General features: G+C 41.0%; 75 protein-coding genes and 1 pseudogene. 29 read left to right on the top strand and 47 right to left on the bottom strand.

Features of this window, described 5'->3' with window-relative positions; genetic code table 11:
* The first annotated feature begins 121 nt into the window (after window positions 1–121).
* A complete protein-coding gene (locus KSO91_RS03735; protein WP_238741478.1) occupies window positions 122–514 on the top strand; it encodes an OmpA family protein in 393 nt (130 codons plus the stop codon).
* 333 nt (window positions 515–847) lie between these two features.
* On the opposite strand, the gene lpxC is transcribed toward KSO91_RS03735, so the two are convergent.
* The 16 genes from lpxC to mraZ all read right to left on the bottom strand — a co-directional run bounded on the left by lpxC (window position 848) and on the right by mraZ (window position 18,744).
* Complete coding sequence (lpxC, locus tag KSO91_RS03730) at window positions 848–1,774, bottom strand: UDP-3-O-acyl-N-acetylglucosamine deacetylase (protein ID WP_238741476.1); 927 nt, start codon at window positions 1,772–1,774, stop codon at window positions 848–850.
* A gap of 82 nt (window positions 1,775–1,856) precedes the next feature.
* A complete protein-coding gene (gene ftsZ, locus KSO91_RS03725; RefSeq protein ID WP_238741474.1) occupies window positions 1,857–3,041 on the bottom strand; it encodes a cell division protein FtsZ in 1,185 nt (394 codons plus the stop codon).
* Between the two features lie 36 nt (window positions 3,042–3,077).
* The gene (gene ftsA / locus KSO91_RS03720) at window positions 3,078–4,322 is read right to left on the bottom strand and encodes a cell division protein FtsA (protein WP_238741472.1); all 1,245 of its coding nucleotides are present in this window, start codon (window positions 4,320–4,322) and stop codon (window positions 3,078–3,080) included.
* Between the two features lie 52 nt (window positions 4,323–4,374).
* Window positions 4,375–5,121, bottom strand: a complete 747-nt coding sequence (locus KSO91_RS03715) for a cell division protein FtsQ/DivIB (RefSeq protein WP_238741470.1) — start codon at window positions 5,119–5,121, stop codon at window positions 4,375–4,377.
* A 1-nt stretch (window position 5,122) separates the two neighbouring features.
* On the bottom strand, window positions 5,123–6,046 hold the full coding sequence (locus KSO91_RS03710) for a D-alanine--D-alanine ligase (RefSeq protein WP_238741468.1): 924 nt from the start codon (window positions 6,044–6,046) through the stop codon (window positions 5,123–5,125).
* On the bottom strand, window positions 6,046–7,506 hold the full coding sequence (gene murC / locus KSO91_RS03705) for a UDP-N-acetylmuramate--L-alanine ligase (protein ID WP_238741466.1): 1,461 nt from the start codon (window positions 7,504–7,506) through the stop codon (window positions 6,046–6,048). Before murC ends, KSO91_RS03710 begins: the two co-directional genes overlap by 1 nt.
* Window positions 7,507–7,536: 30 nt before the next feature.
* Window positions 7,537–8,604 carry an undecaprenyldiphospho-muramoylpentapeptide beta-N-acetylglucosaminyltransferase gene (murG, locus tag KSO91_RS03700; RefSeq protein WP_238741464.1) on the bottom strand — a complete coding sequence of 356 codons (1,068 nt, stop codon included), beginning with the start codon at window positions 8,602–8,604 and terminating at the stop codon, window positions 7,537–7,539.
* Window positions 8,597–9,796 carry a putative lipid II flippase FtsW gene (ftsW, locus tag KSO91_RS03695; protein WP_238741461.1) on the bottom strand — a complete coding sequence of 400 codons (1,200 nt, stop codon included), beginning with the start codon at window positions 9,794–9,796 and terminating at the stop codon, window positions 8,597–8,599. The genes murG and ftsW overlap by 8 nt, the downstream gene beginning before the upstream one ends.
* Window positions 9,796–11,133 (bottom strand): UDP-N-acetylmuramoyl-L-alanine--D-glutamate ligase, encoded by a 1,338-nt coding sequence (murD, locus tag KSO91_RS03690; RefSeq protein WP_238741459.1) that lies wholly within the window; start codon window positions 11,131–11,133, stop codon window positions 9,796–9,798. Before murD ends, ftsW begins: the two co-directional genes overlap by 1 nt.
* 2 nt (window positions 11,134–11,135) lie before the next feature.
* Window positions 11,136–12,218, bottom strand: a complete 1,083-nt coding sequence (mraY, locus tag KSO91_RS03685; RefSeq protein ID WP_238741457.1) for a phospho-N-acetylmuramoyl-pentapeptide-transferase — start codon at window positions 12,216–12,218, stop codon at window positions 11,136–11,138.
* 31 nt (window positions 12,219–12,249) lie between these two features.
* Window positions 12,250–13,665: a UDP-N-acetylmuramoyl-tripeptide--D-alanyl-D-alanine ligase gene (locus KSO91_RS03680; RefSeq protein WP_238741455.1), complete on the bottom strand. Its 1,416-nt coding sequence runs from the start codon at window positions 13,663–13,665 to the stop codon at window positions 12,250–12,252.
* Entirely contained in the window at window positions 13,662–15,191 is a 1,530-nt protein-coding gene (gene murE / locus KSO91_RS03675) for a UDP-N-acetylmuramoyl-L-alanyl-D-glutamate--2,6-diaminopimelate ligase (RefSeq protein ID WP_238741453.1), read from the bottom strand. Before murE ends, KSO91_RS03680 begins: the two co-directional genes overlap by 4 nt.
* 2 nt (window positions 15,192–15,193) lie before the next feature.
* On the bottom strand, window positions 15,194–17,026 hold the full coding sequence (locus KSO91_RS03670) for a peptidoglycan D,D-transpeptidase FtsI family protein (protein ID WP_238741451.1): 1,833 nt from the start codon (window positions 17,024–17,026) through the stop codon (window positions 15,194–15,196).
* Entirely contained in the window at window positions 17,023–17,337 is a 315-nt protein-coding gene (ftsL, locus tag KSO91_RS03665) for a cell division protein FtsL (protein WP_238741449.1), read from the bottom strand. Before ftsL ends, KSO91_RS03670 begins: the two co-directional genes overlap by 4 nt.
* Before the next feature lies 1 nt (window position 17,338).
* Window positions 17,339–18,286 (bottom strand): 16S rRNA (cytosine(1402)-N(4))-methyltransferase RsmH, encoded by a 948-nt coding sequence (rsmH, locus tag KSO91_RS03660; protein WP_238741447.1) that lies wholly within the window; start codon window positions 18,284–18,286, stop codon window positions 17,339–17,341.
* Window positions 18,286–18,744, bottom strand: coding sequence for a division/cell wall cluster transcriptional repressor MraZ (gene mraZ, locus KSO91_RS03655; protein WP_238741445.1), 459 nt, complete (start codon window positions 18,742–18,744; stop codon window positions 18,286–18,288). Before mraZ ends, rsmH begins: the two co-directional genes overlap by 1 nt.
* A gap of 323 nt (window positions 18,745–19,067) precedes the next feature.
* Here mraZ and rsfS point away from each other — a divergent pair, with 323 nt between their 5' ends.
* Genes rsfS through KSO91_RS03630 form a run of 5 tightly spaced genes read left to right on the top strand, consistent with a single transcriptional unit; the run spans window position 19,068 to window position 23,636 of the window.
* Window positions 19,068–19,394, top strand: a complete 327-nt coding sequence (gene rsfS / locus KSO91_RS03650; RefSeq protein WP_238741443.1) for a ribosome silencing factor — start codon at window positions 19,068–19,070, stop codon at window positions 19,392–19,394.
* Window positions 19,394–19,864, top strand: coding sequence for a 23S rRNA (pseudouridine(1915)-N(3))-methyltransferase RlmH (gene rlmH, locus KSO91_RS03645; protein WP_238741441.1), 471 nt, complete (start codon window positions 19,394–19,396; stop codon window positions 19,862–19,864). Before rsfS ends, rlmH begins: the two co-directional genes overlap by 1 nt.
* 3 nt (window positions 19,865–19,867) lie before the next feature.
* Window positions 19,868–21,754, top strand: a complete 1,887-nt coding sequence (mrdA, locus tag KSO91_RS03640; RefSeq protein ID WP_238741439.1) for a penicillin-binding protein 2 — start codon at window positions 19,868–19,870, stop codon at window positions 21,752–21,754.
* Between the two features lie 2 nt (window positions 21,755–21,756).
* Window positions 21,757–22,857 (top strand): rod shape-determining protein RodA, encoded by a 1,101-nt coding sequence (rodA, locus tag KSO91_RS03635; protein WP_238741437.1) that lies wholly within the window; start codon window positions 21,757–21,759, stop codon window positions 22,855–22,857.
* A 5-nt stretch (window positions 22,858–22,862) separates the two neighbouring features.
* A complete protein-coding gene (locus KSO91_RS03630) occupies window positions 22,863–23,636 on the top strand; it encodes a septal ring lytic transglycosylase RlpA family protein (protein ID WP_275113898.1) in 774 nt (257 codons plus the stop codon).
* 61 nt (window positions 23,637–23,697) lie between these two features.
* Here KSO91_RS03630 and pmbA read toward each other — a convergent pair whose 3' ends face one another.
* Window positions 23,698–25,023: a metalloprotease PmbA gene (gene pmbA / locus KSO91_RS03625; RefSeq protein WP_238741435.1), complete on the bottom strand. Its 1,326-nt coding sequence runs from the start codon at window positions 25,021–25,023 to the stop codon at window positions 23,698–23,700.
* 181 nt (window positions 25,024–25,204) lie between these two features.
* On the opposite strand from pmbA, the gene yjgA reads away from it, so the two are divergent.
* The 3 genes from yjgA to KSO91_RS03610 all read left to right on the top strand — a co-directional run bounded on the left by yjgA (window position 25,205) and on the right by KSO91_RS03610 (window position 27,385).
* On the top strand, window positions 25,205–25,711 hold the full coding sequence (gene yjgA, locus KSO91_RS03620; RefSeq protein ID WP_238741433.1) for a ribosome biogenesis factor YjgA: 507 nt from the start codon (window positions 25,205–25,207) through the stop codon (window positions 25,709–25,711).
* A gap of 226 nt (window positions 25,712–25,937) precedes the next feature.
* The gene (locus KSO91_RS03615; protein WP_238741431.1) at window positions 25,938–26,297 is read left to right on the top strand and encodes a DUF2750 domain-containing protein; all 360 of its coding nucleotides are present in this window, start codon (window positions 25,938–25,940) and stop codon (window positions 26,295–26,297) included.
* 614 nt (window positions 26,298–26,911) lie between these two features.
* Window positions 26,912–27,385, top strand: coding sequence for a pullulanase-associated domain-containing protein (locus tag KSO91_RS03610; RefSeq protein ID WP_238741429.1), 474 nt, complete (start codon window positions 26,912–26,914; stop codon window positions 27,383–27,385).
* 525 nt (window positions 27,386–27,910) lie between these two features.
* Here KSO91_RS03610 and tldD read toward each other — a convergent pair.
* The 14 genes and pseudogenes from tldD to gyrA form a co-directional block, all read right to left on the bottom strand.
* Window positions 27,911–29,356, bottom strand: a complete 1,446-nt coding sequence (gene tldD / locus KSO91_RS03605) for a metalloprotease TldD (RefSeq protein WP_238741427.1) — start codon at window positions 29,354–29,356, stop codon at window positions 27,911–27,913.
* A 38-nt stretch (window positions 29,357–29,394) separates the two neighbouring features.
* Entirely contained in the window at window positions 29,395–30,234 is an 840-nt protein-coding gene (locus tag KSO91_RS03600; RefSeq protein WP_238741425.1) for a carbon-nitrogen hydrolase family protein, read from the bottom strand.
* Window positions 30,224–34,132 carry a YhdP family protein gene (locus KSO91_RS03595; protein WP_238741423.1) on the bottom strand — a complete coding sequence of 1,303 codons (3,909 nt, stop codon included), beginning with the start codon at window positions 34,130–34,132 and terminating at the stop codon, window positions 30,224–30,226. The genes KSO91_RS03600 and KSO91_RS03595 overlap by 11 nt, the downstream gene beginning before the upstream one ends.
* Before the next feature lie 7 nt (window positions 34,133–34,139).
* Window positions 34,140–35,612, bottom strand: a complete 1,473-nt coding sequence (gene rng, locus KSO91_RS03590; protein WP_238741421.1) for a ribonuclease G — start codon at window positions 35,610–35,612, stop codon at window positions 34,140–34,142.
* A gap of 3 nt (window positions 35,613–35,615) precedes the next feature.
* A complete protein-coding gene (locus KSO91_RS03585; protein ID WP_238741419.1) occupies window positions 35,616–36,176 on the bottom strand; it encodes a Maf family protein in 561 nt (186 codons plus the stop codon).
* 2 nt (window positions 36,177–36,178) lie between these two features.
* The gene (gene mreD, locus KSO91_RS03580; RefSeq protein ID WP_238741418.1) at window positions 36,179–36,664 is read right to left on the bottom strand and encodes a rod shape-determining protein MreD; all 486 of its coding nucleotides are present in this window, start codon (window positions 36,662–36,664) and stop codon (window positions 36,179–36,181) included.
* Window positions 36,645–37,526, bottom strand: coding sequence for a rod shape-determining protein MreC (gene mreC, locus KSO91_RS03575; RefSeq protein ID WP_238741416.1), 882 nt, complete (start codon window positions 37,524–37,526; stop codon window positions 36,645–36,647). The genes mreD and mreC overlap by 20 nt, the downstream gene beginning before the upstream one ends.
* A 72-nt stretch (window positions 37,527–37,598) precedes the next feature.
* Window positions 37,599–38,642 (bottom strand): rod shape-determining protein, encoded by a 1,044-nt coding sequence (locus KSO91_RS03570; RefSeq protein WP_238741414.1) that lies wholly within the window; start codon window positions 38,640–38,642, stop codon window positions 37,599–37,601.
* Between the two features lie 381 nt (window positions 38,643–39,023).
* Window positions 39,024–39,125, bottom strand: a pseudogene (locus KSO91_RS03565) (DUF4277 domain-containing protein); the annotation flags it as partial.
* Between the two features lie 654 nt (window positions 39,126–39,779).
* Window positions 39,780–40,388: a hypothetical protein gene (locus tag KSO91_RS03560; RefSeq protein ID WP_238741412.1), complete on the bottom strand. Its 609-nt coding sequence runs from the start codon at window positions 40,386–40,388 to the stop codon at window positions 39,780–39,782.
* Between the two features lie 775 nt (window positions 40,389–41,163).
* Window positions 41,164–42,450 (bottom strand): 3-phosphoshikimate 1-carboxyvinyltransferase, encoded by a 1,287-nt coding sequence (gene aroA, locus KSO91_RS03555; protein WP_238741410.1) that lies wholly within the window; start codon window positions 42,448–42,450, stop codon window positions 41,164–41,166.
* 35 nt (window positions 42,451–42,485) lie between these two features.
* The gene (hisC, locus tag KSO91_RS03550) at window positions 42,486–43,595 is read right to left on the bottom strand and encodes a histidinol-phosphate transaminase (RefSeq protein WP_238741408.1); all 1,110 of its coding nucleotides are present in this window, start codon (window positions 43,593–43,595) and stop codon (window positions 42,486–42,488) included.
* A gap of 41 nt (window positions 43,596–43,636) precedes the next feature.
* A complete protein-coding gene (serC, locus tag KSO91_RS03545) occupies window positions 43,637–44,725 on the bottom strand; it encodes a 3-phosphoserine/phosphohydroxythreonine transaminase (RefSeq protein WP_238741406.1) in 1,089 nt (362 codons plus the stop codon).
* Window positions 44,726–44,783: 58 nt separating this feature from the next.
* Window positions 44,784–47,525 carry a DNA topoisomerase (ATP-hydrolyzing) subunit A gene (gene gyrA, locus KSO91_RS03540; protein WP_238741404.1) on the bottom strand — a complete coding sequence of 914 codons (2,742 nt, stop codon included), beginning with the start codon at window positions 47,523–47,525 and terminating at the stop codon, window positions 44,784–44,786.
* Window positions 47,526–48,041: 516 nt separating this feature from the next.
* Between gyrA and ubiG the strand changes: the two genes are divergently transcribed.
* The 9 genes from ubiG to purU all read left to right on the top strand — a co-directional run bounded on the left by ubiG (window position 48,042) and on the right by purU (window position 60,041).
* The gene (gene ubiG / locus KSO91_RS03535) at window positions 48,042–48,764 is read left to right on the top strand and encodes a bifunctional 2-polyprenyl-6-hydroxyphenol methylase/3-demethylubiquinol 3-O-methyltransferase UbiG (protein ID WP_238741402.1); all 723 of its coding nucleotides are present in this window, start codon (window positions 48,042–48,044) and stop codon (window positions 48,762–48,764) included.
* Window positions 48,765–49,391: 627 nt separating this feature from the next.
* Window positions 49,392–51,662, top strand: a complete 2,271-nt coding sequence (gene nrdA, locus KSO91_RS03530; RefSeq protein WP_238741400.1) for a class 1a ribonucleoside-diphosphate reductase subunit alpha — start codon at window positions 49,392–49,394, stop codon at window positions 51,660–51,662.
* A 121-nt stretch (window positions 51,663–51,783) separates the two neighbouring features.
* On the top strand, window positions 51,784–52,929 hold the full coding sequence (gene nrdB / locus KSO91_RS03525; RefSeq protein ID WP_238741398.1) for a class Ia ribonucleoside-diphosphate reductase subunit beta: 1,146 nt from the start codon (window positions 51,784–51,786) through the stop codon (window positions 52,927–52,929).
* Window positions 52,930–52,935: 6 nt separating this feature from the next.
* A complete protein-coding gene (gene yfaE / locus KSO91_RS03520; protein ID WP_238741397.1) occupies window positions 52,936–53,184 on the top strand; it encodes a class I ribonucleotide reductase maintenance protein YfaE in 249 nt (82 codons plus the stop codon).
* Window positions 53,185–53,342: 158 nt separating this feature from the next.
* Window positions 53,343–55,025 (top strand): tetratricopeptide repeat protein, encoded by a 1,683-nt coding sequence (locus KSO91_RS03515; protein WP_238741396.1) that lies wholly within the window; start codon window positions 53,343–53,345, stop codon window positions 55,023–55,025.
* A gap of 106 nt (window positions 55,026–55,131) precedes the next feature.
* Entirely contained in the window at window positions 55,132–56,748 is a 1,617-nt protein-coding gene (locus KSO91_RS03510; protein ID WP_238741395.1) for a cation:proton antiporter domain-containing protein, read from the top strand.
* 205 nt (window positions 56,749–56,953) lie between these two features.
* Window positions 56,954–58,624: an asparagine synthase B gene (gene asnB, locus KSO91_RS03505; protein ID WP_238741394.1), complete on the top strand. Its 1,671-nt coding sequence runs from the start codon at window positions 56,954–56,956 to the stop codon at window positions 58,622–58,624.
* An 80-nt stretch (window positions 58,625–58,704) separates the two neighbouring features.
* Entirely contained in the window at window positions 58,705–59,178 is a 474-nt protein-coding gene (locus tag KSO91_RS03500; RefSeq protein WP_238741392.1) for a YchJ family protein, read from the top strand.
* A gap of 26 nt (window positions 59,179–59,204) precedes the next feature.
* Complete coding sequence (gene purU, locus KSO91_RS03495; protein ID WP_238741390.1) at window positions 59,205–60,041, top strand: formyltetrahydrofolate deformylase; 837 nt, start codon at window positions 59,205–59,207, stop codon at window positions 60,039–60,041.
* 76 nt (window positions 60,042–60,117) lie between these two features.
* Here the strand turns inward: purU and KSO91_RS03490 are convergent, their stop codons facing one another.
* The 5 genes from KSO91_RS03490 to hisS form a co-directional block, all read right to left on the bottom strand.
* Window positions 60,118–60,348, bottom strand: a complete 231-nt coding sequence (locus KSO91_RS03490) for a zinc ribbon domain-containing protein (RefSeq protein WP_238741388.1) — start codon at window positions 60,346–60,348, stop codon at window positions 60,118–60,120.
* A 2-nt stretch (window positions 60,349–60,350) separates the two neighbouring features.
* The gene (gene der, locus KSO91_RS03485) at window positions 60,351–61,817 is read right to left on the bottom strand and encodes a ribosome biogenesis GTPase Der (protein WP_238741386.1); all 1,467 of its coding nucleotides are present in this window, start codon (window positions 61,815–61,817) and stop codon (window positions 60,351–60,353) included.
* Between the two features lie 79 nt (window positions 61,818–61,896).
* Window positions 61,897–63,096: an outer membrane protein assembly factor BamB gene (gene bamB / locus KSO91_RS03480; RefSeq protein ID WP_238741383.1), complete on the bottom strand. Its 1,200-nt coding sequence runs from the start codon at window positions 63,094–63,096 to the stop codon at window positions 61,897–61,899.
* A gap of 13 nt (window positions 63,097–63,109) precedes the next feature.
* Window positions 63,110–63,790, bottom strand: coding sequence for a YfgM family protein (locus KSO91_RS03475; RefSeq protein WP_238741381.1), 681 nt, complete (start codon window positions 63,788–63,790; stop codon window positions 63,110–63,112).
* A gap of 10 nt (window positions 63,791–63,800) precedes the next feature.
* Entirely contained in the window at window positions 63,801–65,090 is a 1,290-nt protein-coding gene (gene hisS, locus KSO91_RS03470; protein WP_238741379.1) for a histidine--tRNA ligase, read from the bottom strand.
* Between the two features lie 362 nt (window positions 65,091–65,452).
* On the opposite strand from hisS, the gene KSO91_RS03465 reads away from it, so the two are divergent.
* Window positions 65,453–66,235: a DUF2914 domain-containing protein gene (locus tag KSO91_RS03465; protein WP_238741377.1), complete on the top strand. Its 783-nt coding sequence runs from the start codon at window positions 65,453–65,455 to the stop codon at window positions 66,233–66,235.
* 68 nt (window positions 66,236–66,303) lie between these two features.
* Here the strand turns inward: KSO91_RS03465 and rluB are convergent, their stop codons facing one another.
* From rluB to rnm, 3 genes are all read right to left on the bottom strand, one after another.
* Window positions 66,304–67,179: a 23S rRNA pseudouridine(2605) synthase RluB gene (gene rluB / locus KSO91_RS03460; RefSeq protein WP_238741374.1), complete on the bottom strand. Its 876-nt coding sequence runs from the start codon at window positions 67,177–67,179 to the stop codon at window positions 66,304–66,306.
* A 143-nt stretch (window positions 67,180–67,322) separates the two neighbouring features.
* Entirely contained in the window at window positions 67,323–67,943 is a 621-nt protein-coding gene (locus tag KSO91_RS03455; protein WP_238741371.1) for an L-threonylcarbamoyladenylate synthase, read from the bottom strand.
* The gene (gene rnm, locus KSO91_RS03450; RefSeq protein WP_238741369.1) at window positions 67,940–68,806 is read right to left on the bottom strand and encodes an RNase RNM; all 867 of its coding nucleotides are present in this window, start codon (window positions 68,804–68,806) and stop codon (window positions 67,940–67,942) included. Before rnm ends, KSO91_RS03455 begins: the two co-directional genes overlap by 4 nt.
* Before the next feature lie 350 nt (window positions 68,807–69,156).
* Here rnm and KSO91_RS03445 point away from each other — a divergent pair, with 350 nt between their 5' ends.
* The 9 genes from KSO91_RS03445 (at window position 69,157) to KSO91_RS03405 (ending at window position 78,306) form a co-directional block, all read left to right on the top strand.
* Window positions 69,157–70,746 (top strand): anthranilate synthase component 1, encoded by a 1,590-nt coding sequence (locus tag KSO91_RS03445; RefSeq protein WP_238741367.1) that lies wholly within the window; start codon window positions 69,157–69,159, stop codon window positions 70,744–70,746.
* Between the two features lie 4 nt (window positions 70,747–70,750).
* A complete protein-coding gene (locus tag KSO91_RS03440) occupies window positions 70,751–71,359 on the top strand; it encodes an aminodeoxychorismate/anthranilate synthase component II (protein ID WP_238741365.1) in 609 nt (202 codons plus the stop codon).
* Entirely contained in the window at window positions 71,360–72,382 is a 1,023-nt protein-coding gene (gene trpD, locus KSO91_RS03435) for an anthranilate phosphoribosyltransferase (protein WP_238741364.1), read from the top strand.
* A complete protein-coding gene (gene trpCF, locus KSO91_RS03430; RefSeq protein WP_238741363.1) occupies window positions 72,376–73,797 on the top strand; it encodes a bifunctional indole-3-glycerol-phosphate synthase TrpC/phosphoribosylanthranilate isomerase TrpF in 1,422 nt (473 codons plus the stop codon). Before trpD ends, trpCF begins: the two co-directional genes overlap by 7 nt.
* Before the next feature lie 5 nt (window positions 73,798–73,802).
* Window positions 73,803–74,990, top strand: a complete 1,188-nt coding sequence (gene trpB / locus KSO91_RS03425) for a tryptophan synthase subunit beta (RefSeq protein ID WP_238741362.1) — start codon at window positions 73,803–73,805, stop codon at window positions 74,988–74,990.
* Window positions 74,990–75,799 carry a tryptophan synthase subunit alpha gene (gene trpA / locus KSO91_RS03420; RefSeq protein WP_238741361.1) on the top strand — a complete coding sequence of 270 codons (810 nt, stop codon included), beginning with the start codon at window positions 74,990–74,992 and terminating at the stop codon, window positions 75,797–75,799. Before trpB ends, trpA begins: the two co-directional genes overlap by 1 nt.
* A gap of 14 nt (window positions 75,800–75,813) precedes the next feature.
* Window positions 75,814–76,365: a septation protein A gene (locus KSO91_RS03415; protein ID WP_238741360.1), complete on the top strand. Its 552-nt coding sequence runs from the start codon at window positions 75,814–75,816 to the stop codon at window positions 76,363–76,365.
* A gap of 2 nt (window positions 76,366–76,367) precedes the next feature.
* A complete protein-coding gene (locus KSO91_RS03410; protein WP_238741359.1) occupies window positions 76,368–76,667 on the top strand; it encodes a YciI family protein in 300 nt (99 codons plus the stop codon).
* A 310-nt stretch (window positions 76,668–76,977) separates the two neighbouring features.
* Window positions 76,978–78,306, top strand: coding sequence for an OmpP1/FadL family transporter (locus KSO91_RS03405; RefSeq protein ID WP_238741358.1), 1,329 nt, complete (start codon window positions 76,978–76,980; stop codon window positions 78,304–78,306).
* Between the two features lie 776 nt (window positions 78,307–79,082).
* Here KSO91_RS03405 and oppF read toward each other — a convergent pair.
* From oppF to glyA, 6 genes are all read right to left on the bottom strand, one after another.
* Window positions 79,083–80,072, bottom strand: a complete 990-nt coding sequence (gene oppF / locus KSO91_RS03400; RefSeq protein WP_238741356.1) for a murein tripeptide/oligopeptide ABC transporter ATP binding protein OppF — start codon at window positions 80,070–80,072, stop codon at window positions 79,083–79,085.
* Window positions 80,069–81,037: an ABC transporter ATP-binding protein gene (gene oppD, locus KSO91_RS03395; protein ID WP_238741354.1), complete on the bottom strand. Its 969-nt coding sequence runs from the start codon at window positions 81,035–81,037 to the stop codon at window positions 80,069–80,071. The genes oppF and oppD overlap by 4 nt, the downstream gene beginning before the upstream one ends.
* Window positions 81,038–81,048: 11 nt before the next feature.
* The gene (gene oppC / locus KSO91_RS03390; RefSeq protein ID WP_238741352.1) at window positions 81,049–81,951 is read right to left on the bottom strand and encodes an oligopeptide ABC transporter permease OppC; all 903 of its coding nucleotides are present in this window, start codon (window positions 81,949–81,951) and stop codon (window positions 81,049–81,051) included.
* 12 nt (window positions 81,952–81,963) lie between these two features.
* Window positions 81,964–82,884, bottom strand: a complete 921-nt coding sequence (oppB, locus tag KSO91_RS03385; protein WP_238741350.1) for an oligopeptide ABC transporter permease OppB — start codon at window positions 82,882–82,884, stop codon at window positions 81,964–81,966.
* 65 nt (window positions 82,885–82,949) lie between these two features.
* Entirely contained in the window at window positions 82,950–84,581 is a 1,632-nt protein-coding gene (locus KSO91_RS03380; protein ID WP_238741348.1) for an ABC transporter substrate-binding protein, read from the bottom strand.
* 894 nt (window positions 84,582–85,475) lie between these two features.
* Window positions 85,476–86,741 carry a serine hydroxymethyltransferase gene (gene glyA / locus KSO91_RS03375; protein ID WP_238741346.1) on the bottom strand — a complete coding sequence of 422 codons (1,266 nt, stop codon included), beginning with the start codon at window positions 86,739–86,741 and terminating at the stop codon, window positions 85,476–85,478.
* A 552-nt stretch (window positions 86,742–87,293) separates the two neighbouring features.
* On the opposite strand from glyA, the gene ettA reads away from it, so the two are divergent.
* On the top strand, window positions 87,294–88,958 hold the full coding sequence (gene ettA / locus KSO91_RS03370; protein ID WP_238741343.1) for an energy-dependent translational throttle protein EttA: 1,665 nt from the start codon (window positions 87,294–87,296) through the stop codon (window positions 88,956–88,958).
* Between the two features lie 76 nt (window positions 88,959–89,034).
* Here ettA and KSO91_RS03365 read toward each other — a convergent pair whose 3' ends face one another.
* Together KSO91_RS03365 and KSO91_RS03360 are read right to left on the bottom strand one after the other, a co-directional pair.
* A complete protein-coding gene (locus KSO91_RS03365; RefSeq protein WP_238741341.1) occupies window positions 89,035–89,229 on the bottom strand; it encodes a YwbE family protein in 195 nt (64 codons plus the stop codon).
* A gap of 144 nt (window positions 89,230–89,373) precedes the next feature.
* Entirely contained in the window at window positions 89,374–90,186 is an 813-nt protein-coding gene (locus tag KSO91_RS03360) for a mechanosensitive ion channel family protein (RefSeq protein WP_238741340.1), read from the bottom strand.
* Between the last annotated feature and the right edge of the window lie 211 nt (window positions 90,187–90,397).

The following is a 90,397-nucleotide window of genomic DNA, read 5'->3' as shown; positions in this document are numbered from 1 at the left end:
TCGATGTCTCTTGTTGTATTATCCTTTGTCTAGTTAACAAGTATTTTACCACAATGAGACATCAACCTCTTTAAAATCATCGAGTTATTTGGGTTTTATTGTTTGTTTTGAATCCCGAAACTTGAGTAATAACTGTATTAATCAATTACTACCTTACAATTTCGATGATATCGCTTATAGCATACTTAAATATAATAAAAATGGGGTACAACTGACGCCTTTTTCCAAAAAACGTCTAAAAATGATTGGTGATTATATCAAACATGATGAACATATAAGTGTCATCCTTGTTTCAGGCTACTCAGACAGCTACGGCGGCAGCCACCATAACCAACAATTATCCGAACAACGTGCAACATCAGTCAAGCAATATCTTGAGCAGTTAGGGCTAGATAATGAAAAAATTCAAGTAACAGGATTTGGTGAAAAACTGCATGTAGCCGATAACCGTGATGTATTAGGCCGTATGCAAAATAGGCGGGTGATTATTTCAATTGAAAGGGAAGAAATTTAAAACAAAGCTCTTGATTTTAGATACACGACAAAGGGGTTAATAAAGTAAGCAAGTATTGCGCGGGGAAAATTAACACTAACAAATTTTTATATGCTTTTGTATTACAGTAAATACATTAATTTGCGATTCATTTATGCTTGTTAAAATAGTTGTTAGCTTCATCATTGATTTTTCATACGCCTAAATAGAATATTTAATTAATGAAATTGCTATTACCCTCCGCAGCTTATAAATAGCGAGGCTAAGAGCACAGGCAAAGATAAAACCAGCACAAAAAAAAAGCCTTTACAAAACAGAGTGTTCTATAAAGGCCGATTATAAATATTACGATGCTTAAAGCGCGAATACAGGTTCAATGTATTGAATTGGAGATTCACTCACTGGCTCTTCAAATGTCACCATTTCCCAAGCTTCTTGATCGGCTAACAAAGCACATAACAACTGATTATTGAGTGAATGCCCCGTTTTAAAGGCTTTCAGATGGCCCAAAATAGTGTAACCGGAAAGGTACAGATCACCAATCGCATCCAAGACTTTATGCTTAACAAATTCATCCTCATAACGCAAACCTTCAGGGTTTAAAATGCGAAACTCATCTAAACCTATAGCATTATCCAGACTTGCGCCTAACGCTAAATTATTTGCTTGTAACTGCTCAACACCCTTCATAAATCCAAAGGTTCTTGCACGGCTAATCTCTTTAACAAACAGCTCACCTGAAAAATCCATTTCGATATGTTGGTTTTGACCTTCAAAAACAGGATGATCGAAATCAATTTTAAAATCCAAGCTGAATCCAGAAGCCGAGGGTTGCAGTTCAGCCCACTTGCCTTCTTTTTCATCTTCTACACGCACTGTTTTTTTAACACGAAGAAACTTTTTAGGGGCGTTAAGTTCTTCTATACCAGCAGATTGTAATAGGAAAATAAAAGGGCTTGCACTACCATCCATAATTGGGATTTCAGGGGCGTCTACATCAATAATAATGTTGTCAATACCTAACCCTGCAAGTGCAGCGGAAAGATGTTCAACAGTTGATATTTTCTGACCCTGTTCATTAACCAAGCAAGTACATAAAAGCGTTTCTTGTACCGCCTGCGCATGAGCTTTAAAGCTAACAACAGGTTCTAAATCGATGCGACGATAAACAATACCTGTATTTGCAGGCGCAGGATGTAACTCAATGGTCACTTTATTGCCTGAATGTAAACCAATGCCCGTTGATTTGACACTTGTTTTTAATGTTCTTTGTTTAATCATCGTCCCCCCCAATCACTCTTAATTTTGCTAGATTATAGCAGTTTGCGATATCCATCACAAATTTAACTCACATAATTGCCAATTAATCTGCTTGTTTACGCAAAAATGCAGGGATATCTAAATAACTTCCCTCAGGTTTGGGCTTCGCATCGACATTTTCAGGCTCTTTGCTCTGCTCAGCACGCACTTCTTCTTGGACAACATCGGTTACACTTTGTTCAACTGTCAAGACACTATTTTTAACAGTGGCAAGATCCGACTTTCGTTCTCCAAGGCCAGTAACAATCACCGTAACATGCAGTTCACCCGTATCAATTTTAGGGTCAACGGTCACACCGATAATAATTTGAGAATCAGCAGAAGCAAACTCTTTTAGTGCATCCCCAACAGTCTCATATTCATCCCAAGTAAAGTCCATCCCCGCTACGATATGTACCAGTACACCTCGCGCGTTAGAAAGATCCACATCTTCCAATAGCGGACAAGAGATAGCCTGTTCAACCGCTTCTTCAGCGCGATCTTCACCAGAAGCAATACCGATCCCCATCACCGCTGTTGTCCCCGCTTCTGTCATGACGGTTCGAACATCAGCAAAGTCAATATTAATAGTGCTTTCTTCATTATTAATGATCGCAGAAAAACCAGAAACAGCATCGAACAATACGTTATTAGCGGCTTCTAATGCGCCGAGGAATGAAACACCTCTAGGCAATGATTTCTGCAATTTATCATTAGGGATAATTAACAAAGAATCAATATGTTCAGATAAACGCTCGATACCTTGATTCGCATAATTAATGCGTTTTTTACCTTCAAAAAATGACGGCTTAGAAACAACACCAATCGTTAACGCGCCCAGCTCATTGGCTATTTCAGCGACAACAGGAGAAGCCCCCGTTCCCGTTCCGCCCCCCATACCTGCAGCAATAAAGACAACATCAGCTCCCATCAGAACTTCGCGGATATTGTCTTTATCTTCTAATGCCGATTTATAGCCAATCTCTGGATTTGCACCAGCACCTAACCCATTTGTGATGGTTGCACCAAGTTGTAAACGGATATCTGCTTTTGATGAACGTAAAGCTTGCGCATCCGTATTCATGGCAATAAATTCAGCACCCGTCAAACCTTTTGCAATCATATAATTGATGGCATTGCCACCGCCACCGCCGACACCAACGACTTTAATAACAGCTTGCTGTGTATATTCTTCATCAACTATTTCAAACATTTGTTCTTTTTCCACTTTATTTAAATCTTCAGACATTGTATCTCTCCAGCTTAGTGAGATATAGCTCAGCAATTAATACTCTTTTTTTATCCAGCTTTTTAATTTATTAATCAAAACGGATAAACGATTTTCTTCCACTGTTTCTTGACTTTCAGTAAACTCATCTTTCTTATAACGCAATAAACCTAATACGGTTGAATATGAAGGGGTATCAACATCAGAAGCTAACCCTTGTATATTTTGGGGTTTACCTATGCGAACCGGTGTATTATCAAAAACTTTTTCTGCAACTTCAACCAAACCTCCAATTTGTGCAGCACCACCCGTAAGAACTATGCCTGCAGCAAGATGTTGTTTTAGTCCTTCAGTTGCAAATGTACTGTCGAGTTTATACAGCGCTTTTTTGATCATCCCCAATAATTCACTGTAACGAGGCTCAATGACATCAACTAGCATTTGCCTTTGTAAACTGCGAGCAGGTCTTCCACCAACGCTTGGTAATTCAATTATTTCATTCGGAGTGATATTATCGCATTTTAAACAACCATACTTAACTTTAACTTCTTCTGCTGAGGTTGGCGGCGCACTAAATGCGATGGCAATATCATTAGTCACTGAATTACCGGCATAATCTAAAACGGAGCTATGTCGTAATGCCCCAGCGATATAAACAGAAATATCCATGGTGCCACTGCCCATATCGACAACGCAAACGCCAAGTTCTTTTTCATCTTCACTTAAAATAGCAACGCTTGAAGCGAGGCCAGAAAAGGTTAATTGGTCTATTGCTAGACCACATCGTTCAACCGCTTTTTCTAAATTCTTAACTAGATCATTATGACAGGTAATAAGGTGCACATCGGCTTTTAATTTTACCCCTGACAATCCCACAGGGTTGTGAATACGCCCTTGCGAGTCAATTGAGTACTCTTGGGGGATGACATGCAATAAACGTTGGTCATCACGAATTTTAATTGAGCGCGCGTTGTGCAGTACACTTTCAACATCATAAGCCGTTACCTCACGATCTTCTATCGCCCAAGTGCCTGCTTCATTTAAAGATTCGATATGGGAGCCGGAAATAGATAAATTCACTGATGACACTTTACAGTCAGCCATTTTTTCAGCACTTGCTAATGCTTCAAGAATAGACTGCACAACAGAGTCTAAATCACTCACAGAGCCTTTATCTACGCCTTTTGAGGCAGCTTCGCCAACACCAACAATATTGATGATATCATTATCCAATTGCTCGCCAATTAAGAGGACAATTTTACTACTACCAATATCTAATCCGACTGTGTAACTACTTTCCATACTCAAAGTTCACCGTTTGTCTTTACAAAAGAACATCAAAATTGCAGCATTTTTATTTAACATTGCTACCTGTTTTTTTCCAACCAATCGCAAATCCTGTATCATAACGCAGATCAACATAGTCGATTGTTTTAACATCATATTTTTTTTCTATCAGCGGGAATACACTTAAAAAACGCTGAATACGATCCAATTTCTGCTCCTGACCTAAACGTAATGCAATACCATTTTCTAAAACGATATCAATTGAATGACGTTTATTACTGCTTAGTGAAGCAACTTTAAAGTTGTTAACTTTTAACAATTGATTGATTTTCATATAACTTGTTAAAATATCATTGGCAAATTCATCTTCACCATAAAGAGCAACCTTTCTACCCAGCAAGGTATCCGGTGATGCTATAATTATCTCTCCGAAACGATTTAATAAAGCTCGCTCATTCCATATAGCAACTATTGATTGCTCAACAATATGAATCTTCAATGTATCAGGCCAATTTTTACGTATCGATACAGAGTAAACCCATGGCAGGTTCTCTAATTGCTGCTGAATTTGCGCTATCTCTAATGTAAAAAAATTTAATCTATCTTTTTGATCATTCAACACTAAACGCACATCGTCTTCGGATATATGATCTATTGTACCGGTCAATATTAACGAGGTTAACGGCAAAGATTGCTCATCTGTTAACCAAGTCTTTAATTTAAAATAACTGTTTTGTAAGATATAAATTAACGTAATAAAAAAAAGTAAGCTGATCCACTTTCCTATTTTCCATTTTTTTAAATTATTCCACATATTATGACAGTGATTGCTTTAATATTTCTAAAACAAGTTGGTTAAAATCATAACCAGCATGCTTAGCTGCTTTAGGTACTAAGCTGGTTTCTGTCATCCCGGGCACCGTATTCACTTCCAGTAAAGACCAGCGGCCTTCTTCATCTAACATAAAATCAATACGTCCCCAACCACGGCAGCCAATCGCATCAAAGGCTTTAATAGCCAACTCATTTAACTCTGCTAGTTTTTCTGGGGCAAGCCCACAAGGGCAAAAATATTGAGTTTCCGTTGAGTTATACTTGGCCTGATAATCATAAAATGTATTGTCAGTTTGCATACGAATAGCAGGTAATGCTTGCCCATTTAAGATCGAGACAGTGTACTCTTTACCTACTATCCAAGATTCAAGTAACACTTTATTGTCAAATTTAAATGCATTAAATAAAGCATCAGCAAGTTCTACCGCATTGCTGACTTTAGCCATACCAATACTTGAACCTTCATTGACCGGTTTAACCATGACAGTGCCCGATAAGGCGTTTAGTATATCTTCTGATTGCCTAGGATCAAAGTCATCTTTGATGATGATTTGATAACTTGCAGTAGGCAGTTGATAACTCTGCCAAATCTGTTTGGTTTTAGATTTATCCATGGCAATGGCGGAGCTTAAAACATCACTGCCAGTGAAGGGAATTTGCAGCGTAGTCAAAAAACCTTGAATACAGCCATCTTCCCCTCCTCTACCATGCAAGGCAATAAAAGCACGATCAAATCCCATTGTTTTTAGTTGCGAAATATTATCATGTTTGGGATCCAAAGCGATAGCATCTATACCTTGCGCTAATAATGAGTTTAACACTGCCCGACCAGAGCGTAACGAAACTTCACGCTCGGCACTATTACCACCTAACAAGACCGCAACTTTACCAAAATTTAAAGACATTAACTTTCACTCGCTTGTTTCATTTTTTCTATATCTAATTTTAATTCAGCTAGGGTTTTAACGACCGCCCCAATGTTACCTGCGCCTTGAGTTATCAGCAGATCCCCCTCTTTAATGACTTGCGCAAGCATCGCCGGCAGGGCTTCAGGCGTTGCTACAAAAATGGGTTCTTTATCACTGCGCAGACGGATCGTACGACACAAAGAACGACTATCGGCGCCTGCTATCGGCGTTTCACCGGCTGCATACACATCAAGTAAGAAGAGTTGATCAACCTGTGCCAATACCTGCGCAAAATCTTCATAGAGATCACGTGTGCGCGTATAACGGTGCGGTTGATAGGCCATCACTAAACGTTTATCAGGCCAGCCAGCACGCACAGCATTGATGGTAGCCTGTACTTCTGTCGGGTGGTGACCATAATCATCCATTAGTAGCACCTTACCGCGGCCCGTTTCAAACTCACCATATTGTTCAAAACGACGACCAATTCCTTCGAATTTTGTCAGCGCATCGAGAATGGCTTGATCGGGGATATCCTCTTCCATCGCCACCGCAATCGCGGCAGCAGCATTTAGCGCGTTATGTTTACCAGGTAAATTTAATTGAATTTTAAGATCGGCTTTATTAACCCTATGCACTAAAAATTCACTGCGATTAACCGTCTGTTTAAAGGCCGAGACGCGAATATCTGCTTGTTCATGAAATCCATAGGTAACACACTGTCGAGCAAATTTCGGAATTAATGATTCTACAACGGCATCATCTAAACAAACAACCGCAGTACCATAGAAAGGAAGGTTTTGGATAAACTGCACAAAGGTATCTTTCAATATTTCAAAATCACCTTGATAAGTGCCCATATGATCCGCTTCAATATTGGTAACAACGGATACCATTGGTTGTAAATGTAAGAATGAAGCATCACTTTCATCCGCTTCGGCAATTAAATATCGACTTTGCCCTAGTTTAGCATTGGTGCCAGCACTATTTAATAACCCACCAATAACAAAGGTAGGATCAAGATCGGCCTGATTATAAATACTGGCAATTAAACTGGTTGTGGTTGTTTTACCATGTGTGCCTGCGACGGCTACACCATGGCGATAGCGCATTAATTCGGCTAACATTTCTGCGCGGCGAACAATGGGAATACGTGCTTGTCGTGCAGCCAGTAATTCCGGATTTTCGAGGTTGATCGCAGTTGAGACGACGACCACTGATGCTCCATAAATATTATCTTGCTGATGACCGATAAATATTTCCACGCCAATTGAACGGAGGCGTTTGACGACTGCATTTTCAGCAATGTCAGAACCGGTTATTTTATAGCCTTCATAGGCAAGCACTTCAGCAATCCCGCCCATACCTGCACCACCGATACCGACAAAATGGATCTGTTTAACACGACGCATTTCCGGAATCATTGTACGTATTTGTGCAAGTTTAATTTTCATCATAATAAGCCACTAATTCTTGTTGTTGTTCGTTTAAATAAGTTCATTACAGATAGCGGCAACCCGCTCAGTTGCATCTATAATTGCTATTTTTCTACTGTTTTTAGACATCTCTTCGAGTAATGTCCTATTTTGGCTGAATCTATGTAAATAATCACTCAATTTTTGTTCATTTAATTCATTTTGAGGGATCAACACTGCCGCTTTAATCTCGACCAACTGCCCGGCATTTTTTGTTTGGTGATCATCTGTTGCATGTGGCAGTGGTACAAAAATAGCCGGTAAACCAACGACTGCAATCTCAGCAACTGTCAATGCGCCAGCACGACAAATAACTAAATCGGCCCACTGGTAAGCGGCTCCCATATCCGTTATAAATTCCTGTACATCAACTTCGATGCCTCTTTGTTGATAGGCATTCTGTAAATATTGATAATGTCCCTTACCACTTTGATGTAATAGTTTAATCTGTGATTTATCAAAATGACTGAGCACCTTTGGTAGCAGTTCATTAAGTACTTTAGCGCCGAGACTTCCCCCCACAATCAACACTTTAAGCGCGCTATTTTGCAATGATATTTTTTTTGCGGGCAAGCTAATAAGCTGCTCACGCACCGGGTTACCAACCAAAATAGCTTTTGCACTTGGAAATGCGCCAGAAAATCCCATTAACACTTTTTTTGAAAAGTAATATAAAATGCGATTAGTAAGTCCTGCCGTTGCATTTTGTTCATGGAGAACAACCGGAATTCCCAAAGTCCATGCTGCAATTCCGCCCGGTCCACTCGCAAAACCTCCCATTCCTAACACTAAATCCACTTTGCGCTTTTTTAGGACCACACGCGCTTGCAGAATTGATTTAATGACTCGCAAAGGCGCCATCAATAAACGTTTTATGCCATTGCCTCGGACACCAGCAATATCAATAAAATCGATTTCGTAACCATGCTCAGGTACAAGTTGCGCCTCGATACGATCAGCGGTGCCTAACCAACTGACTTGCCATCCCTTGCCTTTCAAATTATCAGCAACGGCAAGCCCAGGAAAAACATGTCCCCCAGTCCCCCCAGCCATCACCAATAAGGTTTTATTTTTAATCATGGAGCGCATCTTCCTTTACTTTTTTGGGTTTTATCAGCTTAGTCAGACGTACTTGCCCCGATGCTTGTCGGGTTTCAAAATCGATGCGTAATAATAAACCGACTGCCAATGCAATCGTTATCAAACTAGATCCGCCGTAACTCACTAAAGGCAATGTGAGTCCCTTAGTTGGCGCGATCCCTGATGCGGCCCCAATGTTTACTGCCGTTTGAAAAGCAAACCAAATCGCAATACCAATGGCAACGTAGCCAGAAAAAACAAAGGATTGCTGTAGTGCCCTTTTACCGATTGAAAATGCCTTGTAAACTAAAACAAATTCTAAAACAATGACCACAGTGACACCTAAAAAACCGAGTTCTTCAGCAAGAATCGCCATAATAAAATCTGTATGTGCTTCGGGTAAATAGTCCAACTTTTGTACTGAGTTACCAAGCCCTTGACCAAACCAGCCACCTCGACCAAATGCCATTAAGGACTGTGTTAGTTGATAACTACGACCAAACGGATCCGCCCATGGATCTAAAAAACCAAAAACACGTGCCATGCGATAAGGCGAGGTCACAATAAGCACAACAATGACCGCAAGTAGCGATACTGCAATACCGATAAAGGAAATTAATTTGGCATCGGCGATAAATAACATCCCCATCATGACCACTACAATCACCACCATCGAGCCTAAATCCGGTTGTAATAATAGCAGTAATGCGAAAGCAGATAAGATAATCAGCGGTTTAATAAACCCTTTTATAGTATCGATAACCTCTTCTTGGCGGCGAACAAGGTAACTGGCTAAAAACAGTACGATCGCTAATTTTGCAAACTCTGAGGGTTGTACATTGAGTGGCCCTAAGCGTAACCAACGGTGTGAACCATTGACTTCAGTACCGACCAATAAAACAGCTAATAACCCAAGAAATGCGATGGTTAATATAAGGTTTTGCCTGTCATACCAGCGCTGCATTGGTATGGAGACCACAACAGCGAGCCCAGCCAAACAAATAAGAATATATATGATATGGCGTTTCAAAAAACGAAATGGCTCCGATGACAATGCGATCCCTTCTGGGATGGAAGCCGAAGCGACAATCACCATGCCCACCGCCATCAAACTGAAAACGACAACAAGAAGCAGACGATCATAAGCCTGTTGATCCTGCTTAACGCTGTAAAAAAGAGCCAATAGCTTCATTAAGTTATGTCCGTTGTTAATGCCCTAACCAGCGTTTTAAAATGTTCACCGCGCGCCATAAAGTTCGAGTACATATCTAAGCTTGCACAAGCTGGTGTTAAAATAACTAAATCCCCTGTTTGACTGCTATTCGCTATCAGTTCAACTGCGGCATCTAAATTTTGTACTCGTTTAGCCCGTTGATTACATAGAGCAATTTGTTGTGCGTCCTTGCCAAAACAGACTATTTCACCTTTGATCTCTTGCAGTACAGCAGTTAATTCACTGAAATTAGCACCTTTCCCCTCGCCCCCCAAAATAACATGAATATTACCTTGTATGGTATCTGACAAGCCACTTAAGGCCGCTTGTGTTGCACCAATATTGGTCGCTTTAGAGTCATTTATCCAGCGTACACCATTGATCTCTGCAACAAACTCACAACGGTGAGTTAACCCCCTGTATTGTTGCAAGATACGCAGCATGGCATCTTTATCAAGACTCACCGCCTCACCCAAAGCGAAAGCGGCCAAGGCATTCATCCAATTATGTTTGCCACTGAGTTTAAGCGCGCTAACTGCTAACAAAGGTTTACCATTCAGGGCTAAAAACACATGCTGATCTGAGTCGTTAATTAAACCGTATAAGTGACTATCAAAACCAAAACTGATCGAGGGTAGATCTTCTGTCGTTGGGTAAGTTAATAAATCGTCTCGATTAAACAACGCTTTTTTACACTGCTTATAAATAAGCTGTTTAGCTTGCACGTAGTGCTGGTAAGAATCATATCTATCAAGATGATCTTCACTTACATTCAAAATAGTAGCGATATCGGCATCTAATGAGCGTGTTGTTTCCAGTTGAAAACTTGATAGTTCAAGAATATATAAATCAACATCGGGGCTGAGCAGATCCAATGCAGGAACACCAATATTGCCGCCTACCGCTACATTAACATCCGCCTCGAGTGCCATCTCGCCAAGTAAACTGGTCACGGTACTTTTGCCATTTGACCCCGTAATGGTCACTAATTTTGCATGACGGTACGGGGCTGTTTTCAGCTTTCGAGCAAATAGCTCAATATCACCGATAACCTCACATCCAGTTCGACTGGCAAACTGTAACGCTGGGGTTGCCAAAGCAATACCCGGACTGGCAATAATCAATGGAAAATTAGCCAATAACAGGCCATTTAAGGGCCCTTTAATCAACTTAACATCGGCACTTAATTTATCTTCGCCAGGCGGTGTTTCACGGGTATCAAAAACGCTAACTTGGTAACCCTCTTGTCGTAAAAAGTTAACACAAGATAATCCAGTTATTCCCAGCCCTAAAACAGCAACCTGCATCTCTGACATACTTAACGTACCTTCAATGTCACTAAACCAATTAAAACCATCACAATAGTGATAATCCAAAAACGTACAATTACTCGTGGTTCTGGCCAGCCTTTCTTCTCGTAGTGATGATGAATAGGTGCCATGCGGAATATTCGTTGTTTACGCATTTTATATGAGCCCACCTGCAGAATTACCGATAAAGTCTCAACGACAAAGATACTGCCCATGATCACCAATAAGATCTCTTGGCGTACTAGAACGGCAATAACGCCCAATAATGCACCTAAGGCTAACGAACCGACATCGCCCATGAACACCTGCGCCGGATAGGTGTTAAACCATAAGAACCCCAGACCAGCCCCCACAATAGTGCCACAAATAATAACCAGTTCACTGGCTTTAGGTATATAAGGGATGTAAAGGTAGTGCGCGTAATTGACATGACTGGTTAAATAAGCGATTAAAGCAAAAGCGGCCGCGACCATCACCGTTGGCATAATAGCTAATCCATCTAAACCGTCAGTTAGATTGACAGCATTACTGCTACCTACCACTGTGAAATAAACAAGAGGGATAAAAAGTAGCCCCAGATAAGGCATATACTGTTTAAAAAATGGCATCACAAAAGTAAGTTCTGCAGGGGAAGATGCGGTATAAAACAGGACAATAGCCAACACTAGCGCACTAATAGATTGCCAGAAATACTTCCAGCGCGCTATCAAGCCATCAGGATGTTTACGCACTACTTTCAAATAATCATCCATAAAGCCAATTGCACCAAATGCAAGCATTGTAAAGAGTACAATCCAAACATAATGGTTATCCAAGCGTGCCCACAGTAAAGTTGAAAGGGTGATCGCCGCAAGGATCATAATTCCTCCCATCGTCGGAGTGCCCGCTTTGCTAAAATGAGATTCGGGACCGTCATTACGCACGATCTGTCCAATCTGCATTTTTTGTAAATAACGGATAAGTTTAGGTCCAGCCCATAATGAAAAGGCTAAAGCGGTTAAGGCGGCCATTACCGTGCGCACCGAAAGATAAGTCAACACATTAAGGAATGTAAAATGACTTGAAAACAATTCTGCTAACCAAACAATCATGGATTTTCCTATTTTATAACGGCTTCAATTTTTAATGAGTACTGCTTATATAAGCCACAATTTTTTCCATTTTAGTGCCTCGTGAACCTTTCACTAAAATAGTTAATTTTTCACTGTTTTGTAATAATATTTTTTGTAAATGCCCGTTTAATGCTTGCTTATTAATAAAGTGCACGCTCCCCTTAGCACCGCTTTGTTTGAATGATTGCGCTGTCAGAGAACTTAACCTGCCGACAGTAAATAATTTTTTGATCCCCTGCTGCGCCGCATACTGGCCAATCGCTATATGCTCTTGTGCACTATAGGGCCCCAGCTCTGCCATATCACCTAAAATTAATAGATGGGCACCTGAATATTGAACAAGCAGATCGATAGCCGCCTTAACTGAAGCTGAGTTGGCGTTATAAGTATCATCAATCACAGTGATTAGCTTGTTAATTTGAGTCGCTTTGACACGCCCAGCGACTTCTGTGACTAAGCTTAAACCACTGCTTATAACGTCTAACCCACAACCTAATGCAACCGCCATACTGGCTGCCGCTAGCGCATTACTCACATTGTGCTTTCCGGCTAAATTTAGTTGGATTGAAGTCGTTTTTAAGAGGTCATCAACCTGCAAATTTAAGGTGAAGGTTGCTTTACCTAATGCATTAAGTTTTATATCGGAGGCAAATAACGTGGCATTTTTATCTGTTTGTGAAAACGTCATAATTTTGCATTTTTGCAACTTCAATTGCTGCAGATATTGATCAGCAAAATTTGCATCAAGGTTAACCACTGCACACCCCTGAGCAGTTAAGCTTGACCATATTTCGCCTTTCGCTTTTGCCACTCCCGGTAGAGATTTAAATCCTTCTAAATGAGCTGCCGTGACATTATTGATCAGCGCAACATCCGGCTTAGCAAGCTGCGAGGTATAGGCTATCTCTCCGGCATGATTTGCCCCTAATTCAACAACAGCAAAACGGCTTTGCTCAGTTAAGCGTAATAAAGTCAATGGCAGGCCAATATCGTTATTAAAGTTACCGGCTGTGGCTAATACCCCTTCTTTTTCATTACAAAACTGACGTAAAATTTCGCTGAGTAACTCTTTTGTACTCGTTTTACCGTTACTACCGGTAATTGCAGCACACTTTAAAGCACTAATTTTTTGTCTAACATAAGCGGCCAGCAAGCCTAATGCGATGCGTGTGTCTTTAACTACGATGTAAGGTAATTCACTTTCCACACGCCGTTCAACCAATAAAGCGGCTGCGCCGGCTGTTTCAGCTTGATTTAAAAATTGGTGAGCATCAAATGACGCGCCACGCAATGCAATAAACAAGCAGCCTGTTTCAATTGTTCGGGTATCGGTACTAACTGTATCAATTACCCGCTCTGCATACGCACTATTGCTTAACTTACCATTGGTCGCTTGTGCTATTTCATTGATCGATAAAGGGATCATAAGTCTGCCTTGTTCAAATCTTTATATTGCTCTTTTCGTAACGAAGCGAGGAGTGCGCGATCACTGTAATGCAAACGTTTATCACCAATAATTTGATAATCTTCGTGCCCTTTACCAGCTAACAAGACGATATCACCGGGCAAACTATTGGTTAATAAAAATAACACTGCTTCTTTTCTATCATGAATTTTCATCACAGCACGGGCTTGATTAAAACCGCGTAAAATATCTTCCATTATGTCTTCGGCCGATTCGCTGCGCGGATTATCATCAACTAGAACGACTTTTTGTGCAAAATTTTCAGCTACTTTTGCCATTTCAGAGCGTTTCCCTTTATCTCTGTCACCTCCGCAGCCAAAAACACAGATTAATCTCCCCGATGATTTATGCTTTTGCAGCGCAATCAGCGCTTTTTCTAATGCGTCTGGCGTATGTGCATAGTCGACGACAAAAGTGATATCCTTTTTAGCAAAATAATATTGCTCCATACGACCAGGTACGCTGGTTAATTTTGGGAAAATAGCTTCGAGTTGCGCAATGGTTATATTTTCAAGCAGTAATTGCGTTAATACCGCGGCCAAATTAGACACATTGAAGTCACCATAAAATGGTGCTGAAATATGACCAGCCCCCCAAGAGGATTCAAATTTAAAGTCAACCCCTTGTGCCTGATAATTAACCTTGGAGATGCTTAAATAAGACTGTCCTTTAGAAACTGACTGAACGTTAAAACCATAAGCGACTGCATCTGGAAATTCCTTTAACCATGCTTTACCTGTTGCATCGTCACTATTAATAATTCTATATTTCACTGCATGCTCAGTAAATAATGCTTTTTTAGCCGCACCATAATTTGCCATTGAGCCATGATAATCAAGATGATCGCGTGATAAGTTAGTAAAAATAGCACTGTGGAAGGGTAAAGCACTGACTCGACCTTGACTTAAACCGTGGGAAGAGACTTCCATGACGGTATACTCAACCTGTTTTTGTTGGTAATCATATAACTCAGCGAAAACAGAAAGCGCATCTAATGTGGTATTTAAACTGCTTTTAAGCTCACCAAATAGACCATTGCCTATGGTGCCCATTTGCGCACTTTTTTTACCTAATAAGGTAAAACAGTTAACTAATAAACTCGCGATGGTTGTTTTACCATTAGTGCCAGTCACTGCAACGACATTATGTACATTTTGTTGCGGGAAATAAAAACGATACGCAAGCGGGCTTAAAATAGCCGGCAACTGGTAAATATCGATGACAGGAACGCCGGCGAGGTAAGTAATAATGCCATGTTGGCTTGGATTAGAGGTTTCAGATAAAACCGCTGACGCACCTTGCGTAATCGCCTTATCAATAAAAGACCGGCCATCTAAACACGCGCCCTGCAAAGCTACAAATAAGCTATCTTTGACTACGTTTCTGCTATCTAGTGTTAAGCATGACACCATCACATTATCAATATCAGCAGACAGCCATGGCTTTAACAGTTTTTTTAGCGGTGTCAATTCTGACTGCGTCTTCATTATTAGTAAGACTCCAGCAAAGTATAACGTTCGTTTTCATCATCAGGGCGAACATCACTTAATAGCAGAGCACTTTTCATTACTGCAGAAAACACCGGTGCAGCAACATCACCCGCATAATAACGGTCGCCTTGTGGTTCATTTATCATCACCACAATAGCAAAACGAGGTTTGCTAATGGGCGCTAATCCTGCAAAAACAGATACGTAGTCATCCCCATAACCACCGGCTTCGGCTTTTCTTGATGTACCTGTTTTACCCGCTATTCGGTAACCTTCAACTTTTGCTTTCGGTGCAGTACCTCCTCTCTGGCTTACGCCCTCCATCATATCCACCACTTCCAACGCAATATTACGCGGGATAACCCGCTCCCCGATTGCAGGTGTGGCACTTTTTAATATTGAGGTTGGATACTCTATGCCGCCGCTGCCTAATATCGCATAAGCTTTAGCCAACTGTAGCGTGGTGGTAGTAATGCCATAACCAAAGGACATCGTCGCCAATTCAAAATCAGACCAACGATGACGCAAGGGTAAGCGTCCCATACTTTCACCGATTAATGCGATACCCGTATCATTGCCAAAACCGAAATCAGAGAATGTTTGCAATAACTGTTGAGGTTGTAAACGCAAGGCTAATTTACTTATCCCTATATTACTGGATTTCTTCAAAATCATGGCTAAATCAATTTTCCCCAAATTATGCCCATCGCGAACGCGACGACCACCTACATGCATCCAACCTGGAGAAGTATCAATCACTTCATCAACATCTGTTTTACCATAGATAAGTGCGCTTGATACAACTAAGGGTTTCACTGTAGAGCCCGGTTCAAAGGTGTCTGTGATGGCCCGATTTCTTAGTTTATAGGGTTGGTATTGACTGCGATCATTGGGATTAAAGGACGGATAATTAGCCATCGCATAAATCTCCCCCGTATTCACATCTAACACCACTATCGAGCCTGATGTTGCATCGTTTATTTTCACCGCGCGTTTTAATTGGCTGTAGGCGACGGCCTGAATACGTTGATCGATACTTAACTGTAAATTGCCCGCTGCTTTTTTTACTTCAAGCACTTCAATATTATCAATAACGTTACCGAGTCGGTCTTTACGTACACTTTTTTTGCCATTTTTTCCTTGTAAGTAACTATTATAAGTTTTCTCAATGCCTTCTATGCCGCGGGAATCGAGATCCGTTAACCCCAAAATATTGGCATTAATTTCACCCGTTGGGTAAAACCGATGTGATTCACGTTGGTTAGAGATGCCTGCTAAGTTTAATTTTTTTACATAATCGACGATAGGTTCATTTACTTGTCTTCTGAGATAGGCAAAACGGGAGTTTGGCTTTTGTATAACCTCAGCCAGTGTTTGCATATCAATATCCAATACTTCCGCTAATGCAGGCCATTTTTTTGATTCATAAAAATACTGTTTGTTATGCTTTTCTTTTCCCGTTTTCGGGTCTACTTGCACATTCGCCAACCATTCATCACGAGTAAATGCATACGCGGCTTTTACTGTTTTAGGATCAACCCAAATAGCATAAGCAGGCACACTAATAGCGAGTTCCTCTCCATACCTATCTTCAATATTACCGCGATGCGCCAACGATTGTGTTACTCGCAAACTGCGTTTATCGGCTTCATTAGTTAAATATTCTGGGTCAATAACCTGAAGATAAGCAAGACGGCTGATTAAAAGTAATCCCACCAGAGCAATTGTTAGCGACACAAACAGATAACGCCACGAAGAAAATGTGGCGTATACTTTATTCTTTTTTGTATGCTTATTGGCTTTCGATTTTGCCAAATTCCGTTTCATTTTCATGGAAGTTCCACTAATACACTATTATTTTTTGTAGGTTGCACCATCGATAATTTCATTCGCGCGATACGACGGATCCGGCTGTGCTCATCTAGGGTATGTTCTTCAATTAACAAATTGCGTTTCTCAATCAATAAGTTATCTTTCTGTTGTGATAATTGTTCTTTTTTGGTTACTAATTCGCGTGTTTCATGAGTGATATAGATGTTATAAAACGCGCTAAGTAAAATCGCCAAACCTAATAACAACGCAAAAAAATGACGTCGCAAGTCAGCAAGAATTAAAAATAATAAATGATCTCGTTGGTCACTCAATTTAGTCGCTCTCTGGCTCAGCTGTTTTTTGCGCAATACGTAATACAGAGCTGCGGGCTCGTGCATTATCAGTGATCTCTTCAACACTCGGTTTTAATGCTTTTCCAATTGCTTTGAGAGTTTTACCATGTTTCATCTGCGCTTCTGTTAATGGCAATCCAGGTGGGTATTCACGCCCTTTTTCCTGTTTGCGGATAAAGCGTTTAACGATGCGGTCTTCCAGCGAGTGAAAACTGATCACAGAAAGGCGCCCGCCAACAGCAAGTATCTCTAACGCACCATCTAGCACTTTATGGATCTCTTCTAATTCACTATTTACATAAATTCGAATCGCTTGGAAACTACGTGTTGCAGGATGCTTTTTCTTCTCCCTTTTTGGGCAAAGACGTTCAATTAATTGTGCCAACTGCAAAGTACGCAAAAACGGTGTTTCAAGACGATCAGCGACAATCGCACGCGCAATACGGTAAGCAAACTTCTCTTCACCGAAAGTCTTCAATACCCAGCCAATATCATCAACATCCGCTTTTGCTAGCCATTGCGCCGCGCTAATACCCGATGTCGGATCCATACGCATATCCAACGGACCATCACGCATAAAGCTAAAGCCACGCTCTGCATCGTCAAGTTGTGGAGATGACACGCCAAGATCTAACAGCACGCCATCTATTTTGCCAGCTAACCCGAGCTCTTTAACATAATCAGCCAGTCCAGAAAAAGGACCATGTACGATAGTGAAACGCGGGTCTTCCTTCATTAAGGCTTGTCCCGTTGCGATCGCGCGAGGATCTCTGTCGATCGCTATCAAACGGCCGTTTTCGCCGAGCTGTTTTAAAATATGGCGGGAATGACCACCACGACCAAACGTACCATCAACATAAATGCCATCTTTTTGTAACGCCAAGCCATTTACAGCTTCATCAAGTAGTACTGTGATATGTTCAGTCATTACAGTGAAAACCCCTTTAATCGTTCGCTTAACTCATTACCCGTTGGTAAACCTTGTTGTAAATCTTGTTGTACTTGTTGATGCCACATATCTTCATCCCACAGTTCAAATTTATTGAGTTGTCCAACCAGCATCACTTTTTTTTGTAGTTTTGCATGCTGCCTTAGTGTTGGAGCGATTAAAGTGCGCCCACCTTTATCTAACTCACTCTCCGTTGCATACCCTAAGATCAGCCTCTGCAAACGGCGTTCTTGTGGATCGGTACTGGATAAAGCGCGTAATTTTGTTTCAATGAGTAACCACTCGTTTAAGGGATACAGCAATAAGCAGGGCGACTGAAGATCAATGGTGCAGACAAATTGATCTTGGCAAGTATCCGTCAACCATTCGCGATAGCGCGTTGGAATAGCGATTCTTCCTTTGGTATCAAGATTAATTGCACTGGCGCCACGTAACATTACAAATAAGATCCCCGAGCGAATTTCAATAAAACAGACTTAAATTAGAGAAAAAGATCCACTTTTTTGCACTTTTCCCCACATTAGCCGATGAAGTTTAATAAAGTGGGCGATTAATGCAAGTAAAGCCGTATTTATTTTCATGCTTTTATTCACAGATAAGTAATTAAGGTGTTTAAAATTGAAAAAAGTTGAGCTATAAGAAATTGAGCGATGCGATTACAATGTGAAATTATCATCAATATCGTTCAACTGGGTTTACACTGTGTTATAATCCCATGCTATTAAATTTTTTAGCTTATTTTTTATTAAAGGAATATCCCTTGCAAGACCAACAATTAAAGCAGTTCGTGATACAACAACTTGAAGATATGAAAGCAAAAGAGATCACTGTTATTGATGTGTCAGCGACATCAAACGTAACGGATACTATGATTATCTGTACTGGTAACTCTAAGCGTCATGTTCGTTCTGTTGCTGAACAAACAGCACTTGCTGCTAAGCGTGAAGGTGAAACACCTTTAGGCATCGAAGGATTAGAAGGGAGTGAATGGGTACTACTTGATTTAGGCAACATTGTTGTACACGTAATGCAAGATGAAACTCGTCAGTTCTACCAGCTAGAGAAACTTTGGGAACAGTGTGCTTAATGAAAATTCAGTTAATCGCAGTAGGGACAAAGATGCCTGACTGGGTTGAAAAAGGATATCAAGAGTATGCAAGACGTTTCCCAAAAGAGATGCAACTGGAGTTACTAGAAATAAACGCAGGGAAGCGTGGCAAAAATGCAGACATAAAGCGGATCTTAAAAAAAGAGGGTGAACTCACCCTTGCCGCTATTCCCAAAGGCAATAAAATTGTCACATTAGAAGTAACGGGTCAGGCTTGGACCACTGAACAACTCGCAGATGAAATGACACAATGGCAACGCGATGCAAGAAATATTAGTTTATTGATTGGCGGTCCAGAGGGGCTTGATCCGGAATGCATTTTAAAGTCAGAACAACGTTGGTCACTTTCTGCTTTAACCTTACCACACCCTATTGTACGTATTATTGTAGCTGAAAGCTTATATCGCGCTTATACATTAACCATCAACCACCCTTACCATAGAGATTAATAGGTGGTTAAGCAACGCATAAGCATCAGAAATCATTCGGCTGAATCTACTCTTTTTATGCGCCGTACTTTGGTGTTTTTTATTGCGATTTTATTTGCTATTGGCATGCTAATTAGCAATCTTTATTACCTACAAATTAGCTCTTTCCAAAGTTATCAAACGCGTTCCAATGATAACCGTATCAGTGTGCAAACAGTGATCCCTAATAGAGGTCTTATTTATGACCGAAATGGCATAATACTAGCGGAAAACAGGCCGGTATATAGCTTGCAAGTCATTGTAAGTAAAACCAAAAACCTTAAAGAAAATATAGAACAGCTAAAAGAACTACTCGCATTAACCGAGTCAGAAATCAGCCATTTCAACAACACAAAGCGGCAAACTCGTTCCTTTAAAGAGATTGTTATTCGTGACAATTTAAGCCCCAAAGAAGTCGCTGTTTTCACGGTGAACCAGCACCGATTCCAAGGTTTTTCTATTCAAGCCAACCTTAAACGCTTTTACCCTTTTGGTGACTTATTTACTCATGTTCTTGGTTATATCGCCAAAATCAACAGTAAAGACTTGCAGCAGATTGAGCAGCGTGGCGACAGTGCAAGCTATCGAGGGACTAAGTATATAGGTAAGTTAGGCATCGAAAAATATTACGAAGAACTCTTACATGGAGAGCCAGGGCTGCGCCAAGTAGAAGTCGATAGCTGGGGAAAAGTCATTCGCACTCTAGACTTTACGCCACCTGTCCCGGGTAAAGACCTTAAATTAAATATCGATATTAAGTTACAGCTTAAAGCACAACAACTATTAGGTGACTACCGCGGCAGTATTATTGTGATGAACGCTAAAACAGGCGGTATTTTAACCCTTATTTCCAATCCAAGTTATGATCCCAATCTGTTTGTACAAGGAATCAGTCGCAAACAATATCAGAAGCTTTTGCAGTCAAAAGATCGCCCATTAATTAACCGTGCGACACAGGGACGTTACCCTCCGGCCTCGACCATTAAACCGCAGATGGCACTATTAGCATTAGATAGCAAGGTGATAACAGAATCGACTGTGATTTATGATCCAGGTTGGTGGATAGTGCCTGGGTCGAACCGTCGTTTTAGAGATTGGAAACACTGGGGGCACGGTAAAGTCAATGTCAGTCGCGCCATAGAAGAAAGCTGCGATACATTTTTCTATGATACAGCATACAAGGTAGGCATCGATAGAATAAGTCCATTTATGGAGGAATTTGGTTTCGGAAAATACAGTGGCTTAGATATTGGTGAAGAGACAAAAGCGATTATGCCTTCACGCGAGTGGAAAAAAGCACGTTTTAGAGCGCCTTGGTATGATGGAGATACTATTTCAGTCGGTATCGGTCAAGGATACTGGACAGTAACCCCCATTCAATTGACCAAAGCAACCGCTATTTTGGCGCGTCGCGGAGAAATTATTGAGCCGAATGTGCTGCATTCTATAATTTCGGTCGGCGGCTCTTTTGCTGCTGCGCATGAGCCCCAAAAACCAATACAGCTACATGATGAGCATTACTGGGATATTGCTTTACAAGCGATGTTAGGTGTCACCAGTAAAAGAAGCGGTACTGCGCATCGTGCATTTGCGAACACATCTTATAGTGCCGGCGGAAAATCAGGAACAGCGCAAGTAGTTAATATGAAAGAAGATGAAAAATACGATGCCAGTAAGATGAAAGAGCGCCATCGTGATAATGCCATGTTCGTCGCATTCGCCCCTTTTAAATCACCCGAAATTGTCGCAACCGTTGTCTTAGAAAATGCAGGAGGCGGAAGTAGCAATGCAGCCCCTATGATTCGCGCTATGTTTGATGAGTATTTTGATAACCAAGCAGCGACTTCTGATATTAAACCATTAGGCTTTTAAACATGGTCAGTACGCAAGCACAGAAAAGCATCTTTTATCGTTTACATATCGATCCGTTACTATTATTGGGAATTTTTTCCTTAATGGGGCTGAGCCTAACCGTACTCTATTCAGTTGGGGGCTATGAAATGTTAATTAAACAGCTTATTCGCTTAGGGATTGCACTGGGTGCAATGATAATATTGGCACAGATCTCGCCTGAGATGTATCAACGCTGGACACCAGCTATCTTTATTGTCGGCGTGCTGCTTTTGGTGGCGGTACTGGTTGTTGGCCATATAGGGAAAGGCGCCCAACGCTGGTTGGATCTCGGCTTCACTAAATTCCAGCCCTCTGAAATAATGAAACTTATTACGCCGTTAATGGTTGCTTATTATATCAGCCAATATACCCTCCCCCCGCGCCTTAAACAGGTGTTTATCGCACTATTAATCGTTATCACCCCAACCATTTTAATTGCGAAGCAACCCGATTTAGGCACGTCAATATTAATAGCCTCTTCGGGTCTCTTTGTACTTTTTCTGTCCGGTATTTCATGGCGTTATATCACCATCGCAGTTGCTGCTGTGGTCGGTTTTTTGCCCATTCTTTGGTTTTATTTAATGCATGAGTACCAACGAGGGAGAGTACTAACGTTAATTAATCCCGAGGCCGATCCACTTGGTACGGGATATCATATTATCCAATCAAAAATTGCGATTGGCTCGGGCGGATTATGGGGCAAAGGTTGGTTAGAGGGAACACAATCACAACTTGAATTTTTACCTGAGCGCCATACTGATTTTATCTTTTCCGTTTTTTCTGAAGAGTTTGGCTTTATAGGCATTCTGCTGCTGCTTACTGTCTATCTGTTTATTATTGGCCGCGGTTTATGGATTGCTAACCAAGCGCAAGATGCTTTCACCCGCTTAGTTGCCGGATCTATCACTTTAACCTTCTTCGTCTACGTATTTGTTAATATTGGCATGGTAAGTGGGTTATTACCCGTTGTCGGCGTCCCTTTACCATTAATTAGTTACGGTGGCACATCAATTGTAACCTTACTGGGAGGCTTTGGGGTATTGATGTCCATTAATACCCACAAACGTTTTAACATTAAATAAGAATAATGATGAATATACTTAAAACAGTCCCATTAGTGCTTATTTTTTTAGTGAGTGGCTGCAGCATCTCAAATAGCCGCTATCAAATTAAAAATGATCATAGTCCATCAGACATACCGCCATTAGGGCATATTGAAGATGTTAATCCACGTTATGAACCCTATTCACGCGGTGGAAATAAAGATTACCGAGTGCGCGGTATTGATTACAAAGTGTTCACACATCTTACAGAGTTTACCGAGTTAGGTAATGCCTCTTGGTACGGTAATAAATTCCACGGGCACCTCACGTCCAATGGCGAACGCTACAATATGTTTGCTATGAGTGCGGCCCATAAAAATTTACCTTTACCCAGCTACATAGAGGTCACTAATTTAGAGAACAACAGAAAAATTATTGTACGCGTGAATGATCGAGGGCCTTTTCATGCAGGGCGAATTGTGGATCTTTCTTATGCCGCCGCGCAGAAACTCGACATTATCGATTCAGGTACAGCAAAAGTGAAAATCAGATTATTACATTTTGCCAAAGAGGAAAGCCAAGCTAATCAGTTTAATGGCGATTATTATATTCAATATCTAGTTACTTCATTAGCTGAAAAAGCGGAGAAATTAGGATCTGAATTAGAACTTAAGTACCACGTTAAAGGCCTATTCTTGAAAGAGGATAAGCACTATAAATTACGTTTAGGTCCTTTTAATAGTCAGTTAAAAGCACAGCGTTTGCTAACAAAAATTCAACAAGATTACCCAACTGCCTTTATTATTAAGCTGAAATAATACCTTATTTACAGCTTTTTATAATACAGTAGGTGAAAATGTCTTTATTTTAAGAAGTAAGTTATTGCCCAGCAATCTTCATCTTTTCAATTAAAATAGAACCCGTTTTAAGACTACTCCGCGGGTCTATATCATTGGCAACGGCAACAATATTTAGAAACATCTCTTGCAAATTGCCAGCGATCGTAATTTCATGAACGGGATAAGCGATCATGCCATTCTCAATCCAGAAACCAGATGCACCTCGAGAATAGTCCCCCGTTACTAGATTCACGCCTTGCCCCATTAACTCTGTGACAAATAGCCCGGTGCCCATTTCTTTAAATAGACCAGGCAAGTCTAAACATCCTGTTGAGATAAACCAATTATGAATCCCACCTGCATGACCCGTGCTTTGCATCTTTAATTTTCGCGCGGCATAACCCGTTAATAGATAAGTTTGTAATACCCCATTTTCAATAATATTGCGGTCAACCGTTTTACCGCCTTCTTGATCAAATGGCACACTGGCAATCCCTTTACGAAGTTGCGGTTTTTCAGAAATAGTCATCCACTCAGGAAATATTTGCGTGTCTAAACTATCGAGTAAAAAACTTGATTTTTTATATAAGCTGGTACCACTAATGGCCCCGACTAAATGGCCAAATAAACTACTGGCGGCTTCTGGGGAAAAGATAACAGAGGATTGTTGCGTCTTTATTTTACGCGCACCCAGCCGATCCAGTGTACGTTTCGCGGCGTCATCGGCAACCCACTGAGGGGTAAATAAATCCGCCATATCACGCGCACTGCTGTAGCTGTAATCACGCTGCATTTCATCACCTTGTTGCGCGATTAACACACAACTTAAACTATGACGACTACTTGCGTAACTATGCAAAAAACCGTGCGTATTGCCATAAACGCTGATACTAGAATGACTATTCATCTCTGCGCCATCGGAGTTAACAATACGCTTATCACTACTAAGTGCGATATCTTCACAGGCCTTAGCAATTGCTAATAACTGTTCGGTACTGTGTTGACTTGGATGGTAGAGATCTAAATCGGCCGGTTCGGTTTCCAAACTACTTAAATCTAACAAACCAGAGTAAATATCTTTGCTAGTATATTTAGCAATATCGACTGCCGCTTTGACTGTAGATTGAATCGCCCGAGAACTTAAATCTGCAGTAGAGGCACTGCCCTTACATTGATTAATGTAAACACTAATTCCCATTCCGCCATCGTTGTTAAACTCAATATTCTCAACTTCGCCTAAGCGTGTATTAACAGAAATGCCCGATGTTTTACCTAATGCGACTTCGGCTTGGTCTACACCGAGTTGTTTGGCAATAATTAGCGCTTCATTAACCGCATCTTGTAGTTGTTTTTTCTGTTCAATCATAAGTAATACACCGCCGAAATAAAATTTAATTTTGAGAGATAAAGAATAACATGCTTTAAGGCAAGCTTCTTCTGAAGATGTTATGATGCGCATAATTATACTCAAGCTACTTGTAAATCTATTTTAACCTTTCCAAGTAATTGGCCGTTGTCCCTTAAATCGCGTAATAGAAAAGAGCCCTATGAACAAAAAAGTAGAAGAAGTTATTGAAGATGAAATCAGTAAGTCACAAATCAAACGTGAAGCCGAAGCGTTAAAGCTGATTGGGCGTCGATTACTAGAGTTAAACAGTAAACAGTTGGCAAAAGTTCCGGGTAGTGAATTATTGTTTAACGCCATTGCTGTTGCGCACAAAATTGCAGGCAAACATGAAGCCCTGCGCCGCCAAATACAATATATTGGCAAAGTGTTACGTAATGAAGAGGTTGAGTTGATAACAGCAGCCCTTGACAAGCTCAGTAATAAACACCAGCAACTCACGCATGCATCGCAAAAGCTGGAATTAACACGAGATATGCTCATTGAGCAAGGTGACCCTAAGATTAATGAATTGATAACACAATTCCCTCAACTTGAGCGTCAAAAAATACGCCAATTAGTACGCCAGGCAAATAAAGAGCAAAAACAGGAAAAACCCGCCAAGGCTGCTAAAGAGTTATTTGCCTATTTGAAAACAATCTGTTTATAAGCGTCTATCTTCTGAACAAAGGAACTGCATAAATAAACAGTTCCTTTTCTTGCTTTACCACCCTTGTATAATAGCAAGCTGGTTAATAAAATAAGCTCAGATTACGTAGAAAAAGAGTTAAGAGCAAGACACACAATTGAGTAATAAAACTTAGCCCATGCAAACTATCAATTCATGGATAACTCAGTATACTGCAAAAATAAAATCAACTTAGATGGAAGAAATAATGGAAAATAATAATCAAGCACTGCCGACCTTCTTAGCTGAAGTAAAACCGACGCAACTACTTTGGGCACTACAAGATAAAAAAAGTGAAGATTGGGTTGTACTTGACTCAATAAATTATGAAGAAACAGAAGTAATGCCGCTCTGGTCTGACCAAGCGCTTGCTGCTGTGCATTGCACTGAAGAGTGGGAAGAATATGTCCCTGCTGCAATAACCTTGGCTGATTGGTTTGAGTTTTGGGTTGATGATCTGATCGCAGACGGCGTAGTCATCGGCATTAATTGGCTTGGTGAAGATAATGATTTAGAGATTGATCTATCTGAATTTACTCAGTCTCTCGCTGAAATTGAAGCTCTATAGATAAAGCTTGTTTAATACTCTCTATTAAAAGCCACTTGTTAAGTGGTTTTTTTCTTCGCTATTTTGAATCAAAAACTAAATACCGCTGTACAGCAGCATCAGCTTTCTTACGGCCAAATATCCTGTGCCGTGTTATAGCACTTAAAAGTGCTGAACATTCTGCATTTCACTGTGCCCCCTAAATTTGCTTTGAATCAGCCTAGGGAATAGCCATAACAACAAATCTTCCGCTTATAAATTAATGCTTAAGCCGATTCCGCATTATGCAATATTTAATTTTTTTCTTGTGGCACAAGGTTTAAATAATGTGTATAAAAATAATCTGCTAACCCGCTCAAATATAGACGATTTATTAGGTATTATGTATCAAAAACTAATCGTTGATCACTCTTTACAAAAAATTAATCACTGTTGCTTTGTATCGAATGATAGTTTGAATTATCCTAGACGGACCTAAGCAAACTAATACTAATATATGGTTTATCAACTTAGGTAAATTATCGAATGTTAGGCAGGCAGGATGCTTACTAAATATAAGCAGACTATTATTCTAAATTCTTTGAACGAAAAGAAAACTATAAACAAAACAATAAACAAAAAAATAAGGATATGTTATGAAATTTAGACATTTACTAGCAGCATTTGCAGCAGTTGCGGTAGTAGGCTGTACTTCAACTCCAGTAGCAGACGAGTCAGCTGCAGCAACAGAAGCCGTTGTTATGGATGAAGGCACTTCTGCGAGCACAATTCCTGGCCTATACACACCAGCTCCAAGTGAAGCGGTAATCTACTACAAACGTGCTGATAACGAATATACAGATTGGGGCCTACACCTTTGGTCTGGCGATATCAAAGAAGCAACAAGTTGGTACGATGCATTTCCTCTAACAGGCGTTTCTGAAAAATACGGCGCATACTATGTTGTTCCTCTAAAAGGTGATGACTGGAAAGAGTTCAAATTTATTGTTCATATGGGCAATTCAAAAGACTTAGGTGGCCTTGATCACTCTTACTCACGTGCAAAATTTGGTGTAGATGTATTTACTACTGAAGGCAGTGCTGAGCTAAAAGCAGATCCTGCAAACTAATATTATTTAAATGGGATAACTCATTAAATAACGTCAAAAAAGTGTCTAATTAGACACTTTTTTTATACCCGCTACTTTCGGATCCGACTACATTAATTGATTCGCATATATCCGATCAGGGAAAGTAAAAGGCGCTACCAATTTGAGTGACAAATTTAATAGTCATTTTACTAATCAAATAATCTATTTGGCGTAGGAAACTAGACTGGAAGCAAGCCAGTAACTGCAATTACTAGTCATTCTAATTGTAAAAAATAACCGGTATACATAAATAGGTAATGGGGATATTTGGTTTAATAGCAACGCTAAAGCAGCCTGTCATATTCAAAAAAATAACGTCGTTAAATTCAACTCAAAATAATCAAAAAAATTCCATTTAAAATCATAAACTTAAAAAACAGCATCATAACGCATTGAGAATTTTGTGCTGCTCAGCGTAGCAGTAACAAGCTATTGCTAGCCGAAGTAACAAAGAAATGCGCTGCAATAGCAGCGCTGTGTTGATTTTCTTATCCCGAGCGGATATTAGTGAGTACCACCCACCGTTAAATTATCTATTTTCAAAGAAGGCTGCCCGACACCAACAGGTACACTTTGTCCTTCCTTACCACATACACCAACACCAGGATCAAGACACATATTGTTAGCAACCATTGAGATCTGTTGCATAGCATCAAAGCCATTACCTATTAATGTAGCACCTTTAATCGGTGCAGTGACTTTGCCATTCTCAATAAGGTAAGCTTCAGAGGCCGAGAATACAAACTTCCCAGAGGTAATATCCACCTGACCGCCACCAAAGTTAGGTGCATAAATACCTTTTTTAACACTCGCGATTAACTCCTCATGCTCACAGTCACCATTGAGCATAAAAGTATTGGTCATACGAGGCATTGGCAGATGAGCATAAGATTCCCGACGACCATTACCCGTTGGCGACACGCCCATTAAGCGTGCATTGAGCTTATCTTGCATATAACCTTTTAAAACCCCCTTTTCAATTAGCACATTAGACTGTCCGGGGGTGCCTTCATCGTCGATAGTGAGCGAGCCGCGACGATCTTTAATAGAACCATCGTCGATAATGGTGCAGTGTTTGGATGCTACTTGCTGACCGATACGACCTGAATAGGCAGATGAGCCTTTACGATTGAAGTCTCCCTCTAATCCATGACCAACCGCCTCATGCAATAACACACCCGGCCATCCTGCGCCAAGGATAACGGGCATAGATCCAGCAGGCGCGTCAATCGCATCAATATTGACAAGCGCTTGCCGTACCGCTTCTCGAGCATAAGAAAAAGCCTTCGCTTCACCGTCAACGGTATCTGTAAAATAATTCAAGTCAAAGCGACCACCACCACCTGCACTACCACGTTCGCGTTTGCCCTTTTTTTCGATTAATACTGAGCAGCTTAAGCGAACCAGCGGACGAATATCTGTCGCCAATGTACCATCACTAGCGGCAACTAATATCTCTTCATAAATCGCATTTAATGAGACGGTCACCTCGCAGACCATAGGATCAAGTGCTCTTGCAAAAATATCTATTTGTTTTAAAAGGGCTATTTTACTGTCTTGCGGTAAGCTATTAAGCGGATCTGAAGAACCATAAATTAGCACTGGTTTTTTAGGCAAAAGCAATTTAACCTTGCCTTGTTGACCACTTTGCGCAATGCTCCGAGCTGCATTTGCGGCTTCACTAATCGCTTTAGCTGAGATCTGATCGGAATAGGCGAACCCCGTTTTTTCACCTGAAACAGCACGAATCCCGACCCCTTTTTCAATATTATAACTGCCATCTTTAACGATACCGTCTTCTAACAACCAAGACTCATGGCGACTAGCTTGAAAATAAAAATCGGCATAATCTATTTGTGGTGTACAAATACGTCCTAACTGCAATTCTAAATCGCCAATTTTTAATTGTGATGGAGCTAAAAAACGTTCACAAACTTGATCGAAAGACATACTTATTTCCTTTAAACTTTTTTAAAAATAAAACCAAATCACTCGCGTAATGAATTTGTGAAACGATTATGTAATGTAACAGGCATTTTGTGGCGTACATTTTCAAGAAACAGCCTATCAAAAGGAGCCTCAACAATACCGTCACCTAGCTGCAGCTGGCTAAGCACCTCTCCCCACGGAGAAAGGATCAGCGAATGGCCGAATGTTTCTCGCCCACACGTGTGTAAGCCACCTTGGTTAGCCGCGACAATGTAACACTGATTTTCAATCGCTCTTGCCTGCAGCAGAGGCAGCCAATGCGCCTCACCGGTTACTTTAGTAAAGGCAGCAGCGACTAATATAATCTCCGCTCCTTGCGCACGCAAGGCCTGAAACAATGTAGGAAAACGCAAATCATAACAGATAGCCAGACCCACTTTGACAGATTCTGTCTCCATTTGATAATCAAAAAGTTGAATTTTTTGCCCCGCAATAAAAGTATCAGATTCTTTATACTGACCTTTCTGATCTGTCACCAAGGCGTCAAAGAGGTGTATTTTATGGTAGTGGCTGATTAGCTCACCCTGCGGTGAAAAAACCAAACTTGTGCTAAAAATCTTATCCCGCAACTTACTTTTAATGGGGAAACTGCCACACACCAAATAACATTGATACTGTTGTGCTAAATGACCCAATTGTGATTGATAATATCCCTCCCCCAGATCTTCAGCTAATAATAAATACTGTGCTTTATCTGCAAAAATGAGCACATTCTCGGGTAATAATACTAACTGATTGCAGACTGGGGACAATTTTTTTAGCAGCTTTTCTAAGCAAGCTAAATTGTCTCGAGGATTGCTGCCACTGGTCATCTGAATTGCGGATAAATTATTTACCAAATGAGTCACCATAATCAGGGTTTAACTGCTGCTTGTTTATCTCATCAAGTACTTCACTATTTTGCAGTTTAACCTGACCTTTTTGCCTATTAATTAATTTTATTTCAGGGTTGTTAAGCGCGCCTTTGATCGAAAAATCAACACGGATAATGGTTTCAACTACAGGCTCTAGAATTTTTGACATCAGTAATACCGCTGCGCCAGTTAAGGGGTTGATTGCAAAGGCGGTTAAAACGGGCAGGCTAGAGGTAACCGCAGGGCTATAACTGAATTGATAATTAGTATTTTTATTGGGCAGATCGATAAGCCCTTTACCAATAATTTTGCCGGCTGAGCCATCCAAATAAAAATCATCATTTTTAACAATACCATCGGTAATCTTGGCGGATAACGTGAGGTCATCAAAATTAAGACCTTTAGCAAACACATTATTAAACTCAAGGTTGAGTGAGCGGCGAATACCATCAAGGCTAAAGAGACTTAATAATCGAGCACCTTTATCGCTTACCTCTGTGATTGACCCATCAGTTAATTGAGCAGAAAAAGCCCCGTTTAAAGAGTCATAATTAAACTGCCATGGTGCCCCAATCCAATTAAAATTACCACTTGCTTCTGCCTTTTGATAAATAACAGGGCTCACATAACCCAACCGTTTCACTAGATTATTATTTTCATCTGCACGTAGATCAATGATCATATTAGTTTTGCGCTGATCCCATACGCCTGATATATGGGTAAACTCATCTTCCGTGCCAATATTAATATAATCTATATTGAGGCTATTTTTGCTTGGATAAAGGTGCACAGCTGCCGGAGAAAAGTCTGCATCTCCATAGATACAGCTTGCACATTTAGCAAAGACTTCTGGGTATTCAGCAAGTAAATTATCACTCGCTGATATTTGATTATTGCTAACTGGTAGCGCGTGATCATTAAACGTTGATAAATCAATCGATTTGAAATTAAGTTTTTTGATATCAAAATCAAGTCGTACAGGCACGCCAAAGCGGTATTCAGCAGCTGCCTGCAAATTATCGGAGTAGATGTCTGCTGACCATTTTTGGCTATCATTAACAGCGTTCACTTTTAACGCATTTAAAGGTTGCTCAAAGAGTGTTGCATGTTTGATATCAACAAATATCTGATCCAGTTCAAAAACAGGCAGCGCCCATTGTTGAGATTTTTTTTCCTGAGTATTCAATACAGTCCACTGTTGATACCAAGCGTTAATATTAAGCTGCGCGAGATTGACGTTAATAAGATGCTTTTTATTATCAACATCGGTTAACGCATCAGCACCTATATTGAGAGTGAAATAGGGGAGAGCCAGTTCATCTCCTTGGTGATCAAGCTCGCCAATAAAATTTAATTTATCTTTAATATTTAAGCTAAACTTGCTACTGAGCTTATCTCCCGAGACAATAATATCGCTCGGCCATGATTGTAGTGCATTTTTATTAAAGGGGGCAGGAAGCGTGCTTTTTACCCCCTGCGTAGCAGAGTTAAGTGCAACACTATACTGATAGCCGTCTGTATCTCTATGTTTAAAATCAACCTCACCCGTCCAGTTTAAAAGCCCACTCAACTGCAAAGGGACTAAAACCGGGAAGGAGCGGTTTAACGCTTCGAATTGCCAACTACCAGCCATCTCCACTTTAGCCCGATAAAGCTTTTTTTCCTCGCTTGTTGCAAAGGCAAACTGTATATCTTGATCAAATAAACGGGCTCTGATATTTTTTGCGCTTAAGTTACCATTTGAAAAACTGAATACGCCCCGAGCATTGCTAAGTGGCAAGATCAGTTTATCCGCTAATTCAATATTAATATTGTTATTAGCTAAACTCACTTCGCCACTCGCTTGAGTTTGCTGCTGATCACGATCAAAAGGGATGGTTAGCTGCAACTTGCCAGATAGTTTATTTTCAACACGAATGACAGAGAGCGCTTTACCGACACTCTCTTTAAGTGGAGAGTGCTGCAGATAATTACTTATCTTTTGTGCATCGTCACTGATATTCGCATTAATAGTCAGTACACCATTATGCGTGAGATGATCTATTTGTGCATTTAGCTGTTGCACCTGAACGTCACCTAGCGAAGCTTGAGTCGCCTCCATGGTGAGTCCATCATTTTCAAATAGTAGGTTTAAATCTAATGAGGTAAGCCCAGGCCAAGTGCCATAAAAATCATATTGAGCCTCACGTAAGGGCACCCATGCTTGAAAAATGCCATCGAGATCTTGATAGGGATAATGATTAAGTGCGCCATACCATAATATTTTAGCGCCCATTACAGTTCCCGCTTGGAGCGTCGGTTCAAGGTAATCAAAAACGCTATTCCCCATCGCTTTAATTGGAAAATAATAACGTGCTTTGCTGGCATCATTGAGAGACGCGTAGCTATAAAGGCTTAAAAATGGGCTTTGATTTTCTGCCTGCTTGTCGGGGAAAAGTAGCGAAAAGTCAGTGATAGTATCTAGTTCAGCTGTTTTTAGCAGCGCCTGATCACTAAATAGCTTAAAACCGGCTTGCGTCTTTAACCACTGTAGCGTCAATGAACCCAATTCAATAGGCATTGCACGACTAAACTGCCCATCAAAATAGATTTTTTGCTTCGGCAAGCTGATCTGGATTTCACCTTCAGAGCGGTTGCCACTTAGCGCAATATCGGCATGCGTTAGCCCCGGCACCGCACCAGATGGACGATTTTTCAATGCACTCAATTGAGCCGAGAATTGTAATTCATGCGCTTTGTTTTTGCTTATCCCTAGCTGCTTTATATCTGCATTCAGATCAAACGCTTGCAATAAATCAATGTTCTTTTTTGTTAACTCTGGATTTAAAAAATAAAATGGCAATAAGTCTTTTAAATTGAGGGCATTAAAATAAAAAGATGCAAATTCCTGGCTGCCGTGTCCGCTCACAGACAGCCCTTTTAATTTTTTATTATTTTGCTCAATATCGAGATCATAACTATCGAATAACCAACCTTGCTCGCTATTGCTAAATTGTAATAACCCGCTATTTAATTGCCAGTTATGTAGATTATTAGACTGCGACCAAGCAAACTGACTGTTTTTTAATGCAATCTGAACTTGGTTCAGTCTCGTTAATGAAAATTCAGCCCACGCTTGGAAATCTAAAACAGCATCGAGGATCTGCACATCCGAATTGACACTATCAATTAAATAATCACTGATATTAATGTTATCAGCATCAATATAGAGGGCTCCCTTTAGTGGATTTTGTTGGTTTCCTCGCTCACCAACAAGCTTGACTACAAATGCAAGGGAGTTATCCCCTAAACTATTAGGTAGTGATGCACTACCAACACCCTGATGCATTCCTTCAGTGTTAAGCCAATGTAATTTATCAATAAAGATGGTTTTACTGCGACCTAGTTGGCTGATAAAATGAATGCGGCTATCTTTTACTGAAAACTGATTAAGTTGTTCTAAAAAAATGCGCTGAAGGGAGTCGATAGTCAGTAAGGATCGTTCTGATTCAATCTCACTACTGACATCTGATTTAACAGTTAAATCAACGCCTTGAAGTGAAACACGCTTAAAACTCAGATTTCGTTGTGTTATCGAGTTCCAAAAGTCGAGATGTAAAAAAAGATAATCAAATTTTAGCTGAAAGGGAAGATCAGTCGAGTTAGCAAGTTCAATATTGTCTAAAGTTAAAATAAGCCCCGAAAAATCAACACCTGCAGAAATATCTTCAACCGACAAACTGATATTATATTCACTTGCCAACCAAGTTGTTAAATCTTCTTTATAATCGCCAATACTGACAAAAAGAATACGCAACAGCGTTAAGCAAGTAGCAATAATAAATAATTTTATTGCTAGCAACACTGAAAAACGCTTTAGCCATTTACAAGTTAACTGTTTCAATTATCAATCACATCATAACGACATCAAATTGCTCTTGCCCATATAAGGGCTCAGCATGAATTTCAACCTGCTTGGACATAAACAAAATAAGTTCACCAAGACTATAAGATTCATCTCCTAGTAGAGCTTCTGCTACGGCAGGAGCTGTATAAACAACAAATCGCTCTACATCATAAGCGCGATTAACACGCAATATTTCGCGCAGCACTTCATAACATACCGTTTCCACTGTTTTCACATAACCTCGGCCATTACACTGCTCACAATCACTGCAAAAAATATGCTCTAAACTTTCTTGAGTACGCTTGCGAGTCATTTCAATCAAACCTAAAGGCGAGAAATCATTAATGTTTGTTTTAACACGATCTTTGGCCAATGCTTGCTCTAAGCTGGTGAATACTCGGCGTCTATGCTCCGTTGATTTCATATCGATAAAATCAAGAATAATAATACCACCAAGATTGCGTAAACGAAGCTGACGCGCAATAGCTTGGGTTGCTTCAATATTGGTATTAAAAATAGTTTCTTCTAGATTGCGATGGCCGACAAAGGCCCCCGTGTTAATATCCACAGTGGTCATCGCCTCGGTTTGATCGATAATTAAATAACCACCAGATTTAAGCTCGACCTTGCGCTCTAATGCGCGCTGCACTTCATTTTCAACATCAAAAAGATCAAAAATGGGACTTTTACCTGCGTAATACTCGATTTTATTTTCAAGTTCAGGCACAAACTCATGAGTAAAAGTTTTAAGATCGCTAAAAGTTAATTTGGAATCGATACGAACGCGATCAATTTCAGTACCCACAAAATCTCTCAAAATACGAAAAGCCAGCCCTAAATCTCGGTACAGTAATTTATTTTTCGTTTTAGTACGTTGGCCACGCGTTAATACTTTGCGCCAGACACGCTGCAAAAACGCTGCATCATGCACAAACTCCTCTTCGGGCGCGCCTTCAGCTGCGGTGCGAATAATAAATCCACCTAATTCATCAACGCAAGCTTGGGTAATATTTTTTAGCCGCTCACGCTCCTGTGCACTTTCAATCCGTTGTGAGACACCAACATGCGCACTGCCCGGCATAAAGACTAAATAGCGAGACGGTAGAGTAATATCAGTGGTTAAACGAGCCCCTTTAGTGCCCAGCGGATCTTTAACCACTTGCACCATAATATTTTGTCCTTGACGGACCAATTCAGAAATATCTGCAACTTTAAACTGTGCTTTTTCTGTCAGTGCCACACACTCGGTGTGGGGAACAATGTCAGAGGCATGCAAAAAAGCAGCTTTGTCTAAGCCGATATCAATAAAAGCGGCCTGCATGCCCGGTAAAACTCGACTTACTTTACCTTTGTAAATATTACCAACAATGCCTTTAGTCGCCTGACGTTCAATATGCAGTTCCTGTAAAATTCCGCCTTCAACCAAAGCAACACGTGTTTCGGTAGGGGTAATATTCATCAATAATTCAACTGACATTTTTTAATTCCTATAAAATTCTTTAATAAGCTGATCTGTTTCATGAAGAGGAAGTCCAACAACCGCACTGTAACTACCACTGATATGAGTGATAAATTTCCCAGCAACACCTTGAATGGCATAACCACCCGCTTTATCTAAGGGTTCGCCCGTCATCCAATAGTCGGCTATCTCTTGTTCACTTAGCACTTTAAAACCCACCTCTGTTTTGACCAATTTTGTTTTTAAGCCGTTCGCATCAACTAAGGCAATGGCGGTTAAAACTTGGTGGGTGCAGCCCGATAACAGTTTGAGCATTTCTCTCGCGTGGGCTTTATTTCTTGGTTTCTCTAAAATGTTCTCAGCAATCACAACAATAGTATCAGCACCTAATACCGGTCTATCTTTATTGCTGCATGCAAACCCCGCTGACGCTTTTTCTCGCGCTAAGCGAAGGGCGTAACTATCAGGGGTTTCCCCGACTTGTAATTTTTCTTCTATGGGTGCATTAACGACGGTAAATTGGACTGCAATTTGTCGAAGAAGTTCTGCTCGCCGAGGAGAATTAGAAGCCAGATAAATCATATTCAAACGACCTTGAAATAAATACGGATAAAACGCATAAAGAGGAAAAACCAAGGCCAAATCAGCATAGAGGTAAATATCGCCCAAAAATAATCTCTATGTAAGACAATATCTTGCAAACTTGATGCAAGCAGATATAGAGATAGTTTAGAAACCAACACAAACACTCCCACTAGTAAGGTTGTTTGTACAAGCGTAAAGTGACGAATGCGTTGATAGTTGATACTCACAACATAAGCTAAGATCGAAAAAATTAATGCATGCGTACCCAATGTTGAACCGAGCAATAGATCCTGCAATAAGCCCAATACAAAAGCGTGTACGATGCTAACTCGTTGCGGCAATGCAAGCACCCAATAAAAGATAATAAGAATCATCCACTCAGGTCGAAATGCATTGAGAATTATGGGTAATGGAAAAATCGCACAAATTAAGCCAATAAAAAAGCTAGTATAAATAATTCGGTAGTTACGGGCTGGTGACATCATCGGACTCCAATGAATCGAGCGATAAATCAGATTCCTTAATTCGGCCATCATTCCACAATAATAATAGATAACGGCTTCTATCTAGTAAAGCGACAGGTGTAGCGGTAACATCGGCATAAAGCGCCCCTTCCAGATAATCAAAATGGGTAACAGTTGCGACAGGATAACCCGCAGGAAAACGTCCACCTAATCCAGAAGTCACCAACAAATCGCCCTCTTTTAAATCTGCATTACTTTGCACAAAAGGCACGTTCAATTTGTTCCAAGCCCCGCTACCGTGAACGATAGCTGTGATGTCATTACGTTGCACACGGACTGGGATGCCATGACTGGCATCAACAATTAATAAAACACGACTGGTCGTGCTGCCTACTTGCGAGACTTGTCCCACGACCCCTTGTTCATTGATAACGGGCTGCCCTAAATAAACACCATCTAAGGCGCCTTTATCGATCAATAATTGCTGAGTAAAGGGATCTGATTCTAAGCGCATTACCTCTGCTATCATGCGTTTATTAGTAAATATGCGTTGTGAATTTAATAATTCACGCAGCTGATTATTTTCATGCTGTAATTGTGTTAACAATAAGCGATCCGCTTTGAGCAGTAAATTATCTTTCTCTAACTGCTGATTGCGTGCTTTTAAAGCTTGCCGAGTTACTAAATTTTCAGACAAAGCGCTAAATAATTTTTGCGGTGCATCGGCAGCATATTGAACGGGGCTAACTAAAGAATTAAGGTAAATCCGCACAGAAGTAAATAGGTTAAATTGGCTATCGGCTAAAAATAAGATAAGCGAAAGGGCTATCACTATGGATAGCCTTAATAAAAAAGAGGGGCCACGTGTAAAAATAGTTTTCATTAGCGCCGATCAAATAAAATAAAGGTATTCACTGCAAGCCCCTCGTGAAGTAGCTTGCAATATGACACGAGGTTAGTCTGCGTTAAACAGATCGCCGCCATAAGTATCAATCATTTCTAATGCCATGCCGCCGCCTCGAGCAACGCAAGTCAGCGGGTCATCCGCGACAATAACGGGGATACCAGACTCTTCTGAAAGTAAGCGATCCAATTCACAAAGTAGCGCGCCTCCTCCCGTTAATACCATGCCTCTCTCTGCAATATCGGCTGCAAGTTCAGGTGGTGTTTTTTCTAATGCCAGCATAACAGCAGAAACGATACCACTTAATGGCTCTTGTAACGCTTCCAATATCTCATTGCTATTAAGCGTAAAGCTACGCGGAACACCTTCGGCAACATTCACACCACGTACTTCAATCTCTTTAATATCATTGATTGGGTAAGCAATAGCAATGCTGTGCTTAATACGTTCAGCCGTCATTTCTCCGATCGTGCAGCCATAATTACGGCGCACATAATTGATGATAGCCTCATCAAATTTATCGCCACCGATACGTACTGAAGCGGAATAGACAATACCGTTAAGTGAAATAACCGCAACTTCAGTTGTTCCTCCGCCAATATCAACTACCATTGAACCTTTCGCTTCAGAAACGGGCATACCCGCCCCGATAGCTGCCGCCATCGGCTCATCAATCAAAAACACTTCACGTGCACCAGCGCCCTGAGCAGACTCACGAATAGCTCGGCGTTCCACTTGCGTTGAGCCACATGGCACACAGACTAAAACCCGCGGGCTCGGACGTAAAAAGCTATTGTTATGGACCTGTTTAATAAAATGTTGCAGCATTTTTTCGGTAATATAAAAGTCAGCAATTACGCCATCTTTCATCGGGCGGATAGCTTGAATATTCCCCGGCGTTTTGCCTAGCATCAGTTTTGCATCATGTCCCACTGCCGCGACACTCTTACCTGCACCATTTTTATCTAAACGAATGGCAACTACTGAAGGCTCGTCTAGTACGATACCTTGACCTTTTACATAAATAAGTGTGTTTGCGGTTCCTAAATCGATCGACAGATCGTTAGAAAACATACCTCGAAACATTTTAAACATGAAAATTTTCCAAAATAGCTAAAAATAAAGTAAGGAGCGTACTTTAGCAACCCGTCCATCTTTCATCAAGATAATAAAGTGAATAGCTGCAGTAAAATAGATTTAACCTTATTATTTAAACTTTATAAGGCAAAAAAACAAAAAACAGTAACAAATTCACAATGAGTGCACCCAATTGTGTTGCCTGTTAGTATTTGTACCTATCATTTTTTTGCTTGCCTTAATGCATCAAAAAAAAAATGCAGTTTATAACGATAGTCTCTGCAACACATTTAATTGGCACGGAGACTATTTGTCACCACGGCTTGTCTATCTTCAGCATTACAAAAAGTACAATTTCTTCCTTATTTTTTAGCTAAGTAAAGTTGTTGATCAGCGGTGGCAATGGCCTAACGCGTCATCATTGATATGTTCAGCTTGAATACCGGGCGCAATAAGACGATCTAATGGCTTATCCGAAAAGTATTCACTGTACATATGTAACCTCAGTTCTGGATAATGGAAGCGAAATCAGATTAAATATCAACAAGTTAAAAAACATATTATACAGTGCTGTTAGTTTTGCGTAGTTCAAGGCGAATCATCGCAGCAATAACGGGTTATTGGCAGATGATTTAACGCAGAAATACGCGTAAATAACGGTACTGTATCGTTTAGCTTATCCAGAATTGAGGTTATGTAGAGTGCGACCAGTAAATCCTAACCCATTGATGATCATAGCGACGGAAAGATGGGCAAAGCTCACTTGGCGGTGCTCAAGTGACTTAGTAAACGGGTAGGTCATGATATATTTATCTCAAAAGAGAGTAATAGATCAAAAAGAGAGATCGGGGTCAATCATTTTTTTATTTTTCTCAAAAATATAAACATTTTGAAATACAGATCACGATTTAAAGGTGAATTGTAATAATCATTCAGGTGCGGAATGACAGCTGGATCTAAGTGATCGCAACCTTAAAATAGCTTCCGCCCCCTGAGGCTACACCTTGCTCCTGTTACATCCAATCGATCGTTAATAATGTGTCTACAAGCTTCTTCAATAACACCACTAGCAATAGGAAAGCCTTTATCTAATGCATCTTTGTAGCAAAATCGAGATTTGTTTTTTAGCAGATACTTGGCGCAAGTATCTGCAGCTTATCGCTTTTCAACCTTATTTTTAGTTGCTTTAATTCTAATCCCTTTCACAACCTGGTTGCATTTTGCATTAAGGATTTTTAATGCATTAGTGGCAATCCATGTTTCTACTTTTGAATCACCTTTTTTAAAGATGCACCAATCTGCTGTCCATAAACATTCTAAAACATGAATAAAATCTATGATGATTGTTGCTTTAATACGCAGTGATTTCATCACTTTTTCAATCAACTTTAGCTGGTGTGGATGCCCATCGATGAGTACAACCCACTCCCTTTTTTGTTCTGGATCTCTTTGCAGTGCCTCTTTAAATCCATCTTCAATAACAAATTCAGCACTGTTTTCAATACTTGCCCAAACACGTTTGTTGCGTTTTGAGCGAGGGGGTTTACTCACGTTACTTTTGTCATTGCTCATTATTGAATCTGGGCTCCTGATATCTGGAAGAGCGGAGTAAACCGTTGCCACTTGTGCCATACGTTTGCGATCTTTTTTCTCTCCTTGGCTCAGGCGACTATTGATATTTTTACTTCTTTTTGCTGCTTTGGCAGTGCATTCGCGTAGTGAATCTGGTCGTACTACGACCCCTTTACCATCAAATGAAAGCACTAAGATGCCTTGATTTTTTTCGGTCTCTAAATAGCGTTTTTTAAATAATAATCATCAAAATCCTGTGCTACATCTTGTAGCCAATTGCAGCGTTTGCCGTTTAGCAATGGTTGCACCTGTCATTGTATTGATGGACTCAACGGTGTCATCAAAAAAGTTTTTAGATGCTTCAATTGCCACTCGTTGAGCAACACCATCTGAAAACTTCCGGTTAGCTAGATTGAGTTTTTTATCGAGAGGAAATACACTTTTTTTGTTGGGGCTTGCTACTCACTGTTACCTCTTCAAAATAGTGTTGTTAACTGACGAGAGGTTTTCTTTTTTACATTGGAAAGTGATTTTCCTTGTGCGTTAAATACGGAGGTTTTTACTGCCTGCTGTGATTCAAGCAGTGATAAATACCCTTGAAAAAAGCGCCTTAGAAGCTCAAAGCCTTCATCTTGAATATATTATTCGATATCCGCGTGTTCTTTGTCTTTACAACTTTCTGATTCTAAATGTGAAATCATGCTTGAAAACTGGTTCTTTGCATTTGAAAAAAATGAAATTTCAGGGATAGTCAGGTAAGCTAGATTCATAGAAGGCCTTTTGGGGTTGCTTGTTGTGTGTGGTAGCTTAACAAGCACCACAAAAAGCTCTTCTTGTTGCTTTATTTATTTGTAATTCATTGAATTTTAAAAGATCTTGTTCCGACTAAAAAGATCTACACCCAAAACTATTCAACTAATATAGCGGGCCGCCCACACTTCCGCAAGGCCACTCTAACGAGAAAACATTACAAACTCACCGAAGCCAACTTCTCAAAATAATCGGGGAATGTTTTCGATGTGCATTTAGGGTCATTAATGGTGACCGGTGTATCGCTTAACGCCACTAATGAAAAACACATCGCCATACGATGATCATCATAGGTATCAATGGCAGCATGAATAATTTTAGTCGGCGGCGTCACCTCAATAAAATCATGCCCTTCAACAACCGTTGCCCCTACTTTACGCAGCTCGGTGGCCATCGCGTATAAACGGTCGGTTTCTTTAACACGCCAGTTGTATACATTGCGGATTTTAGTGGTGCCCTGTGCAAAAAGTGCAGCGACAGCGATGGTCATCGCCGCATCGGGAATATGGTTCATATCCATATCGATAGCTTTGAGCTCACCCTTGCTGGCTTTAATATAATCATCGCCCCACTCTATATTTGCCCCCATCGCCTCGAGGACATCGGCAAATTGAATATCACCCTGTACCGATTTTTTGCCAATGCCAGTCACTTTAATGCTGCCGCCAGCAATCGCCCCAGCCGCCAGAAAATAAGAAGCGGATGACGCATCGCCTTCCACTAAATAATCCCCCGGAGCTGTATAGGTTTGTCCGGCTTTAATCACAAAACGTTGATAGTTGTCATTCTCAACTTCAACACCAAAGTCTTGCATAATTTGCAAAGTAATTTTGATATAGGGTTTAGAAACCAACTCACCAACAATTTCAATTGTTGTCTCTTGCGTGGCCATCGGGGCGGACATTAAAAATGCGGTTAAAAACTGACTGGATACACTGCCATCAATCTGAATTTTGCCACCTTGAAGCCCCGTACCTTTGATTTTAAGTGGTGGGTAATTTTCATCTTTTAGATAAGTAATATTAGCGCCAGCCTGTTTTAATGCATCGACTAAACTACCAATTGGCCGCTCAAACATACGCGCTTCACCGGTTAACAGATATTCACCTTGTCCCAAACAAAGCGCAGCACAAAGCGGGCGCATCGCGGTACCAGCATTCCCTAGAAACAGTTCCAAAACGCCCTGTTCCTCGGTATTAAACGCTCTACCCAACCCTTCCACAACGCAGCATTTTTTATCTGTCGAAAGCTGATACTTTACGCCCAACTTTTTTAAGGCATTTAACATATGACGTATATCGTCACTGTCTAATAGATTGCTCAGTGTGGTTGTGCCTTTTGCTAAGGCAGCCAAGAGTAAAGCCCGATTAGAGAGACTCTTTGAACCGGGGAGGTTAATTTCACCATCGACTTTAGCAATAGGGTTTAATAATAGTTGTTCCATAATACTCTCTGTTTTTATAATCTGATCGCGACAGCTTAACTTTCTAACTTAAGCACTTTAATCAAAGCTTGTTTAAAACGTTGGTTTTCAGTTTCAGTGCCGATACTAATGCGTAGATGATGAGGTAGACCATAACCTGTCACAGGGCGAACAATCACTCCCTCTTGCAGCAAACCTTGGTAAACCAGATCCCCTGATTGCTGCACATCGACGCTAATAAAGTTACCCATTGAGGGAATAAAATCAAGCCCATAGGCACTAAAAAACGCACTTAAATCAGCCATGCCCGCATTATTTAGTTGAATAACATCTTGTAAGTATTGATCGTCTTGTAAAACAGTCTGTGCAGCTTTAAGCGCTAATGCGTTACAGTTAAAAGGTTGACGGAGACGATTTAAAATAGCAGCGATTTGTGCATTGGAGATAGTGTAACCTATACGCAGTCCAGCTAAACCATAAGCTTTGGAGAAGGTGCGTGATACAATCAGATTAGGGAAAGTTTTAATCCACTCAATAGCATTACCACGAAGCGCTGGATCGGCATATTCAAAATAGGCTTCATCCAATACCACTAAAACAGTTTCAGGTACTTTAGCTAAGAAAGCGTAAAGCGCATCTTGTTGCAAAAAAGTACCCGTTGGATTATTGGGATTGGCGATAAAAATCAGTTTGCTCTTAGTCGTGATGGCAGCGGCCATCGCATCTAAATCATGACCGTAATTTTTAGCGGGCACAAGCACCGATTTTGCACCGATTGCTTGGGTAACAAGTGGATAAACCACAAAAGCATGCTGCGCGAAAATCACTTCATTTTCAGTGTTTACAAATGCTCGGGCAATCAACTCAAGCAGATCGTTGGAGCCATTACCTAAGGTTACTTGGTTCAACTCAACACCATATTTATTGGCCAGTGCTTCTTTGAGGTAATAACCATTTGCATCGGGGTAGCGAGTTAGTCCGCATAATTCTTCTTGTAAAGCCGATTTAACGGCAGCACTTAAACCCAGTGGGTTTTCATTAGAAGCCAGTTTTACAATATCAGAAATACCCAATTCACGTTCCAACTCATCCGTTGGTTTGCCCGCTTGGTAAGGGTGCAATGTTTGCACCGCACTATTAGCAAGCTCTAAAAAGTCACAACTCATCTGTTAGCCTCGATACATTAACTGAAATTTAAACTTTTTTATTAAGCGTATTTTTTCTCAAAAGCAGTCATAAAATCAACTAACGCCTGCACACCTTCAATCGGCATCGCATTGTAAAGGCTGGCACGCATCCCGCCCACTATTTTATGGCCTTTAAGTGTTAATAATCCTGCCGCTTTTGACTCAATTAAGAAAGCTTCATTGAGGCCTTCATTGATTAACGCAAAAGGCACATTCATACGACTACGTACGCTTTTATCAATATTATTGGCATAAAATGTAGATTGATCGATAAAGTTATAAAGTAGAGCTGCTTTAGCGATATTTTTCTTTTCAATTTCAACCACGCCCCCCTGTTCAAGGAGCCATTTAAAAACTAATCCAGCAAGATACCAAGCATACGTTGGTGGCGTGTTATACATAGAATCCGCATCTGCTTGTATTTTATAATCAAAAATAGCGGGAATTGTTTGCCGCGCTTTACCAATCAAGTCATCACGTACAATGACGATAGCTAGGCCAGATGGACCGATGTTTTTTTGTGCCCCTGCGTAAATAACACCAAATTTTGAAACGTCGATAGGACGTGACAAAATAGTTGAGCTCATATCAGCGACTAACGGCACAACACCGGTTTCCGGGATATCAAAGAGTTCAATCCCCTCAATGGTCTCATTCGGGCAGTAATGCACATAAGCCGCGCCCGCATTAATTTTCCAATCAGCACAAGGGCGAACGCTTATCTTACCGTCTGTCGTCGTGGTGAGAATATTGGTTTCTGCAATTCGTGCATGTTTTTTAGCTTCAGCAACCGCATATTTTGACCATTGCCCGGTTAATAAGTAATCTGCATTGAGTTTACTATCAAGCAGATTAAGTGGCACAGCAGCAAACTGCCCGCGCCCGCCGCCATGGCAAAATAGCACCTTATAATTATCGGGAATAGCCATCAGTTCACGCAAGTCTTGCTCTGCCTGTTGTGCCATCGCAACAAATTCTGGGCTGCGGTGGCTTACTTCCATCACAGAAACACCCAGATTTTGCCAATTACAAAACTCTTGTTGTGCTTTTTGCATAACCGCTTCAGGTAACATTGCGGGTCCAGCACAGAAATTAAATATTTTTGTCATATTATTTCTCTTAAAAAAAACAAGCGGCCGAAGCCGCTTATTTTACTGTCTGAATTGTTTATTCTTGAGACTCAGATTGCACATCTTCTGATGTGACATCTTCTGATGTGACATCTTCAACTGTTTCTTGATCTGCACTCGGTAATACTGTTTCACTTTCAACAGTCTCACCGTCCTCTTCGTAAACAGGCACATCCTTAATTTCATCAATGCGTTGCAAAGCAACAATCTTTTCATCTTCACGCGTTTTGATTAACGTCACACCTTGTGTGTTACGTCCAACAATTGAAACCCCGCTAACTGGAGTACGTACTAACGTACCTCGATTAGAGATCAGCATGATTTCATCGTTTTCATCAACTTGAACTGCGCCAACTACTTTGCCGTTACGTGCACTTACCTTAATGGATATGACACCTTGTGTTGCGCGACTCTTAGGTGAGTAATCGGCAAGTGCTGTACGTTTTCCATAACCATTTTCAGTTGTTGTTAAGATATGCCCCGTTTCGTTTGGCACAATCAAAGATACAACTTTTTCGCCCTCTTTAAGCTTAATACCGCGTACACCTGTTGCAGTACGTCCCATTGGGCGAACACCCTTGAACTTAATTTCTTGGTTGCCATTCTCATCTACAACGGGGGCACCATTTTCATCTACTACAGCAATTTCTTCCGCTTCTTTAAAGCGTACGACTTTACCCGCATCAGAAAAGATCATTATCTCGTTTGAACCATCGGTCAGTTGAACACCGATCAATTCATTATCTTCATTTAAGTTGATAGCAATCAAGCCACTTGCTCGCGGACGGCTATAAGCACTTAAAGCGGTTTTCTTAACAGTTCCATTCGCCGTTGCCATAAACACAAATTTGTCATCTTCATATTCACGCACAGGCAGAATCGCAGTAATACGCTCGCCCTCTTCCAGTGGTAAAATATTGACAATTGGACGACCACGCGCTTGACGGGAAGCTAAGGGTAAATTAAACACTTTCAGCCAGTATAAGCGGCCGCGTGTTGAGAAGCAGAGGATGGTATCATGCGTACTGGCCACTAATAATTTTTCGATAAAGTCTTCATCTTTCATCTTAGTGGCTGCTTTACCTTTACCGCCGCGACGTTGCGCTTCGTAATCGGTTAGCGGCTGGTATTTGACATAGCCCTCATGAGAAAGCGTGACAACAACATCTTCTTCATTAATAAGATCTTCCATGCACAGATCTGTTTCACTTGCGGTGATTTCTGTGCGACGAGGATCGGCAAAGTTTGCTCTAATTTCAACTAACTCTTCACGAATAACTTCCATCAAACGAGCCGGGCTGCCGAGTATAAAGAGCAGTGCTGCAATCAAGTCAAGCAGCTCTTTGTATTCACTTAATATTTTTTCGTGCTCTAAACCTGTTAATTTATGTAGCCGTAAATCGAGAATAGCTTGTGCTTGAATCTCAGTCATAAAGTATTGATTATCACGTACACCAAACTCAACAGCCAAACCGTCTGGGCGAGCCGCATCTACGCCTGAAGCTTCTAGCATGGCCGATACATTACCTAACTGCCACCCTTGAGATTGCAGGGCAGTTTTCGCTTCAGCAGGTGTCGCACAATGGCGAATCAATGCAATGACAGGTTCAATATTAGCCAACGAAATAGCTAATCCTTCAAGAATATGCGCGCGCTCTCTGGCTTTTTTAAGCTCAAATACCGTGCGCCGAGTAACCACTTCGCGGCGATGCAGAATAAATGCTTCGAGCATCTCTTTGAGGTTAAACAGTTTTGGCTGACCGTGGTCTAATGCGACCGCATTAATACCAAATGAAACCTGCATCTGTGTTTGTGCGTAAAGATTATTTAAAATAACCTCCCCCACTTCACCACGTTTAACTTCGACCACCATACGCATGCCGTCTTTGTCTGACTCATCACGCAGTGCACTGATCCCTTCAATTTTTTTATCTTTTACTAGATCCGCAATTTTCTCAATTAAACGCGCTTTGTTAACTTGGTAAGGCAGTTCATGAACAACGATCGTTTCACGCCCCGTTTTCCCATTCACTTCAATATCAGCTTTAGCACGGATTTTAATGATACCGCGGCCGGTATGGTAGCCATCAATAATGCCTTTACGACCATTAATAATCGCGGCAGTTGGAAAATCTGGGCCGGGGATATATTCAATCAGTTCATTAATGGTTAGCTCTGGATTTTCGATCAACGCTAAACAACCGTCAATCACTTCACCTAAGTTATGTGGCGGAATATTTGTCGCCATACCGACTGCAATGCCCGATGAACCATTAATTAACAGGTTCGGTACTTTGGTTGGCATCACTTCAGGAATTAATTCGGTACCATCATAGTTAGGCACATAATCAACCGTTTCTTTATCGAGATCGGCTAATAATTCATGAGCAATTTTGTCCATACGGATTTCCGTATAACGCATTGCCGCAGCACTATCACCATCGACGGATCCGAAGTTACCTTGTCCATCAATTAGCATATAACGTAACGAAAAGGGCTGCGCCATTCGCACTATGGTGTCATACACCGCAGAATCACCATGAGGATGATATTTACCGATCACATCACCAACAACACGTGCTGATTTTTTGTAAGGTTTATTCCAGTCATTACGCAATACACTCATTGCAAATAAAACACGGCGGTGAACCGGTTTCAGACCGTCGCGTACGTCGGGCAAGGCTCGCCCAACAATAACGCTCATGGCATAATCAAGATAAGAGTTCTTTAATTCATCTTCAATGTTGATTGGAGAAACGTCAGAGGCAAATTCGCTCATAGAGACCTAAATCCTTAATTTATTGTAATAATCGATTGAATTTTGTGAGTTGCGCATAATAACATAAATATACAATGAATAAACGCATTCACAGCAAATGTTCGTCTGAATATGGGTTAATGCACAATCTCTCGTTAAAAAGAGGCATGAAAGGGACTAACGTTGTAAAACGCTACGCTAAAGAATGAATTTATTATTAAAATTATCAGGTTATATACCCATGATAGATCAAGGTGATTTAACAGGACTCTGCTAGAAGGCCGCAATATGACACAACATGGAGGGCCTTTCGAGTGAGTAGCTGCGTTAATCGAATATTGTAACGCATGCGCGTTTTCAACCTGAGACATCGCTAGCAAGTCAATTTGTACTCCTCTGCGTGGTCATAAAATATCAATGTAGAGCCACCACACTGCGATTTTATGCCGTGCATCTAATTGCGATTTGGCTTGCTGATTTTGCACCTTGAAGTAACATGGGTATAATATGCATACTTTAGATAATAGGGTAAATCCCATGTCCTCAAACAATGATTCAATTACAGATAATGTCGATCCTAAAGAGATTGCTAAATTTTCCGCAATGGCGGAGCAGTGGTGGGATCTCGAAGGGGATTTTAAACCACTGCATCTGCTTAATCCGACTCGGCTTGCCTATATTGAGCAGGGGGTTGAGGGTTTATTTGGTAAAACAGTCGTAGACGTCGGCTGCGGTGGTGGCATTCTCGCCGAGAGCATGGCAAAACAAGGTGCAAAAGTAATTGCTATTGATATGGCGGAAGCATCACTGCAAATTGCCCGCTTACATGCGTTGGAAACACAAACGTCCCTTGATTACCAAAAAACAACGGCTGAAGCATTCGCCGCGTTACATAAGGATCAGTTTGATCTGGTCACTTGCATGGAGATGCTGGAACATGTACCTGATCCGGCCGCTATTATTCAAGCCTGTTGCGATATGGTAAAATCCGGTGGTAGCGTCTATTTTTCTACCATCAATAAAACCTTTAAAGCCTATATAATGATGATTTTAGGCGCAGAGTACGTTTTGAAATGGGTTCCCAAAGGGACGCATGAATATGAAAAATTTATCCGCCCTTCACAACTTCTAGCAGCAATCGATAAAACCACCTTAACGTGTGAAGATCTCTGTGGCGTAGAATTTAATGTTTTAGCCGGTGAATTTATAATCACCCGCAATGTGGATGTAAATTATATGTTACGTTGCCAGAAGCGTTGATTAGCCAAAGTCCCCCCCCCCCTAACTTGTTGCTACAATAAGACGATCACAAAAAAAATGTTTGTCTCTATGGTTGCCCTACATGGCGTTAACTCGAAAACGAATACGCCATTACAATGTTTACGATGACAATAACCAATGATCTACATGATCTGCCTTGATGTCCGAGTTAACTGCAGATAAATACATTTAGATTGATGACGTGTAAAAAAGTGAACAAACCGCATTGAGCATTTCAAAGCGCTAATCAACCGTGTTCTTGCTACACCTTAATATTTGCGATGCAGTTGCGCGAGCAAAAAGGAGCCACGAACGACACATTCTACAAATAATTTTTGCTTAACAACCTCGCTTTTTTTAGTTATTTATTTTTACAAATAAGCATTGCATTTTACAACAAACAACGCTGACCTAAAGCTTAATGTTAGTCACCACTAACCTATTTTTTCATTGCCTATTTATTCACAAAACAATCCACTTAAGACAGGAAAATATTCACTTGATAAAAACTCAAAAAGCTTTATCTTGTGTCCCACTCAAAAATAAAGCACAAGATGTAGTGTTTTGGCGTTTCACTTGCAAAGTCAATTAAAGCCATATTCCAGCTACTAGAAAAAGGGAACCCGAATGAATAAGAACCTGTTTGTCACTAAGCGTAATGGTAAAAAAGAACATATAGACCTTGAAAAAATTCACCGCGTCATTACTTGGGCCGCGGAAGGTCTCAATAACGTTTCAGTTTCACAGGTTGAGTTAAACTCACATATTCAATTTTATGACGGTATCCGTACCGACGATATTCATGAAACCATTATCAAAGCGGCAGCCGATCTTATTTCCGAAGAATCCCCAGATTATCAATATTTAGCAGCTCATCTTGCGGTATTCCATCTGCGCAAAAAGGCTTACCGCCGCTTCACCCCCCCAAGCGTGTTCGAACATGTCAGCAAAATGTGTTCTAAAGGCAAATATGATGCACACCTGCTTGAAGATTACACAAAGCAAGAATTTGAGGAGATGGAGCAATTCATCGAGCATGATCGTGACCTCAGTTTTTCCTATGCTGCAGTTAAACAGCTTGAAGGGAAATATCTGATTCAAAACCGGGTAACGGGTGAAATTTATGAAAGTGCACAATTTCTTTATCTACTCGTTTCCGCCTGTTTATTTGCAGATTACGATAAATCTGTGCGCCTAGATTACGTAAAACGCTTTTATGACGCGACCTCGCAATTTAAGATCTCATTACCGACGCCTATCATGTCTGGTGTGCGTACGCCGACGCGTCAATTTAGTTCCTGTGTATTAATTGAAACAGGTGATAGCCTAGATTCAATTAATGCCACTGCGAGCTCAATTGTTAAATATGTATCACAACGCGCTGGCATCGGCATTAATGCCGGTAGAATTCGCGCGCTAGGCAGTACTATTCGCGGTGGTGAAGCATTTCACACTGGCTGTATCCCTTTTTATAAATACTTTCAAACAGCGGTTAAATCCTGTTCTCAAGGCGGCGTGCGCGGCGGTGCTGCGACAGTTTTCTATCCTATTTGGCATCTTGAAGTAGAATCTTTACTGGTACTCAAAAATAACCGCGGTATTGAATCGAACCGTGTTCGCCATCTGGATTACGGAGTGCAACTGGGACGTTTATTCTATCAACGTTTAATTGACCAGCAATCAATCACCCTGTTCAGTCCATCGGATGTCCCTGGTTTATATGATGCTTTCTTTGAAGATCAGGATGAATTTGAACGCTTATATGTTTTGTATGAGGGGGATGCAAGTATTCGCCAACGTGCAATTCCTGCCGTGCAATTATTCTCATTACTGATGCAAGAGCGAGCAAGTACCGGACGTATTTATATTCAAAATGTTGATCACTGTAATACCCACAGCCCCTTTGACAGTAAAGTGGCGCCAATTCGTCAAAGTAATTTATGTTTGGAAATTGCCCTGCCAACTAAACCGCTTGAGCATATTATGGATGAAGAAGGAGAGATAGCGCTTTGTACTTTATCTGCTCTCAACTTAGGTGCAATTGATTCATTAGATGACTTAGAAGAACTTGCAGAGCTGACAGTGCGTGCGCTGGATAACTTGCTCGATTACCAAGATTATCCAATTAAAGCGGCAGAAAACAGCAGCATGGCACGCCGGACATTAGGAATAGGCGTCATTAACTACGCTTATTATTTAGCTAAAAATGGTGTAAAATACTCAGATGGCAGCGCCAATAATCTAACCCATAAAACTTTTGAAGCGATTCAGTTTTACCTGTTAAAAGCATCCAACAAACTGGCTATTGAACGCGGTGCTTGCCCTAAATTTAATGAGACTCGTTATTCACAAGGTATTTTACCACTTGATACTTATAAAAAATCATTAGATGCAGTGTGTGATGAACCCTATCACTTAGATTGGGAGAAATTACGCAGCGACATCGTTAAGCATGGTTTACGTAATTCCACCCTCTCCGCCTTGATGCCCTCAGAAACATCAAGTCAGATCTCCAATGCGACCAACGGTATTGAGCCGCCGCGTGGATTTATCAGTATTAAAGCCAGCAAAGACGGTATTTTGAAACAAGTTGTGCCCGAATTTGATAAATATAAAGACAACTATGAGTTATTGTGGAGCATGCCAAATAATCAGGGCTATTTGCAGCTGGTTGGTATTATGCAAAAATTTGTTGATCAAGCTATTTCAGCCAATACCAACTATGATCCAAAGCATTTTGGTGACGGTCGAGTGCCGATGACGACACTGTTAAAAGATTTGTTGATAGCGTATAAAATGGGTCTTAAAACATTGTATTACCACAATACCCGTGACGGTGCTGATGATGAAAAAGTGATTGAAGATGTCGACTGTGATGGCGGCGCATGTAAAATCTAACTCTGCATAGATGCTTTATTTTATTGCCCGCTCTTTTTGCAACGGGCTTTCTAGTTTTAACACTGTCTGATACTTTAAATGCCCCATGGCCTCAGACAGAAATCCAGCATGGAGATATAAAATGGCTTACACCACCTTTTCACTGATTGCTAATGACGCAATGAAAGAACCGATGTTTTTTGGTAACCCAGTTAATGTTGCACGTTATGATCAACAGCGTTTCGAAGTTTTTGAAAAATTAATTGAAAAGCAGCTAAGTTTCTTCTGGCGTCCGGAAGAGATCGATGTCAGCCGAGATCGCATCGATTTCATGAATCTGCCGGATCATGAGCAACATATTTTCATCTCAAATTTGAAATATCAGACGCTGCTTGATTCAATTCAGGGGCGTAGCCCCAACATTGCTTTACTGCCGATTGTTTCATTGCCTGAACTGGAAACATGGATTGAGACGTGGTCCTTTTCTGAAACGATCCACAGCCGCAGTTACACCCATATTCTGCGTAATCTATTTACCGATCCCGATGAAATATTTGCAGATATTGTAACCAATGAAGAGATTCAAAAACGCGCATCTGATATTGCCGGTTATTATGATGCTTTGATCCATGCAACGCAGTTTTTCCAGTTACACGGTTTATCCCAAACTAAAGTTGATTATATAAATCTACATGGTGATAAAGAAGCTCTTTCATTACGTACTTTAAAGAAAAAATTGTACCTTTGCCTTTGTTCAATTAATGCCTTGGAAGCGATCCGATTTTACGTCTCATTTGCCTGTTCGTTTGCATTTGCGGAGCGCGATCTGCTCGAAGGTAATGCCAAAATCATTAAATTAATTGCCCGAGATGAAGGCCTACACCTGACATCAACTCAGCAGATCTTAAACCTCTGGGCCGATGGCAAAGATGATCCAGAAATGGCTGAAATAGCTATTGAATGTTTTGGCGAAGGGCGGGAAATCTTTCTGCAGGCAGCGGAGCAAGAAAAAGAATGGGCAAAATACCTCTTTAAGGATGGCTCAATGATCGGCTTAAATGAACAAATTTTATGCCAGTATGTTGAATATATTACTAACCAGCGCATGCAAGCGATTGGTTACGAAGCGCCCTTTGCTGTAAAAAACAATCCTATTCCATGGATTAATCACTGGTTGGTCAGTGATAACGTTCAAGTTGCGCCGCAAGAAGCAGAAATAAGCTCTTACTTAGTGGGGCAAATCAACAGTAAAGTCGATAGTGACGATCTAAGCACCTTCGAGTTATAAATAGTAATGTCAGTAAAATTAACCGTTAACGGCCTTGAATACCCATTAAATACCGAAAAAACACTGCTTGAGAATTTAGAAGCACAAGCAATTAAAATGGAATTTCATTGCCGTACGGGTCATTGCGGCGCTTGTCGCTGTCAGCTAATCAGTGGACAAGTAAATTATCGGGTCAGCCCGCTCGCTTATTGTCGTCAGAACGAGGTATTAACTTGCTGTAGTATAAGCAAAAAAGATATCCATATAACAATCTAACTATCGCACAGATATATTTATTGATAAGCTATCTACAGCCCAACAGTGAGTTAACTCACAAATGATGAAGCAACTTTCTCTCCCCTGCCATTAATCCGTCTTAAATGTTCTATACTCGTTGATTTATATAGCTATTATCAGGAGGTCAAAATTATACAATGTTGAACTTTCCGCGACGCTATTGCTCTTTTTTGGCCATTATACTGATCCTAGTATACAGTCCGCTTGCTGATGCAAAATCGCAATTTAGTCAAGGATATGAGGCAACACAAGCAGGAGATTATGAACGAGCAATAGCACTATGGGAGCCATTAGCAAAAGCAGGAGATAATGCTGCACAGTATAGCCTAGCTTGGGTCTACGAAAGTAGCCAAGGGAAAACTCAAAATGACCAACAAGCCATATACTGGTATACAAAAGCAGCCGATAACGGTTATGCGCCGGCTCAATTCGTACTAGCAACTATGTACGATAAAGGCAATGGGGTTGTTTTGGATCATCAACAAGCAGTAAAGTGGTTTTTAAAAGCAGCCAAACAAGGTGATGCCATTGCACAATTCCAATTAGGAACACACTTTCAGCAAGGGCTTGGCACCACTCAAAGCGATAGTGAAAGTTTGTTTTGGTTCAGTAAGGCAGCCACCCAAGGTCACCTTACTGCGCAAATCAATCTCGGGAAAATATATCAATCAGGTAAAGGCGTTGCACAAGATTACCGGCTAGCGATTTTATGGTATGACAAAGCGGCAGCACAGGGAGACGCGTTAGCACAATTCCATCTTGCACTTATGTCTGAATATGGTCGAGGCACCCGCCAAAATAATCAATTAGCCAAATCACTGTACCTGAAATCAGCCAATAACAACTTTGCCCCTTCCGCCTACAAACTTGCCGAATTTTACGAATTAGGCAAAGCAGGAGAAGTGGATTTAGAGGCGGCATTGAAATGGTATGAAAAAGCCGCCAATAAAAGGAATAGTGCAGCACAATTTAAACTCGGAGAGATCTATCAAAATGGTATCGGGGTTGCACAAAATATGAATGTCGCAATCAATTGGTACCACAGCGCTGCACAACAGGGATACTTGCAGGCATTATATCAGCTCGGTGTTATCTATGAGCAAGGAGTTGTCAATAAAGACAACATCCAAATAATAAAAGAAAACCCTCCCAGAGCAGCACAATACTTTCAGCAGGCGTCACAGCTTGATTATAATTTAGCCCATGCACGTTTAGCCTATTTATATGAAAATGGCATCGGTGTGACGGTTGATATTAAGCGCGCAATGGCGCTTTATCAGAAATCGACAGAAAAGTGGGCAAAGGCCCGTTTTAACATCCTTTCTAAACAACTCAACTGTTTTAAAACAGCAACAACGCAGTTATTTTCACTGCCCATCGCTTGCAGCGTTCGCGAAACATTACGTCAGAAAATTAAGGCCTATAACATCAGTAGCATTGATGAGAACAGTAACAATTGGTCAGACACCTATTTTACCGGTGCGGTGATACGCGGTACCAGTGAACTCAAAATCACCTACACCAGAGAAGATCGCTTTGTTAGTGCAACATATACTTTTGTGGGTAGAAGCAAGCCACAGCTTATCGCCCAGGTTAAAAGCGACCTCAGCCAACAATATGGTGAGCCCGACACTCAAACAGGCGACGTCGCACAGGGTAAAGCAAGTTTCCAGTGGTTACTAAGTGATGGGATTGTACTCACTATCAACAGGGAATGGCCTGATACCACTACCTTTGTGACTTACGCGCTTCCAGAGCATCAACATTTACTAGAAAAACAACAAAAACAATCCGCTAACAAGCAATATACCCGCAAATAAAGTCGCCCAGCAAATGTCGCGTTACTTCAATAAGATAAATAAATTTGTTCTACCTACTTTATTACCATAAAATCAAACAGATAATAAAAGCATAGAAGTTGAAATTATGGATACTACATTATTACTTTTTATTGGTACCGCATTTACCTTTGGCATGGTAATAAACCTCGTTGGATTGCCACCCATGGTCGGGTTTCTATTAGCTGGTTTCGCTCTTAATTTTCTCGGCTTTGAATCAGTTGCTGGGTTGACTACTTTTGCTGATTTAGGCGTCACTCTTTTACTCTTCTCAATCGGCTTAAAATTAGATCTGCGCACTCTATTTAAAATAGAAGTATGGGGCGGCGCAAGTATCCATATGCTCAGCAGCGTTATTTTTTACGCGCTGCTTTTACTGACGTTCAAGCAGCTTGGTTTTTATTTTTTTAGCTCGCTTAACCTATCCGCTTTGTTGCTTGTCTCTTTTGCTTTAAGCTTCTCCAGCACTGTTTTTGCGGTGAAAATACTTGAAGAAATGAGTGAAACCAACTCGCTTTATGGACGAATTGCAATCGGCATATTGATTATGCAAGATATCTTCGCCGTACTTTTTTTAACCATTTCTATGGGAGAAATTCCATCTATATGGGCACTATCACTGTTTGCCTTACCACTCGCCAAACCCCTACTTTTCAAATTACTCGACCGTGCTGGTCATGGAGAGTTGCTGGTTTTATACGGTTTTTTCTTGGCCCTTGTGATCGGCGCAGGGTTATTTGAATCGGTCGGCATAAAGGCTGATTTGGGGGCTTTGATTGCAGGTATGTTGCTAGCCGGGCATCCTAGTGCTAAAGAAATGGCTAAATCTCTGTTTAATATGAAAGAACTATTTTTAATCTGCTTCTTTTTAACGATCGGACTAGGCGGATTACCTAATATTGATCATGTTATGATTGCGGCTGTTATTTCATTACTCCTACTCGGAAAAATCGCACTCTATTTTATTACCTTAACGCAGTTTAAATTGCGCTCCCGTACTGCACTTTTTGCCTCATTCACATTAGCCAATTACAGTGAATTTGGTCTGATTGTGGCCTCTATTGCGACTTATAAAGGCTGGTTATCACAAGATTGGTTGATTATTACCGCACTTGCCGTCTCTTTTAGTTTTATTATTGCTGCACTCTTTAATAAATTTGCAGATCGGATCTATACCCGCTTTAGCCACCCATTAAAACGATTCCAATCTACTCGCTTGCACAAAAGTGATCGTCCGGTCCGCGTTGGCGATGCGCAAATATTAGTGATGGGAATGGGCCGTGTTGGTGCTGGCGCTTATGATGCTTTAAAACTAATCTATGGCGAAAAAGTGATGGGTGTCGATTATGATCATCAAACCACTCTCAAACATCGCGCATTGGGGCGACGCGTGATTACCGGTGATGCACTTGACTCTGATTTTTGGAATAAATTACAACTCACCGATAATATAAAACTTATTTTATTAGCGATGCCCGATCATAACGGGAACCGTTATGCAGCGGAGCAGCTTAATAAAATTGAGAAGCGCAGCTTTAGCGTATCGGCACTGGCACACTATAACGAGGATGAACATGAATTAAGTGCACTTGGGGTGAGCCCTGTTTACAATATGTATGTGGAAGCGGGCACCGGTTTTGCACAGCATGTTTGCGATGAGCTGCGGCCCAATTTATCAAAAAGCCCAGATCAGCATGAGTTATAACGAAAAAATCACTTAATCACTGAATTTATAGCTGATTTACACGGATTTAGTGTGACTTTTCTTAAATAGTCTGCAAAAATAAAACAATTAAATTTTTACAAAAATGATTCTCTTTTTGCTTTATTTTGGAAAACGGATAAGCATTAATAAATATTCAAAGATACCCAATACTCTCAGTATTTGTGTTCAAATAAAAGGTAACGTTATGTGTTCTATTTTTGGTGTGCTCGACATTAAAAGCGATCCTATCGCATTGCGCCAACAAGCAATTGAAATGTCTAAACTGCTTCGCCACCGAGGCCCCGATTGGTCTGGTGTGTACTCTTCTGAAAAAGCAATCCTTGTCCATGAACGTCTGTCAATTGTTGACGTCAATACAGGCGCGCAGCCACTATACAATCAAAATAACACACATATCCTAGCGGTTAATGGTGAAATCTATAACCATAAAGAATTAGCAACACAACTGACCTGCGGATACCAGTTCAAAACAAAATCGGACTGCGAAATCATTCTCGGCTTATATGAAGAAAAAGGTAATGCATTCTTAGATGACCTTAATGGTATTTTTGCCTTCTGTTTATATGATGCTGAAAAAGACAAATATCTAATTGGCCGTGACCATATGGGTATTATCCCGCTTTATATGGGCTGGGATGAACACGGTAACTTTTACGTTGCTTCTGAAATGAAGGCATTAACACCCATCTGTACAAAAGTTCAGGAATTCCCAACGGGATCCTTTTTAGACAGTGAAATCGGTGAAATCACTCAATATTACACGCGTGACTGGATGCAATATGATGCAGTTAAAGATAACGGCGGTAGTGCTGCTGAAATAGGTCAAGCACTTGAAGCATCGGTTAAACGTCAATTGATGTGTGATGTACCTTACGGTGTATTGCTATCAGGTGGTCTGGATTCTTCTGTTATCTCTGCCATCACGCAAAAATTTGCAAAACAGCGCATTGAAGACAACGATGAAACTGGCGCATGGTGGCCACAACTGCACTCATTTTCTGTCGGACTTGAAGGATCGCCTGATTTAGCCGCCGCTGCAAAAGTAGCGAAAGAATTAGGCACTATTCACCATCCGATTATCTTTACCGTACAAAATGGCATCGATGCTTTGCGTGAAGTTATCTACCATATCGAAACGTACGATGTGACCACTATCCGCGCTTCAACTCCTATGTATTTAATGGCACGTAAGATTAAAGCGATGGGCATTAAAATGGTACTATCTGGAGAAGGTGCAGATGAAATATTTGCCGGTTACTTATACTTCCATAAAGCACCAAATCCACAAGAATTACATGAAGAGTTGAACCGTAAACTCAGCAAACTGCATATGTTTGACTGTCTACGCGCGAATAAATCAATGGCAGCTTGGGGAATTGAAGCACGCGTCCCATTCTTAGACAAAGAGTTTATGGATGTGGCGATGCGCACTAACCCAGAACTTAAAATGATCAAAGATGGCCGTATCGAAAAGAACATTCTTCGTGAAGCGTTTGAAGGACAGTTGTTAAGTGAAGTATTATGGCGTCAAAAAGAGCAGTTCTCTGATGGTGTCGGTTACAACTGGATAGATACGTTAAAAGCACACATCGAAACACAAGTAACGGATCAGCAACTAGCGACTGCGCAGTTTAAATACCCAATTAATACACCCGATACTAAGGAAGCTTATTTCTACCGTACAATTTTTGCTAGCCACTTCCCACTTGACAGTGCTGCAGAATGTGTACCGCATGGCAAATCAGTTGCTTGCTCAACCGTTGAAGCATTAGCTTGGGATGAAAGCTTCCAACTTAATGCGGATCCTTCTGGCCGAGCTGCAGGGATTCATAATGATGCCTACAAAAGCAAATAATCAAATCTGATGATTAATGCTTTTAATTAAGCACAAAAGCGTTCCTTTGAACGCTTTTTTTTTATAACACAAAGAATAAAATGAATACTCTAATGTACCCAGATTGCCCCTGCAAAAGCGGCAAAACATATCAACAATGTTGTTTTCCATTGCATAATAATAAAACCACGGCATGCAACTGCGAGCAGCTAATGCGATCGCGTTTTAGTGCCTTTGTTTATCAATTAGGTGATTACCTTCTTTTGACCTATCACAGAGATTACCGCGGCTCGCTGAGCGCAGCACAGTTAGCTAGCAAAACAGTAGAGTGGAGAAACTTACAGATAATAGCAACGGATAGTTCTGGTGATATTGGCTTTGTAGAATTCAAAGCTTGGTTTATAGAAAACGGGCAATTACACTGCCACCATGAACGCTCTCGTTTTGTTAAAGAGCACGATCAATGGCTTTATTGTGATGGTATTTTTTATCCTGAGCAAAAATCAGGTAAGATAACACGAAATGATAACTGCCCCTGTGGCAGTGGCAAAAAATATAAAAAATGTTGCGGCTGATATAGCGAGGAAATAAAGAGACTATAATGGAAAAGAAAACACTACTAACCGATTGCCCAGATAGCAAAGGACTGATTGCTCAGATCACCAATATCTGCCAAAAGCACCAACTCAATATAATTAAAAACAATGAATTTGTAGATCACCAACATGGGCGCTTCTTTATGCGTACCGAAATTGAAGGCTACTTTAACGATCATACACTGTTGGCTGATCTAGATTTCAATTTGCCAACAGGCTCTCGACGCGCTTTAGTATCACAAAAACGTAAGCGAATCGTAATCTTAGTGACCAAAGAAACGCACTGTCTTGGCGATATTTTAATGAAAAGTACTTATGGCGGTATTGATGTAGAAATTGCAGCTGTTATCGGCAACTACGATATACTTGAAGAGTTAGTCGCTAAATTTAATATCCCTTATCACACAGTCAGTCATGAGGGCCTGACTCGTGAAGCACATGAGCAGAAAGTATTAGACGCCATTGCGCCTTACACACCTGACTATGTCATTTTAGCGAAGTACATGCGTATTTTAACACCGACTTTTGTTGCTGCTTATGAAAACAAACTGATCAATATTCATCACTCCTTTTTACCCGCCTTTATCGGTGCAAAACCGTATCAACAAGCATTTGATCGCGGCGTAAAAATAATCGGTGCCACTGCACATTTTGTAAATAACGATCTCGATGAAGGGCCTATTATTACCCAAGATATCGCCCATATAGATCATGCTTATAGTGCTGAAGATCTCGCAAAAGCAGGCCGTGATGTTGAGCGTTCAGTATTAAGCAATGCGCTACAACAAGTATTAGATGATAAGGTTTTTGTTTATGCTAACCGTACTGTCGTGTTTAAATAGTCCTACTTAGTGCACACAAAAAAGCCATTAGCTAAATTTAGTTAATGGCTTTTTTACGTTTATAACAGATAAAAATCTACAACGGTTGCAGTGTATAAATAGCAGTTGACTTACTTTTTAATTCATTACAGCTGTTACACCATAAATTTGCTGCTCCACAGGCCTGCAAAAGTTCAAGTTTATCACCACACTTATCACATGCGGCATGTAATTTAAAATCACCAGCGCAAGCATCGCAATGGTAATTTTGTTTTTGTATGCCGCCATACTCTATTTCGTTCTGACATTTTGGACACGTTAATTCCATAGTTATTTTCCTTTTTTATGGAACTTCATCATACGTTGGCGTTTATACATCTGATTCGGCGTTAATTTATTACGACGTCCTTCAAATGGATTCGTGCCTTCACGAAATTCAATACGAATCGGTGTACCCATAATCGCCAGCGAACGACGGAAATAATTCATCAAATAACGTTTGTAGGAATCCGGTAATTTTTTAACTTGATTACCATGAATAACAATAATGGGCGGATTATATCCCCCCGCATGCGCATAACGTAACTTAACACGACGCCCTTGTACCATTGGTGGATTATGATCATCAACAGCCATGCCCATAATACGTGTTAACATTGATGTGGAAATTCGTTTTGTTGACGAATCATAGGCTTCTTCAACTGACTCGTATAGATGTCCGACACCGGTGCCGTGAAGGGCTGAAATAAAATGGATTTTTGCAAAGTCAATAAAACCAAGTCGGCGATCTAATTCACTTTTAACACGATCTTTATCATAGTCATTCATGCCATCCCATTTATTGACGGCAATCACCAATGAACGTCCAGCATTAAGTGTAAAACCTAATAACGATAAATCTTGATCTGAAATGCCATCACGTGCATCAATAATCAGCAAGACCACATTACAATCTTCAATTGCTTTTAATGTTTTGATTACGGAAAACTTTTCAACCGTTTCATTGACTTTTTTACGTTTACGCACGCCCGCAGTATCGATCAAAATATATTCGCGATCATCACGACTCATTGGAATATAAATACTGTCTCGCGTTGTGCCCGGCATATCATAAACAAGCACCCGCTCTTCACCTAATATGCGGTTAGTTAAGGTTGATTTACCCACATTAGGTCGACCGATTAGGGCCAATTTAATAGGCAGATTTTTAAGCCGCTCTTGCTCTTTCAGCAATGCATCTTCATCATCTTCTGCGTATTCAAGGGCTTGCTCAAATTCATCGAACTCATCTTCTTCAGGAATATCATCGAAAAAACCATCTAATGCAGTATCTATCATCTGGCGCACACCTTTACCGTGTGCTGCTGCAATATGATAAACCTCACCTAAACCAAGCGCATAAAATTCACCACAGACAGAATCAGCATCAATACCGTCGGTTTTATTGGCGACAATAAATATCTTTTTCTCTTGTTTACGTAAATGATCGGCAATAGCTTCATCACCCACCGTCATTCCCGCACGTGCGTCAACGAGAAATAAAACAGCATCAGCTTCTTCAATTGCTTGTAAAGATTGCCCCGCCATTAAGGCATCAATGCCCTCTTCATCTCCTGTAATACCGCCGGTATCAATGACGATGAACTCTCTCTCTTCGATTTTTGCTTGCCCATATTTACGATCTCGCGTCAAACCTGGGAAGTCCGCAACCAACGCATCACGAGTACGAGTTAAGCGGTTAAATAAAGTCGATTTGCCCACATTTGGACGACCAACTAAAGCGATGACTGGTAACATATTTCAATCCTATAAAACAAAAAAAACCCCTTGTCAAAAAAGACGAGGGGTTAATAGTATACAGTAAATAATTAAGTAATTATTCTACATTTAACGACGGTTTTTCAATGGCTATTAATTTACCACTGCGCGTTTGTAAATAAAGATGGGTATCTGTTGCGATAGGCTGCATGTATAAACCATCTGAATCAAGGTATTGTTGTGCTACGAAGGCACCATCATCACGATTTATCCAATGTAGATAACCTTCACCATCACCGACAACGATATACTGGTTGGCGACCGTAACTCCCGTGACGTTTCGATATCCAAGTTTATCATTTACCCACAGCTCACTACCTGATTTACGATCTACGGCAAAGATGTAACCGCGGTAGTCACAGAGATAAAGCGAATTGCCTGACAATGCAATATTCCTAAATCCCGCGTATTTACGAGACCAAAGCTGCTCCCCTTTAAGCAAATCAATCGCAGTAAGGTTACCGTTATAAGCAAGCGTATAAACAATCCCGTTATTAATAATAGGTTGCATATCCACGTCAACCAAACGATCTAGTTCTGTTGCACCATGAGGACGGGCAACGGGCAACTGCCAAAGAGGACGCCCATCTGCCAATAAAGCGACGGCTACAAACCCATCTGCGCGACCATATACGATACCACCTTGTGAAATTGATGGTGTGGCACTGCCACGCAATGTTAATTTCGGTTGTTTATTGGTAAGAGTCCACAGCATATCTCCCGTATTGCTATCTAAGCAGATTAAATCCCCACGAGAGGTATGCACGACCACTTTACCATTCGCGTAAACGGGCTGCGCGATCACTTCACCGCTAACTTTTGCTAACCATTTTAATTCGCCGTCACTTTTATTAAAGGCCAAAACCTGCGCATTTTCAGTGCCAATAAATAAACTATCAGGCGATAAGGAGATGCCACCGGAGAAACGCGCAGAACGATTTAATTGATTACGTTGATCATCCCTAAAATCAGTTGACCAAAGTGACTTTTCCCCATCAAGCGAGAATGCTTTTATTCTGCCATCTCGCGATGCAACATAAACAGCTTGCTGATCAACAGCAGGCTGTAATTGCGAATAGTATTTATCAATACCATTACCAATACTTTCCTGCCACGCTATTTGCGGCTGATAAGATGGTTCAAAAGCAGGCAACTCAGCCATAACTACCACATCATCTTCACTCGAAAAGACAGAGCAACCCGTTAATAATAAAGTCGCGCTGGAAATAATAGCAATACGCTTAAACCATTTCTTCATCTGTTATCTCTATTTATTTTTCAGCGTCAAGAATCGGCGCAGCAACGGACGAATCTGTAGATTGAGCCAGATCATCAAATTGTAGCTGTAAAGCAGGATCAACACGTCCTTGGCTTGCATTAATCGCATCTTGGAATGCAGTTCGCGCGTTTTCTAGTTTCTCTTGTTTCAGGAAGATACTACCTTTTACTTGATAAGCTTTGCCTAAAAAGCTTTTATCCGTTATCAATGCTAAGGTCGATAATGCCTCAGGGTACTCACCAAGCTGCAGTTGAATACGAGCTAAACGTAAGTTAATAACCGAATTAAGTGGGGCGTAACTGTTTTGACTTTGCAGTTGTTGTAGTTGCGTTTTTGCTAATAAATAGTTTTTTTGTACAACCGCTTCTTTTGCAAGTAATAAAGAAGCCAATACGCCATAGCTATTGTCAACATTATTAGTCGCAAAGAGGCTGATATCTTGTAATCCTTTATCTCCTTGTTGCGCTTCAAACTTAACCAGCATATCCGAATACGCTTGTGAAGCTTGTTCCTGACCACTGATAACCGATTCATTATAAAAACGCCATCCCCATAGGCCTGCTAAGCCAACAACTGCACCTATAATGAGTGTATTGCCGTTCTCTTTCCACCAGCCTTTGATCGCTTCAACTTGCTGCTCTTCTGTTTCATAGCCTTCGATAATATCAACCACTTGTTATTCCTTATGAGTTCAATTCGTTAAAATAGGTAGGTAATACCTTAATTAGTTGATCAGTTGCAACCGTTTGTTGCGCTGTATTACCTTGTAATTCTTTTATTGTGACACAACCACTCTGTAACTCACTTTCACCGATAATTAAGGCGATGCGCGCACCACTCTTGTCTGCTCGTTTCATCTGCTTTTTAAAGTTACCTGCGCCACAATGATGCATCATTTTAAGCTGTGGTAATTTAGTCCGGATAAGTTCTGCCATTTTAAGACCAGCAAGATCCGTCCCTTCCCCCACTAAGACATTGTAGATATCAACATCACTTTTTATATCGTCATTTAATGCTAAAGTTTCCAACATTAAAATAATACGCTCAAGGCCCATTGCAAAACCTACCGCAGGGGTTGCTTTCCCCCCTAACTGCTCAACCAAACCATCATAACGGCCACCTGCACAGATTGTACCTTGAGAGCCTAAGCTATTTGTAACCCACTCAAATACAGTGCGGTTATAATAATCAAGTCCACGTACCAAACGTTCATTAATGGTGTATTTTACGCCAGCGACATCTAAATATTTTTGCAGCTGGGCAAAATGTGCCTGTGATTCGGCATCAAGATGGTCAGAAAGTTTCGGCGCATCCACTAATAAAGCTTGAATGTCTGGATTTTTACTGTCTAAAACACGCAACGGGTTGGTCATCATGCGCCGTTTGCTATCTTCATCTAAGATATCAACATGTGCTGATAAAAATTCAACCAATGCGTCTTTGTATAACGCGCGTGCGTCATTACTACCCAGTGAATTCAGCTGCAGTTCAACATGCTCATCGATACCTAATGCCTTCCATAGGCGTGCTGAAAGTAAAATAACTTCCGCGTCGATATCTGCACTGGCTATGCCAAACGTTTCCACGCCAAATTGATGGAACTGACGGTAACGCCCTTTTTGCGGACGCTCATGGCGGAACATAGGGCCTGTGTACCATAAACGGCGTTCTTGATTATATAGCAAGCCATGTTCATTTCCGGCGCGCACGCAAGAAGCGGTACCTTCTGGACGAAGAGTTAAACTGTCACCATTACGATCGGCAAAGGTATACATCTCTTTTTCAACAATATCGGTGACTTCACCAATGGAGCGTTTAAAAAGATGCGTGTTTTCAACAATCGGCATGCGAATTTCAGAATAACCGTAACTGCTGACAACTTGTCTAAATAACGATTCTAATTTTTGCCAAACAGGAGTTTGCTCAGGCAGGGTATCGTTCATGCCACGAATAGCTTGGATCTTTTTTGCCACAATGTTTTCCGAATACGTAAGTTAAAGAATAAAAAAGAAGATTATTATAAGGGCTTTTCAGATCAGATGAAACCGCGCTTAGCGGATAAATAACAGAAACTTAGCAACTAGGCCGCAACGCACCCTGTCTTATAGCCATCATAACGCAAGGTGCTGATTTCCCATCTGCAGTAAGATCGGCATAGAGGGGCAAAACAGGGCAATTAAATAAAGCATTGCTCGGCACAGCACATAAAGGACAATAATGTGAACAATAGACCATCATCTTCTTGGGTTTTCCACTGTTTTGCTTATAATCTCTACTTTACGGCACAGAATTAAGCGGCAGCTACGCGATTAACAACGGACGAGCACTTTACAAAATGACTAAACCCAAGAAATTGAGTATCCGCATTAAATTTGCAGCGCAAGTGAATAATGTTGTTAAAGAAGAAACGGTCTATCTTTATTATTGGAACAGGATAATAGCGTCTTCGGTGATCGCTCTCATTGCACTTACGGCGCTAACCGTTGCCGGCCGGGCTTATTTTAATCAACAACAGATTCAAAATAATACTGTAACGCCCCCCCCTGCAGATATGACCATCGCGTCTGTCAATATAGAACAGAGCACAGCAACGCAGCGGGCTAAAAAAGAGCTTGCAGCATCCCTACAAATACGAAAAGGAGGAACCCCACAAATAGCATCCCCCCGCGCTTCCAATAGCGACGTTCCTAAAAAATATATTTCAATAACGGCAAGCAAAGACACGGCACCTGCACCAACACAACAGGTAAGCAGTGCAGCCCCTCTTTTTGTAGAGTCAGAAGTGAAAATATTTTCAGATCAGATCACGCGTTTCGTGATTTCCAAAAGCGTAATAAATAATGAGCCGGTGGGAACCATCAGTGATATTAGGTTTGACGCTAATAATATAGCAACGCTTTATGCCTACTCTGATGCCATCGGATTAAAAGATGAAATGTTCTATTACATCTGGAGCTTGGATGGTGAAACCATCGCAAAAGTTCGAATAGGGGTATGGGCGAATCGCTGGCGCAGTTATTCTAGAAAATTTATCCAACCGAGTATGCACGGAGAATGGCAAGTCGCACTACAGAACTCAGAGGGCAAAACGCTTGCGATCAGTCGTTTTAATTACTGATCGCTTAGCATAAATAAGAAAAGTATAACTTGAGTATACTTTTTTAAGAGGCTATTTGTATGCAGCGATTAATTGCGCGTACGGCTAGTATTACGACGGCGCTCACCCGTTTTACGATGTTGATTGTGCTTTTTCACCGCGCGGCGAATACGCGATTGGGTATTTTTCACTTTACTCACATCAACACGTACTTTGGTTTCTGTCTCTTTCGGCATATCAACCATTTTACGCAAATAGTTGACCTCTTTAAGATTTAACTCAATCCAACCGCCCTGAGGTAACTGCTTTTCTAAATGAATATTGCCATAACGTACGCGCATTAGGCGACTTACTTGCACACCTTGACTTTCCCATAAACGACGTACCTCACGCGTACGTCCTTCGGTTAAAACAACATGGAACCAGCGATTAATGCCTTCACCACCAGATTCTTTAATGGATAAGAATTTCGCTTCACCATCGTCGAGTTTCACTCCCATACGTAAGCGATTAAGCATCGCCTCATCAACATCACCAAATATACGCACTGCGTATTCACGCTCGACTTGTTGACTTGGGTGCATCATTTTATTTGCAAATTCACCATCAGTGGTGAATAACAATAAACCTGAGGTATTAATATCTAAACGTCCAATGGAAATCCAGCGCGCACCGTTTAAACGCGGCAAACGTTCAAATACTGTCTTCCGGCCTTCCTCATCACTGCGCGTACAAATCTCACCTTCAGGTTTGTTATAAACGAGGATTCGACACACCTCTTTATCTGCACTTTTATTTTTGATGATATGACCGTCGACACGAATCATCTGCTCTTCCGTGACGCGCTCACCCAGTTCAACCACTTTACCATCAATACTGACTCGACCTTCAGCAATAATAGTTTCCATTTTACGGCGAGAACCTAGGCCTGCACGTGCTAATACTTTTTGTAATTTTTCACTCATTTTAACTTTCCTTTGGGTAATTCACATTATGCCAATCGCGATCTAAATCGCTTTTAACTTACTCTTTAATGATAGCTGTCAATTAACGGCTGACAGCTATCGGTTTACAGCTAAAGGCAGAAAGCCAACAGCTGGCAACGTCTTTATTGAAATGGGGTTAAGTCTCCGCTGCCTTCACGAACGATCACTACATCGTCATCTGAAAAATCGATCACTGTTGTCGGTGATTCGCCTAAATAACCGCCGTTTAGGATTAAATCCACTTGATTCTCTAACTTATCGCGAATATCTTCGGGATCAAATTCGGTGGTCACCGAACCGGGCAAAATTAGACTGGTACTCATTAACGGCTCACCTAACTCTGCAAGCAATGCCAAGGCGATAATGTTATTTGGGATACGGATACCAATTGTACGCTTACTGGGGTTCATCAACCGTTTGGGTAAATCTTTGGTCGATTTAAAAATAAAAGTATACGCTCCAGGCGTATTACTCTTCAAAGCACGATACGCTTGATTATCGACACGGGCATAAGTCGCAATTTCAGCGAGATCTCGACATACTAAGGTAAAATTATGCTTTTTATCTAAATCACGAATCTGACATATTTTTTCCAAACCATGTTTATTATCAAGGGTACAGCCCAAGGCATAACCAGAATCAGTCGGGTAGATAATCACCCCACCTTTTTTTAAAACTTCGACGGTTTGCTTTAGTAAGCGAACTTGTGGATTTTCTGGATGTATATACAAAAAATGACTCATAATATTTCTTCTGTTATAGCTAACGCTTGATAACTTGGCCAATCAGACCAAATTGGTTTTGCTATGTCGGGTAAATGTAGTGCTTTGCCTAGATCTCGCCAGCGTCCAACAAAATGAAAATCGCTACCTTGTGAAGCAAGTAAACCATACTCTTCACTCCACATAGCTAATTGTAGGCGCATTTGCGGGGATTGTTGCCCCATTGCGACTTCCATGGCATCGCCATTAAATTCTTTAAACTCCGTAAATAAACGACGCATCCATTTATTTGATAAATCATAATGGTTCGGGTGCGCCAGAATAGCTTGTCCGCCGGCTTGATGAATGACATCAATCGCCTCTTCCAGTTCTACCCAGTGATGGGGAACATAAGCAGTATTACCACGGCTTAGATATTTATCAAATACTTTCTGGAAAGTCGGCGCCACGCCGATTTCAACCAGATGACGGGCAAAATGTGCGCGCGTGATCGCCCCGTCGCCCGCCAGTTCTTTCGCCGCCTCATAAACACCCGGAATTTTCGCTTTTTCTAAACGCAGCCCCATCTCAATAGCACGGTTTTCACGCTTCTCTTTTTGCGCCACAATTAAATCCGTTAATACTGGGTGATGCGGGTCGATATTCACCCCCACCAAATGTATCTCATGATTTAACCAGTTAGTGGTAATTTCGATTCCATTGATTAGCGTTAACTTTAAATTATTATCTGTAATCGTTTGCTGCGCCGGCGCCAATCCGTCTATCGAGTCATGATCCGTTATCGCCAACATATCGACTTGCCGATTGGCTGCACGTATAACTAATTCATTGGCGGTTAATTGCCCATCCGACGCTTTAGTATGTGAGTGAAGATCAATTAACATTGAATATCCTAAAAATCATCTTGACATTAATAGCAGAATCGCAAAAAATAGAAGTCTAAATTTATGGGACGCATAATATATGATTTTAAATACAATTACTCTTAAAGATTCTTGGTGGCACTCATTCTCTTAAGCGAGCAATGAGGTTTTTGTATATTGTAAATTTTCCAAAAAACCAAATTTTAAAGCTCGCAAATTGCGGGCTTTTTTTGTATTTGGCGTTTTAAAATAAAAATAAAATTAGAGAAATATAATGAAGAGAATAAATATCCTTATACAGTGTTGGCGATGGCAATAATCAAAAAGGACCTTGAATAAGCTATTACACACTGATTTAAAAGGATTAAAAAATGAATACTCTGCACCCCATTGGCGTTTTAAAAAGCATTGAAATTGATTGTGAATACATAGGGAATTCCCTCTCGCTATTCCAAAAAATCACCGAACACAGCGATAATCATCTGCTTTTTGATTCCGCAGAAATTGAAAGTAAAACCGATCTTAAAAGCTTAATGCTAATCGATGCCTGTCTGAAAATCACCTGCCATGGTTTAGTAGTCACCTTCGAAGCGTTAACCGATAACGGTAAAGATCTGCTCACATTTATTACACCGCAATTTTCAACGCAACTTATTAGCCAGCAATCTGCCCAACAGTTACAACTCACCTTTCCACAATCAGATAGCAGTGGCGATGAAGATCAGCGCCTTAAATCAGCTTCTCCTGTGGATGCGCTCCGTTGCATCGTTGCCAACATTAAAAAACGCTCATCACACCAGCAAGCACTTTTTCTTGGTGGGGTTTTTGCCTATGACTTTATTGCTACCTTTGAAGATCTCATGGTGGTACCAGAGAGTGTGAATATTTGCCCAGACTTTATGTTCTATGTAGCTGAAACACTGCTAGTACAAGATCATCAAACACAAAAAAGTCAACTGATCGGCAGTGTCTTTGGCGGTTTGTACTCAGATGAAAATGAGCGCCGTATCAGCAAGCGCCTAAAAACACTACAGGCCCTGTGCACAAACTTTGTGCCCAGTGAAACAACGGTGATTCCGCTGAAAGGGAAAGTCACTACGGATGTTTCTGACCAACAATATTGTGATATTGTAAAAGCCTTAAAAGAGTACATTGTTAAAGGGGATATTTTCCAAGTTGTGCCCTCACGCAGTTTTTCACTCTCTTGCCCCAACCCTATCGCCGCTTATGCAAAACTAAAAGAAACCAATCCAAGCCCGTATATGTTTTATCTCAAAGACAGTGACTTTGTGCTGTTTGGCGCCTCACCTGAAAGTGCGCTTAAATATACAAAAAATACTAATGAGGTAGAGATTTATCCGATTGCAGGCACCCGTGGCCGTGGTTTTAATCCTGACGGTTCTATTAACAAAGATTTAGACGGCCGATTGGAGCTGGAACTGCGCTTAGATAAAAAAGAAACCTCAGAACATCTTATGCTGGTTGATTTAGCGCGTAACGATGTGGCCCGCATTAGTGAGCCGGGATCGCGCCATGTGGCCGATCTCCTTAAAGTAGATCGCTATAGCCATGTAATGCATCTAGTGTCGCGCGTAGTGGGTCAGTTACGCAGCGATTTTGATGCACTGCACGCTTATCAGGCTTGTATGAACATGGGCACATTAGTCGGCGCGCCTAAAATCCGCGCATCAGATCTAGTCCGTCAAGTTGAGCAAAAAAGGCGTGGCAGTTACGGTGGTGCCGTCGGTTATATTAATGGTTGTGGTGATATGGATACCTGTATCGTTATCCGCTCTGCGTTTGTTAAAAATGGCATGGCGCAGGCGCAGGCTGGAGCAGGTGTTGTTTTTGACTCCAACCCACAAGCTGAAGCGGATGAAACCCGTGGCAAAGCAGCTGCAGTGCTCAATGCAATAGCATTAGCACACGGCACGACATTAGCGCAGGTTTTAGGGGAATAAGCAGATGAACATCACTAAAAAACCAACACTCTTTTTTCTAGACAACTTTGATTCTTTTACTTACAACCTAGTGGATCAATTTAAATCGCTGGACTATCCAGTCAAAATATACCGTAATAGCTTATCCGCACAGCAGGTTAAAGCGCATATTGATGAATGTGAAAATGCAGCCGTTTTAATTCTATCACCCGGCCCCGGTACACCCAGTGCAGCGGGTTGTATGATTGAGCTGATTGGCTTATGCAAAGGTCAGCTACCCATTATTGGCATTTGTCTAGGTCATCAAGCGTTAATTGAGCAATACGGCGGTGTTGTCGGCCAAGCAGATGAAATAATGCACGGTAAGTCCTCATTAATTAGCCATTGTGGCGATCGCATGTTTGCAGGCTTAAGTCAGCCACTATCAGTTGCCCGTTATCATTCGCTGATCGGTATTAAAGTGCCAGATTCACTTGAAACAGTCGCAGATTATAATGGCATGTGCATGGCCGTTTACAACGCCCAAGATAAGGTGATTGGTTTTCAATTTCATCCCGAATCCATTTTAACCTGTGAAGGTGCGAAACTATTAGAGTCGAGTTTAAATCTTGTTACCAACAGGGAGGCCATGTAGATGAGCCAGTTCAATATCCATCAGATGTTAGAGCAACTATACGCAGGGAAATCACTTACTAGTGAGCAAAGCCAAGCTTTTTTTGAGCAAGTTGTACAAGGTGAAATCGATCCGATTATTTTATCGTCGGCTTTAACTGCGCTAAAAATAAAAGGCGAGACACCGACAGAAATAACCGGTGCTGCCAATGCGCTACTCGCCCAAGCAAAAAAATTCCCACGCCCTGATTATGATTTCACCGATATTGTCGGCACTGGCGGCGATGGTTTGGGCACCATTAACATTTCAACCGCTAGCGCATTTGTAGCCGCAGCTTGTGGCTTAAAGGTGTGTAAACATGGCAGTCGCAGTGTGTCCAGTCTATCTGGATCGTCGGATCTGTTGGCGGCCTTTGGCGTAAATTTAGATATGTCCCCGGAAGTGGCCCGTCACTGCCTAGATACCCTTAATATCTGCTTTATTTTTGCGCCGCAATATCATGCTGGCATGCGGTTTGCCGCACCAGTACGCGGCGCACTGAAAACCCGTTCAATTTTCAATCTATTAGGTCCACTGGTTAATCCAGCCCGCCCCGATTTTGAATTGATGGGCGTCTATGCAGCTGAACTTTTACGACCGATTGCCGAAGTACATAAAAAGTTGGGCATGAAGCGGGTTATGGTCGTTTTTGGCAGTGGTTTAGATGAAATAGCATTGCATGACGAGACTCATGTTGCCGAGCTTATTGAGGGAGAAATAAAAGAATATACCCTATCACCAGCTGATTTTGGTGTCCCCCGGTACCCTATTGAGGCCATTTTAGGCGGCGATGCGGCACATAATAAAATGATTATCGAAAAAATATTACAAGGTAAAGGCACTGATGCGCAGCAAGCAGCCGTTGCCATTAACGTTTCCGCTTTATTAGTCTTAAATGGGTTCGCAGATACCTTTAAAGAAGGTACAACGATGGCGTTAGAAATGATGCTAACGGGTAAACCATTGCAGTTAGTTAAACAATTAGCGGAGCAAAGCCAATGTTAAATGATCAAAGCCTGCAAAATACGATTCTCGGTAAAATTGTAGATGATAAAATAGAATGGTTGAAAATACGTAAGCAGCAACAACCTCTAATTCAATTTAAAGATCAGTTAACCATGAGTGACCGTAATTTTTATGCTGCACTAACACAACATAAAAGCGTGTTTATTTTGGAGTGTAAAAAAGCCTCCCCGTCAAAAGGGTTAATTAGAGAAGAGTTCAATTTGGACTTGATTGCTAGCACTTATAAAAACTACGCCAGTGCAATCTCAGTGTTAACCGATGAAAAGTATTTTCAAGGCGACTTTGAGTATGTCACTCAGGTTCGCGATCAGGTCAGCCAACCGGTTTTATGTAAAGATTTTATTGTCGATCCTTATCAAATTTACTTGGCTCGCCACTATCAAGCCGATGCCATTTTGCTGATGTTATCAGTTTTAGATGACGATGCTTATCAAGCCTATCGTGATACTGCCCATAGCTTAAATATGGGCGTGTTAACTGAAGTCAGTAATGAACATGAATTGGTCCGCGCCATTGCATTAAATGCAAAAATCATCGGTATTAATAACCGTAACCTGCGAGATCTAAGCATCGATCTTGACCGTACTAAAGAATTGGCAAGTAGAATTCCAGCAGATCGCGTGGTGATTTCAGAATCAGGTATTTATGACCATTCACAAGTCAAAGCGTTAAGTAAATACGCCAATGGTTTCTTAGTCGGCAGTTCAATTATGAGCCAGCACAATATTGACAGAGCGTGCCGACGCTTAATACTCGGTGATAACAAAGTATGCGGTTTAACCACCCCCCGTGATGCTGCTGATGTTTATCAAGCAGGTGCCGTCTACGGCGGTCTTATTTTTGTTGAAAAATCACCGCGTTTTGTAGATATGGAACAAGCGCGTCTGACCATGGCCGGCGCGCCGTTATTATACGTTGGGGTTTTCCAAAATGAAGATCCCGAGCTAATCGCTTATACAGTCAAACAACTCGGTCTTAGCGTGGTACAGCTGCATGGCGATGAAACGCCTAAATATGTAAAGACTTTACGCGCGTTGCTGCCTAATCAATGTGAGATATGGAAAGCCCATGGCATCACTGACAGCTTACCGGATTTAACTAAATTTAATGTACAAAAACATCTGCTTGATACGCGTAGTGGCAGTCTCAGCGGCGGTACAGGTAAAGTATTTGATTGGTCACTGCTTGATGGCTTAGAGATAGATAAGAGCAATATCATGCTAGCCGGTGGATTAACACCCGAAAATGCACAACAAGCAGCCATTATTGGTTGCGCAGGTTTAGACTTTAACTCCGGGGTGGAAAGCACCCCAGGCAAAAAAGATAAAGACAAACTCACGGCGGCATTTTCAGCCATCAGCAATTACATGCAACGTAATACAGAAAAGGTATAACTACAATGGAAAAATTAAATCCCTATTTCGGCCAATTCGGTGGCATGTTTGTACCGCAAATATTGGTGCCTGCATTAAAACAGCTCGAAGCTGAATTTTTAAAAGCACAAACAGATCCTGATTTTATTGCTGAACTTTCAGAATTATTAACCGAGTATGCCGGGCGTCCGACACCGCTGACTTTATGCCGTAACCTAACCAAGGGTAAAAAAACCAAACTTTACCTTAAACGAGAAGATCTACTGCACGGCGGCGCACATAAAACCAACCAAGTATTAGGCCAAGCGCTACTTGCTAAGCGTATGGGCAAAAAAGAAATTATTGCCGAAACAGGCGCCGGCCAGCATGGCGTCGCAACGGCATTAGCATGTGCCTTACTGGGTTTAAAATGTAAAGTTTATATGGGCGCGGTCGATTGTGAGCGTCAGAAGCCCAATGTATTTCGTATGCGCCTAATGGGTGCAGAAGTCATTCCGGTTACCTCTGGTTCATCAACCTTAAAAGATGCCTGTAATGAAGCACTGCGTGACTGGGCTGGCAGCTATGAAACAGCGCATTATCTACTAGGTACAGCAGCCGGGCCCCATCCTTTCCCAACCATTGTACGCGAATTCCAAAAAATAATTGGCGAAGAAGCGAAACAGCAATGTTTAAAAAAAGAGGGAATATTACCCAATATAGTGATTGCCTGTGTCGGCGGCGGATCCAATGCCATTGGTATATTTAACGATTTTATCGAAGATAAAGATGTTCAATTGATTGGTGTTGAGCCCGGTGGACACGGTGTAGAAACAGGTGAACATGGTTGCCCTATATCCCATGGATCACAAGGCATTTTCTTTGGTATGCATTCATTAATGATGCAAGATCAACATGGTCAAGTACAAGAGTCTTACTCTATCTCAGCGGGCTTGGATTTCCCGTCAGTTGGCCCACAACATGCGCACTTGGCAGAAACAGGCCGTGCACAATATGTGAATGCGACTGATGAAGAAGCATTGCAAGCGTTCAAAGCCCTTTCTGAAAATGAAGGTATTATCCCAGCGCTTGAATCTGCGCACGCATTAGCTCATGCACTTAAAATAATTGAACATGATGATAAAGAACAAATTATTATTGTTAATCTATCAGGCCGTGGTGATAAAGATATCTTTACCGTTGCAGAAATTTTTGAACAAAGAGGTGATTTCTAATGAGCGAACGTTATCAGGCTTTATTCAACCGTCTTGAAACTGAAAACCAAGGTGCATTTGTTCCCTTTGTTACTCTTGGCGATCCGAACCGCGAGCTTTCGCTCCAAATTATAAACACTTTAGTTACAGCGGGGGCAGATGCACTAGAATTAGGAATCCCTTTTTCCGATCCTGTTGCCGATGGAATAGTCATTCAAGAAGCCTCAACTCGTGCTTTAAATTCAGGCACCACACCGGACACCTGCTTTGAGATCATTACTGAAATTCGTAAATTACATCCAACAGTGCCTATAGGTTTACTGCTTTATGTTAATCTCGTCTACCGTAACGGTATCGAAAACTTTTATGAACGCTGTGCTGCAGCTGGGGTTGATTCGATATTAATCGCCGATGCCCCACTCGATGAGAGCGCACCTTTTCGTGCCGCCGCTGAAAAGTTTGGTGTACAGCAGATATTTATTGCGCCACCCAATGGCGATCAAGAAACACTGCAGCAAGTTGCTCAGTTAGGTAGCGGTTATACCTATCTGCTCAGTCGTGCGGGCGTAACAGGCGCAGACGCCAAAGCGGGGATGCCGATTGAACATATGCTTGAGACACTCAACAAATATAACGCAGCACCTTCATTACTTGGTTTTGGGATTTCTAAACCAGAACAAGTTAAAGAAGCGATAAAATCGGGTGCGGCAGGTGCTATATCTGGCTCTGCTGTGGTAAAAGTCATCCAAGAAAATCTTGATAATCCAGAACTTTTACTAGAAAAGATGGCTGAATTTATCAGTAAAATGAAACAGGCTACATATAAATAACATATGAGAGAGTTATGAAACAATTTTTTGAATTTATCCCGCTGGTTATATTTTTTGCTATCTATAAGATGGTTGATATTTATGCAGCCACTGCATCGCTCATCGTCACAACGGGACTGATGCTTGCTTATAACTATTTTAAACATGGCAAAGTTGAAAAAATGCACCTTATCACTTTTTTAATGGTGTCAGTATTTGGTGGCTTAACCCTTATTTTACATGATGATCTATTTATAAAATGGAAAGTAACCGCTGTCTATGCCCTATTTTCTATCGCCTTATTAGTCAGTCAATTTTTCTTTAAAAAACCAATTATTAAACAGATGCTGGGGAAAGAACTAATTCTGCCTGATAATGTTTGGAATAACTTAAATGTCGCATGGGCGATACTTTTTGCGGCTTTGGGTATTTTAAATATCTATGTTGCATTTAACCTATCACAAGATGTCTGGGTGAATTTTAAAGTCTTTGGGCTATTGGGCGTAACCCTTGTATTTACAGCATTAAGTGGCCTTTACCTTTATAAATACTTGCCCGTTGCGGCTGAAAAAGAAACAAAGGAATAAGTATGTTATATATTATTTTTTCTCAAGATGTAAAAAGTAGCTTAGCACTTCGCCAACAATCCCGCCCAGCCCATCTGGCGCGTTTGCAAACCTTAAATGAACAAGGACGCTTATTGGTTGCCGGCCCGATGCCTGCAATGGATAACGAAAACCCTGGTGAAGCAGGTTTTACCGGTTCGACAGTCATTGCAGAATTTGATTCCCTGCAAGCAGCACAAGTGTGGGCTGATGCGGATCCCTACGTTTACGCAGGGGTTTATGCTCAAGTAATAGTAAAACCATTTAAAAAAGTATTACCTTAGGGTTTACCTTCTTTTTTAGGGGCAGATAAAAAAACCAGCAAAGTTGCTGGTTTTTTTTGCTTTTCAAATTACCGACAACATAATTAGAACACCCTTGATAAGCAATAGTTAATTTAGCATCTCATTTATTACCATCTTCTAATCAATCTTTCTAACACTTGATCTTAAACAAACTTATCTCGCTCTTCACTGTATAAGCTTCCCTTGAAATTTTTTAGCAAAATACAATGCATGGACAGATAGTTGTGCCATTAAGGCTGGCATTAGCCTTTCTATTTTTCTAAGAATTTTTAAATTAAGGAAAATAGAAATGAAAAAAATACCACTCTTATTAGCCAACATAGTAGGATTAACACTCATTAGCCCAAGCGTTTTTGCTACAAATGGTATGATCTCGCACGGTTACGGCAGCATAGATAAAGCACTTGCAGGTAGTGGTGTTGCTTACTCTCAAGAGGCAATGTCAATGGCATTAAACCCAGCAGGATTAGTTAATGTTAAAGACAGTGTCGATTTAAATATTGCGGTTTTTGCACCAACGCGTGGTTACCGATCCAATGGCGAAGCAAGCCCGGCCTTCTCAATCGGTCCTCAGCATATTGAAAGTGATAATTCCCTCTTTCCCATTCCCAGCTTTGCTATTGCAAAAAAACTCAATGAACACACCACATTGGGCTTTTCTCTCTATGGCAGTGGAGGAATGAACACACAATATGAAGGTGGTACAGCAACTATGTTTAACCAGCAGGGGGAATCAATGACCCTGCAGGGTACATTTGGTGATGGCACAGCGGGTGTCAATCTTACGCAACTATTTTTTAATAGTTCAATTGCTAGTCAATTAAATGAGGATCATTCAATTGGTCTTAGCCTGTTATTAGGATTTCAAACATTTTCTGCCACGGGTTTAGCAAATTTTGCCGGTTTCTCCTTAGATAGTGACAAGTTAAGCAACAATGGTACGGATTACTCATACGGCTATGGTTTTAAAATTGGTTATCAAGGTAAATTAACCGATACGCTACATATTGGCGCTAGCTACCAAACTAAAATAAAAATGAGTGAGTTCGAAAAATATTCAGGACTATTTGCCAATGATGGCAGTTTGGATATGCCTGCGACTCTTCAAGTCGGTTTAGCATGGGAGATACAAGAACAGACCCTACTTTTTGCTGATATCCAACATATTGATTATTCCGATGTCCCAGCAATTGGCAATAAAGCAGACAACTTATTTGACTGTATGCAATTGGCAGGCAGTCAAAGCTGTTTAGGCGGTAGCTCAAGTACAGGATTTGGTTGGAATGATATGACCGTCTACAAAATAGGGCTACAGTGGGATATGTTAGCGACCACATGGCGTTTAGGTTATAGCTATGCCGAGCAGCCCGTTGGTCAAAATGAATTACTGTTCAATATTTTAGCACCGGGCGTAGTTAAGAAGCACTATACTGCCGGTTTCAGCAAAAAAGTAACTACGAATTTCGTATTACATGGCGCATTTATGTATGCCCCCGAGAACAAAGTGTCAGGCCAAAACCCACTTTCAGGACTTGATCCTAATGGTTATGATTCACAAAGTATTGCCATTTACATGAGTCAAATGGAAGTTCAGTTCGGGATACAATGGATAATATAAAAGGCTTATTAACTTGATACCTAAAGGCGCTTTATCAAAACTCAGCGAGAAGACTAAAATAAGGGACTGTATACCCATGTTACTTCAAGATGCAAAATCAGCAACCCAAATTGTACTTAACCTCAGTTCTGGATAATGGAAGCGAAATCAGATTAAATATCAACAAGTTAAAAAACATATTATACAGTGCTGTTAGTTTTGCGTAGTTCAAGGCGAATCATCGCAGCAATAACTGGTTATTGGCAGATGATTTAACGCAGAAATACGCGTAAATAACGGTACTGTATCGTTTAGCTTATCCAGAATTGAGGTTACTTAGATGCTAGGCATAAAATTGAAGTATAGTGGTTCTACATTGATATTTTATAACGACGCAGATGAGTGCAATTTGGCTTGTCCTGCGGAGCATTAGCTCGAATGCCATCTCTACGTTGCAACAAGTGAAAAGGGAGTAACCATTAACAAATGTTGCGCCTTGATCTGGCATCCGAGCTAGTGCCTGATAAAACATCTTGAGGTAACATGGGTATATACAGTTATTTTAAGCGATTAACTTCGCTAATTCTCTACCGGAAGATGTCGATACAAGCATTGACACCGGAGTGGTGGCTCCCTTAGCGGATGCTGTAACGCAACACCTATTTTCGAAGAGAAACGTGCTGATTTTGCATATTCAAGAAAGATCAGTATAAAGGCTTTTAATTCTTTTATTTTAGACATAAAAAACGCGCTTATGGCATAGACCATAAGCGCGTTTTTCAATGAGTCAGTCGCAATTAAGAGCGCAGTAAACAGGATAGTGAATGAATTTCATTCCCCTTCAATTGCGGCTTTTCTTTGCTGCACTCAGCAGTTGCTATAGGACAACGCGTTCTAAATACACAACCAGAAGGTGGATTGATTGGCGAAGGCAACTCCCCTTCAAGCATCTGTATTTTTTTAGCGCGTTCTATTCTCGGGTCAGGAATAGGCACAGCAGACATTAATGCTTGTGTATAAGGGTGTTTCGGTTCAGCAAACAAGGCATCACATTCAGCAAGTTCAACTGGGTTACCGAGATACATAACCAAGACCCGATCCGCAATATGTTTGACCACAGACAGATCATGAGCAATGAAGACTAGGCTTAAACCCAGTTCGTTTTGCAACTCTTTTAAAAGGTTAACCACTTGCGCCTGAATAGACACATCTAACGCTGAAACGGGTTCATCACAAATAATCATCTTCGGTTTCAAAATCAAAGCACGAGCAATACCGATACGCTGACATTGACCGCCAGAGAATTCATGCGGATAACGGTTGATCACATTTGGCAATAATCCCACCCTGTACATCATCTCTTTAACTTCTTCTTTTACTTCAGACTTAGTTAAATTGGGATAGAATGTACGTAGCGGCTCGGCAATAATATCCCCCACATTCATACGTGGATTTAATGATGCCAGTGGATCCTGAAAAATCATCTGAATTTCTTTGCGTTTGAGTCGCAGACTTTCGTGATCCAGCTTAGTCAAATCTTCGCCCAACCAGACGACACTCCCGGCACTTGCCGGTACTAAACCGATAATAGCGCGCGCTAAGGTAGACTTACCACAACCAGACTCCCCAACTACTCCCAGTGTTTCACCTTCATAGAGCTTAAGGCTAACACCATCAACCGCTTTTAAAGTGTGCGGCTTTGCCCAAGGCAACAGCGACTTAGAAGGGATACTAAATTGAACTTTAAGATCGTTAATATCCAGAATTAACTTTTTTTCACTGTTCATGACCAAGACTCCCACTCAGAAAAACAAGCTCGAGAACGTTGCTCAGCAAAAGGTATTAATAACGGCGCTTCTTTTTTGCAACGATCCATCACACGGTGGCAACGATCCTGATAAGGACAACCAGCCGGTAGATTAAGAAGATTCGGCGGGTTCCCCGGAATGGTCGGTAAGATATCGTCATCAGTATCTAAACGCGGTATAGACTTTAACAGCCCCTCTGTATAAGGATGGCTTGGTGTGTAAAATATCTCATCAACCGTGCCATATTCCATAGTACGCCCCGCATACATCACCAGCACTTTATCGCAACTTCCCGCAACCACACCTAAATCATGGGTGATCATAATAATCGCAGTGTTAAATTCATCTTTTAACTCATTAAGCAGCGCCATAATCTGTGCTTGAATGGTGACATCAAGTGCAGTCGTTGGTTCATCTGCAATTAGCAGCTTAGGACGGCATAAAAGTGCCATGGCAATCATTACCCGTTGACGCATGCCACCAGAAAACTCATGTGGATACATATTGATTCGTGTACGCGCTTCAGGTATTTTAACCGCTTCGAGCATTTTAACTGACTCATCAAACGCTTCTTTTTTACTCATTCCTTTGTGCAGAATAAGCACTTCCATCATCTGCGTACTCACTTTCAAATAGGGATTAAGCGAAGTCATTGGATCTTGGAAGATCATTGCTATCTGTTCAGCGCGAACTTTATTAAGCTCTTTTTCGGGTAAATTCAGTATCTCTTTACCTTCAAATTTTGCACTGCCAGAAATAATGCCATTTTTAGCCAGTAGCCCCATTAAAGCAAACACTGTCTGTGATTTACCGGAACCGGATTCACCAACAATACCGAGTGTTTCACCCGCTTGAAGTGAAAAATTTAAATCATTAACTGCGGTCACATCACCATCTTGAGTGGTAAATTCGACGCGCAGATCTTGAACATCTAATAAATTCATTATTTTTCCTTTTATCTGTCTTTAGGATCAAGCGCATCGCGCAGACCGTCACCGATATAGTTAAAACAGAACAGGGTAATCACCATAAATGCAGCCGGGAAGGCTATCTGCCAAATTGCTATTTCCATTGTTTGAGCGCCCTCTTGTAATAAAGCGCCCCAACTGGTCATAGGCTCTTGTACGCCTAACCCTAAAAAGCTCAGAAAAGATTCGGTCAGAATCATACTTGGCACTAACAGTGTTGAATAAACAGCCACGATACCCAATACGTTCGGGATAATATGGCGTCTGATAATATTCCAGTTACTCACACCACAAACATGTGCGGCTTCAATAAACTCTTTGTTACGCAAGCTTAATGTTTGACCACGCACAATACGTGCCATATCCAGCCAGGCGATCGCCCCAATCGCAACAAATATCAGTACAATATGGCGGCCAAAGAAGGTCACCAATACAATCACCAAAAACATAAAGGGAATTGAATAAAGTATTTCAAGAAGTCGCATCATAGCGCGATCAACTTTCCCGCCGAGAAAGCCAGAAGCAGCCCCATAGACAGTACCAATCACAACCGCCACCAAGGCGCCTAAGATACCGACCATTAATGAGATTCGGCCACCGATAAAGGTACGTACAAACAGATCGCGTCCAAGGCTGTCAGTGCCAAACAGATGCAATGTCGAAGGTGCTTGATGCAGTGCATACCAATCCGTATCATCATAAGTAAATTCTGCAAACATCGGCACAAAAATAACAGCCAACGTAATCATACAGAGAATAATCAAACTCACCATTGCCGCTTTATTACGCATAAAACGAATCCGTGCATCTTTCCACAGACTGCGACCTTCAATTTCTAAGTTTTCAGAGAAGCTGTCAATGGCGTCTATATTTTGTTTTTTAGTTAACATAAGCTCCGTCCTTTAAAAGCGAATTTTAGGATCGACATAAGCGAGAAGAATATCCACGATGGCATTAAATAGGATGAACAATAAACCGATAAGGATGGTTACCCCCATCACTAATGAATAGTCGCGATTAAACGCCGCATTCACAAATAGCTTACCGATACCCGGTAAACCAAAAATGGTTTCAATCACTACTGAACCAGTAATAATGCCGACAAAAGCAGGCCCCATATAAGAAACAACTGGCAACATTGCTGGTTTCAACGCATGGTGTAAAACAATATAAGGAAAGCTCAACCCTTTGGCTCGCGCCGTGCGAATAAAGTTACTATTAAGTGTTTCAATCATACTGCCACGGGTAATACGCGCAAAAGTGGCGACATACATCATCGACATCCCCAATACGGGTAATACCATATATTGAGCAGATCCGTCTAGCCAACCACCTGCAGGAAACCAGCCTAAATGAATAGAAAAGATATAAATCAATACCGGTGCTAAAACAAACGAGGGCATTACAATCCCCAACATGGCCGTCGACATCACACTGTAATCAAGCCAGCTATTTTGTCGTAACGCAGCGATCGTGCCAATCGACACACCAAAAAATACCGCAAAGAGAAACGCCACCGAACCGATTTTTGCAGAAACGGGTAAAGCTGCTGCCACCAGTTCATTAACCGTATAGTCTTTGTATTTAAACGAGGGACCTAAGTCACCTTGTAAGACATTAACAAGGTAGGTGGTGTATTGCTCCATGACGGGTTTATCAAGGCCATATTTGGCATTAATATTTTGCATGACCTGAGGAGGCAAGGTGCGCTCACTGGAGAACGGGCTGCCTGGGGCAAAACGCATTAAAAAGAAAGAGATAGTAATCAATATTAGCAAGGTCGGAATAGCTTCAATGACTCTCTTGAGGATGAATTTAAACATAATTAACTCAACTTAGTTAAACAAAAAAAGAGGCTACAAGAGCCTCTTATCAGCAGATCAACACTTTATTCAGCGATAATATACATATCTTTTGAATAAAGCTTATCTTCAGCATTGTTGGCTGCATAGCCGCCTACATGAGGATTAACTAGACGCGCCATCACATACTGATAAATAGGTGCAATAGGCATGTCTTTAGCCAGTAGAGCTTCCTGCGCGTAATATAACTCAGTGCGTTCTTTTGCTGACGTTGTTTCGATACCACGCTTAATTAACTCATCGTATGCCGCACTTTGATAATGGATACCACCGGTTGTATTGCTGCCTTCCATTAACGAAGTAAAGGTTGAAGGCTCATTGTAATCACCACACCAGCCAGCGCGAGATGCTTCGAAATTACCCTGTTTTTTAGTTTCTAGGTAAGTTTTCCACTCTTGGTTTTCCAACGTCACGTCAACACCTAAGGTTTTTTTCCACATCGAAGCGATCGCGACAGCAAGCTTCTTATGGTTTTCGCTAGTATTATATAACAAGCTGAATTTAAGTGGATTAGATTTATTGTAGCCCGCTTCAGCTAATAGCTCTTTCGCTTTTGCATTACGCTCTTTTTGAGTTAGTTTACCGTAGGCTGGAAGCGTTGGACTAAAACCAGCAATAATTTCAGGTGTTAAGAAATAAGCCGGTTTTTGCCCTTGACCAAGTAGTGCATCAGTAACAATATGGCGGTCAATAGCATAAGAGATCGCTTTACGTACACGCACATCATCAAACGGCTTTTTATGGGTATTAAAATTATAATAATAAGTACAAAGGTTACCTTTCACCTGTAGAGATTCAGGATGTTCTTTCTTTAGACTTCTAAAGTGCTCATTAGAGATTTCATAAGTAAAATCAAGTTCGCCTGAAAGGAAACGGTTCATTTCAGCGACTTGATTTTCAATCGGTAGGAAAGTGACTTTAGTTAATACTGTATGTGCATTATCCCAGTAGTATTTGTTGGGCGTCATTTCAATACGCTCATTGACCACCCAATTACTAACCACAAATGCGCCATTACCTACAAAATTTTCAGGTTTAGTCCATTGATCGCCAAATTTTTCGACCGTTGCTTTATGCACAGGTTTAACGGTCGTATGACCCATCATCATCACAAAATAAGGAACAGCGTTTTCCAAATGCACCTGAAAGGTATGCGCATCAATTGCTTTAACACCTAATGTTGATTTATCTTTTTTCCCGGCAATAATATCTGCAGCATTAGTCATGGTGGTCATTTCAAGATACCAAGAATAAGGTGAAGCGGTTGCAGGATCGACGACACGTTGGAAACTATAAACAAAATCATCAGCAGTCACAGGATCACCATTTGACCACTTCGCATCTTTACGTAGATAGAAGGTAAAAGTTTTATTATCCGTTGTTTCCCAACGTTCAGCGACACCTGGAATAGTATTCCCCTCAGCATCCTGATTAACCAATCCTTCTAAAAGATCGCGAATAACATGAGACTCGGGCACACCTTCCGTTTTATGTGGGTCAAGTGAAGCAACTTCAGTTCCGTTACCACGCACTAACTCTTGTTTAGCCGCTAATTTAACGCCGGCAGGCACGTTAGCCGCCATGGTTGAAAATGATGTAGCGACAAGCGAAATTCCGGCAGCTAAAAGCAGTGCCTGAGTTATTTTGTTTTTATGCATGTTAGCATTCCTATTGTTCATGTTTATTAAAATTAAGTAAGTCGTCTTATGCCGACCTACATTTAAAAATCGATATCAAGTTGGCAGTTTGCAATCACATGCCAGTAATGGGTGAATCAAACGCATTGTTATTTTATATTTTCCCTGAGCCATTTTATAAAATTAACGTCCATGCATGCTCAAAACAGAATTTAACTGTTCATCTAAAGGCTAGATACGATTCCAATCAAAACCAAGTAAAGCATAAAATAAGCCAAGATTAAAAAACTTCACAAAAAAAAATATAATTTATTATTCAACCAGTTACAAAGACCCTAGTAAAACAGTCGCTTAACGCTATCGCGTTTATTGTATTTAATGATGCTCCCTTTTGCATCCACTGCACCAACGCAGTGCAGGCTTCTCACCTCGGAATGATGGCGGCCAATTCCCTTTTAGATCATAAAGTTAAAATATTTATATGAGGCTGTTTTTCAATTTTTTTACAGCAAAAAACAAGTTAGTGTAGCAATCGCTTGCTTTTACTATAATGATTTAGCGCAGGAATACCTAACTATTTATACTGTATTGATTTGCTTTGTCAGAGCAAAGCTCAGCTCTGAAAACTAGATTTGCTAGATATAGATAAAAAATTTTATTCCTGCTAAATGAATACTAGCAGTCCGCTTAATTAAATGGCTATAGATTGTGTAGCAAAAATTAATGGGAACAAGCTGTCTGCTTGGGTAATGAGGAAAACGTTATTTGTTTGCAATACGTATTGTTCGACGTAGTTAAATAAGGGTAAATGTAATAATAGAGTAATTAGATTATGTACTTCGCGCCTATAAAAAATGCCCTTCACTCAGAGTGAACGGCATTTTATCAGACTATTTATAAACAAGCTTTTACAGATTAGCCGTAAACTGGGCACGCTTTACAAAATTCAGCCACTTTTACTTTCACCGCTTCAATTGTCACCGCTAGTTTTTGTTCATCTTTGATTACGTCAAGAATGTCACAAATCCAGCCAGTAAGTTCAGTCGCTTGTTGTGCATTTGCACCACGGCGTGTGAATGCCGGTGTGCCGATACGTAGACCAGAGGTCACAAATGGAGAGCGTGGGTCATTAGGTACAGAGTTTTTATTGACTGTAATATGAGCATTACCCAATGCTGCATCTGCTTCTTTACCGGTAATATCTTGAGCAATTAGATCCACAAGGAAAAGGTGGTTTTCAGTGCCGTTAGAAACAATTTTATAACCACGCTCTTGGAATACTTTAACCATTGCTTTCGCGTTATCTAAAACAGCTTGCTGGTAAACTTTAAATTCAGGCTCAGCACACTCTTTAAATGCAACCGCTTTTGCTGCAATAACATGCATTAACGGGCCGCCTTGGCCGCCAGGGAATACCGCAGAGTTTAATTTTTTCTCAATATCAGCATTGGCTTTAGCAAGGATAAGACCGCCACGAGGACCGCCTAAAGTTTTATGGGTGGTGGTTGTAACCACATCAGCAAAAGGAACAGGGTTAGGATAGAGGCCTGCAGCCACAAGGCCAGCAACATGGGCCATATCAACAAACAGGTAAGCACCTACTTTGTCCGCAATTTCACGGAATTTAGCCCAATCAACAATACCTGAATAGGCAGAAAAACCAGCAACAATCATTTTAGGCTTATGCTCTACAGCTAAACGCTCAACTTCAGCATAATCTAAAATTCCCGTTTCTGGATTAATTCCGTATTGCACAGCATTGTACATTTTACCAGAAAAGCTAACAGACGCACCATGTGTCAAGTGACCACCATGAGCTAGGCTCATACCTAATACGGTATCACCCGGGGCACAAAGCGCTTGGTAAACGGCACTATTTGCTTGCGAACCTGCATGGGGTTGTACATTTGCGTAGTCGGCACCAAATAAAGATTTAGCACGTTCAATAGCAAGAGACTCTGCCACGTCGACATACTCGCAACCGCCATAGTAACGTTTACCAGGATATCCTTCTGCATATTTATTGGTTAATTGACTACCCTGTGCTTCCATCACACGAGGGCTTGTGTAGTTTTCAGATGCGATAAGCTCAATATGATCTTCCTGACGCTGAACTTCATCTGTCATTGCTTGCCATAATTGTGGATCGTAATCTGCAATATTCATATCGCGTTTAAACATGCGCATCTCCTGCTTGGAAAAGTGGGTATTCAATTAAATTGAATTGATTTTTGTGATATAGGACATTTTACGCAAAGTTTTGCCCCTTGCATAGCGCAAAAAGGGTGAATAATTTAGTACATAAAGATGATCAATTTTAATGTTAATCACTATCACTATTAAATTTTGTAAATAAAGATGAGATTTTGAAACAACAAAAAGACTCCTTAGCCAATAAGGGCGGCAGTTTATGCGCAAAGCAGGCCAAGAAAGTTAAGTTACAAAATTCTCTTTACACTCATTTCTCCCTCTGTATTTTCTCTTTGTAAGTAACCCTTAAAACAAAAATAGAATCATGCACAAAGCGTTAAAGAGGCGCTGCGCTTAATGAGGCAAACAACTTAATTAAAATATTTTCTTTTTTCTCATAGGACCTCTTTATGCGCTAGATGGACTGAATTATCTAGCATATAAGTATGATATTAGCTTTTTCCTTTTGCTGAATGGTTTTATTTTGGCCAACTTTGCCCTATCATCTTCCTCACTATTTCCCATTGATAAGAGCAATTCCTGATGGCACAGTTTATTTATACTATGGATCGCGTGAGTAAGGTGGTCCCACCCAAACGTACTATTTTAAAAGATATCTCGCTGAGTTTTTTCCCAGGCGCAAAAATTGGCGTATTAGGCTTAAACGGCTCAGGGAAATCCACCCTACTGCGTATTATGGCCGGTGTTGATCACGAATTTGAGGGAGAAGCTCGCCCACTTACTGGCACTAAAATTGGCTACTTACCGCAAGAGCCAGTACTCGATCTGGATAAAAATGTACGTGAGATTATCGAAGAAGCGGTCAGTGACGTAAAAAATGCACTGACAGAATTAGATGCCGTCTATGCGGCTTATGCAGAAGCGGATGCGGATTTTGATGAGCTCGCAAAACGCCAAGGACAGCTGGAAGATATAATTCAAGCACACGATGGCCATAATTTGGATAACCAGCTTGAGCGTGCCGCTGATGCCTTGCGTTTACCTGCTTGGGACGCACAGATAAAGGTGCTTTCAGGGGGCGAACGTCGCCGCGTGGCGCTATGTCGTCTGTTGCTTGAAAAACCAGATATGTTATTGCTTGATGAACCGACTAACCACTTAGATGCTGAATCTGTTGGCTGGCTTGAGCGCTTCTTGCATGACTACGAAGGAACAGTCGTCGCTATTACCCATGACCGTTATTTCTTAGACAACGTAGCCGGTTGGATTTTAGAATTAGACCGCGGTTATGGTATCCCTTGGGAAGGTAATTACTCTTCATGGCTGGAACAAAAAGATGAGCGTTTAAGACAGGAAGGATCACAGGAAAAAGCCCGCCAACGTCAAATCGAGACAGAGTTGGAATGGGTTCGCTCCAATGCTAAAGGCCGCCAGTCTAAAAGCAAAGCACGTTTATCCCGCTTTGAAGAACTTAACAACCAAGATTTCCAAAAACGCAATGAAACCAATGAGCTGTTTATTCCCACAGGTCAGCGTCTAGGTGATCAAGTTATTGAAGTATCTCATCTTAAAAAATCATTTGATGGTCGGGTATTAATTGACGATCTCAGCTTTAGTATTCCTAAAGGTGCCATTGTCGGCATTATAGGCGCTAATGGTGCGGGTAAATCGACCCTCTTTAAAATGCTCTCTGGTGAAGAAAAACCAGATTCCGGTGAGATTATTATAGGTGAAACCGTACAGCTGGCATCTGTTGACCAATTCCGTGATCATATGGATAACAAAGTCAGCGTATTTCAAGAGGTATCTGGCGGCAGTGATATCATCAAAATAGGTAATATCGAAATTCCAAGCCGTGCCTATCTCGGACGCTTTAACTTTAAAGGCACCGATCAACAAAAAATTGTCGGCCAATTATCAGGCGGAGAACGAGGTCGTTTACATTTAGCAAAACTGCTTAAATCTGGCGGTAATATGCTCTTACTCGATGAGCCAACCAATGATCTTGATATCGAAACCCTGCGCGCGCTTGAAGATGCCCTACTTGGTTTTGCCGGTTGCGCCATGGTTATATCCCATGACCGCTGGTTCTTAGATCGCATCGCCACACATATTATAGATTACCGCGATGAGGGGGTAGTGAACTTTTATGAAGGTAACTTCAGCGATTATGAAGAATGGCTGAAGAAAACTTATGGCGCTGCAGCAGTTGAGCCACACCGTATTAAATACAAACGTATTTCTTAATTCGATTCCGTCACTGAAAACATCTACAAGCCCCCGACTATATAAATTATTGGGGGCTTTTTTATCTGTCATTATTTTAGTTATTAATCACTTTAACACGCCCTACCGCCCCACTCTCCAAGCGTAATTTTATGCCATGCGGGTGATTAGCAGAGTTGGTTAAAATATCTTTTACTATCCCATCCGTAAGCATACCGCTGCGTTGATCTTGTTTTAAAACAATAGATACCGCGCTTCCTTTTTTTATATTAACCCGTTTTGTTGCGCTCATGCGTTTTCCTTATAGACCAATTTCATAGTAGTGCAGCCATTTTTTGTGCCGCTATGTACGCATACACTCACAGCATAGCAGATAAAAAAGCCAAGGAGATAACCTTGGCTTTTGCCTCATACGTAATGCACTCACCCCATCGATTTATTGATGGACATGAACATCCATTTGTGGGAAAGGAATATTAAGTCCTTGTTTAGGGAAGGTTTTATAGATATTTTCATTCATAGCAAAAAACACGCCCCAATAATCAGGCGCTTTAACCCAAGCACGCACGGTAAAATTAACAGAGCTATCAGCTAATGCCGCAACGGCAATCACAACAGGGATATCTTCTTGTAAAATACGTTCATCAGCATCGCACAGCGCCTTGATAGAGGCTCGAGCAACATCTAAATCATCCCCATAAGCCACACCAATAGTCCAATCCACGCGGCGTTTCGCTTCCGTTGAAAAATTAACCATTGAGCCTGATGATAATGCCGCATTAGGTAAAATAATGGTTTTATTATCAGGCGTTTTTAAAATAGTATTGAAGATTTGAATCTCATGGACTGTGCCGATGTGACCTTGAGCATCAATTACTTGGCCTACTTTAAAGGGCTTAAAGATTAAAATCATTACACCGCCCGCAAAGTTTTGTAATGTGCCAGAAAGCGCCATACCAACCGCTAATCCGGCTGCCGCTAAAATAGCCACAAAAGAAGTCATTTCAATGCTGAGCATACTTAATACGGTAATACCCAACATCACTTTAAGTAACACGCCGATAATACTAGATAAGAAAGGTTTCAAAGACGCATCTAACTTACTTTTGTCCATGACTGTACCAAAGCCTTTCATCAATAATTTTATCACCCAAACACCAATCACCCAGACAACAATTGCCGCAAGCAATTTAGGACCATATTCAAGGGTAATATTTTGAACTAAGTTTACAACATCTTCAGCATTCATAATTTATTCCTACGATTTGAAAATAATCAACGTTTAGAACGTTATAGTTGGTAAAACAAGATAATTATAGTAACAATCACCATAATCGCAGTTTTATTTATCAGGTTGACTTATATTTGACCGCCATGATGGATGTTAATACTTTGTAACGTAAATGTACAATTAATTCAAAGCTAAAACCCGTGTTTTCTTCACCCGCAAAACAATAAAA

The sequence above is a fragment of the Psychromonas antarctica genome, from assembly GCF_022267535.1.
Lineage (GTDB): Bacteria > Pseudomonadota > Gammaproteobacteria > Enterobacterales > Psychromonadaceae > Psychromonas > Psychromonas antarctica.
This window is presented reverse-complemented; position numbering and strand designations above follow the sequence as displayed.

Coding starts and splice junctions, on each gene's coding strand:
- lpxC (WP_238741476.1), bottom strand. CDS start 1,774: ATGATTAAACAAAGAACATTAAAAACAAGTGTCAAATCAACGGGCATT.
- ftsZ (WP_238741474.1), bottom strand. CDS start 3,041: ATGTCTGAAGATTTAAATAAAGTGGAAAAAGAACAAATGTTTGAAATA.
- ftsA (WP_238741472.1), bottom strand. CDS start 4,322: ATGGAAAGTAGTTACACAGTCGGATTAGATATTGGTAGTAGTAAAATT.
- KSO91_RS03715 (WP_238741470.1), bottom strand. CDS start 5,121: ATGTGGAATAATTTAAAAAAATGGAAAATAGGAAAGTGGATCAGCTTA.
- KSO91_RS03710 (WP_238741468.1), bottom strand. CDS start 6,046: ATGTCTTTAAATTTTGGTAAAGTTGCGGTCTTGTTAGGTGGTAATAGT.
- murC (WP_238741466.1), bottom strand. CDS start 7,506: ATGATGAAAATTAAACTTGCACAAATACGTACAATGATTCCGGAAATG.
- murG (WP_238741464.1), bottom strand. CDS start 8,604: ATGATTAAAAATAAAACCTTATTGGTGATGGCTGGGGGGACTGGGGGA.
- ftsW (WP_238741461.1), bottom strand. CDS start 9,796: ATGAAGCTATTGGCTCTTTTTTACAGCGTTAAGCAGGATCAACAGGCT.
- murD (WP_238741459.1), bottom strand. CDS start 11,133: ATGTCAGAGATGCAGGTTGCTGTTTTAGGGCTGGGAATAACTGGATTA.
- mraY (WP_238741457.1), bottom strand. CDS start 12,218: ATGATTGTTTGGTTAGCAGAATTGTTTTCAAGTCATTTTACATTCCTT.
- KSO91_RS03680 (WP_238741455.1), bottom strand. CDS start 13,665: ATGATCCCTTTATCGATCAATGAAATAGCACAAGCGACCAATGGTAAG.
- murE (WP_238741453.1), bottom strand. CDS start 15,191: ATGAAGACGCAGTCAGAATTGACACCGCTAAAAAAACTGTTAAAGCCA.
- KSO91_RS03670 (WP_238741451.1), bottom strand. CDS start 17,026: ATGAAAATGAAACGGAATTTGGCAAAATCGAAAGCCAATAAGCATACA.
- rsmH (WP_238741447.1), bottom strand. CDS start 18,286: ATGACTGAACATATCACAGTACTACTTGATGAAGCTGTAAATGGCTTG.
- mraZ (WP_238741445.1), bottom strand. CDS start 18,744: ATGTTACGTGGCGCCAGTGCAATTAATCTTGATACCAAAGGAAGAATC.
- rlmH (WP_238741441.1), top strand. CDS start 19,394: ATGAAAATTCAGTTAATCGCAGTAGGGACAAAGATGCCTGACTGGGTT.
- rodA (WP_238741437.1), top strand. CDS start 21,757: ATGGTCAGTACGCAAGCACAGAAAAGCATCTTTTATCGTTTACATATC.
- KSO91_RS03630 (WP_275113898.1), top strand. CDS start 22,863: ATGATGAATATACTTAAAACAGTCCCATTAGTGCTTATTTTTTTAGTG.
- pmbA (WP_238741435.1), bottom strand. CDS start 25,023: ATGATTGAACAGAAAAAACAACTACAAGATGCGGTTAATGAAGCGCTA.
- yjgA (WP_238741433.1), top strand. CDS start 25,205: ATGAACAAAAAAGTAGAAGAAGTTATTGAAGATGAAATCAGTAAGTCA.
- KSO91_RS03615 (WP_238741431.1), top strand. CDS start 25,938: ATGGAAAATAATAATCAAGCACTGCCGACCTTCTTAGCTGAAGTAAAA.
- KSO91_RS03610 (WP_238741429.1), top strand. CDS start 26,912: ATGAAATTTAGACATTTACTAGCAGCATTTGCAGCAGTTGCGGTAGTA.
- tldD (WP_238741427.1), bottom strand. CDS start 29,356: ATGTCTTTCGATCAAGTTTGTGAACGTTTTTTAGCTCCATCACAATTA.
- rng (WP_238741421.1), bottom strand. CDS start 35,612: ATGTCAGTTGAATTATTGATGAATATTACCCCTACCGAAACACGTGTT.
- KSO91_RS03585 (WP_238741419.1), bottom strand. CDS start 36,176: ATGATTTATCTGGCTTCTAATTCTCCTCGGCGAGCAGAACTTCTTCGA.
- mreD (WP_238741418.1), bottom strand. CDS start 36,664: ATGATGTCACCAGCCCGTAACTACCGAATTATTTATACTAGCTTTTTT.
- mreC (WP_238741416.1), bottom strand. CDS start 37,526: ATGAAAACTATTTTTACACGTGGCCCCTCTTTTTTATTAAGGCTATCC.
- KSO91_RS03570 (WP_238741414.1), bottom strand. CDS start 38,642: ATGTTTAAAATGTTTCGAGGTATGTTTTCTAACGATCTGTCGATCGAT.
- aroA (WP_238741410.1), bottom strand. CDS start 42,450: ATGGAACAACTATTATTAAACCCTATTGCTAAAGTCGATGGTGAAATT.
- hisC (WP_238741408.1), bottom strand. CDS start 43,595: ATGAGTTGTGACTTTTTAGAGCTTGCTAATAGTGCGGTGCAAACATTG.
- serC (WP_238741406.1), bottom strand. CDS start 44,725: ATGACAAAAATATTTAATTTCTGTGCTGGACCCGCAATGTTACCTGAA.
- gyrA (WP_238741404.1), bottom strand. CDS start 47,525: ATGAGCGAATTTGCCTCTGACGTTTCTCCAATCAACATTGAAGATGAA.
- ubiG (WP_238741402.1), top strand. CDS start 48,042: ATGTCCTCAAACAATGATTCAATTACAGATAATGTCGATCCTAAAGAG.
- nrdA (WP_238741400.1), top strand. CDS start 49,392: ATGAATAAGAACCTGTTTGTCACTAAGCGTAATGGTAAAAAAGAACAT.
- nrdB (WP_238741398.1), top strand. CDS start 51,784: ATGGCTTACACCACCTTTTCACTGATTGCTAATGACGCAATGAAAGAA.
- yfaE (WP_238741397.1), top strand. CDS start 52,936: ATGTCAGTAAAATTAACCGTTAACGGCCTTGAATACCCATTAAATACC.
- KSO91_RS03515 (WP_238741396.1), top strand. CDS start 53,343: ATGTTGAACTTTCCGCGACGCTATTGCTCTTTTTTGGCCATTATACTG.
- KSO91_RS03510 (WP_238741395.1), top strand. CDS start 55,132: ATGGATACTACATTATTACTTTTTATTGGTACCGCATTTACCTTTGGC.
- asnB (WP_238741394.1), top strand. CDS start 56,954: ATGTGTTCTATTTTTGGTGTGCTCGACATTAAAAGCGATCCTATCGCA.
- KSO91_RS03500 (WP_238741392.1), top strand. CDS start 58,705: ATGAATACTCTAATGTACCCAGATTGCCCCTGCAAAAGCGGCAAAACA.
- purU (WP_238741390.1), top strand. CDS start 59,205: ATGGAAAAGAAAACACTACTAACCGATTGCCCAGATAGCAAAGGACTG.
- KSO91_RS03490 (WP_238741388.1), bottom strand. CDS start 60,348: ATGGAATTAACGTGTCCAAAATGTCAGAACGAAATAGAGTATGGCGGC.
- der (WP_238741386.1), bottom strand. CDS start 61,817: ATGTTACCAGTCATCGCTTTAGTTGGTCGTCCAAATGTGGGCAAATCG.
- bamB (WP_238741383.1), bottom strand. CDS start 63,096: ATGAAGAAATGGTTTAAGCGTATTGCTATTATTTCCAGCGCGACTTTA.
- KSO91_RS03465 (WP_238741377.1), top strand. CDS start 65,453: ATGACTAAACCCAAGAAATTGAGTATCCGCATTAAATTTGCAGCGCAA.
- rluB (WP_238741374.1), bottom strand. CDS start 67,179: ATGAGTGAAAAATTACAAAAAGTATTAGCACGTGCAGGCCTAGGTTCT.
- KSO91_RS03455 (WP_238741371.1), bottom strand. CDS start 67,943: ATGAGTCATTTTTTGTATATACATCCAGAAAATCCACAAGTTCGCTTA.
- rnm (WP_238741369.1), bottom strand. CDS start 68,806: ATGTTAATTGATCTTCACTCACATACTAAAGCGTCGGATGGGCAATTA.
- KSO91_RS03445 (WP_238741367.1), top strand. CDS start 69,157: ATGAATACTCTGCACCCCATTGGCGTTTTAAAAAGCATTGAAATTGAT.
- KSO91_RS03440 (WP_238741365.1), top strand. CDS start 70,751: ATGAACATCACTAAAAAACCAACACTCTTTTTTCTAGACAACTTTGAT.
- trpD (WP_238741364.1), top strand. CDS start 71,360: ATGAGCCAGTTCAATATCCATCAGATGTTAGAGCAACTATACGCAGGG.
- trpCF (WP_238741363.1), top strand. CDS start 72,376: ATGTTAAATGATCAAAGCCTGCAAAATACGATTCTCGGTAAAATTGTA.
- trpB (WP_238741362.1), top strand. CDS start 73,803: ATGGAAAAATTAAATCCCTATTTCGGCCAATTCGGTGGCATGTTTGTA.
- trpA (WP_238741361.1), top strand. CDS start 74,990: ATGAGCGAACGTTATCAGGCTTTATTCAACCGTCTTGAAACTGAAAAC.
- KSO91_RS03415 (WP_238741360.1), top strand. CDS start 75,814: ATGAAACAATTTTTTGAATTTATCCCGCTGGTTATATTTTTTGCTATC.
- KSO91_RS03410 (WP_238741359.1), top strand. CDS start 76,368: ATGTTATATATTATTTTTTCTCAAGATGTAAAAAGTAGCTTAGCACTT.
- KSO91_RS03405 (WP_238741358.1), top strand. CDS start 76,978: ATGAAAAAAATACCACTCTTATTAGCCAACATAGTAGGATTAACACTC.
- oppF (WP_238741356.1), bottom strand. CDS start 80,072: ATGAACAGTGAAAAAAAGTTAATTCTGGATATTAACGATCTTAAAGTT.
- oppD (WP_238741354.1), bottom strand. CDS start 81,037: ATGAATTTATTAGATGTTCAAGATCTGCGCGTCGAATTTACCACTCAA.
- oppC (WP_238741352.1), bottom strand. CDS start 81,951: ATGTTAACTAAAAAACAAAATATAGACGCCATTGACAGCTTCTCTGAA.
- oppB (WP_238741350.1), bottom strand. CDS start 82,884: ATGTTTAAATTCATCCTCAAGAGAGTCATTGAAGCTATTCCGACCTTG.
- KSO91_RS03380 (WP_238741348.1), bottom strand. CDS start 84,581: ATGCATAAAAACAAAATAACTCAGGCACTGCTTTTAGCTGCCGGAATT.
- glyA (WP_238741346.1), bottom strand. CDS start 86,741: ATGTTTAAACGCGATATGAATATTGCAGATTACGATCCACAATTATGG.
- ettA (WP_238741343.1), top strand. CDS start 87,294: ATGGCACAGTTTATTTATACTATGGATCGCGTGAGTAAGGTGGTCCCA.
- KSO91_RS03365 (WP_238741341.1), bottom strand. CDS start 89,229: ATGAGCGCAACAAAACGGGTTAATATAAAAAAAGGAAGCGCGGTATCT.
- KSO91_RS03360 (WP_238741340.1), bottom strand. CDS start 90,186: ATGAATGCTGAAGATGTTGTAAACTTAGTTCAAAATATTACCCTTGAA.